The organism is Nocardia sp. CNY236 (assembly GCF_000482385.1).
In the GTDB taxonomy this organism is placed as follows: Bacteria; Actinomycetota; Actinomycetes; order Mycobacteriales; family Mycobacteriaceae; genus Nocardia.
The window spans coordinates 1-112599 of sequence record NZ_AXVD01000020.1 but is presented as its reverse complement, the minus strand read 5'-3'; the positions used below and the strand labels follow the sequence as shown (position 1 = coordinate 112599).

Sequence of the window (112599 nt, the reverse complement as noted above, 5' to 3'; positions counted from 1 at the left end):
TTCCTGATCGAAGCGACCCGGCACGGGCGGCCGTACCCATCGTGCTCGCGTTGAGCACACCGCTGATGCAACGACAGTCGCCGCGGACGCGACTCGTGGTGGCCGCAGTCGTGGTCACCGCCGGTGCAGCTGTGTCGGCCGGGCTCGGCCACACGTCCCTGCTGGGGGTGGCGCTGGCGGTGGGAGCGTTGCTGTGCGAGGCCGCGTTCTCGCTGCTGGCGATTCCGCTTCTGCCTCGCTTGGGCGCGGTCCGAGTGTCGGCCTACTCGGCGGTGGCCTCGGTCCCATTGCTCCTGGTGGCCGGACTCCTTGTCCAGGGCAGCGCGAGTCTGCGGGTGCCTACCGCCGGCGAGTCCGTGGCTCTGTTGTACATGGCGACGGTGGTGACCGCGTTCGCGTTCTTCTGCTGGTATTCCTCGCTGCCGCAACTGGGCCCGGAGAAGGCCGGGTTGTTCTCCGGCTTCATTCCGATCGGTGCATTGGCATCGTCGGTGCTGCTCGGTACCGGCCGGCCGGGGCTGGTCGAGGTCCTCGGTATCGCGGTGGTCGTGGCAGGTCTGCTTGTGGGGATGTGAACTCTCCTACGCCGTGCGATTGCTGGACGTCGGTGCCAGCACTGTGGGGTCGAAAACAACCGTCTGGCAGCCGAAGCCGTATGCCCTCGCGCACGGCGAGCACCAACTGCCGGCGGTGGTACGAAACGTGCCTATCGCCGGTCAGGGGAGTAGTTGTTGGGTGAGCACGTCGGCTGCCCAGCTCGCCCAGCGCTCCGGAGGCCAACCGCGTTCCCGTACCAATAGGTGATAGGTCTCGGGGGCCAGTATTGCCAGAGCGATATCCGCCGCCTGGGTGGCGTCGAGTCCAGGCCGCAAAGCGGTCTTCGTGGCCAGCGCCTCGGCGAGGCGCACCTGCACGAGGTGGCGTTGGGCGATGTTGGTCTGCCAGATCTCGGCCAGTTCGGGGTCGATGGCCGCGGCCGAGCGGATGACTTCCAGCAGCGGGCTGACCCGGGCGAATATGGTGGCGGCCGCATCGACTTGCTGGCGAATCTGCTCGGCCGGTGGTGCCGCCACGGCGGCGGCGAACCAGTGGCGGTCCATGGTGGCGACCGGCTCCGTGTCACCGGCGATCTCGACGTCCAGGAGTTCGGACAAGATCGCACGTTTGGTGGCGAAGGTGAAGTAGAGCGTCTGTACGGCCATTCCCGCCTGTTCTGCAATGGCTTTCATCGTGGTAGCGGCGTAGCCACGGGTGGTGAACAGCTCCCGCGCAGCCGTCAACATCTTCGCTCGGTTCGCTGTCGTCTTGGCTGCCCTGATGCCTGTGCCCTTTCCGGTCATGCCGAAGATCCTACTTGACTAGAGCGTTGCTTTAGTGAAATTCTTCGCTGTAGTGACGCTCTAGTGAGTAGGAGAATCGATGACCGCCGAGAGGAACTGCACATGAAACAGCGACTGACCTTGCTGGTGATCACCGTCGTCGAACTGGTGGTCTTCCTGGATACGACAGTGCTGAACGTGGCCCTGCCCAGCATCGGCGCCGATTTGGGGCTGGGGGAATCCGAACTGGGATGGGTGACCAACGCCTACCTGCTGGCCTTCGGCGGATTCATGCTGCTCGGTGGGCGTGCCGCCGATCTGTTGGGGCCGCGCCGAGTGTTCGCCGGCGGGGTGATCCTGTTCACCGCCGCGTCCGCACTGGCCGGCTTCGCCGCGACGCCACTGGTTCTGATGGGTGCGCGCGCCCTGCAAGGGATCGGTGCGGCCGTGGTCATTCCGGCCCAACTCGCGCTGCTGACCGTGACATTCACCGAACCTGCCGCGAAGAACCGAGCTTTCGGCGTCTGGAGCGCAATGGGCGCCGCGGGTGCAGCCATCGGAACGGCAGTCGGTGGGCCACTCACCGATCTATTCGGCTGGCCGTCGATCTTTCTGATCAATCTGCCGGTGGGGTTGCTGGCAGTGATGTTCATCCGAGTGTTGCCAGCAGATCCGCCGCGGTCGAGCGCGGACGGCGCTCGGCTCGACGTACCGGGCGCTGTCACCGGTACGGCGGCGCTGCTGATCATCGGGTACGCGATCGGTGCGCTCGGCGACGAGTCGAATCGTGCCGTCGCAGGCGGGCTGCTCGGTGGCGGGCTCGCGCTGTTGGTGGGCTTCCTGCTCATCGAATCACGGACTTCCACGCCGCTGATGCCGTTGCGGTTGTTCGCTATTCGGCAGGTGAGCGGCTCCGCCGCGGTGAACGCCCTGGTCGGCGCGGCGCACGTGCCCACCTTCGCGTTGCTGGCGCTCTATCTGCAGACCACGCAGGACTACAGCCCGACTCGGTCGGGCCTGGCCGTTCTGCCCGTGGCGGCGGTGAACATCGTCGTTTCTCGTGGCCTGATTCCCTACGCATTGAGTCGACTGGGCGCGTGGCCGGTGCTGGCGGCAGGGCTGGGATTGCAAGCTCTGGCAATGGCGTGGTTCGCCCGGCTGCCGGATCACGGCAACTACCTGATCGACGTGCTGCCCGGTGCGGTACTGCTCGGTATCGGACTGCCCGCGGCCTTTGTCGGCGTCACTGTTCCCGCGGTGACCTCGGTCGACAAGGCGGACGCTGGGATTGCAGCGGGGATCGTCAACACCACGCAGCGAGTCGGGTCCGGCATCGGCGTGACGCTGCTACTGCTAGTGGCCGATGTGGTTACGAACCGCTCCGGAAGCCCGGATGCCTACCGAATCGGTTTGAACACGGCATTCGCCGGCGCGGCTGTACTGGCACTGCTGGGTGCGGTGCTGACCATCGCTCTGTTGCGCTCCCGGTCGACATCGGCCGGATCCGGCCCCGCAGGAGCGTCCACAGCAACACGGAGCGATATGGCCGAAGCCCGGAGAGGACGGTGAACGACATGACGACTGTGCTGGTCTTGGGTGGCTATGGCGCTGTCGGCGCACACCTGATGGTCGAGTTGCATGCCATGGGCGCCAATGCGATTGCTGCCGGACGCGATTCGGCCCGCACCGACCGAATGGTGGACGTGACCGAGCCCGGCCTCGAGTCCTACATCGCCGCGCTGGCGGATGTGGATGTCGTGGTCAACGCGTCGGGTGTGGAAGACCCTCGCCTGGCCGAAATCGCAGGCAGGTGCGGCGCCGCATTCATAGATATCACGGCCACAACGGCATACATCGCCGAGCTGCGTCGGCTGGAGTCGGCAGCCCCGGTGCTCGTCGATGTCGGGCTTGCACCCGGGCTGACGAATCTGCTCGCCGCCGCCGTGTATCGGGTCTCACCCGGACCGATCGACCTGGTGGTGCTGCTCGGTGCGGGAGAGCGCCACGGCGCGGCCGGAACAGCCTGGGCATATCGCTTGCTGGGTGGGCATTTTCCCGATGGTGCACGGGCGATCCGCAACTACACCGAGCCGAAGACTTTCGATCTTCCCGGGCACCGGCGCCGTCGACTGTATCGAGTGGACTTCTCCGATCAGCACTCCCTGCGCCGCGACCTCGAGACGCCGGTCCGCACGTATTTCGGTCTCGACTCCGCGGCGGCGACCACCGCTTTGGCCATCGCGACCTGGCTGCCTGGCGCATCGTCGGTGACCTGGCGGCCACACCTGGCGGGGGCCGACGATTGGCTCGTTCTCGCCTACGGCCACGATGGCACGATTCGGCGGGCACGCGGGCGCGTCCAATCCCGTGCCACGTCCATCGTTGCGGCCACCGCCGCCACGGTCGCTCCGCGTCTACCCGCGGGTGTGCATCATCTGCACCGGGTACTCGACCTCGATGACCTGCCGACCACGCGCGGAATCGACATCGACTGAAGGCTCATGTCGTTGTGGATCGACAGTGGAGGTAATTGACATGACGGCCGTCATACGAAATTGTGCTCCGTATGACGGTCGACATGTCAGGCGCGCCTCCGGACGAGGGACTGCGAGCGCGGCGAAAGCGGGAATCGCTGACCCGTATCCTCGACGCCGGCGCCGCTCGACTGCGGGTGGATGGCCCCGATGGCGGTGCTATCGGCACAGTGATGCGAGACGCGGGACTGACGCACGGGGCCTTCTACGCACACTTCGCCAGCAAAGACGAACTGGCCATCGCGGCCTTCCGACACGCGCTGGCCGGAAGCCGACCGCGCTGGATCGGTACCAAGGCGGATGCGTCCTGGGGTGCCCGCGCGGCCCGCCTCGCCCGTGGCTACCTCAACCGACCCCACCGCGACGATCGTGCCGATTCGTGCGCTTTCTCGGCGGTCGGCTCCGACGCCGCGCGCATGCCTGCCGACTTCCGTGCGGTCTACGAGCAGGAGTTGCGCAAATCGCTCAACGCGATGGGTGGACGCCCCGTGGACGCGACCCAGGAACACGAACTCTACGACGAAGCCATTGCGACCCTGGCCTTGTGTATCGGCGGACTCGTACTGTCTCGAGCAGTGGAATCGGAGTCCTTCTCGTCGCGGATTCTTCGGGTGTGCCGCAATGCCGCGGCGAGAATGGGCGCCGCAGTCGATGAACCGAACGAGGGCGGAGAGGGAGACAAGGCATGAATTATCAGAACTGCCGTTTCGAATTGCGGGACAACGTAGCGTGGATCACGCTGGACCGCCCGGAAAGTCTCAATGCGCTGAATACGACCATGGCGAAAGAGCTTCTCGCCATTGCCAACCGGTGCCTCGTGGACGACTCGATCCGGTCGGTGGTGTTGACCGGGTCCGGCGAGAGAGCGTTCTGCGCCGGAGGTGATGTGCACGCCTTCGCCGAAGACCCAGAGCACATCGAACTGCTCATCACGCAGATAACCACCGATCTGCATGCGGCGATCTCACGCTTCGCATGGATGGACGCACCGGTGATCGCTATGGTCAACGGTGTTGCTGCAGGTGCCGGTTTGAGTTTGACCGCCTGTTGCGACCTCGCGATCGCCGCCGACACCGCACGCTTTTCCAGTGCCTACACCCGGATCGGATTCACCCCTGATGGCAGCTCGACGTATTTCCTGCCACGGTTGATCGGACACCGTCGAGCGGCCGAGCTCTTTCTCACCAACCGTGAGCTCTCGGCGCACGAAGCGCTGGATTGGGGATTGCTGAACCAGGTGGTGGGGCCGGAGCAGCTTCGTGACACCGTCGCTGCCGTGGCCGATCGGCTCGCGCGTGGGTCGGCCCAGGCGCACGGTGGGGTGAAGAGGCTGCTGATGATGTCCTCGACCGACAGTCTGGAATCGCAAATGGAGCGCGAGACACGGCAACTCGTGCATGCCAGCGGAAGCCCTGACGGCCGTGAAGGAGTTCGAGCTTTCGTGCACCATCGCAAACCTGCCTTCAACGGACAGTGATCATAGGAGATCCTCGAATGACCCACAGCACAGCGCCTTTCGCGGAGAAAAAGTTCTCGGACATCCGCGGACAGCGCATGGCCTATATCGATGAGGGGGAGGGCGACGCCATTGTTTTCCAACATGGCAATCCCACATCGTCATATCTGTGGCGCAATGTCATGCCTCACTGTCGTGATCTGGGGCGGCTGGTGGCCTGCGACCTCATCGGTATGGGAGATTCCAGCAAGCTTCTGGAGTCCGGTCCCGACCGGTACACCTTCGCCGAGCACCGGGATCATCTGTTCGATCTGTGGGATTCGCTCGATCTCGGCGACAACGTCGTGCTGGTGCTCCACGACTGGGGGTCGGCTCTGGGGTTCGATTGGGCAAACCAGCACCGCGATCGGATCCGGGGCATCGTCTACATGGAAAGCCTCGTCATGCCGATAACCTGGGATCAGTGGCCGGAGGAAGCGCGCGGCGTGTTCCAGGCCTTCCGATCACCTGTCGGTGACCAGTTGGTGTTGGAGAAGAACATCTTCGTCGAGAACGTCCTTCCCGCGTCGGTGCTTCGACCGATGAGCGATGCCGAGATGGCCGAGTACCGGCGGCCATTCGCGTCGCCGGGTGAGGACCGTCGACCCACCTTGACGTGGCCGCGCCAGCTACCGATAGCGGGCGAGCCGAAAGAGGTTGTCGACGTGGTCGACAGCTACGGAAGCTGGCTGAGCACAAGCGATATCCCGAAGTTGTTCATCAACGCAGAGCCGGGTTCCGTCCTCACCGGAGCGCCACGCGATTTCTGCCGCACCTGGCCCAATCAGCGCGAAATCACCGTGCCCGGATCACATTTCATCCAAGAAGACAGTCCCGACGAGATCGGCGCCGCGATAGCGGAATTCGTCGCAGAAGTGCGCGGCTGAAAGACCCGATCGGGATCGGCGGCGGCCACCGCCGATCCCAGGGCCGCGTATGTCCGGTCAACGGCCAATGCTGTGGTTTCCCGCTTCGACCAGGCCACTTTCGTAGGCGAAGACCACGATCTGAGCGCGGTCGCGCAGGCCGAGCTTGGTGAGGATGCTCGATACGTGGGACTTGACCGTGGCGGCGCCGATGAACAGGTTCGCGGCGATCTCGGCGTTGCTGGCTCCGCGCGCAACGGCGACCACGACGTCGCGTTCCCGGTCGCTGAGCCGTTGGAGGCGACGTGCGACGGTGGTGTCGATACTCAGACGTTGGGCGAATCGGCCGATCAAGCGCCGAGTGATCGAGGGCGCGAACAGCGCTCCGCCATCGGCCACGGTGCGGACGGCCGCGGCCAACTGGTCGGCGGGCATGTCCTTGAGCACGAATGCGCTGGCGCCGGCGCGCAGAGCCCGATAGACGTACTCGTCCGGATCGAAGGTGGTCAGGATGAGCACCCGGACATCCCAATCCGCCTCCGCCATGATGGTGGCGGTGGCCTCGAGGCCATCCATTTCGGGCATCCGGATGTCCATCAGAATCACATCCGGACGATGCCGCTGTGCTGCGTCGATCGCTGCGCGGCCGGTGTCTGCTTCGGCCACCACCTCGATGTCGGGATGCACCCCCAGCACCATGGTGAAACCAGTGCGGACCAGTGCATGATCGTCGACCACGACGACGCGGATGCTCACGCTGGAAAGCCCCTCGCCGCGAGTCGATGCGCCGCGAGACGACGTGCCGCGAGACGATGTGCACAGCTCACTGCGGTGGCCCTCCTGTGGGTAGTTCGGCGCGCACCCGGAAACCGCAGCCCGGCCGCGGCCCCGCATCCAGGCTGCCACCCAACAGTAGGGCCCGTTCGCGCATCCCGATGATCCCATGGCCGGGCACACGTGTGTCGGTGACCGGATCGGTGCGGGTCTCGGAGCCGTCGTCGACTACCTCGATGCAGATGCCCCGACCACATGCGGTGGAGCGCACGTGCACCTCGGTGCGGGTTCGCGGGCCGCTGTGTTTGAGCACATTGGTCAATGCCTCCTGCACGATGCGATAGGCCGACAGTTCGACGCGTGCGGCGAGCGGAGCCACGACCTCGTCGATCGTCACCGAAACCTCGAGGCCGGCCCGACGCACCTCCTGCACCAAGTCGGGCAGGTCCGCCAGACCGGGTTGGGGACCGAGGCCGTCGTGCTCGACACTGTCCCGGTCGAGGTCCGGCCGCAACACTCCCAGCAGGTGGCGCAGTTCGTCCAGTGCTTGGCGGCCCGCGTCCTCGACTGCCGCCATCGCCTGGTGGGCGGCTTCGGGGTCATGGGCGGCCACGACTTTGGCAGCGCCTGCCTGCACCGTCATCATGCTCACTCGATGGGCGACCACATCGTGGAGTTCACGCGCGATCCGGGTACGCTCCTCGGTGCGAATTCGCTGCTCCTCGGCCGCATGTTCGCGGCGCAGTCGTCCAGCGCGTTCGGCGCGCAGCCGTAGGCGTCGGCCGACGTACCACGCCGATTCCATGACGACGACCCCCGCGGCGATCTGTGCGACCGCGGTCCGCGCGAGCAGGCCATCGAGGACGACCACGAGGAGTACTCCTGCGACGGCGACGTAGCTCCATCGCAGGTCTTGCGCGTACCGTCCAGTGCTGTAGAGCGCAACCATCGCTATGGCTCCGAGGGTCGCATGATCGGCGCTCGAGGCCACGATCGCCCAGGCCACAAGGGCCACCACCATGACGCGCCCGGATGAACTGCGCCGCCAGAACAGCGCTGTCGCGGCGACAGCGGACACCACTAGTACGTCGATCGGTACCGAACCGATCGGTCGCAGCGCAATCGCGTCGCCCGGCCGGTCCTCGACCTGCACGACCAGCATGAATGTCACCAACGCCAGGATCGCGTCGCAGATGCGGGGCCAGCGGGCGAACGGACCACGGAATCGCTCCGCGCCCAGCGACCCGGAGAACGGGAGTGTGGTGCGGCCGGTCATCGCCCCGAGACCGGAGCGTTCGTGCCGCGAGACGAATCGATGCGCATCAGGCAAAGGTAGGTCAACCGGGCCGGGCAGTCATCACACCCCGTGCGGATACCTCCTCCGCCGTCTGGGGGATCGACGCCGCGTCGCAGCCCGACCCGCGGGGGACAGCGAATGCTCGCGCGGCGGGCGATACGGACGGTCGGCGCAGCAACGATGGATTGTGCCGAGCAACCGCCCCCGAACAGGACGGGCGATGACGCATCCGAAAGGTGAGCAGCCCATGAAAGCGATCGTTCAGGCCGAATACGGCGCACCGGCAGAGGTTTTGCAGCTTCGTGACATCGACCTACCCACGCCGGAGGCCGACTCGGTGGTGGTCCGGGTGCACGCGACCTCGGTGAACCCTGCCGACTGGCACGTGATCAGAGGCGTTCCCCACATTGCCCGCTTGCAGGTAGGGCTGCGGCGACCGAACTACACGGTGCCCGGTTGTGACGTGGCCGGGCAGGTGGAATCGGTGGGTGCCGATGTCACCGGGTTTCGGCCCGGAGACGAGGTTTTCGGTAGTCCATTCCTCCGCGGTTTCGGCGCCTTCGCCGAGTATGTCTCCATTCCGGCGGATCGGTTGGCGCACAAGCCCGCAAATCTTTCGTTCGAGCAGGCCGCGACCGTGCCCCTGGCGGCGAGCACAGCTCTGCAGGGACTGCGCGATCATGCCGGGGTCGATGTGGGCACGAGCGTACTGATCGTCGGTGCGGCGGGCGGCGTCGGCACATTCGCGGTGCAGCTCGCCAAACAGTGGGGCGCCGAGGTGACCGGGGTATGTGGCACGGGCAATGTCGAGCTGGTTCGATCCCTCGGCGCGGACCACGTCATCGACTACACCCGAGTGGATTTCACTCGCGGCGAGCACCGCTACGATGCGGTGTTCCAGGTGTCGGGAACGCATTCCGCATCGGATTACCTGCGGATACTTGCTCCTGACGGCACACTGGTGCTGGCCGGCGGTGACTCGGACAACCGCTGGATCGGACCGATGGGCCGTCTGCTGACCGCAAGACTGATGTCTTCGTTCGTGAGCCAACGCCTCACGAGCTTCACCGTCGCGCCGAATGCGGAGGATCTGGTGGTGCTGCGGGAGGCTATCGAAGCGGGCGCAGTGAACCCAGTGATCGATCGTAGTTACCTGTTCGACGAACTGCCCGCGGCCATAGGCTATCTGGAGCGAGGGCATGCCCGCGGCAAGATCGTAGTCGCGGTGAAGTAATCCTAATGGCGGGCAGTGCGCCCGCCGCAGGGAGCTGGACGGTCAGTACGCCCGACCGAACAGGACGCGCTTGTCGTACGCCGATCGATTGCCGCACCGTATGCAGGCGCCGGCCTCGGCATGCCCGTCGAGGGGAATGCAGCGCGGTGTGGCCGCCGTTTCCGCTTTGATCTGGTTCTCGCACTCTGGATCACCGCAATGCAGTACGAGCGCCCAGCCCGTTGCGACAGCGGCAGTGAATGCCTCCCACGAGTCCACGGTGACGGTGTGGCTGTCGCGGAACTGGGTTGCTCGTTCCAACAGCAAGTCGTGGTAGTCGTCCAACAGGCCCGGAATCTTTTCCGGCGCAGTCTGCAACGAGATCGGCTGCTTGCCTTCTTCACCGAGGCGCTTGACCAGAACAGCGGTCCCGGCTTCCAGGTCGCGTGGCCCGAGTTCGAGTCGCAGCGGGACACCGCGCTGCTCCCACTCGTTGTACTTCCATCCAGGAGTCAGCTGGGGACGAGCATCGACATGGACCCGGACGCCTGCCGCCTTCAGGCGGGAGGCGAGTTCGTGTGCCGCATCGTGGACTCGAGCGGCCTTGTCACCACGGGCGATCGGCACGATCACGACCTGGTGTGGGGCCAATCGCGGCGGCAACACCAGACCGCGGTCGTCGCCATGGGCCATGACGATCCCGCCGAGCATCCGCGTGCTCATTCCCCACGACGTCGTGTGGGTGTATGCCTCGCGCTCCTCGGAGGTGGTGTAGCGGATGTCGAACGCGCGCGCGAAGTTCTCGCCCATGTAGTGAGATGTTCCCGCCTGCAGCGCTTTCCCATCGCGCATCATCGCTTCGATGGTGAAGGTCTGCACCGCGCCGGCAAAGCGCTCACCGGGTGTCTTTTCTCCGGGCACCACCGGGATCGCGGCCATGTCGCGAGCGAAGTCGGTGTAGAACCCGAGTGCGAGCATGGTCTCGCGCACCGCGTCGGCCTCGTCGACGTGAGCGGTATGGCCTTCCTGCCACAAGAATTCGGTGGTGCGCAGCAGCATCCTCGGACGCAGCTCCCACCGCACGACATTGGCCCACTGGTTGAGCAGGAGCGGAAGATCGCGGTGCGAGCTGATCCATTTGGCCATCATCTCGCCGATGACCGTCTCCGATGTGGGCCGCACGACCAGCGGCTCGTCGAGGTCCTTGCCACCGGCGTGGGTGACGACCGCCAGTTCGGGCGAGAACCCTTCGACATGGTCGGCTTCCCGTTCGAGGTAGTTCTCCGGGATCAGCAACGGGAAGTAGGCGTTCTCGTGGCCGGTCTCCTTGATCCGGCGATCCAGGTCGGCTTGGAGCAACTCCCAGATTCGGTACCCGTAGGGGCGAAGAACCATCGTCCCCTTGGCAGGCCCACGGTCGACCAGTCCTGCCTTGGCCACGACCTCGTTGTACCAGGCGGAGAAGTCCTCGTCCTGGGAGGTCAAGCCTTGCTCGTTGCGTCCCATGGCCGGGCAGTTTACCCACGCAGGCGCCGGTCGCGAACATCCGCCCGGCGTCCGGTTCGCCGAGGTGGCAGGCGCCCGACATCGGGAGCCGACGTCGCCCACCTCGGTTGCGCAATCAGCGCGACTTCTCGCCGTACACGTAGTCTCGGTGTGGTTTGGCATGGTCGAGAGAAGGGCGTCACGTGCAGGAAGAAGTGGAAAGCACACGGGGTCCGGCATGCTCGAGTTGAGTGGCATCCTCGGTGTTGCACTGGTGTCCCTGGGAATGGTGCTCACCCCCGGACCGAATATGATGTACCTCGTCTCCCGCAGTATCACCCAGGGACGGCGGGCCGGAATCGTTTCCCTCGGTGGGGTCGCTGTCGGGTTCTTGGTGTATCTGCTGCTGGCAAATCTCGGGCTGTCGGTCGTCTTCACCGCAGTGCCGCAGGTGTACTTCGCCATCAAAGTGCTCGGCGCATGTTATCTGGCCTATCTCGCGTGGAATGCCGTGAAACCCGGAGGCATGTCCGTATTCGCTCCGCAGAGCACGGCGCACGATTCTGCGCGCAAGCTGTTCACGATGGGCCTTATGACGAATCTGCTCAATCCGAAGATCGCGGTCATGTATCTGTCGCTCATTCCGCAGTTCATCGATCTGGAAGCCGGGCATGTGCTGGTCCAAGGCTTTCTGCTCGGCTCGATTCAGATCGCGGTGAGTGTCGTTGTCAACCTGACCATCGTGTTCGCGGCTGGGGCCATTGCCGTCTTCTTGTCTCGTCGTCCCGCCTGGCTGAAAGTGCAGCGCTACGTGATGGGGGCGGTGTTGGGTGGGTTGGCCGTTTCACTGGCCACCGATACCTCGAAGCCGGCCAAGGCCGGCTGATCTAGCCCGACGACCAGCGTGGTCCTTCGATGAGCGTGTCGGTGACCCATCGTGCGATGCCGGCGGGGTACGGCGCCGGCAGTCCGAGGACGATATGGCCGAAGCCGGCGGCGATCGCCGTGGCGATCGCATCCCGGGTGGTGCTGGGTTCGGTGTAGGAGACCGGCAGGTGAATCGAGCGCACGATGGAGGCGGGATCGCGACCGATGTCCGTGCAGTAGCGGTCGAGCAATGCGCTACGACGCACGGCGTCGTCGATGTCGCCTCCAGGGATGTTCCATAGATCGGCATGCTCGGCGGCGACACGCAGCGTCGGAGCCGAACCTCCGCCGATCATGATCGGCGGATGGGGGCGTTGGACGGGTTTGGGGTTACCGAAGGCACCGGTGAGCTGGGTGTAGGCGCCATGGAAGTCGAACGGTTCGGTCTCGGTCCACAAACGCCTGATCAGTGTGCACGCTTCGGCGAAGCTACCCATGGCGTGGGCCGGGTCGTGGAACGGCAGGCCGTGTGCTTCGTATTCGCGCTTGGCCAGCGGGTGCCCGGGGCGTGATCCCACGCCGATGCCGAAGTCCAGCCGGCCGCCGGAGATGATGTCCACGTTCGCAGCGATCTTGGCCAGCACGGCGGGCGGGCGGAAGCGATTGCTGGTCACGAGCAGGCCCAGGCGCACCCGTCGAGTGTGCGCGGCGAGGGCCGAGAGTAGTGTCCAGCCCTCGTGGGTCGGCCCGTCCGGGTCGCCGGCGATCGGCATGAGGTGGTCGAAGAGCCACGCGTGTTCGATCTCCGGTATGCCGTCCGCTTCGCGCCAGACCCGCAGGATGTCGTGGTAGTCGACCTGCATTGGTGCGGTCATGATCCCGAAGCTCGGCCGAGGTGTGTGCGTCACGAGTCGGCTCGTCCTTTCGGCGGTCGAGCTGTCAGCGGCGCCGCTGGGACGCGTCGAGCAGGGCGGGTGGTGTGTCGTGCTTCTCGTGCGGAGCGAGGTCGACACCGGGAGCGACGATCGCATCGATGGCGTCGAGCACGTCGGCAGATAGCACGGTGTCCGCGGCAGCGAGCTGCGGGCGCAGGTGATCCATGGTGCGGGGACCGATGATCGCGCTGGTCACGGCGCGGTGCGCGGTGACGAAACCGAGCGCGAGCTGGATCAAGGTCATGCCCGACTCATCGGCGAGCGCGGCCAATCGTTCGACCGCTGCCATCTTGGCCCGATTGGAGGCAATCGTGGTGTCGAAGCGGTCGGGCATGAAGGTCGAACGGTTGGTCGTGATCGCACGGCCCTCCCGGATTGCGCCCGACAGCCAGCCCGAGGCCAGCGGGCTCCACGCGAGCACACCGAGTCCGTACTCCTCGGCCACGGGGAGCACGTGCGCCTCGACGGCACGCTGCAGGATCGAGTAGTTGGGCTGCTCGGTGACGTAGCGGCTCAGGTGGTACTTCCGGGCCGCCCACTGGGCTTGCACGATCCGGTACGCCGGGAAGGTCGAGGACCCGAAGTAGCGGATCTTTCCCGCGCGCTGCAGGTCGGTCAACGCCGACAGCGTCTCTTCGTCGCTGGTGCGCGGATCCCATCGGTGGATCTGGTAGACATCGACATGGTCGACGCCCAGCCGGCGCAGGCTGTTGTCCAAAGCGGTGACCAACCAGCGCCGGGAACCGCCCCGGTGATTGCGTTCGTCGCCCATCGGCATGCTCGCCTTCGTGGCCAGCACGATGTCGTCGCGGCGTGTGGCGATCGCCTTGCCGACCATATGCTCCGATTCCCCATGGCCGTACCAGTCGGCGGTGTCTATCAGGTTGATCCCCCCGTCCAACGCGGAATCCACCAGGGCGGTGGCCTCGTCTTGGGTGGTGTGTCCCAAGCTGCCGAAGTTCATCGCGCCGAGCGCGAGGGTGCTGACCTGCACGCCAGTACGGCCGAAGGTGCGGTACTGCATGAGCTGTTTCTCCTTGACGAGTGCGGCGAGTCGGATCGGTGTCGGTCCGACTGGTCTGACTTCCTGACCAAGCGGAGCTATGTTCCGACAAAGTATATACGGAGCGCTGCTCCATTTTGCAAGTGGTCGTGACCCTCGTTTTGGCTGCCGGACCGAGGTTTTCGTGCTTGGAAGCTAGGTGGTTGCGGTATCCCTGTCAGAAGGGTGCGAGCAGGACATCGTCGACCAATCGCAAGAACTCGCGATCGATGGCTGCAGGATCCTCGGCAGTGAAGTAGCGCATGACGAATCCTTGCAGTGCGGTGAGACCGACGACCGAACGCGTCGCGGCGATGTCGGGCGGCATGCCGACAGCCAGCAGACGCGCTTCGAAATTGTGAATCAACTGCGAAAGGGTTTGCGCGGTGTATGCAGCGTACGGGCTGTCTTGTGCGCAGGCTGCGCCGAAGACCTGTTCCAGGATGCGCACACCGACGCGCCGCTCTCCTCGGGTGATCGATTCCCAGTCGGCCAGTATGTAGGCACGCAGGTCTGCCAGCGAGGTGGAGATTTCGGGGTCCGGAACGAATTGGCGCTGCTCGTGGGCAAGGATGTCGAGGATCAGTTGCTCCTGGGACCCGAAATAGTAGATCAGCATTCGCGCACTGGTGCCGACCTGTGCGGCCAGTGATCGCAGCGACGTGTCGACAACGCCCGTCCCAGAAAGGACCTCGGATGCCTGCCTGAGCAGTGCAGCACGCTTCTGCGAGTCGGTCCGGCTTGTCACGGTTTGACTGTAACAAGTGTTTCAACTAGATCTTTGATCCGTGACGGGGACACGGTATCGCTCAGCGATACGACGAGCGGGTACGCAGAACTGCCAACCAGCCATCGGGAAGGCTCGGCCGTGACCGTAACTCAGAGCAGGGAACGCCTACCGAACGCGGTTCGAACGCAGGTGGCAACAGACTCTGGTCGGTGGTGGCGCCGAATTGCCTTCGCTGCAGGTGTGATCGGCGCTCTGTTGGCTGTGGCGGTGCCATTTCTTCCGGTGCATCAAGAGCAAGCGTCGTTCTCGTGGCCGCAGGCCGAGCAGGCGAGCAACGTCACAGCGCCACTGGTGTCGTATTCGCCGACGAAACTGACAGTCGATGTCCCGTGTGCCGCAACGACAGACCTCGGTCGGTCCGGTGGCACCGTGGTGTCGACCGTGCCGCCGCAGTCCGGGAAGGCCTCGCAATACGGGCTGAATGTGGTGGTCCGGTCGGAACAAGGCGTCGATCGACTGCAGGTGGTGCTGCGTGATCGGACCCTGCTCGATACACCGGTGGCTGGTTTGCCGCTGGGCTGTCGGGTGGCGATCGTGTCCGATAGCACCCGCACCAGCGTAAACGTCGGAATCGGCGAGACTGTGACGGTTCAGGGAGATGTCCGGCCGCAGTTGGTCGGGCTCTTCACGGATCTACTCGATCCGGCTGCGGCGGGCGTGCGCGTCGACGTGGAGGTCGATTCACGGTTCACGACCTCACCCACGGTCTGGAAGTTGGTCGCGATCTTCGCAGCCCTGATCGCCACGGTACTGGCGTTGTGGGCGTTGCATCGGCTCGATTGCCTCGACGGTCGCCGCAACCGGGTGCTTCCCAGCCGCTGGTGGAAGCCCCGGCTGGTGGACAGCGTGATCATCGGGACTCTGGTGTTGTGGTACTTCATCGGCGCGGGCACCGCCGATGACGGCTATATCCTCGGAATGGCTCGAACCGCCGGGCACGCAGGCTATCTGGCCAACTACTTCGCGTATTTCGGCGTGCCCGAGACGCCGATCGGCATCCCGTACGACTACCTGTTCGGCATGCTGGCACAGATTTCGACCGCGAGTATCGTGGTCCGACTGCCGGAATTGATCATCGCTGTGGTGTGCTGGCTGCTGATCAGCCGTGAGGTGGTACCGCGGCTGGGTATTGCGGCTCGAACCGAGCGGGCAGCGATCTGGGCGGGCGGCCTGCTGTTCTTGGCCTTCTGGTTGCCCTACAACAACGGTCTGCGCCCCGAGCCCGCTGTGGCGCTGGGGGTATTGCTGACCTGGGTGTCGATGGAACGTGCGCTGGCAACCAAGCGGTTGGCACCGGCCGCGGTGGCGCTGATCCCGGCTGCTCTGGCAATCGTCACCAATCCTGCCGGATTGATCTGTTTCGCGGCGCTGTTGGCCGGTGCACGCCCACTGGTGCAGATCATCGTCGACCGGGCCCGCAGCTACGGCTACCCGGCTCTGGCCGCGCCTGCCCTGGCATCGGGTCTGGTCGTGCTGACGATCGTATTCGTGGGTCAGCCGATTTCCGCCGTCGCCACGATGTATCGGGCGCACAAGGTCGTCGGCCCGAATATGCCATGGTACGACGAATACCTGGTATATCAGAATCTGTTCCAGCCGATGCCGGACGGTTCGTTGGCACGACGATTCGCCATGTTGACGCTGTTGCTGGCCATTGGTGTCGCGGTGCTGGCGTTGATGCGCCGCGGTGGCCGAATCCCGGGCCTGGCTGTGGGGCCGACCCGGCGGATCGTGGGCACGACGATCGCCGCAATTGTGCTGATGACCTTCTCTCCCACGAAATTCACCCATCACCTCGGTGTTTTCGCCGGACTCGCCGGTGCGGTGGCCGTGGTCGCCGCGGTCGTGGTCGGCCCTCGGGTGATTCGATCGTCACGCAACCGCGCGCTGTTCGCCGCCGCTGTACTCGCGGTACTGGCCATGTCGTTCGCCAGCTCCAACAGTTGGTGGTACGTAGCCAGCTACAAGATCCCCTGGTGGGACAAACCGGTTTCGATTCACGGAATCTCCATCGGCACAGTTTTTCTCGCATTCTCGCTACTCACCGTTGCTGTGGCAGGGTGGCAACACATCCGTGAACCGTTCCGCCGCGAACGACGACCGGCCCGCAGACGGCTGCCGATGCTCACCGTGGCCATCGCCCTGGTGGTGCTGTTCGAAGTGGTCTCGTTCGTGAAGGCTGCGATCAGCCAATACCCGGCCTACTCGATAGCGAAGTCGAACCTGGCCGCGCTCGGTGGGCAACCCTGCGCACTGGCGAACGACGTGCTCGTGGAGACGGACCCGAATGCCGGTGTCCTCGAGCCACTTTCTGGCGATCCCGCCACGGCGCTCGGCGCTGGAACCAATGACGGATTCACCGCCGATGGGTTGAATCTGGTCGACCTGATCCCCGATGCGTCGAACGCGGCGGCCGCCTCGGTCGGACAATCGCTGGGCAGCAGCGGCACGACCACCAAGACGGAGACCGATAGTCGTTCGGGTCTCGACGACACGGCCCGAACGGGTATCAACGGCAGTGCCATCCCGCTTCCCTTCGATCTTGATCCGGCAACCACACCGGTGCTCGGCAGCTACGGCAATCCCGGCACCCAGAAGGGCTTGGTCTCCGGGTGGTACCGATTGCCCGATCCACAGACCCACACTCGCGGCGAGATCATCGCCATCGCAGCCGCCGGCCGCATTGCCTCGACCGACCTCGACGACATGCCGGTGCCGGGCCAAAGCGTCCAGATCGAATTCGGTGTCGTGGGAGAGGACGCCGTGCGATCCCTGGGACGGATAACACCCGACGACGTCAACGTGCTCCAACCTTCCTGGAGAAATCTGCGAGTACCGTTGAACCGATTGCCGATCCAGGCTGATGCCGTCCGTATCGTCGCTTCGGTCGACAGCGCCGATACTCGGCAATGGGTGGCGGTGACTCCACCACGTGTGCCACGGCTGCAGACCCTCGGTTCGCTGGTCGGCAACTCCACACCGGTGCTTCTCGATTGGCTTGTCGGCCTGCAGTTCCCGTGCCAACAGCCGATGCGGCATCGCGCCGGGGTGGCCGAGGTGCCCGAATACCGCATCACTCCCGGGTTCGCTGCCACGATTATGACCAGCAACTGGCAGAGCCACACTTCGGGTGGGCCGCTCGGCTACACCGATCTGCTGACCCGAGCCGAGGTCATGCCTTCCTATCTGCGTGACGACTGGAGGCGCGACTGGGGTCGGATCCAGAAACTGGTGCCGTACTACCCGACGGCCGATGCGGCGCGGTTGGACATCACAGACGTCGAGCGCTCCGGACTGTGGAGTCCAGGACCGATGAACTTCGCGATCAGATAGGAGCGCGTGATCGGGACCGCGAACAGCGTTGGGCGCGAAACTGAGCACAGGCGCTCGAACTTCATCATCTCTGTTGCGGCGCAGATGTGCGCATCTGCTTCGGTTTTGTTCCTCTCTGGGTGGTGCTGAGAAGGTAGAAGAGGCGGTGCAACGAGAATCCGGGTAGGTACGCGCCCGCGAGGGCTCCTCCGATGCGGCCCAGGGTGAGTGGGTCGCGGTAAGCCAAATGGCTGAATCCCATTTCGGGGAGAAGTTTGTCGGCTACCCATTGTTCCGACAGGGCGGTGATGCTCTGGCGAGCGGTCGGTGGCAGTTCGTCCCACTGACACCAGGTAGCGCTGACACGGTCGCGGTGGGACCCTGGGCTACTGCATCCCTGCGGATATGCCCAGGAGTCCGGTGTATTCCCCACCCGGTCTGCGAACAACGAAACATCGAGGGAATCCACGTACTACAAGAATGCAAAATTCACACACCAAAGATGAAAGGCGCACGATTCACTGGATCGCCTGCTGTTCAGAGCAACTCGGCGCGACCGATAGAACAACGCACAAGTATTCCTGTCTGTGCTATCCGGCTCAGGATCGGCACGAGTCGAGAAAAATGGATCGGCAATGGCCACGCTCATCAGCGGTGGTCCGAAATCGAAATCGGTTGGTCAATAATGCAGTTCGTTGGAGAACGAGACTACCTCGACCTCGGAAATCTCCTGGCGAGATTGCCTCGACCCTCAGAGATCTCTTAGCCATCTCTTAGGGGGACTGCTTCGACCTCAGGAATCTCTTGGTGGAGCAAAAGTCGATTTTGGGCTTGTCACCTTTCCTGCGCAGGATCCTTCGGATACCCAAGCCGAGAGCAGTCAGGGCAATAACGAGCATTGTTTCTTCCCAACGTGATTGGAGAGGAGCGCTAGTCGAGGCTCCACGCAGCAACGTTAACCGGCAGTCGTTTTTGCGTCAATGATGAGTATTGTCTGGTTCAATTGAGGTGATGACACAGCCGAGTGCGTATCGTGAACAACGGAAGTCGCCATCACGATAGGCTTCGCGGTTCTCACCGCGTGGGAGATACTTTGGAGTTACTCAGGAGTGTGACCCTGTTGCGTTCGGTGTAGGCGATCGGCATGTCGAACTATGCTGCGTCGGTTTCGGGGGGCGTTGGACCAGGGAATCGGCTTACCAGGCAGCCTTTCTCATGTGAAAGGACCGTGGCGCATGTGCCCTGCGGCTTTATTTTGCTGTGACAGAACATCATTGGGCGCTCATTTCGACCGTCTGTCTTGCCCCATAGCGATGCCGAATCGGCGACGAATACGTCGGGATGTCACGGTGGGGCGACACAGTAAGAGGGTGTGGGGCGCACGTTGGTGGTGTGATGCGTAGGACGGGGTGGGCCGCGTCCGTTCGGGTGACCCGCTGCGACGCCGACGCGGCGTGGCCTCGGCTGGTCGAGGGCGGGCAGTTGGCTCGCGGATTCGACGGCACGATCACCTACGGCAGCTCGGTCGGTCCGACCACTGTGCAGTGGCTGCCGCGTCGGGGCGCCGAGGGCGATCCGGGTCGGGGGCGAGCGATCGAGGGGCTGGTCCGTCCGGCATCACAGTTATCGGCCGTCTCTGATCGGCGGGCAGGCGCCGAAGCACGAAAACGGGCACAGCCCCCACGGTCATTGTGCGCGAGAGGGGACTTGAACCCCATGCAACTCGCTGCTGAAACGCCGTGAACAGCGCCAGAACGCTCGGGAGTGGATGGCCGCGCTTCGTACGACCTGGGACTTTAGTGGCCCCCGTTGACGGCGTCAACGCGGTCAACGACCGAATGGGAGGTTTCTCCGCTCCCACCTAGAACACGTTGCTGTTATGGTCGGGCGACGTCAATCTGATCAGGGAGGGGCCGCCATGCCGTACGTGACCACCGACGACGGAGCCCGAATTCACTACCGCGACACCGGCGGCGGCGGGTATGCGGTAGTGCTGATGCACGGAATTTTTCTGGACACCGATATGTGGGCGCCACAGGAAGCGTCTCTTGCACCCGACTATCGCGTAATCTCCATCGATGCCCGCGGCCACGGCCTCACCGAGGACCCGGACACCCCCTTCGACTACTGGCGGTTGGCTTGGGACGTTTGGGCCGTTGTCGACCACCTCAAGCTGGACAAGATCGTTGCGGGTGGTCTCTTCCAAGGTGGCTGGATAGCATTGCGGATGGCTCTGTTGTATCCCAGCCGTGTACGCGGCCTGATCCTGATCGGCTCGAGAGCCGATGCTTATGAGGTAGATGAGCGGGTAGCGTACGAGCAGATCCTCATGGACACCTGGATCCTCGGCGACACGCCGATGGAGGCTGTTGCGGCACCTATCGCGGCCCAGTTGATCGGGGGCGATCGGGAGGGCCACCGGCGGGTGTGGCTGGACAAGTGGAACGCAGGGGATCGGCGGCGGTTGAGACTGGCCGGGCGGGCCTTGATCGATCGCGAGGGCATCGAGCACATGATCAAGGACATCACTGCTCCCGCGCTGCTGATGCACGGCAGTGGTGACCAAGTTTTCACTCCCGCTCGGACCGCTGCGCTAGCTCAGCAGCTTGGCGGCCCGACTCAGGTGGAAACAATTGACGAGATCGGTGCCGCCCACGCAGTGACCTGGACGCACCCTGAGTTGACCGATCCGCTGATCCTGACGTGGCTCGACAGTCTGCCGTCCTAACTCTCACGTTGGGAAGTCGACGACCAGTAGCCCTGATGCTGTGGGGATCAGCGCCTCGCGCAGCGTGACCATCTGCTCCATCGACGGTGACCAGATGCGCCGCGTCGCGCTCGCGGGTCTTTGCGCGTGGACAATCCACGACTCCCAGATGCGGCGGAATTCGGGCCGTGGTATCAAATCGCCGACAATGTCGGCGGCTGCGCCGTGGCCGTCGGCGGTGACGAGAGAGTAGCGAAGGCTGCCCACGGTATCCGCGGCCAGCTTTTGCCAGTCCGGCATCACCAGCTTGGAACGACCGTCGAGGAACATCCAGTGCGGCAGACTGTCCGCGACGCTTAAGCCGGGCATAAGCTCGCGATATTGTTCGTTGGCAGCGGCGATCTTCCAGTTAACTAGATATGCGGCGGGGACTGGAGACACGTATTCCAGTAGGGAAGCGATGTCGCCTACGGCGGCCACGTCGGCGAGTGCTGCTGTCGGATTGCCTGCGAGTGCTGACATGTACGCGCGCTCGTGGTCGTTGTCGCACAGTATATTTGCCAGATTCTCCACGATGTTTTCCTGGTAGTCGGCGTCAGCGCCCTGTTCGATGCGCTGTACCGTGCTGAGGCCGACGCACGCGATCTGCGCCATGCGCCGTTGTGTCCATCCCCGACGACTTCGGAGGCGTTTGACATACATACCCAGGGTCGGAGTTTGGAGTCTAGAAATCATAGGGCAACTTCCCTTGGTCACTCAGCTACTCACTCCGAGAGTAGTTGTGGATCAGCTACTCACAGTGTGAGTAGCTGAAAAGGCGCTCTGCGCTTGCAATCTGGGCAAATGCGGTGTTTGGATGTTGATCATGTAGTTGACCAGCGTTGATGCCGAAGCATTATTGCGTTGGCATGACGGAAGTCACTTGATGGTGAAGTCGGCATCGGGCAGGTTGCATAGCGGGACGCAACAAGAGGGGACTTGATGAGGGTATTGCGGAGCACCCACCTGCTGTGGGCGCCCGATGGGGATTTGGCCGCGATAGGGATCTATGTGAGTCGGGGAGCACTGGGGCCAGTACATGTCGAGAAGCACTCGACAGGGCGACTGATGACGCACGTCGGAAAACTCGATATTGGACCCGAGCAGGTGCGAGTGATCCCGTGCATGGACGCGAGTGAGCGAGACGAGGCGATCCTGTTCGGCGAAGCTGCACGGATCTTGCAGGAGCTGTGGGCATCGCCGAACTCAGACGATGATCCGACACAGCTGCGCTGGGTGTGGCGCCTCGCGCACCCGTGGGAGTGGCCTAGTGTTACCCGTTCCGTCGGGTGCTCTCAGTCCTTACTGCAGTGATGGTCCGTCGGTGTGATAGACCAGCGCAGTTTCAACTGGTGCAGGCATCCCTTCGGGGTGCGCGGGCGGGCGGGCCGCAATGGCGGCCAAGCGCATCAAGTCGTCGGGGTGAATATCGAAAGCGCGGGCGATCGCAGCCATATCGTTGAGGTCGAGCGGTAGCTCGCCACGTAACCGCGGTGCCAGGTGGTCGAGTTCCAGTCGTGCAGCTACTGCTAGATCCTCTATCGTCATGCCGCGGCGTGCGAGCTCGCCACGTATCCCAGCAGCGACTGACTGAGTAAACGAGTTCTGCTCCCCGAGTAGACGCTCCAACGTTTCCGACGACATTGCCCGCAGATCCGATTCCGGCAGATCTAGATGCTCGGCGGCTTCCACTCGGAATCGGGCGCCGCGCGCCAGATCCTCGACGTGCACACCGAGTACGTCAGCGATCAGTGCCATCTGGTCCATCGTGAGCACTGCCTGATCCAGCTCGAACTTGGTGTATGTCGAGCGCGCAAGTCCGGAGCGTTCGATCACCTCTCGCTGTGAAAGTCCGGCGTCGTTGCGCCGCCGGACTACTTCGTGGGCGAAGGCGCGGTTCCATGGCCCCCGTGGACGTGTGTATCCCATGAAAGGGAGTGTATCTCTACCTATGGAACAACTGACACCCTTGACAGATCCTTCTGTCTCCACTTCCGGTGCGTCTCCGCAGCTCTGGTGTTGAGTGTTTCATAGGTGGAGTAGAGAATCTGACTCCAATTGTTGCGCCTCCCATACGTGGAGACTAATCTTCCATACATGGAAGACAGCCTTGAGGCTTTCAGGGCGCATATCGCGGCCAACATCACGGTCGAGATGGAGCGCAGGGGGATCACCCAGCAGCAGTTGGCGCAGACCACTGGTATCTCTCCCCAGACCATGGGTCGCCGATTGCGTGGCGAATACCCCTTCACGACCGACGAGATCGGCATCCTTTCCCGCCTCTTCAAAGTCAGTGTCGAGGCTCTGGTCGCCCGGACGGGGCCGCAAGAGATCGCGTCATGACGGCGACCAGCGACGACCGCACCTACCCGCTGTCCGTAGCCGCCGAACGCATCGGCGCACCGAGTGAAGACTGGCTGCTTCGGAAAGTCCGTGCCCAGAAATTGCCCGCTCGCAAGATCGCCCGCGGCAACTGGCGCATGACCGAGAGCGACATCCTCGAGTCCATCCGTTTGCTCGCTAGCCCTGCCTTGACCATGCCTAACCCCATGAGCCTGACCCCAGGCAGCCGCCGCCGCCTCGGCAAGCGGTCCGCCTGACAGCTTCCCAGTTTCCCTTGCAGGAATGCCGACACCAGCGAGGGATCGCGTGCGCCGGAGAGGACCGCCGAGGACCCCTCACCTCGCTTTCCGGTGCACGCACCACACCACACCAGCATTAAAGATTGGAGGACCCCATGACCACCGTGCTCGCCGTGGCCGCACTGTGGTCACTCGTCGCCATCGCAGTTCTGCCCGTACTGCTCGCCCTCGTCGGGGCGGAGTCCAACGCGGCCCGACAGCTGCGGCGTATCACCGCGGTCTCGAGCATCCTGCTCGCTGCCATCGCCGTGACCCTCAGTGTGCGGCTGGCACCGGGTCCGCGACGAGCCTCAGAAACCGCGACGCCCGACACGAGTGATCTCGTGCCGGGCGCCATCCAAACCGTCACTTCAACCCAGCGCGCCGAGGTGGAGCTCGTCGCGCACGAAGTAACGAAGGGATTCTACCGATGACCAGTACCCTCGCGGACGCCGTCGCGTCCGAGGTGCACACCGCCGCAGTGACCAGGCTGCGTGAGATCTCCCGACACGCCCTCTGGCAGGGCGATACCGATATCGCGACCGAGCTCGACCAGCTCGCCGACGATCTTGAGGCCACGCACGACCGGATCGGCGGGGGTGCGCGATGAGCATCGTATTCGAGACCATCGGTACATGTACGGCGCGGGCTGTGCGTCGCGTCGAGGGCTACACGGCCGTAGCCAGGGGTCTGCACGGCAGGCTTGATGCCGACGTGTGCGTGTGTGATCAGCACATCGATCTCGGCGTCGACTACGTGACGGCGGCCGGACTCACCTCGTACATCTGCCCGCCGAACCCCGCCCTGGCCGAGCATCCGACAGTGTGCGGCACCGCCACCCGGTATACGTCGGCGGCGGTGCAGTGATGGGGCCGTACTGCCAGTACTGCGCCCTGCGCTGTTTCGTGCCCGACCCCAAGAGGCCCGGCTACATCCTCGCCACTTGCGCCAAGGGCATGGACAACGACCGCGACCAGATCGGATACGACATCGACCAGGCCAGGGCCGAAATCGGCGGTGCGCGATGAGCATTCCGTGCTACTTCGCTGACGGCACGCCCATGTCGGAGTCCACCGCCGACATGATCATGCGCGCCTTCGGGTGGCAGTCCGCCCACCACGCCGAGCGTGTGATCGGTGTCGCTGAGGAGCGCCGCCGGCGCGCGTACATCGTGAGCCATGCCGAGGCCACCGAGCACGGTGATGCCGCGTGATCATCACACTCTGCACCGTCGTCGTTTATCTCGTCCTGCTCCAGGCGGTCGTGTACCTCGGCGCGTCCGTGATCGGGCGCGCGCTCGCAGCGTGGTGTGCCCGCCGCTTCGGTATCGACCTCGACGAGGACCCCGGTACCGAGCTGCTCGACGATCCGGACGCCGAATGGGACCGCGCCCGCGATCGGGATCTCGACTATCAGGCGGGGGTGGCCTGAGTGAAGACCAGGCCAGTTGATACCGCGATCCCCACCTGGCGCGACCGCGCGGCTTGCCGCGATCACGACCCCGAGTTGTGGTTCCCGTTCCCGTCGCAGAGCTCCGCGGTGGTCCGGGCGGTCTGTGTCGACTGCCCGGTGCGCCGCGCCTGTGGTGCCGAGGCCCTGAGCACCGGCGAGGAGTATGGCATCCGCGCAGGATTCTCGATGGACGACGAGCGGGCCGCGTTGCGCGCCTTCCTCGATGTCACCAGCGGCCTGTGTGATACGTGCGGGCGAGAGATGCATGTCAAGATCAATCTCCGCACGTGTGCCGGGTGCCGCCGCATCGCTCGCGGCGACGCCGGCGACCATGAGGCCGTCCGCAAACACATCGTGTTCCTGCGCGAGGTCGCCGGAATGACGATCCTCGACATTGCCAACGGTGCGGGCGTCGCGCGGGCGACCGTCCGCGACATCGGCACCGGGGTCCGGACCGCGATCACGGCCGACACCGCATCGCGCATCCTCAGCGTCGAGCCGGTGGGGGTGAGGGCGTGACGCTGGCGCTCATCGAGCCGGGTCTGTACCCGGACGTGCCTGACGAGGAATACCACGCCGACCGTAACAGCCTGTCGTCGTCGGGTGCGCGCACGATCCTGTTCGATTCACCGTCGGAATTCCGCAAGCAACCGCGAATCCAAAAGAGCGACTTTGATTTCGGACACGCAGCACACCTATACGTGCTCGGCAAGGGCGCCGAACTTATCGTCATCGACGCGCCCGACTGGCGATCGAAAGACGCCCGGCAGGCCCGCGAGGAGATTCGCGCGGCCGGGCGGGTGCCGATCCTCAAGGCCGAGGACGAGCAGGCGCGCGAGATGGCGCGCGTCGCGCTCGAGCACGACCTCGCGGGCGCCTACCTCGCCGAGGGCGATCCCGAACTCTCGGGGTGGTGGATCGATGAGCAGACCGGAGCGCGTTTACGGCTGCGTCTCGACTGGCTCACCCGGTTGCCCGATGGCCGGTGGATCGTCGTCGACTACAAGACATCGAAATCGTCCGGCCATCGAGCGTTCGCCAAAGCCGCTGGTGAGTACGGCTACTTCATGCAACAGCCGTTCTACGTCGACGGGCTGCTCGCACTCGGCATCGAGGTCGCCGACTTCGTATTCATCACGCAACGCAAGACACCGCCCTACCGGATCACCATCGCCCGCGTCGACGCCGCCGACGTGGCGCTCGGTCGCCGGTGCAACCGCCGCGCCATCGAGATATTCGCCGACTGCATGGCCGCCGACGAGTGGCCGGACGACAGCCACGAAATCCCCACCGTCTCTATCTCTGCATGGACTCGCTACCGAGCTGAGGAGCTGCTCGTATGACCCACCCCGACCGTTACCAGCCCACCGAAGCCGTTGCCCGGCAGTCGATCACTTCGCAGGCAACCATCGTTGAGCAGTCGCGCGCCGTCGCCGAGGTACAGGCCGCTGTACTCGTCGCGCAACAGCGCCCGCGCAATCGGGCCGCCGCCGTCCAGGAAATGCGCGACGCGACCGCACAGATGAGCGTCGCGAGCCGCGCCTACTTCCGCTACAACCGCGGCGACGGCGTCGTTACCGGCGTCTCGATCCATCTCGCCCGCGAGCTCGCTCGTTGCTGGGGCAACGTCGATTACGGCCTCAAGGAGTTGCGTCGCGACGACACCAAGGGCGAATCCGAGATGCTCGCGCACGCATGGGATATGCAGACCAACGCCCGCGCGTCGACGACGTTCATCGTGCCACACATCCGCGACACCAAGAAGGGTCCGCGCCAGCTCACCGAAACCCGCGACATCTACGAGAACAACGCCAACAACGGCGCGCGCCGGTTGCGCGAGATGATCCTCGCCGTTCTGCCCGCGTGGTTCGTGCAAGAGGCACAGGCGAACTGCGACGCGACCCTCGAGAACGGCGGCGGCAAGCCACTCGCGGGCCGGATCGCTGACGCCCTGCGCTTGTTCGAGGAAATCGGCGTGAGCACGCAGCAGCTCGAGGCCAAGCTCGGCCGGTCCTCGAGCACGTGGAACGGGCACGATGTCGGGCAGCTCGGCGTCATCTATTCGTCGATCAAACGCGGCGAGACCAGCGCCGCCGACGAGTTCGACCCGACAACCGTCGAGCCCGACGCAGGCGTGCCCGCCGCCGACATCACCAGCACCGGCAGGAAGAAGCGCGCACCTCGACGAGCTGCCACCCAGGCGAAACCGGACGAGGAGAAGACAGACGGCGCCGAGGGTACCTCGGAACCCGCCACGCCTCCCGAGATCGGGTCCGCGACCAACGCGGACCGGATCACCGGACTGTCGGCCGACAGCCTCACGGGCCCGCCCACCGGCGCTATCGACGAGCCCGCTGGCAGTGAGTAGCAATGAGCAAGCTAACTGACCTTGTCGCCGAGAACCGGCGATTACAACGGCAGGTTGACTACCTCACGTCGGAGAGACACCAAGCCCAGCTTGACATTCTACGTCGCCGAATCGCCGAGCTGGAGGCCCAACTTGAGGAGCGCCAACAGTGAGCGCCGAGCATCGAGTAGAGGCTGAAGCCGCACTCGCCTTGGCCGAGGCCGCCACCGCCGCAGCAGGCACCCCGACGTGGGCCGACATGGTCGCGATCAACAGCCTGATCGGCCGGGCACAGGTGTGCGCGCTGCTCGACATCGGCGATCGCCTCGAGCGGCTGGAAGCCCACCAGGACGACGCACACGGTGCAGGCCTCGATGAACCGACAGGAGACAGACCGTGAGAGAGACGGTCATCGTCGGTACCGGCGATTTCCGGCAGGCACTCGGCTCGGTCCGGGTACACGCCAGCACCGACAAAGAGGACCCGACGCACCACCGGATACGGCTGCAATTCGGACGCCAGCACCTCACCGTCAGCGCCACCGACCGATACACCGGCGCGCTTGCGATCGTGTCCCTGTGGGGCGATCCGCCACCCGGCGGCCACGGCCTGGCCGCGGTCGAGCTGCTGCCCGACGACGTGGGCAAGCTGCTCGCGATCTTCAAAGGCGGCAAGGGCACACAGGGCGACGGCATCACACCCGAGCAGCTGCTACGGCTCGAGGTGCTGCCCGACCGGCTGCGCATCACCGACTGTTCGGGCATGATCGACGGCCGCGCCCTGCAACTCCCGCGGCTGTCGGCCGAGCAGTCGGCGTCTTTCGCCGTGGTCAAGCTGATCGAGCAGATGCAGCGCTCGCAGGCGACCAACCTCGACGAAATCACCGTCACCGGCGAGTTCATCGGACGGTTCCGTGAGGCGGCCAAGACCTACGGTGCCGCACTGAAATTCGAGGGCCACGGCACGGGTGCGCTATTCGCTCGCTGCGGTGAGAGCTTCCTCGGCTACTGCACGGCGCGTGAGCTCGACCGGCACCGCGCCGCCCGTGCCAGCGAGTATTCGCGCGATTGGTCGTACCGGCTGCCCGGCCTGCTCGACGAGGCAAACCAGATCGAGAACAACGTGTTCACCGTGAGCGGCGAGCCGTGATCACGCCCTACTACCTCGGCCAGGGAGTCACCCCGTACCAGGGTGACTCCCTGGCCGTAGCACGCGAATTATGCACGAGCGCAGCAGATTACAGCATGCCAGCTTGTTCGGTGTGCGCCGTGATGGCTCCGGGGGGCGTATTCGACACGGATGTCCGGGGCTGGTGGGCGTCCACCCTTTCGACCGTGTGGAGGCGCGTAGTGGAGGCAATTTCGGGCGCGACGCGCGAGCTAGTTCCGGTCGATCGGTTCGAGTGGGAACGCATCATTCGGCGTGTCCAAATTCCTTCGAGCACAAAGCACCTCGCGCTGACGATGGCGACCTACGCCGACCCGGACGGGACTCGTATCCGGCCGGGTGTCGAGCGTCTGGCGCTGGTGATGTGCGTGACGGACCGGACGGTCAAGAGGTCGCTGTCGTCGCTGCGGGATCTCGGTTTGATCGAGCGCACCCGGCAGGGGAATCGGCACGCGAAGCTGGCCGATACGTACCGGCTGACGATCCCGTCGGATCTGCTCGATTTGCCGATGCTCGGCGTCGAGGAGACCGACGAGTCTGGGGGTCACCAGTGACACCCAGAGCGCGCCGCGCCGCGTCCAGTCCGCGGGACACCCGTGTCCCCCGGAGTTATCCACAGGCCCCGAGTCGGAGGGACACGAGCGTCCCTCGGATATCTGAAGCACCAATGAGTCTGGGGGACATCTGTGCAATGTCTAGGGGACATCTGACACGAGTCTGGGGGACACGGGTGTCCCCCCACCAACCCATACCAACCACAACCATTCAAACCCGCCGCGTAGCCGACTTCACAACGCAACTCACGACCGCGCGAGCGGAGGTGTGGAATTCATGACCCGCGATCGCACCGGAGAAGCCCTCGAACCCGAAGACGATTCAGCCCCCTGGCACAACCCCCGATGCCGGAGCGGCTGGCTCGGCTACGACGACGAGTACCGCCCGATCCCCTGCCCCGTATGCCGACCCTGGACCCAGGGCGAGCGATCCGAAGTCCACCAGACCACCCCGAGCCTGCGCGCACAGCAGGCATACCGCGAAGCAGACCGCAAGGAGCGCAACCGATGATCGTCGAGCCCGAACCCGTCACCGAATTCACCGGCGTGCGCGGCCGGACCGTCCGTGTCGGCGACCACTACCGCGACAACCGCACCAGCAATGTGCGCGACCTGATCGTCACCGTGCTCGGCGTCTACCAGCCGCCCGCGTACGGCGGCATCGAGAAGCCGCCCGTCTGCTCGGTCACATGCTCGGTTACCCGCACCACCGACGCGGGCACCGAGGTCATGAAGCCGACCATGATGGACGCGAACAGGCTCACCGGCCGTGACTTCATGCTCGTCACCGAAGGCGGTGCTGCATGACCCTCGACCGCACGGGAGAACCGATCGAGGCAGCACGCGCACCGTTATTCGTGCCCGGCGACGCCGCCTCACAGGGCAGCAAGAAGCACGTCGGCGGTGGCCGCATGGTCGAGTCCTCGAAATCGGTCGGCCTATGGCGTGAACGTGTCGCCCTGGCTGCTCATGAGCACGGATGGACACCCGGAACCGGTGCGGTCGCAGTGCAGCTCGCATTCGTCCGTCCCCGCCCGCTCAGCACCCCGAAATCGCGTACCCCGCCCGCGGTCAAGAAACCGGACGTCGACAAACTCTCGCGCGCCATCCTGGACGCGCTGACCGGGATCGCGTTCGCCGATGACTCGCAGGTGACCGACCTGCACGCCTCCAAAAGGCTCGCCGCCATCGGCGAGACGCCGGGCGTGTGGATCACCGTGACACCGATGGAGGTCTGATGCCGATCCGACCCGAGAACCGCCGCCGCTACCCCGTGAACTGGATAGCGATCTCGACAGGCATCAAGGACCGCGCCGGGTGGCGGTGCGAGTGCAGCGGCGAATGCGGCCGAGGCACACATGAAGGCAGATGCCCGAACGTGCACGGCGGCTGGGCCTATGGCACCGGTTCACGGGTGATCCTGACAACCGCTCACCTTGACCACGTGCCCGAGAACTGCGACCCGGCGAATCTGCGTGCGATGTGTCAGGGCTGCCACCTGCATTACGACCGCGAGCATCACGCCGAAACTCGCGCACGTCGCAAACATGCAGCAGCACAGAGGGGTTAGCCGGATGATTCGAGGGCACCAATGAGTACTCTGTGCGGTACCTGCGAGCGACCCGTCAGTGACGGACTCACGTTGTGTGAGGTGTGCGGCCGGTCGCTCGTCGAGGCGTTGCTCGGCGTACCGGGACTGGTCGCTGATCTGGAGATCGCCCGAACGGGACAGGCGCGTTTCGGCGAGGGCCGCGCCGGCAGGCGCCCGGCCGAGGCGACGTTGCCGATCAAGGACACCAGCACTGAGTATCGCGGGCGCGGCGTGCGCCTGCTCGGAGAACGTGAGCACACCGCCCTCGCGACCGCACTGCACGGGTGGGCGCGCGTGCTCGCTGATCACCTCGGCGTCGAGATCCCCATCGGCGCACGTAGTCTCGCCGTCCTGGCCGCCAATGCGCGACACGCAGGCGGCTCGTCCGAGGTCACGGTGATCGTGCGCGAGGATCGTCCACCCAACGGCGCGCGGGTCGCCCGCCGTACCGCTGCGCATCTCATCACGCCCACGCAGGAAGCCGAACGCCTTGCGGTGTGGCTCGCCTGCCACCCGCACGAGTTGCGCCAGCTCGAAGCCGCCGACGAGGTGTACCGCGACATCACCGGCGGCACCGAGTATCTGCGGCGCGTCATCGACCGGCCCGCCGACCGAAAGTACCTCGGCAGATGCCCGATCAAGTTGGACTCCACCGAGGTGTGTGACACGAACCTGTGGGCTGAACCCGGCTCAACGTGGGTGCGGTGCCCGGCCTGCCAACAGCAGCACCAGGTCACCCGCCTCGAGGACGGCGCAGCCGTGGCTGCCCGTGAGATGTTGTGCACCATGCCCGAGCTGCTGCACGCCTGCGCGGCAGTCGGCTCGCCGATCGCGCGCCGTACCGGCTATCGGTGGGCCGCCCAGGGCCGTCTGGCGCGGCGCGCGTGGCTCATCCGCACCCGGGCCGGTGTGCGCATCACCGACCGGCACGAGGACGGTGCGGTGCCGGTGTATCGCGTGGGTGATGCCCTCGAATTGGCGCACGATAAACCGGCCGGTCGCTTCGGCTCGCCGCCGGGCAGTGAGGTAAGTGTGCGATCCCCCATCCGGCGAGACCCAGTGCGGAAGAGCTCATCCCATTAGGAGGGTCTCGTAAATCTCTGTGGCACAGAGTAATTCATGAGAATTACTGCCCCAAACCGTTGTACATACAACCGCAGAGATGTATAGTTAGAGATGTGAGGGAGAGTCCCTCACAACAATTAAACAGAGGAGATGATGTGGATTGGTACCGCGTCGCAATTGTCATTATGGGAATTGCGACTCTGCTGCTCACCTTCTACATGTTCTGGGTTAACAACCAGGAGCCGCCCTACAAGGGGAAGCACCGGGTGAAGCCACCGAGAAATCGGAAGAACAAGAAGAAGCGGCGGCGGAAGTAGAGTGAGAGCCCGGGGCGAAAGCACCGCCCCGGGTTCCCACCCGGACCAGCTTCTCACCATCGGAAAGGAACCGCAATGCCCGCAACCCTGGTCCGCGTGCTCGCCATCGCATGCCTGGCCGGCATGGCCATCGTGACCGCGCTGGCGATGATCGACGGCCGATCCGGAACCGAGCTCACCATCTACGTGGTGGCCACCTGCCTCTTGGGCGCTTTCACGATCTACAACCTCAGGAGATTCGACCGTGACGAATGACCAGCGCCCGGCGCGCTACCTCAACCGGGCGCAAGTCGCCGAACGTATCGGGGTCGTCGCCCCAGCGCTCAGCCGGTACAAGCTGCCCGACCCCGACGTGATCGTCGGGCCGGTCAACGACGACGGCACTCTACCCGTGGGCACCATCCGTGGCTGGCTGACCGAGACCATCGACGAATGGAACGCCACGCGGCCTGGGCGCGGAGCACGCACAGACCTGCGTCGGTAACACGGCCGCCGGGGTGTCTTGCTACGAGATCATCCCGGCTGTTGTGGTTTGGCACCACAACCCGCCACTGACGAGGGCACCCAGGCCGAACCCACCGATCCCGAGCGCCCCCTCTACCGGTGATCAGTCGAGCAGCGCTACAAGGCGCAACTCGCGGAAGCGGCGCGCTGGTTCGATCACTATGTACAGCAGATAGCGGCTGTGATGTACAGTGGCACTACAAACCGCGACCGACGACCCGACCCCGGAAACTGTTGGCGCGGTTTTTTCATGCCCTGACCAGGGCCGCAGTGCCCCGCCGGCGCGTACCCGTGCTCATCCCACCCGAGGTGGGTTTCGTCGTATCCCAGACCCCGCAGCGCGTCAAACGGTGTTGACCCCACCGAAGCACCCCCAAGGCGCCACTTCCCGCCGCCGCAACCCGGACTTCTCGGACCGCGGGCACGCTGCGCGCTGCGTCCTCAGCATTCGGAAATCCCGGATGGTTCACACCCGATGGAGGAAGCCATGCTGTCCACTTTGTCCGCTGCCGCGTCCGATGTTGACTGGGGCGAGGTCGCCGCCGGCGTCGGCACCATCGTCCTCGCCCTGCTTGCTGGGGTGATCGGCTGATTCGTGCCTGCCAAGCCGCCCCGGGTATGCAACCGGTGTCGCAACACCGTGCCAAGCGGGCAGCGCTGCCTCTGCCTGCCCGCTTGGTCGGGGCGCAACGGCTATACCGGCAGTGGCAGTACGCGGCGGTGGCGCACGCTGCGTGAGGCCAAGCTCAACGATGGGGACCTTTGCGAGTCCCTTGGCTGTGTAGCTCTCGGCACGGAGGTCGACCACATCATCCCGGTCGGTGCTGGTGGCGATCGATACGACTGGGACAACCTCCAGTTACTGTGCCATTCCTGCCATCAGGCCAAGACTGCGGCCGAGGCCCGCGCCGCCCGCCGCACACGGGGGTAGGGGGTCTGCATTTCCGCAGGTCAGAGGGTGGACCACGCTGCGGTAGCCTTCCTTTTTCGCGCTCAAGTTACCCAAGAAAAAAGCGGGAGGTGAAATGCCTGGACCATCTGCCGCGCCAGCTAACCTTCGGCTGCTCAAAGGGCGATCCGAAGGCCGCGACAGCGGTGGCCGACCGGTCACCCAACCCCCAGCGTTCCGGCGCATCCCGCCGAAGCCTCCGACGTGGCTGTCTGCCGAGGCGAAACGCGAATGGAAGCGCGTGGTGCCCGGCCTGGCTCGCCTGGACCTGCTCAAAGAGGAGGACCGGGCCGCACTGGCGGTGTACTGCGAGACCTGGGCACGGTGGGTCAAGGCCGCACGGGAGGTCGAGCGCGACGGATTCACCGTGCCAACCGAGCATGGTGTGAAGCGCAATCCCGCGGTGACCGTGCTCGAGACCGCGACGACGCAACTGCGCGCGATGGCGCAGGAGTTCGGACTCACGCCATCGGCCGAGGCGCGTGTTTCGCGTGGTGGTGGCGACGATGAGCCGGACGATAACCCTTTCGCCTGACGTTGAGCTGCCCGATACCGAGGAACTCGCACAGCTCAAGCTCTCGCCCGAGATCGCGTGGTACCTGCTCAGCCGCGGTATTCCGTTGCCCGATTGCCCGCCCCGGTGGAAGACACCCGAACCGCGTGACGAGCCAGGCGCCCGATTCGATGCCGAACGGGTGGACAAGGTACTGGCCGTGTTCCGCAACCTGCGGCACACGAAAGGCCGAGTCGCTGGGAAACCGCTGGTACCGGACCCGTGGCAAGTGGCCTACTTGCTCGCGCCGGTGTTCGGATGGGTCCACTACGATGCCGACCTCAGCCTGTACGTGCGCATCATCCGCACGGCGTACGTCGAGTTGCCCAGAAAGAACGGCAAGTCGACGATTGCGGGCGGTATTGGCATCTACCTGACCACGGCGGACGGCGAAGAGGGCGCGCAGGTGATCGCGGCGGCGACTCGCCTCGAGCAGGCACAGTTTGTGTTCGCGCCGATCAAGCAGCTCGCCGAGAAGGCGCCCGCGCTACGTAAGCACGTCAAGACGTACAAGGCGAAAATCGTTCACCCACGTACCGGTTCGTACTTTCAGCCGGTTGCGAATGCCGGCGACGCCCAGCACGGCGCCGATTTGCACGGCGGGATCATCGATGAGCTGCACCTGCACAAGACCAACGACCTTGTCGAGGCGATCGAGACCGGCACCGGCTCACGGTCGCAACCGCTGATCGTGTTCATCACGACCGCGGACGCCAGCCGCAAGGAAACCTCGTACGACCGCAAGCGCAGGCTCGTCGAGCAGCTCGCCCGCGGCGCGCTCACAGACCCGGCCACTTACGGCGTGATCTGGGCCGCTGATGAGACCGCCGAGGGATTCGATCCGTACAGCGAGGACGCGCAGCGCGCCGCGAACCCCGGCTACGGAATATCGCCGACGCGGGCATTTCTACGGCAAGCCGCGGTCAAGGCGCGGCAGTCGCCCGCCGACCACGCCAGCTACATGCGTCTGCACCTCGGCGTACGGACCAAGCAGGCACAGCGATATCTCGACATTGAGGCATGGGACCGAAACGCGAGCATCGTCGACGAGCTGACACTGCACGGACGCCGGGCATACGGCGGGCTCGACCTTGCCAGCACGAGCGACCTATGCGCGCTGTGCTGGTTGTTCCCCGACGAGCACGGCGGTTACGACGCGCTGTGGCGGTTGTGGACACCCGAGGACAACCTCGTCGCGCTCGACAAGCGCACAGCGGGCGCGGCGTCGGGCTGGGTGCAGCGGGGCATCATCACCGCGACGCCGGGCAATGTCGCCGATTACGACTACATCGAAGCGCAGATCCTCAGGGATTCGGCGGTTTTCGACGTGGTCGAGATCGCCTATGACCGGTGGAACTCATCGCAACTGGTGAACAACCTCGTCGCCGAGGGTGCGCCCATGGTGACGATCGGGCAGGGGTACGCGTCGCTGTCGAGCCCGACGAAGGAGCTGCAGCGGCTCGTCCTGCAGGGCACCGAGGAGACTCCGATCGTTCGGCACGGCGGCAATCCGGCGATGCGGTGGATGGTCGACAACTTCGCGGTCGCGCTCGATCCGGCGGGAAATGTCAAGCCGGACAAAGCCCACGCGGCCGACAAGATCGACGGTGTTGCCGCGCTGATCATGGCTCTCGCTCGCGCAATCGACAGCGAGCCCGACCAGGGCAGCGCCTACGAAGACAACGGCCTGATGGTCGTCTGAGCGATACACGAAAGGCGGCAATGGGATACAGGTACGTGGTGCATCGGCGTGTGGTCGTGAACCTGCTCAGCGGTACGGCGGTCACGGGTGTGATCGTCACGGCTCGCGGCCCGCTGTATGTGCTGCGCGATGCCGCGGTGCTGCGCGAGGACGGCACCGCCGTTCCGGCTGACGGCGAGATCGTTGTCGACAAGGGGAACGTCGATTACATCCAGGCGGTCACACCGTGACGTTCGTCGTCTCTGATGGCGCGGTGCGGTCGCTGGCGCGGCCGGACCAGCCGCGGCAGCCGGTATTGCGGCTCTCGGATCGGCACGCTATCGAGTATGCCGAGCTGTGGCGCAGCCAGCCCGCAGTGCGCACCTGTACGCAGTTCCTTGCACGCAACATCGCTCAGCTCGGTATTCACGTCTTCCGGCGCAACGACGACACCGACCGTGAGCGGTTGACCGATCACCCGCTGTCGCTGCTGTTGCGCAAGCCGAACGGGTGGACGACGCGGTATCGGTTCATGAACGCGCTGGTCCTGGATTTCGCGATCTTCGACCGGGCGTACCTGTTGAAGACACAGACGGGCGAAGGGCTCGGCCTGGTGCGCATCCCGCCGCCGATGGTCACCCCGAAGGGTGACAACTGGCTCACCCCGGACCGGTTCGAGCTCGCAGGCACGAACGGCAAACGCGAGATCTCGGCCGATCAGATGCTGTACTTCCGCGGCTACGACGTGCATGGTGACCTCGGTACCTCACCGATCGAGTCGTTACGGCAGATCCTCGCCGAGGAGTACGCCGGCACTCGAATGCGTGAGCAGGTACTCAACAACGGCGCGCGCATCGCCGGGTACATTCAGCGCCCTGCTGGGGCCAAATGGAGCGACCCCGCCCGCGAACGGTTCCGCAAGGAATGGCAATCGCAGTACACCGGCGACGGGCCGCAGGCGGGCGGTACACCGATCCTCGAGGACGGCATGACCTTCGAGGGTGCGGCTATGACCGCCACCGACTTGCAGTACCTCGAGGTGCGCAAGCTCTCACGCGAAGAGGTCGCCGCCGCCTACTTCATCCCACCGCCCATGGTCGGAATGCTCGACAAGGCAACGTTTTCCAACATCCAAGAGCAGCACAAGATGCTGTATCAGGACACCCTGGGCCCGTGGCTGACCATGCTCGCCGAGGACATCGAGCTGCAGCTAGTGCCCGATCTCGCTGCGCCGAACGACCCGGTGTACATCGAGTTCAACTTGCGCGAGAAGCTCACCGGCTCTTTCGAGGAGCGTGCCGCGCAGATGCAGACTGCGGTCGGGGCGCCCTGGATGACTGTCAACGAGGCTCGCGCGCTGGACAACCGTCCGCCAATCGAGGGCGGTGATGAGCTGGTTCGCCCGCTGAACGTCACCGCCAACGGCGACCAGAAACCGATGCCGGCCGAAACGGTACCCGATGACGAGGACGCCGACGAGCCCGCAGTCGACGAGGGAGGCGAGCAGTGATGCGCACCAAGGATGCGGCCGTGCAGCTCAAGGCCGGACCCGATGACGGTCTCGCTGAAGGCGAGTTCACCGCGTACGCGAGCGTGTTCGGCAACAAGGACTCCTACGACGAAGTCGTGATGCCCGGCGCGTTCTCGAACACGCTCAACGCGTGGACAGCGAGCGGTGCACCGATTCCGCTGTTGTTCGGGCACAACATGAGCGACCCAGATTTCAACATCGGCCATGTCGTCGAGGCGTCAGAAGATGGCCGCGGACTGAAGGTCCGAGCGCAGCTCGACTTGCAGAACCCTAAGGCGGCACAGGTTTATCGAATGCTGAAGGGTCGCCGAGTCAATCAGATGTCATTCGCCTATGACGTTCTGAGCAGGAGCATTGAGGAGCGAGCTCGAGTTGACGGCGATGGGTTCGAGATGGAACCCGAGCGGTATGTCGCGCTGCACGAGCTGAAGCTCTACGAGGTCTCGGTCGTAACCATCGGTGCGAACCAGGAGACCGAAATTCTCGAGGTGAAGCAGGTCCCGACATTCGCCGACCGCACCCTCGCAGACCTCAAGGCCGGCCGAGTGCTCTCGGCCAAGAACGAAGGCGAGATCCGCACCGCGCACGACGCGCTCTCGCGTGTACTCGCCGTCCTCGATGCAGACGACACAGACGAGGAGAAGGCCAGCGGTAAGCCCGGCAAATCCGTTCGTCCCGATGCGCAAGGGCCAGCGGTAGCGCCGGTGAATCCGTCCGTCTCCGCCTCGGCGGTGCTGGACGCGTTCGCACTCGAAATCAAGCTGAGCGCGTAAACCCAACTCCCCGAAAGGAATACCTGAACAATGATGACCAAGACCAAGCTCGCCGATCTGCAGCAGTCCGCGCTCGCCGCGACCTCGGCGGCCCGCGAGATCGCCGAGAAGGCTGACGCCGACCCGTCGACCTGGTCGGAGCAGGTCCGCGCTGACTACGACGCCGAGATGAAGAAGGGTCGCGACCTGCTCGAGCAGATCAAGGTCGCCAAGCGGGACCTTGAGATCATCGACGAAGCCAAGGCGCTCGCGGCCGAGATCGGCGAGCCCGCCGTTGGGGATCTCGACGCGCAGGGACAGCGGCCGGTGCGCGAGCGCATGAAGTCGCTCGGTTTCCAGGTAGTCGAGTCGCCCGAGTACAAGGCGATGCTCAAGCCGTTCGGTGACCGCACGATCCCGGAGAAGACCCGTATCCAGTCCGACCCGATCGGCATCAAAGGCTTGTTCGTCGGCGGCTCGGACACCTCCGCGGGTGCGTTCGTGGTGCCCGAGCAGACCGGCATTGTGGAGATGCTCGGCCGCAAGGAGCTGACCATCCGCGATCTGGTCTCGGTGCGGCGCACCAGCTCCGACACCGTCGAGTATGTCGCGCAGACCAGCCACACCAACGCCGCCGCGGTTGTGCCCGAGGCAACCAGTTCGGCTGCCCCGACTGCCCCCGGCTCGGCCGGTGCGCTGATACTGAACGCGAACGGCGGCTACAAGCCCGAGGGCGCGTGGGCGTTCGAACGCAAGACCGCAGTCGTGAAGACCATCGCCGAATGGGTGCCGGCCACCAAGCGGGCGCTCGCCGATGTGAAGGCCCTCGAGGATCTGATCAACGACGAGCTGCGCCGTGACGTGGCCGAAGCCGAAGAGGGCCAGATCCTCGGCGGCGACGGCACTGGCGAGAACTTCACCGGCATCCTCAACTGGTCCGGTGTGCAGACGCAGGCATATGTCACCGATGTGTTCACCTCGCTGCGCAAGGCCGTGACCAAGGCCCGCACGGTCGGGCGCGTGAACCCGACCGCGATCGTCATGAACCCGGCCGACGCCGAGGGTATCGACCTGACCAAGGACGCGAATGGCCGCTACTACTACGGCGGGCCGTTCGCCATCGACGCCTTGCGTGTGTGGCGGCTGCCGGTGGTCGAGTCCGAGACCCAGCCCGCCGGTACCGCGCTGCTCGGCGACTTCAACAAGGCCGTGATCTGGGACCGGGAGCAGACCACTGTCACCATGACCGACTCGCATGCGGACTTCTTCATCCGCAACATGGTCGCGATCCTCGCCGAGGAGCGGCTCGCGTTCGCTGTCACCCGCCCGTCCGCATTCGTGACCGTGGCTCTCGCGTAATGGCGTTGCTCGAATCGCGTGCGGCCGAGTCGCCCCGGCCGCACGCACCGAGGGAGGATCACATGCTCGAGGTCTACGAGGTCACCGTGAACGGGTGGCCGACCACGATGCAGCTCACAGCAGCTGACGCGGCGCAGCGCGCCCTCACTGGCGAGGACACCGTCGCGCACCGTACAGCGGTGCGTGAGTGGCTCGCTGCCGAGGCCCGCGCTATCGAGGCTCGAGCCGAGACCAAGCAACGCACTCCGTCGAACAAGTCGCGCGGTGCGGCGAACAAGGGCGGCGCGTAGATGACCGCGCCTGGCCCGCTGCTGTCGCTGGCCGAGTATCAGGCGTTGGCTGCGGGTACCGGACTCGAACAGACCCGGCTCGATGGCGTGATCGCTGACATTCGGGACTATTGCGGGTGGCATATCGCGGTCGCGGCAAACGAGACGATCACTCTCGACGGTACTGGTGCGGCGGTGGTGCAGGTGCCGACGCTGCGGCTATCGGCTGTCGCCGCGGTCTCCGAGGAGGGGGTCGCGCTGGCAGCCACCGAGTACGAGTGGTCAGCTGATGGCACGCTGCGGCGGCTGCCGATTGGCCGGTGCTGGACGAATCGGTACCGCGCCATCGTCGTCGAGTGCACGCACGGCTATGACGAGGTGCCCTCCGCGATCGTGTCCGTCGTGCTGGACGCGACATCGGTGGCACTGTCTGCGCCGGTCGGATCGGGCGGTGAGATGCCGGAAACGATCGGGCCTTTCACGTTCAGCGGCAATAAAGGCGCGGGCGCATTCACCGGGGCACAGCTGCGCGTGCTCGACCGCTACCGGATCGGTCCGCGGCCATGACCGAGCAGGTCACCCGCCACCGCGGCGGAGGCTACGACAGCGACGGCAACCAGATCCCTTGGGACGACACCGCGCTCGCCGTCTGGGCCGTCGCTCCGGGCACGACCGCCGAGTATCTCGACCGTGGCCGCGATGGCGACCGGGTCGACTACTCGATCTATCACGTGCCCGAACTGGACATCACCAACAACGACGAGGTGACCGTGCGCGGGCGGCGCTGCCGCGTGCAAGTCGAGCAGTGGCGGTCACCGCATACTAGCCGCACGGGCACGGTCGTGCTGTGCAGTAGTGGGGAGGGCTGATCGTGGCAACTGCCCGGGGAGTCCGGCTCGATCATCGCGGTCTCGGCAAGATCCTGAAATCACAGGCCTTCGCTGATGTAGTCAACGATGCCGCGATCCGGGTCGCCGCCGCCGCTGGCGACAACGCCGAGGTCGACAAATACACCACCGATCGGAAGGCTGCCGCTGTGATCGTCCCGGCCGAGGACCAGGCCCGCGACGGCGCCCTCACTCGCGCCGCAGCGTCGGTCGGCCTCGAGGTCCGCGCTAAACCGTGAAACCTCAGCGGACACCGGGTGATCCGGCAAAAGCTATCAAGACCTATCTCGCCGCAGTGTTACCCGGGCTCGTGACACCCGCTCCGACTGTCGGCTTGGTGCTGCCGGCGACGTGGGCGCCGAGCACCTCGGCGGCGGCGGTCGTCGTGTTCGACGACGGCGGCGGCGCGATTTGGCCGGTGTCGACCAGCCCGACTGTGCGCATCACGGTATGGGCAGCAGGGCGCGACCCCTCTCGGCAGATCGCCGGTGTTTGCCTCGGTGTGCTGCTGTCGCACCGGATCACGGGCGTCGCCACAATCACGCAACCGACTGGCTTGCTCGAGGCTAAGGACAGCAACAACAGCGGACACATGTGCTCGTTCACTGTGCGGGCAAGCGCGCGCACAGTCGCGGGCTGACTCGCAATCCGTAGACGCCCGCCCCTGGCCCGGTCGGGAATTACACACTCACGAGAGGCAGTACGCTCATGGCATTGACCCGCGATCCCGATTCGGTGCAGATCTACGCTGACGCGGCTATCTATGTCGGCAAGACACTCAGCCCGACTATGCCCGCATCGATTGCCGACCCCTTTGATCAGACGTGGGACAACCTCGGGATCCTCAACGGCGACAGCGGTATCACGAACCCGCGGGAGTGGGACGTCACCGAGCATTTCGGTTGGGGTATCGGGCTGTATCGCAAGGGATACAAGAATTACAAGGAGAGAAGGGTCTTCACCTGCCTCGAGTCGAATGCAACCACGCAGCGCATCGCACGGCCCGGCTCGACTGTGACACAGATTGTCCAAGCGCGTCCCAAGGGATTCATGCTTGCGTTCGAGTTCCTCAGCGACGCCGGACTCAAAGAGCGAGTGTTCACTGCGCGCCCGGCCGATTGCTGGATACCGAACCTCGACCGTAACGAGTCCGATCCGACCGGTCATGAAGTGACCGCGGATATCTTCGCAACCGGCTCGGGTCTGCTCTACACCCGGCAGTACACCCCGGTGCACGAGGTGCAACTGGTCACGATCACTGGCGCGCCGACAGGTGGGGACTGGACGTTGTCGTATGCAGGGACCGCGACAACCGCTATCGCGTTCGATGCCGAAGCGACTGCTGTGCAGTCCGCGCTCGAGGCGACCCTCGGCGTCGGCAATGTCACCGTGTCGGGCACCGCGGGTGGCCCGTACACGGTGGCATTGGGCGGCGAGTACCTCGGGCAACCAAATGAGCTGCTGGTCGGTGACGGTAGCGGCCTTACTGGCGGCACCGATCCGACGGTCACCGTCGCCGATGCGCCCTGACAGACGAAGCCGTAAACACGCATTCCGCACTGATCGCGCCAAGTTCCTGTGCGACCTGCCCAGGTCACGAGGAATTCAGTCGTTCGCACGAGAGGAAACCATGCCATGACCACGAAGAAGGCCCCCGTCAAGCGGGCGGTCCCTGCCCGCCCTGCGGGCGTCACACAGCCGCAGGACCACCTCGCGCCTCAAGACGGGGCCGAGGCGACCAGCGCGGCGCAGCGTGAGGCCGAGGGTATCGAGACCGTCCTGTGCGAGTTCGGTGGCATGACGTTCGAGGTGCCGGCCGATCCCGATGACTGGCCGACCGTGGTGCATCAGGCGTTCGCGAGGAACGCACACATCGATGCGATTGAGCATCTGCTGGGTCCGCAGCAGTGGGCTCGGTTCAACCACCGGTTTCCCAAAAAGCGGCAGTTCGTCGAGTTCTCGAACCTGCTCGCCGAGCTGCTCGGTTTCGGTACTGCGGGAAACTGACTCAGCTGCTCGTCTTACTGCATGAGCATCCGGACGCGGTCGAATCCGATTTGCGTCGGATGGGGGTGCGGTACTCGGATCGGTGGCGGCGCGATGCGGACGGGCAGCGTAGGCTCACGCTGCGCGAAATCTGGGTTCTGATTCAGTATTTGCCCGATGACGCGGCTCTCATCCTCGTAGGCCGGCAGGGTGCCCGTTGGGGCGTAACCGACTATCTGCTTGCCGATGTCTGGCAGGCACTCACCGGCAAGCCGCACTACGCGCGGCCGAAAACATCTACCCAGCAGCAGAGCGCGCAGCGCGCTCGGGCTGAACGCGCGGTCCGACGCCAATTCGCGGCACGCCGCCGCCAGATCGAGCGGTATACGCACGATGCGGAACATCGAGAGGGGCAGTGATCTGATGGACATATCCGGTTACACCGCCTTGCAGGTCATCCCAACGTTGCGGGGATTTCAGGGCAACCTCGAGCGGCAACTCGCGGCGCCGCTCGTGGCTGCCGGTCGGTCCGCGGGGCAAGCCACCGGCCGCGGTATCGCGCAAGGCGTTGATGCGGCGCGCGCCGCGGTCGAGCGTGCGGCCGACGCGCTCGAAACAGCGCGGGAGAAGGAGCAGACTGCGGCCGGTCGGGTGCGGGTCGCCGAGGCCAGGCTCAACCAGCTGCGGAGCTCTGGTGCCGCGTCTACGGCACAGCTCACCCGCGCCGAGGAGGCACTCGCGGAGGCACAGCGCGGAGTCGCGCGGGCTGGGCGTAACACGCAGCGGGCAACGCAAAACCTCGCGGATGCGAATACGGAACTGACCAACGCCACCGACAACGCCACAGAATCGGAGGGGCGATTCAGGCGGGCGGTGGACGCGATGTCGGACAAGCTCGGCCCAGCCGCTAAACAGATGCTGGCGCTCGGCGCGGCAACCGCCGGCATCGGAACTGCCTGGGGAACGGTGTCCGAAGCCATCTCACGTGAACAATCGGTCGACCTACTGGCTGCCCAACTCGGCGCGTCGCCCGAGCTGGCGGCCGAATATGGCCGCATCGCGGGCGATCTCTACAAGGAGGGGCTCGGAGAATCGTTCGACGATGTGACTCAGGCCGTCCGTGGCGTGCAGTCCGCATTCGATGTCCTCGGTAGCGAGGGTGAGGTCAGTATCGACAAGGTCACCGAGCGGGCGCTCAACCTGAGCAAGATCCTTGGTATCGAGGTTGCTGACGTCGTGCAAACGACCTCCCAGCTCGTCACAATCGGGCTGGCCAAGGACTCGACAGAGGCGTTCGACTTGATGACCGCTGCGTCGCAGCGTGTTTCGGTAGCGATGGCTGACGAGCTGCCAGAGTTGATCAATGAGTACGGCACCTTTTTTCGTAGCATCGGATTCGATGGTCAAGAGGCGTTCGGGCTGCTAGTCAATGCAAGCGATCAAGGCAAGGTCGCTATGGATAAAGTCGGCGACGCCTTGAAGGAAACCGGGATCCGGGCAACGGATTTGGGGGACAAGGGTGCTGTCGAGGCACTCGAGGATATCGGTCTCGGTGCGGCGAATATTCAGAATCGCTTGCTCGCAGGTGGTGAAACTGCGAAGGTCGCATTCGCGGAACTGGTTGCGGGTTTGCAGTCGATTCAGGACCCCGGCGAGCAGGCTGCTGCGGCTCTAGCCCTGATCGGCACCCCAATGGAGGATCTCAATAAGGTCGAGTTGTCGGCGTTCCTCGAGGCGATGTCACACGCTGGCGAGTCGATGATCGGTTTCGCCGGGTCGGCCGACCAGGCAGGGCAGACGCTCAACGACAACACTGATACTGCACTCAAACGCGTAACGCGGTCCATTCAGGACGAGCTAGTGGGCGCGCTCGGATCCGGTGCAGAGTGGATCGAGAACAACAATCGCGCGGCACTCGGACTAGGCATCGCGTTGGGGACCCTCGCAGGCGCACTCATCGCGGCGAAAGCCGCCGCCGGTGGGTACGCCATCGCGCAAGGCATCATGGCTGCCGCGAGCGGAGCCGGTACCGCTGCACTCGCAGCGAACACTCTCGCTGTCGGGGCGTACACGATAGCGACCGGCGTCATCCGCGCTGCGACCGCCGCATGGGCCGGCGTGCAGTGGTTGCTCAACGCGGCTTTGGCGGCAAACCCGCTCGGGCTGATCGTGGTCGCTATCGGCGCGCTTGTGGCCGGAATCGTGCTCGCGTGGCGACACAGCGAAACGTTCCGAGACATCGTGACCGGGGCGTGGGAGGCAATCAAGACCGGCGCACTGTTCGTGTGGGACAACGTTCTGAAGCCGTTCTTCGGGTGGTGGGGCGATGCCTTCGACAAAGCGGGTGCAGTTGCAATGTGGCTGTGGGAAAACGCGGTCAAACCAGCGTGGGACGGAATCAAGGGCGGCATCTCGACGGCATGGGACTTCATCAAAGGACTGTTCGAGGACTTCAAAGCCGGAATGGGTTTGATCTCGGACAAAGCCGGCGAAGTCAAGGACTGGATCGTCGAGAAATTCACCGCGCTAGTCGATTTCGTCACCGGACTGCCCGCAAAAATCACAGACGCCGCATCCGGATTGTGGGACGGAATCAAGGATTCGTTCAAAGGTGCGATCAACTGGCTGATAGAGCGGTGGAACAACTTTTCTCTCGGGTTTGACTTCACAATTCCTGTCATAGACAGGCACATTTCTTTCACAATCGACACTCCGGACTTGCCGCTTTTATCCCGTGGCGGAATCGCGGGTGTCGACAATGCGGGCCGCATTATCGGTCCCGGCAGTGGTACCTCGGACTCGATTCTGGCAATTGGATCTAGTGGCCTGCCTACAGCATTGGTCTCCGCCGGTGAGGGCGTGGTGCGCAAGTCCGCGATGGATACGGGCGGCGCTGAACTCGTCGCCGCACTCAATGCAGGATGGGTGCCGCCGCTGGACTTGTTGCGCGCGATGCTGCCCGGTCTCGCCAGCGGCGGCTTGGTCGAGGCGCAGAATTGGGCGCGCGGCGAGGCTGGCAAGCCCTATCAATACGGTGGCACTGGTGACCCGTCCTGGGACTGCTCGGGGTTCGTCGGCGGTGTGTGGGCGATCCTCAACGGCAAGACCCCGAACGCCCGCTACTTCAACACCGAATCGGACTTCAACAAGTTCGGATTCCTTGAGGGGCAGGGCGGCCCGAACGACCTGTCGATCGGCGTCGAGCGCGGCGGTGGCGGCCCGAACTCGCATATGGCGATGACCATCGGCGACCTGAACGCCGAGGCGAGCGGGTCGGACGGCGTCGAGGTCGGGCCGGGCGCGCAGGGTGCGGCTGACTTCCCGTTGCGGTGGCACTACCCGCTCGACGGCGACCCGCTCGATGAGGGCAGCCCCGGCACAAGGGGCGGCAGTAGTGGCGGACTCGGGACCGGTGGCACCTCGGGCAGTGGCACCGGCGGGTCGTCCAGAAGCGGCGGCGGTAGCAGCTTGAGCGGCAACAGGCCGGTAGGTGACGCGGTTCCGGTCTGGGTCGACAACGAGATCTCGATTGGCAACTGGCCGAGCAACCTCGGCGGTGGCTCATCCTCGTCGAGCGGCAGCGGCGATTCGTCGTTCACCCCGACCGATGACACCGGCCAGACGTTCGACCAGGCCGCCGCCGTGTCCGCAGCGTTCGACAAGTTCAACGCCTCGATCGCGAACGCGGGCTCGGACTTCGTGACCGGGCAGCGGTCGAGCATCCCCGGTATCGGCAGCCACGCCGACGGGATCGCGAAGACGGTCAACAACTGGCAGATTCTCACCGCCGACGTGGCGGGTGCTTTCGACCGGATCGCCCGCGAGCAGAAACGCCAGACCGTGGGGAAGGGGTAGCGGGTGGGTGTATACGCGACGGTCGAGCTGTATGGGTGTGACGGGTCCTACTTCTGCTTGTCGGGTGTGGACGCGGGCGACCAGGGCGTCGTCTTGGGAACCAGCCCACAGGGGCTCTACGACGCGCCGGTGCGCGTGTCGATGAAGAAGGGCGCGTTCGAGGTGGGTGGACGGCCGGTCAAGGTCGACCGGCCGCACCGCGAGATCGACATTCGGCTCGGAGCATTCAGCGACGACCCCGAGGATTGGGCGATGATCGACTCGCGGCTACGCGGCGCGTTCGACTACGAGGTCGACCCGTGGGACCCCGACGCGAAACCTGCCCGACTCGCCATCACGACGCCGCTGAGCGGTACCCGCTGGATCGACGTGCTGTTGCTCGAGTCGCCGATTATGGCGATGGACACCGACCCATGGGACTACCGGCACTCCGACCTGCCAGTGACTCTCGTTGCACCGCAACCCATGTGGTACCAGGACGATTGGGTCGGCGACGCTGATCACCCGGCTGGATGGATGCTGGAGAGCACGGCGTCCGGGTCGGGCGAGATTTGGGTGTGCAATCCCACCGATCGGCCGATGGCGCACACGGTCGTGGTCACCGGTGAGGGCCGCGCCACGATCCCGGACCCGTCGTGGACCGGCCCGAAGGGCGCCCGCGTGATCGGCGTCGACTTCCGATCCGGCCGCGACGATTCCGAGCGCGCCATTACCACGATCCCGATAACCCCGGTGCACGGGTCCGGCCTCGTCGCGCACGTCGACCGGATGCGGATTCCGTGGGAAGACTTCACCGGCACCAATGTGGTCGGTCTGTTCGGCGGCAACCGGTTGCTGTATGTGATCCCGCCGTACACGCCGTGGACCTCGCTACCGGTCGCAGCTTCCGAGGTCACCTCCGACACGTTCGGCATCCTGTTCCGCCAGCCGCGCCGGTGGTCGCGGCCGTGGGGATTGGAGCGGTTCTAGCCATGGCTGTGATCACCGCGGACCTGCTCGCCGAGTGCGAGGCCATCTGGCAGGTCACCGAGGAGCGCGAACGACAGCGGGTCGCGCAGCGGCTCGAGCCGCCGGACGTAATGGTCTACGACGGCGAGATGAACCCGCAAGGGTGGCTCGACGCCACCTATCTGGGTGATTTCGAGTGGAAGGACAACGACACCGGCCCGGGTATTACCGAGATCCCGTGGGATCACTATCTCGCGCAATGGATCTGGGACGAGAACGGTCGCATCGCGCGGGGTGAGAAGCGTGTCGTCGTGATCGTCGTCGAGTGCCGCAATGGCGCCAGATGGTCTGGCCGCCTCGAATCCTGCGCGGCCGAGAAGCGAGAGGACGGCTCGGACGTCCTGGTAGTGGAATGGCTTTCGGACTACGAGACCGTCAAGTGGTACACGGTCTGGTCTAACCCGTTCCTGCCTTCCATCCTGCAATTTCCCCGGGTTTTCATGCTGGCCGGCGGCGCCCGGTGGTGTCTGCTTACTGCCCTCCACCTGCAAGTGATGAGGGAACAGCAGAACTGGTGGAACCTCCCCGACGACCCGATGGACCCCGGTTCGTGGATACCGGCCGACATTGCCGAGTGGTCGGTAATTGTCAAGCCGCACAGCTTCGCCGACGACCTCGCCGACGGCATCCTGTGGTGCCTGCTGTCGAGTCGGTTCAAGAACTGGCACGCCATCGCCCAGCCGATCCTCGACGACGCCGAGTTGTCGCTCACATGGCGCCGGTACATGCCCGACCTCGGCGACGAGCAGCCGATACCCGGCATGTCCCTGCGCCCCGGCGCGCTAGTGATCGACATCGTCGACAAGAGCGGATACTACAACCAGGGCACCGCTACCGGCGGCACCCTGTGGGACGGGCTCGTGCGCACCGTCGCCTCGTTCGTCGACCCGTTCATCGACCCGGTCGTGACCGAGGTCGCCGACATCAACGAACCGACCTACGAAATCCCCGGCCTGCTCGGCACATCCAAGACCACGCCGTACGTGGTGTGGCTCGATGGTGAAGAGACCGGAATCCAGTCGAGCAAGAACAAGCGGTGGCCGTCCAAGGGCGTGCAGGTCGTCGTTGGTGGCCACTCGATGTACGGCGTGAACGAGGCCATCTCGGCATCCGTACAGCTTTCATTTGACCTCTTGGCCGCTGCCTTGTTCGTGCCCCCTCTTGGGGGTGCGGCTGATGCCCTGTTGGCCCCGCTGTACAGCGACACTGTGCTCAGCTGGATGAACGTAAAATCATTGGCGCGCAGCATGTCTGATGGATGGGCCGGCTACTTCGAGTACTTCCAGGATGGCGCGGATAGGGCCTTTACGATCGAGTCTCTGCTTGTCCTACGCGCGGGATTCTGGGCGACGAGAGCCAGATTCGCCGCCGAGGTCAACGTCGCCGACGGGTCGCCGTGGGTGATCGGCGACCAGGGCAAAGGGCACTGCTGGGTCGGTGATCGTGTCGGATTGGGCATCCTCGGCGACCGTACCGGCCTGATCCAAGTCGACCGCATCAAGTCGATCCGGCTGCGCTACAGCGACACCGAGCCGCTGTCGTGGACACCAGTGATCGGTGACAACACCAACGACAAGGACCCCGGGGTGCGGGCGATCGAGCGGCTCGAGGGTGTGTTCTCGGCGCTGCACGATCTCGGTGTCTTCGGCTGATCTATCACCACGCCAGTCAGGAGGGCCGCCGTGTCGGCACAGCTCGTCTACTTCCAGATCCCGCAGCAGCCACCCGGCTCATGTCGGCCGTTCATCGAGCTGCGCTCGGCGGTACCGGCGCCGGTGTCTGCCGCCGCGCGGTGCCTCGTCGGCGAGTGCGCCCAGTTCGATGAGTGCGAGGACGATATCGACGAGGCCACCCAGGTGCCGGTCCGGTACCGCGGTCGTGTGATGGCCGCGCCGCTGCACGCGATTCGGCCCGTGCTGTGACCGAGACTACGCCGCCACAAGCGCCCGGCGCCGATCTGCCGCCACCGCAGCGCCGCGCCTGCACGGTGTGTGGCACCCGCCGCTGCCCGTGCCAGTGGTGCCACACCATATGCGGACTCGACCACTCGCCATGGCTCAAGACCGGCACATTTCCCACGGTCGACACATGCAACGCCCATTGCCCCGAAGAGGCGTTCTTGCCGTTCCTGGTGGGCCTGCCTGGGATGCGAGGCGCGTCTATGGCGGTGCCGATCTCAGGACTGAAGTCGTGGTCGGTCCGGCTGTGGAACGGCGGCGCCCGCCGCGTCGCCGAGCAACGCGAGTTCTACTGGCCGCCGAAGGCAGGCGAGATCAATCCACTGTTCGCGGCCGGCGATTGGAAGGACCAGCCACCGCCACCCGACTGGTCGACCGAGGTCGACGCACAAGCCCTGGCGAGCGTGATGCAAGCCGAGTTATCGCGCCAGCTCCAGCAGCGCGAAACCGTCGCACAAGCCACCCGCCCGGCTGACGCCCGCGGATTCGTCACCCGCATTACCCGATTCGACCCGGCCGATCACCCCGTGACCGAGGTCCTCGCGCACCTGCGCACCGCGAGCACGGCCGAGGTGCAGCGCGTCATCGCACTCGAGGCCGACGGCAGCAAGCGGAGCGGCATCCTCAAGCGCCGCGACCAACTCACCGCACAGAAAGGCCCCACCAGTGACAGCACTCGGGACTGACCTCGTGCCCTACCGCGAGCAGATCGGCGCGCGGTTGTGGAACGCCGCCGACAACACCGGCCAGGTCATCGTCCAGCACACCACCGAGTCCGAAGGCGGCAATACCTCGGTGATCGGCTATCTCGAGCGCACCCGTGCAGGGTCGTATCAGACCATGGTCGACTTCGACGGCGAGGAAGTACGCATGGTGCCGGACAACCGGCAGGCGTGGGGAGCGATGAACCAAGGCAACCGTCGCGGTCTGCACGTGTGCGCGATGGGGCGCGCCGAATGGGACCGAGCCCGCTGGCTGCGCGAGGGAAAGCTGCTCGAACGCACGGCAATGCGGTACGCGGAATGGTCACGGCTATACAGCATTCCGCTGGTGAAGATCAGTGCCCCGCAGGCCGCCGCCGGACAACGCGGAATCGTTGGACACATCGACATCTCTGCCGCGTTCCACGAGTCCGACCACTGGGACCCAGGCCACCACTTCCCGTACGACGTGGTGATCGCCCGCGCCCGCGAGATCAACACTGGCAGCACCAACAAGGAGGACACAATGCCCAGCGCTCAGGACATCGCCAAGGCCGTGCTCGACACCCAGCTCACCCGGCCTGACGGTACGCCGAGCGAGACCGTCGGCAACGTGCTGGCGTGGATCGACCAGCACGCCGCACAACTGGTCGTCGAGCAGCTCGGCCCCGGGTCCGAGGCGATCCGCGGACATGTAGTCAACCCGACTCGATGGGACGAACTCGGCGACCGAACACAGGTCGAGGCGCTCGCCGCGCTGCTCGAGGCCGCCGGCATCGGCCCCCGACCGGTGAAGTGATGGGACGGCACAACGCGCCGGACACACCGACACAAGTCCGCTTCCCGTGGCGCGCAGCAACACGCACCATGTTTCAGCTCGGCATCGGTGCCGCCGCAGCGATGCCGCAGCTCGTCGAGTCGTCCGGCCTGTCCACTACGGCATGGGGTGTCGGCACCGCGCTAGCAGTGTCGGCGACAGTAACGCGCGTGATGGCGATCCCCGGCGTCGACGCCATGATCGACCGGTGGCTGCCGTGGCTGTCGGCTACGGGGCCGGAGGAGTGAGCGGCTATGACATGGCGAGAGGAGATGACATGCTGAACGAGATGATCGTCGCCGCGGGCGGCGCGCTGGGTATCGGCGGTCTCGGCGGCTCACTGATAGCCGCGTTCGTCGGCCGCCGCGGGCGTAAGGCCGATGCCCTCGAGAAACTCGAGGGCATCGCGACTCGGCTCGCCGACAAGGCCACAGCGGCAGCCGACAAGCGCGTCGCCGAGGTCGAGGCCAAGCTCGCCGAGATCGAGACTCGTGAGGTGCGGCGCCGCCTGGCCGCCACCCTGCACATGCAATGGGATACCGCTCTCGCCGATCAGGTGCGCCAGCTCGGCGGTGAGGTGCCACCGCCTCCACCGCTCGAGGTGATGTGAGGTGACTCAGCCCGACGGCGCGAATCCGAATGGCGCGCTCAACCCCACCCGGCCCGGATCATTCGGCGAGTTCCAGAATCTCGATGAAACCTCGATCTATGACAAGAGCAAGGCACCGATTGTCGGCGTGTCCGGCAGCGCGACCCGCGCGCAACAAGACCTCGCCGCGACCGACGGCAACGTGATCCCGTCCGGAGGTGGGTTGTGGCATACCTTCACCCGGGGAGCTGACGCGACGTTTCCCCGCGTGATGCTGCAACCGATCGCCACCAGGACCGGCGGCGGCGGCTCCGGCGACAGTTCGCACTCGCACTCCATCTCCCGCAACAGCCCGCCGGACTATCAACCCGCGGGACATGGCGCTGACCTGGTTGAACTTGGATTTATCGAGTGCACCAAAGACCGTATTTACTCCCAGATCTCGTTCGGTACCGGAAACTCCGTCACCCATTTCGGGATCGATGCGATGTATGCGGGCGCATACCTCATGGACTCGAGCACCGGCGATCTGCAGCTCATGGCCGCCACCGGCGACATCACCGCAGACGTAGCAGACACCAACCGCGAATACACCTTCACCATCGCGCCGATCGACGCGCTCAAATCCGAAATCTGGGCTGTCGGCTTGTTGCAGGTCACTCATCTCGGGCAAACCTGTAAATCATTGCTCGCGAACCCTATTTGGTCGATGTCAGCGCCACCCGGATTCAAACCCGCCGCACTCTATGCCTATGCACCGCAAACCTCGACCCTGCCCGCCGCGATCAGCTATGACGCGCTTACCTTCAACGGCTCGTTCTGCCCGTACTACGCCCTCAGCTAGGAGCCGCAATTGTGACCGTCACCATCACACAGGACATCGCCGATATCGCCGGCCTCGCTGACAACACACCAGTGTGGTTTTGGCAGGACGAGCACCCGCGCGCCGCCGCCAACGGTGTCACGATGGTCAGCACTCGCCGCATCTCCGCTACCCCAGTAGCAGGGATGCTCACCGTGCAGCTCGAGCCCGGCCCATGCTCGGCGCAGTTCGGAGTCCGCCGCTACGACTTCATCGTGCCGGACATAGACGCCACGCTGTGGCCGCTGATCTCGGCCGGTCTGCCCGCCCCGCCGCCGCCTGGGTCAGCACACGTTCGTAACTTCGGCGGCGTCACCGGTGTCCAACGCGTCACCCAATCCTGGTATGCCGCCGAGCCGCACGATCCCACCACCCTCTACATCGTCGTACCCGACTGAACGGAAGACACCATGACCATCTCAAACCCCTACGGACGATTCGGTATGTCGTTGCTGACCAAGAAGGTCGACATCGTCAACGACGAGCTGCGCGCAGTGCTGCTCACCTCGAACTACACACCGAACCTGGACACCCACCAGTACCAATCCGATCTGACCGGCGAATTGCCCACCGGCAACGGCTATATCGCCGGCGGGACGGTGCTCACTAGCAAGACCCTCACCTATGACGCGGCCACCAACACCGCGTGGCTCGACTGCGACAACCCGAACTGGGCGCCGAGCACGATCACTGCCCGCTACTGTGTAATCGTCGACACACAATCAGGTACCGCGGCCACGAATCCGCTTGTATGCCTGATCGATTTCGAGGAAGACAAATCCTCGGACAACGCGGGATTCGAGATCGCCATCGCTGTCACCGGGCTGTACCGACTCGCCCAGCAATAGCCGGTAGACGATGGCGTTCTACGCCCGCGGTATCTCGCCGCTCGATGTCCGGCTCGGCGACGAGAACGTGCTGTACCTGTACCTCGGCGACTTACTGGTATGGGACGGGACCACGCCGGTGCTCATCATGCCGCCGCCCGGCGTCTCGACCGGCGCTACGCCCAAACCAATCGCACGGACCGGTGTGCTCATCACGATCCCAGTTGCCGCCGGGACGGGCACCACACCCACGCCCGTGTTCGCCGGCGGCATCACCGCCACTGCCCCGGCTGCCGTGGCGACCGGCAGCACGCCAACACCGATCGTGCGGGCCGAGGTGGTTATCGCAGCTTCGGCCACAGTGGGTATCGGAACGGCCCCAGCGCCGAGCGTCGGCGATACGGTGATCGAGGCGGCTGCCGCAGCCTCGGCCGGAACCGTTCCACTGCCCGGCGTAATGACCGGTGTGACCGTGACCAGCACCCACGCGGTAGGCACGGGCACCGCACCCGCACCCGTGTTCTCTGGTGGTGTCGTTGTCGCCGCCCCACCCGCCGTCACGATCGGCAGCGCACCCACGCCACAGTTCATAACGTTCCGACCTGCCGGCATGAACAAGAGCGGAACTCAGACGCTCACCACTGCCTGGGCGCACATACTTGACTGGGTCGCCGACACCACCGGCTACCCCGGATCGGTTGTCGCCGAGCACGCCCTTGTCGTCCACGGCGACAACCCCGCCGCAACGATCACCGCATCATGCACGATCGCGAACTCCAGTAGCATCTTTAGCCTTAGTGCCCGAGTGGCGATCTACCACAATGGTGCGGTGCTTGTTGAAGGCGCCGACACCCCAATTCCGGTTCAGTCTTCAGCCACCGTGAGCGTCGCGCAGGATATTGCGCTGGCAGATGGTGACCTCATCACCCTCTACGCCATCGGATCGGCCGGCTTCTCATACCTATCACTGCAGTCCGGCGCCACATCGCACGTCCGTGTCACCGACTGACCACACGCGAGGGCACCTAGAGAGGACGGCAGCCCGAAACGGTCGCGCCCTGCCGACTTGGCGGGGCGCGTTTCGTATATAGGTCAATAGGTCAGCGCTCGTAGGAGGTCCGCAACACGCAGGCAATCACAGCCTCTACGTCGTCATCGGTGGAGCCGATGCCGATCGCCGCCGATTTCGGCCACATCGTGTGGCGCCTGGCCCCGCTGGAGGCGGCATACACCGTTCCGTCGTGGAGTACCCATGCGTTGGCGCGCTGGACCATTGACTCATCCTGGCCGAGGATCGACGCCGCGACGAATGTCGTTCCGCTGGTGATCACAACAACGTTCTCCAGCCGTGTCCCGGCCTGGGTGAGTCCCGACTCAACGAGCTCGACAACGGACTGGGACGCAGGCGCGCACCGCGGATCTGCCGAGGGCCGGCCGGTTTGGTCTGCCTGCGCTGGCATCGGTGGTTGAGGCGTAGCGGCTGGCAATGGCTCGCTGCCCGTTTGCCCCCCACTATCACCAACCACCGCGCCAACTACGACAATCACGACAATTAGCGCCATCGCGGCACCGAACCCGCCGAGTATCACCTTGTTGATACGCCGCCGCTGCGTCTGGTCAGGCATGACCTTTGAGTGGCCACCGGGCGGTTGCTGCTGCTGCGACACGTGAAATCCCCTCTGTTGGCTCGCTGAAACCACAGTTGGCGCTGCAGATCCGTCCGCCGTGGAAGAGTTGAGAACCAATGATCATGTGATGTAGATCGCTACATCACGGTAGGTGCCTAACGCGAAAGCGGCAACGCGAGAACACCTGGGCCACAAGTGCTACACGCCGCCGCCTATCAGTCGCGGTGCCGGTCGGTACGTGCACCCTGCCCAGGCCGGTTGCGAATCCACGCCGCGATCGTCGCCTCGTCCCACACTGGTGTGCGTCCTATATGCCGCTCCGGAGCCGGGGCGTGACCACGCTGGGCGTAGGAGCGGAAAGTCCGTGCGGTGATCCGCTGGCCCGTCGCCGAGTACAGCATCTCCACGCATTGCTGTGCCGTGATTTCCGCCATGGCGGCAACGCTACTGTCTGCCGCCCTTGGGTCACACCAGTTGGAAATCAGTGGTGTGAGTGATGCCGGCAAGGATGTCGGTCAAAGTGATCACCACATGCACGGAGCGGTCGAGGGTGGTCGGGGCTGGGTTGCGGACAATGAAGTCGCTGTGAGAGTGGGTGTTGCTGGTGCTGGAGGCGCCCGATGTGACCGCAACCGGTTTGCCGTCGACGAGGATTTTGATGTCTACCTCATGGCGCAGTAGCGATACCTCGTCGGATATGGCTGTATAGCTGAACTGGAGTCCGATGGGGGTAGACATGATCGGCGACAGCCAGGACCGCAGGCCGCCGCTGCCTTGGCTCACGAACTGGGGAAAGGTGTAGCGGGCAAGAGTGGTCGGGCTGGTCCACGACTGGTGCGCAGTGGTAGCTGGCATTGAGGTGTCCTTTCCGGGGATGCGGTAGAGACCAGTCTTCCCTCCCGTGAGTACGGGAGGGAAGACCGGGGTGATGCAGTTACACGTCACAGGGGACGGTGTATTCGGGGCTGAGCCAGTTGCCAGTGTGGCTACCTGCGGTCACGTAGACCTTCATGCGGTAGGTGGCCTCGGTGGCATCTGTACATGAGGTCGGGTAGTGCAGGCTGATATCAGGGCTGCCTTGGGTGTACCCCGGGGACTTCTCGGTGAGGACTGTCGAGAAGAACAGCGCGTGGTGCCCCTTCTGAAGTTCGACTTCGAGTATGTGCGGCATCCAGCCGGTCCCCACGCAGTGGCTCTCGACGCCCCACTCCAAGGTCCCGTTCACCTCTTCGAGCGGGTGCCAGTAACCACGGCAACCGCCGCCGCCGAAATCACCCTCCGCCGCCGCGGGGGTGCTAGGCAGCATCACGGCCGCAATGACCGCAATTCCGCTCGCAACTATTTTTCGCATGGTGTGGCCTTCCAGGGTTGTCGTGTGATTCCCGGGCCGGTGACCGCCAAGTCCTTGGTCCGGGTCTCGCTTACCCCTCTATGTTACATCCTGAGGATTCAAAGTGTGGAGGTTTTAGGCAAACCAAAGATGAAGGGGATACAAACGCCGGGCCGGCAAGGAACTTGGCGGTCACCACCGGCCCGGCGCCACGACAACCCCATACGGGATGCCATGATCAGCATAAACGCGGTCCTGCTCACGGTGTCGACCGCCACCCGGGCCGGTCATCGATCCACACGACCGGGCCAGCGATCGAGCCATCGCGGATACGCGCCCACAGCGCCTGGCGCCGCATACGCCAATGCCGCGCCACCTCGGCGGCCGCGAGGAACCGTACGGCAGGCGGTCGCACGAACGGCTCGCCGTCCGGCGACCACGCGCGTATGCACGCCAGTGACCACCCCGGCCACCGGCCCACCTCGATATCGGGCGATGGCACCCATACCCGCTCGCTGTGGCGCCACGCCACGAGCTGGTCGTATGAGTGACCCGACAACATCGCGAAAACGCCGAGCCCGTAGTACCAGCGCACCCCGGCATCACGCTTGTCGGGCTGGGCAAGCGCGGCCGCTGCGGCCGTCACCAGTCGGCCTCGGTGTCAAAGACGGATAGCGGGGCCACGTCGATCGGGTCGCCTATCGTGCCGAGTGCGGCCTGCACATCGACATCGGTCCTGGTGAGTGCGAATGCCTCTACTGGCCAAGCGATCCCGAACTCGTCGACCGCCCACCACGAGCCATCGTCACGTTGCAGCCACGCCACTGCTCGATCGTCGTGGTCGTCAGCAGTCGTAGCGGTCACGGGAAGTTCTTCGAGTTACGCGGGTCCGGCACGATGTGACCGGCCTCGACCAGCACATCGTGCGCGGCTCGCTTGCGGGCGCAGATGTCGATCGGGCACGAGGCATGTCGCTGCATGGCGTGGTGCGCACCCTCCACGGTGAGCGGCCGGTCGGGACGCTCGTGTGGCCACGCGTACGGCAGTGCCGATCGGTCGAGTAGTGCATCGTCGAGGTCGATGTGTGAGCGGGCTTCATCTGTCATGGCAACCCCCGACCTCGACTTTTACCTGGCTACGTTCAGCCGCGATCCGGGTCTGGATTTCGGAAACGGTTACTCCGTGTCCGTATCCGTGTCTTTGCCTACGGGTGGTACCAGGCGATGCGGCCGCAACCGCGACCAGTGCTAGCGCGGTAAGAACAAGGGAGAGAACAATTTCCATCGGGTGCCTCCAGCTGCATGGATGTGGAGTGCACCCGGCGCCGGGGAAGGGGATCACCCGGCGTCGGGGCTGGGATCGACGCTAGAAACTCGAGTACCAGCGCCGCCATGATATTTCTCGAAATTTCTTGCTTTACTCTCCAGGATGGCCTTCGAACTGCGATGATCGGTAAGGTACCTACCCATCATGCGCACGATTGAGGTTTCGATATGCATGTTCGGTTACTCGGCGGCGGGTCTGGCGACGGCGGTTCACCACGTCTGTGGACTACCGACCGCAGCACATTCGCTGTTCAAGGATGGAAGACCGACCACACCAGCCAAGTCGAAATCCCGCACCGGTTGTTGATGTTTGCGGAGATGGGAACCTGCCTGACCGGGTTAAGGGACACCGGGCACGGCACGTTCCTTGTAACAGGCAAACTGGTCACTGATGCGGAAGCGTTGCAGATCATGAAGATTCCCGGACACGAGGCCGCCATCGAGGTGCCGATCGGACGAGAGGTGATGCCGGATGCGGCTATACCAGCGTGAAAAACTGGCGGAACTGTTCGCGAGTGCGAAACATCGCGTATTCCATTTGGAGACCCGCGACGAATACCTGTCTTCGTCTGAGCATTCGGCGATGACGAAGTTTCTCGCCGACGAGACCACCGACCCCGGTGGCCCGTGGTTCGACCCGTGGGCGGCACTGGTGTCGGCGACCTCCGCGCGAGGCGTCGCGGTCGAGCGAGCACGCATAGTAACCACGCCGCACGGTGCCTATACGCGATACTTGTTGGCTCTGACCTCGCATAACATCGCTGCAGGTGAGGAAGTTCGGTGGTTGCCGCGTAATAGGGCAGCCCCCGCCGACGCCGCGGCCGATGACTACTGGCTGATCGACGACGACCTTGTCGCTTACTCGATATTCGACGAGAACGAGTGGTGGTCCGGCGTCGCCGCAACTACCGACCCTGTCATAGTCGCCTACGCCTGCGAAGTGCGTGATCGGGTGTGGGCGGCAGCGACGCCACACGAGCAATACCAGAAGTGACCGGAGTCGAACAGGCCAAGCAGGCGCTCGGTGCGCGCCTCCGTGAGCTACGCAAGGAAGCGCGCCTCAGCGGCGCCCGCTTGGCCGACCTCGCCGGGTGGCAACCCAGCAAAGTCTCCAAGATCGAGCATGGCCGCCAAGTCCCCACCGAGCAGGATTTAGCCGATTGGTGCCAGCTCACCAAATCCGAGCTTGCCCTACCCGACCTCGTCGCCACTGTGCGCAATGTCAATGCCGCGTACCTCGAATGGAAGCGTGTCGTCGCTGGCGGCCATGCGCGGCGACAGCGGCAGAGCATCGAACTCGAGGGGGTCACCCGCCTTGTGCGCGGGTTTGACCCGCTTATTCCAACCGGCCTTCTGCAGACCCGCGCTTATGCCGAGGCGATTCTGCGCCGCTGCATCGACTTCGTCGGCGGTGCCGACGACCTTGCCGAGGCGGTCGAGGCACGCATGCAGCGGCAGCGGGTCTTGCGTGAGGGTGTACACAAATTCCATTTCCTGATCGGCGAGCCCGCGCTGTATACCGGTGTCGGCGACGATGCGGTTCGCATCGAACAGCTCGAGCATCTGCTTGAGCTGATGGACCTGACGCGCCTGGTTCTCGGGGTAGTGCCTAAGACGGCCGAGTTCCTGTACACCGTGACCAACTTCGTAATGTACGACCGGCGTCGCGTGCACGTCGAAACTGCTACTGCACAGTTGACTATCACGCAGCCTGGCGAACTGGCGTACTACGACAGAGTGTTTGCCGCACTCACCGAACGCGCTGTCTATGCCGACAATGCAGGAGCGCTGATCGCAACAGCGATCTCGGGCTGACGACCCCCTCGACTCCGAGTCGCCTCGAATGCACAACGGGGCGACTCGGTGAGGGCCTTGTTACGCCACCGCCCCATCGACGACGGCCAGCTCGGGTTTGCGCGGTATCGGCAGTTTCGCGCCTACCGCCGCGGCGGCAGCAGAGCCGGATCGGCGGTCGAGGTGGCCGTAGCGATCACTCGTGGTCTTGATGCTCTCGTGTCCGAGGTGGGCCTGGACCACGTGCAGCGGGATGTTGTCACACAGCATCCAGGACGCGCAGGTATGGCGGAGATCATGGATTCTCGGACGTTTGCCGTTCAGTGGATCGCCCTTCTCGGAGGACAGTCGGGTTACGGCCTTAGTCCAGATGTTCCGGTAGTACCAAGTCACCTCAACCTGCTGCTCGGTGTGCTCGAACAACAGTTTGTCGCGCGGGCGTCCAAGGGGCAGTAGAGCAATCAGGTCGGCGTCGAGGTTGATGGTGCGGTTGCCTTTCTTGGTCTTAGGGCGGCCGAGGTGGCGGCGCCCTCCGGTGTACTTCCATGCTTTATTGATACGCACCGTTCCGGCCTTCATGTCGATGTCCCCAACAGTCAGGGCGCTGGCTTCGCCGAAACGACTCCCAGATGCGGCGAGGAACATGGTGAGTGGTCGCCACTGCTCAGGGATGACCTTGACGATGGCGGCGAACTCATCCTGTTCGAGAAACGTCATCTCGGCTGGATCGACGCGCGGCAATCGGACAGCTGCGCAAGGGTTTCCAGGAATGATCCCCTTGGCGGCCAGTCCTTTCAGGACGCCCGAAACGAAACTGGCCTTGTTGGCAATGGTTTTCGGTGCGTTACCGCGGTCCTCTTCGAGGTGGGTCACCCAACAGCCGAGTAGCTTCGCATCGATTGCAGTGATCGGCAGGTCAGCCATGCCCTGGAATGTTGCAACGTCATTTTCCAGGTACCGGCGGTATCGCAATTTAGTGCCCTTCTCTACGCCGGTGAGTGCGCCGATGTGGTCATCGATCGCCTCGCGCAAGGTCGGCACACCTGTCTGCGATACGCCATGGATGGCGTCGATGATGTCGAGAGCCCGGTCAGGGCCGACCCGGTCGAGCAGGTCCTTGAACTTCAGGGCTTCGCGGTAGTCCTCGAAGGAGCGAGAGGACTGGGTGCCGTGGTGGCGGAACAGGATCGAGTGGTAGCTGGTGCCATCTTTGCGGACGCGGGTACGGATGCTGGACACGAGAAATCCCCATCTGGTCGGTCGGACAGGTGCGCCGACATCCCCTCAGATGCTCGTTCTGTTGACCGCTGGTGTTGACCGTGCCGGTCAACGCCAGCAAAAACCGGCATTGTCCTGCACGCTCGTCGTGCGCGAGAGGGGACTTGAACCCCTACGTCCGTGGACACCAGAACCTAAATCTGGCGCGTCTGCCAATTTCGCCACTCGCGCGTGATGGTACGACCGTCCAAACTCTACCGGGCGTTTCGGTCATCGCGCAGCATTGGGTAGGTGTGGCGTACTCGTCAGTAACCTCACCTGGGATTATAACGATTTGAAAACCTTCAACATGAGGGGCGCTCATGTTTCGCCCGTGTTAGCAGCCCTGCAACCAGGAGGTTCGAACATGAGGAAGGGTCATGTTTCTGATCATTCTGGTTCGGCCGTACATGAATACTCCGCAGTAGCGCTCCAGCCGGCTGGCAAACATGAGGATTCCCTCATGATCTTGTGTCATTCTCGCCAATAGCAGACCGATTGCGTGTGAGAACCCGAGAGCGCCGACATGTTGCCAAGACATGTCGCATGGAAGAGGAAGTCGAAGCGTCTTGACGATCAATCAGAGCACCAGGACCAGGGCCGTTCAGGGGCCCAAGGTGGTTGCGCCCGCCGGGGAGACCGCGACAGACGGTGCGCGGTCACCACTGCTGGATCGTCTACTCGGCGGCGTGCCTTACGCGCTCGCCTTCGGTGGGCAAGGCGCCCGGTGGCTGAGCGAGCTCGAAGAGATCGGGCGTGACAGTGCGCTGGAACCGGAACTGACTGCATTGGTGAACGAGGCAGCGACGTTGCTCGAGCCAATTGCGGCACAGTTGCTGACGGCCCGGCCAGTCGGCTTTGATCCGATGGGCTGGATTCTCGAGAGCGAACTCGCCGATGCCGAGGACAGTGAGAGTTCGGCAGTGCCCTCCGAGCATGTCTTGCGCTCGCCGGCGGTGTCCATGCCAGGGGTCATGCTGACTCAACTGGCGGCAATGCGAGCGTTGCGGCTGCAAGGCCTCGACCCGGCCGAAAACCCGCCGGCCGTGATCGTCGGGCACTCACAGGGCTTGCTCGCGGCTACGGCGGTCGAGGCCGGTGGCCGGCGCGACGCGGAGCTGCTGGCCATAGCTCAGCTGGTCGGCGCCTCGGCCGGGTTGGTGGCGCGGCGGCGTGGGTTGATGCCGGTGGGCGAGCGTTCGCCGATGCTCGCGGTGTCGAATATCGATCCCGAGCGCCTGCGCACCTTGGTTGCGGACGTGTGCGAGGGAGTCGATCCGGCCGCGGCCGTGGTGGTCTCGATCCGCAACGGTCGCCGGCGCGCGGTGTTGTCCGGCTCGCCAGCACAGTTGGAGCGGGTGCGCCAGCGGTGTGCGCAGATCCATGACGAACAGACTCGCGAGCGGGAAGCAAAGACTCGGGGCGGATCGGTGTTCGCTCCGGTCTTCGAGGACGTGGCGGCCGATGTGGCCTTCCATCACCCCGCGTTGGCCGACACCGTCGACGTGGTGATCGGCTGGGCCACCCACTGTGGTCTGGACGCGGAGTTGGCGGGCGAATTGGCCCGCAAGATTCTGGTGGACCCGATCGACTGGGTCGAGATCGTCGAGGGTGTCGTCGCCACCGGGGCGCGCTGGGTGCTGGACCTGGGCCCGAGCGACTTGTTGTCCCGGGTGACCGCGGGCACGTTGAAGGGCACGGGGATCGGGATGGTGCCCGTCGCCACCCGAATGGGACAACGCAGCCTGCTCACCCCGGGTGCAGCGCCGGAGCCGTCGTTGCCGTGGTCGGCGTTCGCACCGCGCCCGGCGCGGCTGCCGAACGGGGACCTCGTGGTCGAGACCGCCTTCACGAAGCTGACCGGCCGCTCGCCGATTCTGCTCGCGGGAATGACCCCGACGACGGTCGATGCGAAGATCGTCGCCGCGGCCGCGAACGCGGGTCACTGGGCGGAGTTGGCCGGCGGTGGCCAGGTCACCGAGCAGATATTCACCGACCGCATCGCGGAGCTGAGGAACCTGCTGCATCCTGGCCGCGCGGTGCAGTTCAACTCCCTGTTCCTCGACCCCTACCTGTGGAAACTGCAGTTGGGCGGCAAACGGTTGGTGCAGCGCGCCCGCAGCGCGGGGGCGCCGATCGACGGCGTCGTGGTGAGCGCGGGCATTCCAGAGCTGGACGAAGCGGTCGCCCTGATAGCGGAACTCACCGATGCGGGTATCGCGCACATCGCGTTCAAGCCCGGCACCGTCGCCCAGATCCGTGCCGTGCTGCGAATCGCCGACGAGGTCCCGGACTACCCGGTGATCATGCACATCGAGGGCGGTAGAGCAGGAGGGCACCACTCCTGGGAAGACCTGGACGACCTGCTCCTGGACACCTACGCCGAGCTGCGCAGTCGCACCAATGTCGTGGTCTGCGTCGGCGGCGGAATCGGTACCCCCGAACGCGGGACGCAGTACCTCACCGGCGAATGGGCGGTGCAGCACGGCTACCCGCGGATGCCGCTGGACGGCGTGCTGGTCGGCACCGCCGCAATGGCGACCTTGGAAGCCACCACGGCACCGGATGTCAAGCAATTGCTGGTGGACACCGCCGGCACCCCCGACTGGGTGGGCGCAGGCACCGCCTCCGGCGGGATGGCCTCGGGCCGTAGCCAACTCGGCGCCGACATCCACGAGGTCGACAACGCCGCCTCCCGGACCGGCCGGCTACTCGACGAGGTCGCCGGCGACAGCGACGCCGTCACCGCCCGCCGGGACGAGATCATCGAGGCATTGAACGCTACCGCCAAGCCGTATTTCGGCGAACTGGCGGCCATGACCTATCTGCAGTGGCTGGAGCGCTATGTCGAACTCACAGTCGGCACCTATGGCCGTAGCGCGTTCGACTGCGGCAGCGACCTGGGTGACGTCGTAGCCGAAGCGTCCCGCTCGGTGTGGCTCGACATCAGCTGGCGGGATCGGTTCGCGCAGATGATGCGTCGCACCGAATCCCGGCTGCATCCGGCCGACCGCGGCGAGATTCCCACACTGTTCGGCAGCGACGACGAGTTCGAAGACCCGGGTTCCGCGCTGAGCACGCTGGGCAAGCGCTACCCGGCTGCGGCGCAGACCATACTGCACCCGGCCGATGTGCCCTTCTTCGTGTCGCTGTGCAAGACCCCGGGCAAGCCGGTGAATTTCGTCCCGGTCGTGGACGGCGACGTGCGTCGGTGGTGGCGGTCGGATTCGCTGTGGCAGGCGCACGATCCGCGCTATTCGGCCGACCAGGTGTGCGTCATCCCGGGCACGGTTTCGGTCGCGGGCATCACCCGGGTGGACGAGCCGGTGGGCGACTTGTTGGATCGGTTCGAACAAGACACCGCACACGCGCTGCTGCGTGCCGGCGCGGTGCCCATGCCGGCGGACGCGCGGCGCACCGCGGGCCTCACATCCGGTGTGATCGATGCGGTACTGGCTGCGCCGGACTTCCAGTGGGCCGGACGCACCACGATCAACCCGGTCCATCGCCTCGGTGATGTGGCCGACTGGGTCGTCGACGGGAACACTGCAACGCACTCGCCCAGTGGCGCGACGCTCGGCGAGACCACCGGTCCCGAGCCGGAGCACGCGTATCTGCAGCTGACCGTTCCGCTGTTGGCAGGCAAGGTCATTCGTATCCGGATATCCGTGCCGACATCGGTGAGGACCGGTGGCGCCCCAGTGGTCACCGAAGCCGATGCCGACGAAGCTATGACCGCCCTGCTGGCCGTCGCTGCCGGGCAGGCCCTGCCGGAGGTCAAGGGCCGGGTCGCGCACCTGAACCTGGCCTGGACCCCGGATCTCATCGCCGACCATGCCGGCGTCACCGGCTCCGGTCTGCCGGCCACGCTGAGCACACTCGGTCGCATCGTGCCCGACGTGCTGGTCGGCGCATGCTGGCCCGCGGTGTTCTCGGTACTCGGCGCCGCGCGTGCCGTAGAGGGCGAACGCGTCATCGAAGGCATGCTCGACTTGGTGCACCTCGATCACCAGATCCGCCTGATGGCGGATCTGCCCGCCGAAACCAGCGTGCTGGCCGTGCGAGCACAGGTGGGTGAAACCCTGGACACCGACATCGGTCGCGTGATCGAGGTGCAGGTGCGGATCACCGCCATGCTGGACAAGCCCGAGACGGGAATGTCCATGCCCGTGCTGGCCGAACTCACCGAGAGGTTCGCGATCCGCGGACGCAACGGCATCGGAGAACTCACCGACCCACCCCGCGCAGCGGGCACGATATCCGACATGGCTACCGACACCCCGCGTCGGCGTCGGCGCGACGCCACCATCGTCGCGCCACGCGCCATGGATGCCTTCGCTGCGGTCTCCGGCGACCACAACCCGATCCACACCAGTACATCGGCTGCGAGGCTGGCAGGTCTGGAGAGTCCGATCGTGCACGGGATGTGGTTGTCTGCCGCCGCTCAGCACGTCGTGTCGGCTCTCGCCCCGGGCGGCTCCCTCGCCCCACGCACAGTGACCGCATGGACCAGCCGCTTCCTCGGCATGGTCCGGCCCGGCGCGGCGATCGACGTACGCGTCGAGCGCATCGCGATCGATGCAGGCTGTGAAATTCTCGAAGTGTCCTGCCGGACCGGTGGCGATCTGGTGATGACCGCCACCGGCCGCACCGCAGCGCCGAAGACGGTCTACGCGTTCCCGGGCCAGGGAATCCAGAGCAAGGGAATGGGTCTGGCGGCGCGCACGCGCTCGAAGGCCGCCAAGCAGGTCTGGGAGCGCGCCGACAAACACACGCGAGCGGCGCTCGGCTTCTCGATCTTGGCGGTGGTGCGGGACAATCCGACCTATCTGAAGGCGCGCGGGGTCGAGCACCGGCATCCCGACGGAGTCCTGCACTTGACCCAGTTCACTCAGGTCGCGATGGCAACCCTCGGCGTCGCCCAGGTAGCGGAGCTTCGCGAAGCCGGCGCGTTCATCGAGGGCGCCATGCTCGCGGGCCACTCGGTCGGTGAGTACAACGCGCTCGCGGCCGTCGCCGGGGTGCTCCCGTTGGAGGCGGTGCTCGAGGTGGTGTTTCAACGCGGCTCCGCCATGCACGAATTGGTGGCGCGAGATGCCCACGGGCGCAGCGACTATCGAATGGCCGCCATTCGGCCTTCTCAGATCGGGCTCCCCGACGACGAGGTGGTCGACTTCGTCGCCGGGATCGGAGAGCGTGCCGGGGAATTCCTCGAGGTGGTCAATCTGAACCTGAAGGGCTCGCAGTACGCCATCGCGGGTACCGTGGCGGGATTGTCGGCGCTGGAGGCGGAGATCGATAGGCGTCGAGCGGAATTCGGCGGCAAACGGGCGTTCATCCTGGTCCCGGGCATCGATGTGCCGTTCCATTCCACCGTCCTGCGCAAGGGCGTCCCAGAGTTTCGGCACAAGCTCGAGCAGCTGCTGCCCGCCGACCTGCACCCCGAGATCCTGGTCGGACGCTATATCCCCAACCTGGTGCCCAAGACGTTCTCGCTGGAGCAGGCGTTCGTTCAGGAAATCGCCGATCTGGTGCCTTCCGAGCCGCTGGCCGCGGTACTGGCCGACTTCGACAGTTGGGCCGCCCGACCGTCGGAGTTGTGTCGGGTGGTGCTGATCGAGTTGTTGGCCTGGCAGTTCGCCAGCCCGGTGCGCTGGATCGAGACCCAGGACCTGCTGTTCACCGACACCGCGCACGGTGGTCTCGGCATCGAACGATTCGTCGAGGTCGGCGTCGGCGCCACCCCGACGGTGGCCAACTTGGCCAGCCAGACACTGAAATTGCCCGACTTCGGTGGCGCCCCGGTCGAGGTGCTCAACATCGAGCGGGATGCGGAGGTGGTGTTCTCGGTCGATACCGACCCGGCTCCGGCCGACGAGCCGACGTCGAGCGAGGGTGCGGTTGCGACCGAGGCTTCCACCGTCGTCGAACCCGCTGCCCAGGCGCCGATCGCCGTGCCCACCTCGAGCGCGGCAGCTCCGCGACCGGACGACATCGCATTCACCGCGGCGGACGCTACCCGCGTGCTGATCGCACTGTGGACCAAACTGCGATTGGACCAGATCGGACCGGTGGACACCATCGAGAGCTTGTGCGACGGCGTGTCTTCTCGACGCAACCAATTGCTCGTCGACCTGGGGTCCGAACTCTCGCTCGGGGCGATCGACGGTGCGGCCGACGCGGATATGAACGCGCTGTCGACGACGGTGGAGCGACTGGCGCGCACCTACCGTCCCTTCGGCTCGGTACTCAGCGACGCCACCGGCGATCATCTGCGCAAGGTGTTCGGCCCGACCGGCAAGCGTCCGGCCGCCATTGCAGAGCGGGTGCACAAAGTCTGGGAGCTCGGCGACGGGTGGGCCAGTCATGTCACCGCCGAGGTGTCGCTGGGCACCCGGGAGGGCGTCAGTGTTCGCGGCGGTGATCTCGGTGGTCTGGTCTCCGGCGCATTGAGTGATGCTGCGTCGGTCGATGCAGCCATCGACGCCGCTGTCCAGACTGTGGCCTCCCGCCGTGGTATCACGGTGACGTTGCCGGCCGCCGCGGGCAATGGGGCTGCGACGGTAGACGCTGCCGCTCTGGGCGAATTCACCGAACAGATCACCGGCCGCGACGGCATGCTGGCCACCGCCGCACGGGCCGTGCTCGATCAACTCGGCCTCACCGAACGGGTCTCCGTACCCGAGGCGACCGACGATTCGCTGGTGGAGCTGGTGTCGGCCGAATTGGGTCCGGACTGGCCCCGATTGGTTGCGCCGGCGTTCGATGCGCGCAAGGCCGTCCTGTTGGACGACCGTTGGGCTACGGCGCGCGAGGATCTGGCGCGACTGTGGCTCGCCGACGACGCGACCTGCGCCGACGGGTCGGTGACCGGATTCCTCGGAGCGGGTGAAGCCGTGGCCGCGCAAGCGAACTGGTGGCGAGGGCGTGCGATGCACGAGGCGCGGTCGATGCTCGCCGGTTGGTATCAGCGCATTGCCGATGCCGCGCAGCGCACCGAAGAGCCCGGACCGTGGTCGTCGGAGGTCGCGGTGATCACCGGCGCCAGTAAGGGATCCATCGCGGCCGCGGTGACGGGCCGCTTGCTCGGCGGCGGTGCCACGGTGGTGGTTACCACCTCGGCGTTGAACGACGAGCGCTTGGCCTTCTATCGGAAGCTGTACCGGGATTCCGCCCGCCACGGCGCCGCCCTGTGGGTCGTGCCGGCGAACGCCGCGTCCTATCAGGACATCGACGCGCTGATCGACTGGGTGGGTTCCGAGCAAGTCGACACGGCGGGCGGCGCCAAGATCACCGTCAAGAATGCGATGACTCCGACGCTGTTGCTGCCCTTCGCGGCGCCCCGGGTGTCCGGTGATCTCGCAGACGCGGGCGCCCGCGCGGAGATGGAGATGCGGGTCCTGCTCTGGTCGGTCGAGCGGCTGATCGGTGGCTTGTCCGTACTGGGCGCCGACCACGACGTGGACGCGAAACTGCACGTGCTGTTGCCCGGTTCCCCCAACCGCGGACTGTTCGGTGGCGACGGCGCCTATGGCGAGTCGAAGGCGGCGCTGGACGCCGTGGTTGCGAAGTGGCGTGTCGAGAAGTCATGGGCAGCCCGGGTGACCATGGTTCACGCGATGATCGGCTGGGTGCGCGGCACCGGACTGATGGGACACAACGATCCCTTGGTCGCGGCGGTCGAGGAAGCCGGGGTGCAGACGTGGTCGACCACCGAGATGGCCGACGAGCTGCTCAAATGGTGCACCGCGCGAGCGCGCGACGTGACCGCGGCCGGTCCACAACAGATCGACCTGACCGGCGGACTGGCCAAGGCGACGTTGGACCTGTCCGCGTTGGCCGCCCAAACGCCTGGTTCGCCCGAACCCGAAGCCGCCGACGAGGAACGCACCATCGCTGCGCTGCCTGCGCCACCGACCTCGACAGTGCCCCACTCGGTGCCCGAGTGGGGCCAGGTGAGCGCAGACCCGGCCGACATGGTCGTCATCGTGGGTGCCGGCGAACTCGGACCATATGGTTCGGCGCGTACCCGCTTCGAGATGGAGGTCTCCGATGAGCTGTCGGCGGCGGGCGTGCTGGAGTTGGCCTGGACCACCGGCATGGTGACCTGGGAAGACCAGCCGCAACCCGGATGGTACGACGTCGCGTCCGGGGACTACGTGCCGGAGCACGAGCTGTCGGAGCGCTACCACGATGCTGTGGTCGCCCGCTGCGGTGTGCGGCGCTACGTGGACGACGGCGCTATGGTCGACAATTCCGCACCTCTGATGACCTCGGTGTTCCTCGACAAGGACCTGTCGTTCACCGTGGGCGGCGAGGCCGAGGCCCGCGCTTTCCACGCCGCGGACCCCGAGCACACGGTGATCGCGCCGGTGGCCGACTCCGGAGACTGGACGGTGACCCGCAAGGCGGGCACCGAGATCCGTGTGCCGCGCCGCGCCAAACTGTCGCGCACTGTGGGCGGTCAGATCCCGACCGGCTGGGACCCGACCAGATGGGGCATTTCGGCCGACATGGTCGCCTCGATCGACCGGGTCGCGCTGTGGAACATCGTGTGCACGGTCGATGCGTTCATCGGCTCCGGATTCAGCCCGACCGAACTGATGCGCTGGGTGCATCCCTCGTTGGTCGCCAACACACAGGGTGTCGGTATGGGCGGAATGTCGTCGATGCGATCGCTGTATGTGGACAATCTGCTCGGCGAGCCGGTTGCGAACGACATCTTGCAGGAAGCGTTGCCGAACGTGACGTTGGCGCACGTGGTGCAGTCCTACGTGGGCAGCTACGGGGCCATGGTGCATCCGGTGGCTGCATGTGCGACGGCCGCGGTGTCGGTGGAGGAGGGCATCGACAAGATCCGACTCGGCAGCGCCGAGGTCGTGGTCGCCGGCGGATACGACGATCTCGGAATCGAGGGCATCGTCGGCTTCGGTGATATGGCTGCTACCGCGGACTCGGCGGCCATGAGCGCCAAGGGCATCAGCGATCGGTACTTCTCCCGGGCCAACGATCGCCGTCGTGGCGGGTTCGTGGAATCCCAGGGCGGCGGCGCGGTATTGCTGGCCCGCGGTGACATCGCCCTGGAGGTCGGGTTGCCGGTGCTCGGAGTGGTGGCGTATGCCCAATCTTTCGCCGATGGGGTCCACACCTCGATTCCGGCGCCCGGCTTGGGCGCCCTCGGCGCGGGCCGGGGCGGACGTGAGGCGCGATTGGTCGCCGAGCTGCGCAGTCTCGGCGTACAACCCGACGACATCGCGGTGATCTCCAAACACGACACATCCACCGCGGCCAACGATCCCAACGAGTGCGAGTTGCACGAGCGTCTGGCCGCCGCGATCGGGCGGTCGGACGGTGCCCCGCTGTTCGTCGTTTCGCAGAAGAGCCTCACCGGCCATGCCAAGGGCGGCGCAGCCGCGTTCCAGCTGATCGGTTTGTGCCAGGTGTTGGAAAGTGGTGTCGTGCCGCCGAATCGCAGTCTGGATTGCGTCGACGACGCCATGAGCGAGTTCGAACACCTGGTGTGGGTGCGTGAACCATTGCGTTTCGGCGGACGCTTGCCGCTGAAAGCCGGCTTGCTGACCTCGCTCGGCTTCGGACACGTCTCGGGCCTGGTCGCCGTCGTGCACCCGGAGGCGTTCATCCAGGCCATCGAGCCGGGGCGGCGCGAGGAATACCAGCGCAGGGCGCACCAGCGGCGGCTGGCGGGTCGGCAGCGAATCGTGGAGGCGATGTGTGGTGGCGCGCCGTTGTACGAGCGGCCTGCGGATCGTCGTCTCGGCGGAGACAACGCCTCGTCCGAGCAGATTCGGCAACTGGAGGCCGATGTGCTGTTGTCACGGCACGCGCGCCTGTCCCAGGATGGCGCCTATCGGGCGAACGGGTCCGGATGCGCGTGACCGACAGCGCTATCGGGCAACCCATCGTGGCCGGATCGGCCACCGATGGACCGAGCACGTCGTAGGCTGCCCGGCTATGACGATCCTCGGTATCGGCCTGGACTTGGTGACCATCTCCGAGTTCGCCGAACAGCTCGAACGTACGGGAACGACGATGCTTCGGGAGAGTTTCACCGCCGGTGAGCGACGTTACTGTCGAAGCAAGGGAACCGACCCGGCGCGCAGTTACGCGGCGAGGTGGGCGGCGAAAGAGGCGGTGATCAAAGCCTGGGCATCGTCACGGTTCGCCCGCCGCCCGCAGATCGGGGACAACCCGTACCCGCTGATCGAAGTGGTCAACGACGCGTGGGGCAGGCCGAGTATCAAGCTGCACGGCCTTGCCGCCGATTTTCTACCGCGGGCACGAGTTCACCTCTCGCTGACCCACGACGGCGATACCGCGGCCGCGATGGTCGTGCTCGAGGACCCGGGCGAGTTGGCGGACCTCATCGAGGGTCGGCACAGAATCGGTTGAGCGGCGCGGCGGGGGACCATGGGCTATGGTTCTCCGCCGGAGCGCGACTCCTTTTCGGCGACGAGTAGGTAGGCGACCATCAGTCGCTTCAGTTCGGCGACCGCTTCTGCATTGCTCTGCTCGTTTTGGACCGAGAAATTCAACATCGAATAGACCACGTGTACCAGTACTTCGGCCATCATGGTGCGTTTCGGTCGGGGAGTGCGCGGAGTGAGTGGGCGCAGCATCTGTGAAACGACTTCGGCGAACTGCTTCTCGTGGATAGCGCCGGTGGCCCTGGTAGAGGGCGTGGATTGCATGGCAAGCCATACCTCGCGCCGAGAGGGATCGGTGGTCCACAAGCCGGCCAAGTGGTCGACGAACTGGTTCATATGCCGTAGCCAGTCCAATGACGGTACCTCGCCGTGGAAGTCGGCCAGCTCTTGGGAAACGGCCACCAGGTCTTGGCGATTCAGCTCGCAGACGATCACGTATTTGTTGGCGAAGAATTGATACAACGTGCCGATCGGCACCTCGGCTCTGGCCGCGACCTCTTCACAGGTGAAGGACTCGAATCCGACCTCGACGAGCAGTTCTCTCGATGCTTGCAGCAACGCGTCGAATTTGCGTTTGCTGCGCTCCTGCGTCGGCCTGCGCCGGGGCATGAGTTCCTGTGGGTCGTCCTGCAGCTCCAACGCGGGGTCCAGACGGTGTTTCAACCTGGCCTTCGCGCGTACTTCCACATGTCCAGGCTAACCGGCGCGGATCTCACTGCGATACACGCATCTGCCCTTCGAGTCCAGTCCGGTTGAATGCTCACCCATCCACATCCGCTGTGGCATCGAACACATACCGAGCGCACGTGCATCGCGGCGTGCGTTTCGAGCAGGGGAATCCATGGGAACTCGCAGCTTTCGACAAGCTCGTGAGCCCAGTCGATGCGCGGACGGAAGGCGTGATCAGTGGCAGCTGAATCTGTGGTGACTCTGGGCGTTTCCACCGAACGCGGGGTGGCGCGTGCGGTAGCGCTGCGCGACGGCGAGAAGCTGGCCGAACGGGTGCTGTCGCGTCGGGTGGAACGGATCGACGGTGAATCCGACGCGGAAGTGGCGGCAGCGGTGGAGTCCGCGTTGGATGCGCTGGCCGCCGGATTGGATTCGGAGTGGGAAATCGGTGGGGCGGCGGTCGCCTACCGTGATGCCGCCCAGCGGCGCGCTGTTGTCACCCGGTTGGCAGCTGGCCGGTGGCACACGGCGTCGATGGTCTCGGCGAAGTCGGCACACTTGAGCGTGTCGGGGATGATGACCTGGCTCGACGTCTACGACAACCTGCTGATCTGTGAGGCGGTAGCTGGATATCGAGCATTCACTCTGGTCGACCGTGGCCGCTGCCGCGTGCTGGCTGCGGTCGGGCAGGCCGGCCCGGGGACACCGCACTCGCTCGATGCCGCTGTCGCGGCGGCCTGGGACCAGCTCGACGCAGCCGCGACTCGGCCGGACGCGGTGGCCGTGATCGGCTCTGCGGGCGCGGACCGGGCGGTATTGGCCGCGCTCGAGGGTTTCGGAGTACCGGTTGTGCCGTGCACATTGGCCGCTTTCGCATCAGCGGCGGGCGCGGCGTCGAGTGTTCACGTGGAGCTGCAGACCTGCGTCGAACCGGAAGACCAGCCACAGCGGGCGCGCGGTGGCGTCGCATTGTTCGCGGCAGCCGGGGTATTGGCGAGCGGAGTGGTCGTGGGCGGAGGCCTCATGGTGAAAGGCCCTTCGAATCCGCCGCCCGCGGTGATCGCCGCCGAGGCCCATGGGGTCGACCCGCAGCCTCCTGTGGAGGGGCCGACCGAGACCGAGTCCGCGCCGGCCCGTGCCGATGTATCGCTTGCCGAAGCGCCTGGACCGATCGCGGTCTCCACAGCGATCGGATTGCAACGCTCGGGCGCTTCTGCCTGGAGTGGTTCGGTTCCACTGGTGGCCACCGAACCGGCGAACGCGGTGGCCGCCCAACCTGGAGAGCAGATACGGACGCCACTGGTGCCAGGAGCCGGGATTCCCTCCAATCCCAAGCTCGGCGCCCCCAACGGTGCGTTGCTCTTTCCCGGCGAAGCCCCGCCGCCTGCCTGGTTCACTCCAGAAGCCGCAGACTGGTGGGACGAGCATCTTCGTTTGATGGCGCATTGGACCGCTCAGCAGCTGTTGCCGAGCTGAGCAACCGACACACAATCATCGCCCTACACCGAGAGATCGCGGCGTAGCTTGGCGACGTGGCCAGTGGCGCGCACGTTGTATTGCGCAGTTGCGATTCGACCCTCCTCGTCGACGAGGAACGTGGAGCGGATGACGCCGACGACGGTCTTGCCGTACATGGTTTTCTCGCCATAGGCACCCCACGCAGTGAGTACGGCCCGGTCGGGGTCCGACAGCAGCGGGAAAGTCAATTGTTCGGCGTCACGGAATTTTGCGAGTTTGCCCGGCTTGTCCGGCGAGATACCCAGCACGTCGATGCCCGCATCGTTCAGTTCGGCCAGGTTGTCGCGGAAATCGCAGGCTTGCTTGGTGCAACCGGGGGTGCTCGCCGCGGGGTAGAAGTACACGATCACTTTGCGCCCGCGGTAGTCCCCGAGCGAGACGGCGGCGCCGTCGGCGTCGGGCAGCGTGAAATCGGGGGCGAGGTCACCGGGCGTGAGTCGTTGGTTGGTGGTCACCACCAGCACGGTAGTCCAACCCGCGGATCGGATGGCTGTTGTGTGGCCCCATGCCGGCATTCGGCGCCGGATAGACTCGTCGGCGAGCTATGGGCGCCACCGGCCCAGCGTACGTGGCGCGTTTCGCGCACGAGGCGCGATCATCGACAACAGGAGGGTGGAACGTGACAAAGGATACCGAGCGGATCGAGCGAGAGATCGAGGCCGCCCGTGCTCGGCTGGCGAGCACGCTCGACGAACTCGCGGTGCGCGCGGATCCGCAACGGATCGCGGACGAAACCAAGCACATCGTGGTGGCGAAGCTGAACGAACCGAAGCTGAAATACAGTCTGATCGGCGCCGCTGCGCTCGTCGGCGGGCTGATATTGCTCAAGATCTTCCGCTGATCCGACTATCGATACGATCCAATACAGCGACACCCGGCGGACAATGCCCGCCGGGTGTCGCTGTATTCGTGATGGGCTCAGACCGTCGGGCAGGCCAAGCCGTCCCCGTCGGGGTCCAGATGCGGGCCGTAGCCGGGTTCTCCGGCGAACAGCGGCGCCCGTCCGGCGGCATAGACCTCGTCGCAATTGGCGAAGGCTCCCCCAGCCGAGCCGGATTGCACCAAGCTGGCCGAGCCGGTCCAGCCCAGTGCGTTGTCGATGGCCGATGAGCCGGTTCCCGCCGAACCGGTGTCGATGAGCGATGAGCCGGTTGCAGAACCGGACGGAGGGGCCGCCAGAGCGGGTGCGACCAGTATGGCCAGACCCGCGGCGGCCGCGCTGACGGTGAGCCGGCGAACGTTCATGTAGTCCTCTGTGTGTTATGTATTTGCTAGGGATGGACGCCCGAGCGGACGCCGACTCAACTGTTGTGACGACTGACGGTCTTGTCAACCGCCCGAATGCACCGAGCTATCGGACACTCGGTATTCAACAACTACCAGGCAACCGGAGTGGTCGTCGTGACGTGATCGAAGACACCGCGATTCACGACCACGGCGCGATCGGCGGCTTGACCCACAGGAGCTTTTCGTCGGCGTGCGTGCGGCACGCTGCCGGGTGCTCCGGATGCCGTGCCGCCCAGCGGTCTTTTTCTTCCAGCAATGTTGCCACCGCTGTCCATGTCTCCTCGGTGCTGGGCGGATTGACCTGGGCGGCCCGCGCCAGTTTGCGTCGTACCGGCGCCGGCATGGCGAGAACTTCGGTTCCGGTGATGGCTCGGTGCCATATGTAGCTCGCCAGCTGTCTGGCCTTCTGCGCGCGACGCTGCGGCGCTGCGCCGCTGTGTGCATAGTCGGTCATGGTGATTCCGTGTGGTCGGGTCCAGGGGTCTCACTCGATCGGCCGGTGTCTTCGCTGCGTCAATGATCGGTGGAGCGTGGTCGGATCACAACCGACGCAGGCCTCGAAGGATTCGAGCGAAGGGGACAGTAGCCAGCATTCCTTTGGTCATATCGGGCTGGAGGTGGCTCATATTGGTGAGCACGGCGTAGCGCAGACCGCGGTCACGCCACGCCGCGACCTGCTCGACGACTTCCGATGGCGTGCCCACCAGACAAACTTCACGAAGCAGGGTGGGGGGGACCTTCTGCGCGTACGATTGCACGGTCGCTTCGTCCAGTATTTGAGGCATCAGGTCCTGGATACCCGAGAAGTCGGGACCCAAGGGGTGTTCCGCCCCATGCTGCTTCCACATTTCGGCCGGTGCGCACAGCGCGAACGCCTTGGCGGGCAGCGCGGTGATCGCTTCGTCGACACTGTCTCGGGTGACGCCGGTGAAGACGAAAAGACTTGCGGCAGGCAGAATCCGCTGTGGGTCGCGCCCGGCGTCGGAGGCTGCAGTGCGGACCTGGTCGAGGCGTCGGGCGTACTCCGCAGGTCGTAGTGCGAAGGCCGGATACCACGCGTCCGCGTATCGACCGGCGGCACGCAGCATGCGTGGTCCGTGTGCGCCGATCCAGATGGGCGGGCGAGTTCCGCGATAGGGCGGCACGTCGAACACGGCCTTACGCAGTGGAAAGAACTCCGAGTCCCGGCTGATCGGCGTGCCGCCGGACGACCAGAGTGCACGGATCGTGGCCATCGCCTCTTCGAAACGCGCCACCGGCCGATCCCATTGCACACCATAGGGCTCGTTGTTCTCGCGTTCACCGGGTCCCATACCGAGGATTCCGCGACCTCTACTGAGAAGGTGCAGCGTCGCGGCGGCTTGCGCGGTGACCGCCGGATTCCGGCGCCCGGTGTCGGTGACACCCACACCCAGGCGAAGTCGCGCCAGACGATTCTGTGCCGCGAGGTATCCCAGGGTGGTCCAGGTCTCGAGGTAGCCGTCGATGCTGGGTGTGAATCGCGTCGCGCCGATGTGGCGCGGTGACCAGATCGACGCCGGGAGAATACCCATCAAATGATCGGGAACCCACACCGAATCGGCGCCACCCATCAGGGCGAGGGTACGAGTATTGCGTTGGACCAAATCGGGTAGGCCCCGCGCGTAGAGGCCAGGATCGGCGATTCCGGTGCGCATGCGGCTCACACCACCGCCTTCGTCGAACGTCGGATTCGCCGCGTCGTCGAGGGAGTTGTCCGACCAGCCCGCTCTGGTGTGTCGATACGGAGTTCGGTGAGCACCGCTGCTGGAGTTTCGGACAGATTTCGTGTCATGTGTTCGCGCAAGTTGCCTCCGCTGGAGTCGACCGAACTGCCGCACGATGCGGCGTCCTCACCATCGATCAGCGCAACGAAGGCTGTCAAAGCGAATCCTCGTTGTGCCGAATACCTCAGCCGTGCAACGACTATGATGTCACGAGCTGTGCTCGTTCCCGTGGCTACGGCGAAGCGCACCTTTCGCCGATCATCGTTCGCGGCAGAGACGCGAATTCGCCAGTGAGTGCGCGTTCACCAGCGACCGATTCCCGAGCGGTCGGTGGTTTCCGATCCCGGATGTCTGCACCCGCAGCGCACGACGGCATGTTCCTTCGTCGTGGTCGCGCCAACGCCGTGCTCGTGCCAATTCGGCACTGGACATAGGAGTTCGCGACGTGAGAAGACACACAATTCCCTACGGGCGGCTGGTATCGGCTCGATCCATGCCGCGGCAAGCGCGTCGAGGCGATGTCCGTCAACCATTCGGTGACCGCGACGTCGCGCTCGCCACGATGAGGTGCACGCGAAATGTGTCGGTCCCCGCAGACGGGCTGCGGGGACCGACACACGAGTGCGTATTCGAAGCCTGCGGGTGCAGGGAACCTGAAACCTCAGTATGCGCCGTTGACGTTGTCCATCGACCCGTAGCGGGCCGCGGCGTAGTTGCAAGCGGCGGCGATATTGGCGACCGGATCATAGATGTCCCAGGAAGTGCCCTCGACATGGTAGGCCTGGAAGGTCGGGTCGATCACCTGCAGCAGTCCCTTGGACGGTGTCCCCGCAGCGGCGTTGGAATCCCACAGGTTGATGGCCCTCGGATTGCCGCTCGACTCGCGCATGATGTTGCGGTGTAGACCGTCGTAGCTGCCCGGAATGCTTCTCGCCTGCATGACGTCGAGAGCCTGACGGATCCAGCCATCCAGGTTGTCGGCATAGACCGGAGGGGCAGGGGCAGGCATCGGGGCCGGTACAGGTGGCAGGGCCGGGATGGGCGGCAGGGCCGGGGCCGGGATGGGCGGCAGGGCCGGGGCCGGGATGGGCGGCAGAACCGGGGCGGGAACTGGGATCGGCATGGGGGCTGCTTCGGCCACAGGATCGGCCACGGGCGCGGAGGTCTCGGCGGCGGGCAGTTGCTCGGCCACCATGGCAACGCGAGACGGCGCGCTGTTGTCGGTCATGGACACCGCGGAGGATGCGGCGACGGCCACCACACCGGCAGCGGCGAAAGCGATGGCGATGGTTTCGCGAACGGAGGGGCGGCGAAGGGAGGGAAGGCGTCGGTCAGCCATTGCGAGTTGATTCCTTGATCGGGGACTGTGCGGTCCGGCCGCATCGAGCAGCACGGATCCGGCGGCGTACGCTGGTCGCGTCCGTCGAAATCGGCCATGTGCTGTTATGTGGTCTGTTGTCGGGGGACGCCCGTGTCCCCGGATCGCGACGGCGCCTCTCGCGTAGTGCCGGATCGCCCTCGATGGCCTCGGCCGCGGCGTCGCGCAGGATTCCGCATCGGTGCGGAGAGACAGGCGGAAGAATGGAGATTGCGCATCCGTTGCTAGATGCCGCTCCGTCGACCGCCTAGCTAGCCTCCATCCGGCCGATCGTTATCGAACTGTCGTCTGTGACTCTTCGTATCGACCGAATTGCAGGTCATTTCATTGACCTGATTGCAGAATGGTCACACTTGGTTACAGCATGGTGAACAAGTAGTGAATGCCCGGTTGGGATGATCTTGGATTGCCTGAAGCGAGCGCTCTGAAACCCGCTCTGTGCAGGGAGTTTGCTGGCTGTATATGTGTGTCGCAGGTCACAAAAATTTTCTGTGGTTTTGCTGGCATGCATCGCGTTCCGACGGGTAATAGCGTCTCAATTAGGACTTTGCGTGCTCTGAGGAAAGCGCAGGTCTTGTGCATCGGACCGCCTTCGCCTCGGGCCGCCGCCCTGGTGAAACGATGATGCTTCATTTTGATGTGCGCTGGTTCTGGTAGCGCAAATGTGACACCCGGGATGCGGGGATGGAGACGTCGATGGATGGGATTGTGGGGTTCCGGTATGGCAGCCCGGTGCCAGCTCACCGGGTCACGGTCCGTGCTCGCTCATCCCCAGTCGGTGACGCGACCTGCGGCTACCCGAGCGCTCCCGGACACCTGTGCATCGCCGAATACCTGTGCGTCGCCGGATACCCTGGCATTCCCTGACACCCGTGCATCCCCATGCACGTTCGCCGCCCCGTATACGTTCGCGGCCTCGTACACCTGTGTGTGCCCGTACACCTGCGCGTCCCCGTACACCTGTGCATCGCCGAATACCTGTGCGTCGCCGGACACCCGGGCATTGCCGGACGTCAGGGCGTAATCACCGACTTCCGCGTTGTCGGATAGGTGCGCGTGCCCGGATACCTGTGCGTTCCCGTATATTTGCGCGTCCCCCAGTACCTGTGCGGCATCGAATACACAGACGCTCTCTGCCACCCACGCGTGTTCGGACACCGTCGCGTCCCCGTATATCTGCGCATCCCCCGATATGAGCGCGTCTCCGGATACCAGACAGTTCCCGGATGCCCGAGCGTTCCCGGACATGCGAGCATTGCCGGTGATCTGTGCATCCTCGAATACCTTGGCCCCCTCACACACCCACGCGTTCCCGGACACCCGGGCGTTTCCAGCGGCCCGGGCGTTCCCGGACACCTTCGCGGCATCGAAAACAGTGGCATCGTCCGATACCCACGCATGCCCAGCGAGGTTGCCGTGGTGCTCGATCCAGCCGCCGATTTCACCGGCTCGGACACCGTGGCCCGGTAGATCTCTGGTCGCGCGGATGCGGCGCACGACATGCCCGGCCACCGTGCGCGTCTGGTCGGTGATTTCGAAATGCCCTGTCACCGTTTTCTCGTCTGCGGGCGCGCTTCCGTTCGGGTGCGCATCGCCGGTCAGCGCGGTGTATCCGGATACCCGGGCATCACCGAAAACCCACGCGTCGCCCGACACTTGCGCATCGCCGTATACCTGCGCGTCGCCGCATACTTGCGCGTCGCCGTACACCTTCGCGTCGCCCGCTACTCGAGCATGCCCGTGTACCTGCGCATTTCCACTAATCCTCGCACCGTCGGAGACCAGTGCTTCTTCGCACACTTGGGCGCCCCTGGAGACCCACGCGTTCCCGGCAAGCTTCGCATTCCCGAATACTTTTGCGTCACCGAAAACCCGTGCTTCTGCCGACACCTCGGCGTGTCCGTATATCTGCGCATTTTCCGAAACCTGAGCATTGCCGCCAATGCGAGCATTTCCGGATATTCGAGCATTCCCGAACACCTGGGCCCCATCGCATACCTGCGCGTCACCGGTAACCACGGCATTTCCGGACACCCACGCGTGCTCGCTCAGATTGCCCTCGTGCTCGATCCAGCCGCCGATTTCACCGGCGTGGACGTCGTGGCACGGTAGGTCCTCGGTCGCGCGGATGCGACGTAGGGTGCGTGCGCCGACGGTGAGCGCTTCCTCGGTCAGTTCGTAGTACATGGCGCGACTCCTCGCATATCCCGTTGGCGGCGCGATGCGGGTGTACCGAGGCGTGCGCCGTCGCGCGGTTATAGGCAATTTGCTGGCCAACATAGCAGTCGAAGCGGAACCGATCGGCGAATGGATCGGTGTGATGGCGATGCGACGTTTGTGCGAGTAGTGACCGCAGTAATTGCGTCGGCAACTATCTGGAGTGTGATCGGGTCACCGAGACGTCGAAACACCTGCTAGTGAACCGTCCTGGACCCGGTGGAGACTCGAGTTCAGGCCACCTCGGCCGCGATGGTCTGTTGATGGTAGAGGTGTTCGTATTCGACCGGTGGCCGATATCCGATCGCGGAATGTAGGCGCGCGGTGCTGTACCAGTGCACCCAGGACGCGGTTTCCCGCTCCAACTCAGCTCGACCGGAGTGGACCGGATTCCGGTCGATCAGCTCGGTTTTGTAGAGCCCGATCGCCGATTTCCATGAGCGCATTATCGAGCGCATCCCCAACCCTGCCTATGGATCCAGCGATACCCGAATCCCGCAATGCCTCGGTGAAGGCCAGTGACGTAATACTGCGACCCCGCATCGGAATGATGTATCAATCCCGTTGCAGTGAAACGGAAATCGGTTCTACGTCGGGTGAACAGCGCTTGTTCGAGCACCGAGGTCACCAACGGTGTCGTCTTCACCGACATCACCCGCCAGCCCAGGATCCGCCGCGAATACACGTCCACACAGAACGCGGTGTAGCAGAACCCGGCCAGAGTCCAACAGTAGGTGAAATCGGCGACCCACCACTGATCCGGACGACCATGCCCGCCCGATCAGGTCCGGATGCCGCGGCGCCGTCGCGGGACCGGGTTCGGTGGTCTTCGTGGTACGTCGCCCACACACGATTCCGTCGATCCCGGTCAACCGCATCAGCCGCGCTACTTGATCGCGGCCGATATCGTGGCCGGCCCGGCGGGCGGTGTGCCAGAGTTTGCGCACCCCGTACAGGCATCGGTTGCTGCGCCACAGATCGAACAACGCGTTCGCGTTATGGGCATCTGCCCAGGTGGCGTCGCTGATGCCGCGCTGATTGGCGGCGCAGTAGGTGGACGGGGCGATCTGCAGGCCGTGCTCGGTCAGCACACGGCAGATCGGGTCGTCTCCGAACTTGTCGTTGTGTTCGTCGATGTAGTCGACGATCACCGCAGTCGGCGGTCGACCTCCGCCGCCGCGAAAAACGCGCTCGCTGTCCGCAAAATCTCATTCGCCCTGCGTAATTCGACTACCTCACGCTGCAGAGCCTTCAACTCCTCGGACTCCGATTCCGCCTCGGCCGCAAGGCCGGTCTCGTTCTGCTCGGCGCGGGTGACCCAGTTCCGCAGGGTCGCCGGATTGATATCCAGCAACGTTCCCATGCCGGCGCGCGCCGGCAAGCAGGTGGATCAGGGCGGCCTCGGTATATGGGGGCGCGCGTGGACTACCCAGCACGCCGCCATCCGTGACACCAGATCACCCACACCGACCGGCGAAACGGCAACGATGCCGAGGATCTCGGTGGCCTTGGTGTCGATCCTGCGGGCGAGCCCCTCGATCTGCCTGTCGATCTCTTCTCGTTGGGTGTCGCTGCAATCGGTGCGTTGGTTGTGCCCATCGACCATGGCTGCGGCATACAGGAAAAACCAGACCGGAGGCCGAGTATCGATGTCGTGCGGTGGTCGGGGGATGAGCCGGTTCGACAGCCGCCGTACAGCACGAGTGAAACTGTCACCGAGCGACACGGTCCGTGCTCGGCAGGCATGCGTGCGGCGAACTGATCGGTCCAGCCCTGCGCGCTCGGCAGCCCGATCAGGTTCGGGTGCGGGGAGTCCACCTGTGGTGTCCTGTCGGGCATATCTGCCCCTTCCTTAGTGATATTGCTGTGCAGACGTGTACACCCGCCCAGGCTCGGACCCAGAAAGGATCCGGGGATGGCACACCACGTCCCAGCCACGAACGGGCGTCCACGGTGCCAACGATCCCGCTATCTTCGGGTCGGGTGAATACCGTTTCGAGTGCGGATCGAGTGCCATTCGTGTGCGGGTCCGCTCACGAACGGCACTCGAAATAGACACGCCCGCACCGTGGATCATGCGACTATCAAGGTGATGTCTGAACCCGGAACCAACCATCGGTTGCGAGCCGCCCGGCAGGCGATCGCCTCGCCCGTGACCGGTCATGTCATGTCTCGCGATGAGCTCGCAGAGGCTGCCAATGCGTGGGCTCATGCCCGAGGCATCTCGATGGATATGTCCGGCAACTATGTAGGCCGGTTGGAACGTGGCACGATGCGCTGGCCCAACGCCGACTACCGCAGCGCATTGCGAGCTGCACTGGGAGCGGAGACAGACGCCGCCCTGGGGTTCTTTCCCCCGGGCGGGTCCGCCGGTGTTTCGTCGATCGCTGGGCCTATCATCTCCGATACACACCACGTCGCCCGGGAACCGAGACTAGACGAGGACGACGACGATATGGAACGGCGACAATTGCTCATCGGTGGGGCTGCGGCTGGCCTTACCGCCATCACGCACTTTCCGGCCCGCATCAGCATGACTGACGCCGAACGTCTCGCCGAACGTGTGGACCACTATGTCCACGCTGAACAGCGGGTCGGTGTAGGCACGCTGGCGAGAGCGGCTCATGCCGACTTCAGGAACGCCGAGGAGATGATGCGGACCCACGACATCGCCAGTGCCGCAGAACCGGCTTTCGTTTCGGCGGTGGGCAATATGGCGGTGATGGCCGGCTGGTTGTACTACGACTCCGATAAGCAGGATGCCGCCACCGCCTGTTATCGCGACGCGTTGGCGATGGCCGCAGAGATCGGCGATGATGAATTGGCCGCCCACACCTGCCTGAACAAGGCTCTGCAGACCATCACACAGGCCGGACGCGGGAAAGCCAACCCCCGCTCTGCTCTGCAATCCACGCTGAGAGCCGCTGATCTCGCTCGTCCCAGGACCTCGGGGAGAATCCATGCCTTGATCGCCTCCCGGCAAGCGCTTGCCCATTCCTTGCTCGGCGATCGGTCAGCATTCGACCGCTCGATCGCGACCGCATGGCGGGAGATGGACCTCGCCTGCGATCGTGAACCTCTCAGCCAATGCCCTGATTGGCTGCAATTTATGTGCCACAACGAAGTTCGCTACCACGAGGCTTGCGGCAACGCGCACCTCGGCGATGCTTCCAAATCCACCGAGTTGTTCGAGCGAGTAGCTGCCGAACGCGCCGGACAACGCAACGCCGCCAACTACCGGGCTTGGTTCGCCCGCTCCCTCGCCCACGTCGGCAACATCACCGACGCAATTACCGAAGCCACCGATGTCATCGCCAGTCTCGCTGACGGTGTGTCCTCCAGCCGAACGCTGCGTGTGTTGGAGCCGGTTCGTATCGCGGCAAGCAAGCCGTATCATTCCGGCTTCCGGGAACGATACGATCAACTCTCGGTTCAAGCCTGATGGAGGTCCGATGGCAGAAAGCGTTTCTCTCCAGTCGTTTTCCGGTGAACAGGCCCGCGCGATCCGCAGCACGATCGCAGACGTGCAGGCCCGCAGTTACGTCGATGCCATCGCCACCGGTAGTCCATTCGAGTCCACAGAAGCGTTCATGGATCGGTTCGAGATCTACTCGGCCATACCGGGCTTCTCGTTGATCCTGGCCACCATCGACAACGAACCGGCCGGTCAGGCATTCGGCTGGCCACTTGCCGCCGACACAGCGTGGTGGACCGGCCTTGTCCTCGACCCAGGACAGCCCGCCCTCGCGGAGTTCGTCGCCGAGGATGGAAACAGGACATTCGCGCTCAGCGAACTCATGGTCGCTAAAACACTCACCGGCCGCGGCATCGCCAGCGCGCTCTACCAACGCCTTCTCGCGGAGTGCCCCGAGCAGCGGGTCACCTGGCTGGTGAATCCCACCAACGAGGCATATGCGATCTACCGGCACTGGGGAGCGCGTCGTGTCGGCACACTCCAGCCCACCTGGGACGGCGCCCCCCGCTTCGACGTGCTTATCGTCGACCTCCCACTTGCGATCTCATCCGACAGCTGAGGCCACCACGCCCCTGGCTGGGGTATCGCCGCCTCCACCTGCTTTGCGGTCAATTGACACCGGCAACAGTGCCGAAGGCTGACGGGTGCTGCGTGCGTAAGTAGTGCCAATTTCTGGCTGTCGTGGCAGAGAATGTGCTGCAGGTGCCCTACCACTCAAACGGGCGAGATGATCGCCTGCCGGGCGGTTCGCAGCTGAGTGTTGCTATCGACATCGTCTTGATCGTCACATTATTCACGTTGTGTACGTGGATATTTCGAGTGCGAACAGATGAGCGGACCCGCACACAACCGGCACTCGATCCGCACTCGAAACGGTATTCACCCGGTCCGGAGATAGCGGGATCGTTGGTGCCTAGGAAATCGGATCAGGGAAGGAGGAAGTCCATGCAGGAGCAGGCCGAGGCCATCGTGGAGGAGTACGAGCCCCCCGAGATCGAGACCAAGGAGATGATCAGCCGTCAGTGTCACTGACGGCGTAACCGGTCGGCCACCGTTCGGTGGCCGACCGGTTTTCCCCTTCAGGCCCGGACCGGGAGGACATCCACATGCTGGTGCTGTACATCGGGGATCACCATTTCTCCGGCTGGTCGATGCGCGGGTGCGTCGCGGTCGCCGAGAAATGTGTGCCCGTGACCGAACGGGTGGTCGAGCTGGACTGGCCGACCACCGAGAATGCTGACGGGGTGCTCGTCGTCGGTGATGCTATCGAGGAGCGGGAGGCGTATTTCGGATGCGAATGCGACCCGGTCGACTTGGCGGCATTGGACCGGGAAGGGATGGTGGCCGGTTCGATTGCGCAGATACTGCCGCGGGTACCGACCTTGGTTGACACCGACACTGAGGTTGTCGTGACCGATGTGCTGTCGATCGCCGAATACCTTGACGAGATCGCTCCGCAGTCGGGTGTCCGGTTGATGGGATCGACAGCACGGGAGCAGGCTCTGGTGCGGTCGATCTGTGGGTGGGCCTCCCACGACCTGGCCTCTCTGGCCCACGGAGCTTCTTACGCGAAGTCTCTGCGTCCGAACCACGGTGAGCCAGATGTGAAGGCGATCATCCAAGCTCGCTGGCTGTGCGATTCGGTCGCCGCCCTGCTGGATCGGTTCGGCGGACCGTTCGTGGTGGGGCCGTTCAGCTTGGCCGATGTGATGCTCTCGACCTATTTCCAGCAGATCCACGGCTGGCGCATCGGAATCGAGAACCCGGTGGTGGCCCGTTACAGCGCGCTGCTGCTGGCACGGTCGTCGGTGGCTGCGCACTTGGATCGAGCGCGCGCCGTCTACCGGGCGATCAACGAGGCGCAGCCGGGGTCGCCGGAATGGGTTGTGCGGCATTACCGCTTCCATCGCGGGGCACGGCTGCTGCACAACTGGCAGGCCGACCGTTGTGAGCGCTTGTGTAATGCCACTGCCGAGCAGGCAGTACAGCTGGCCTACCAGGGGATGAGCCTCGACGACATCACGCAGGCGCTGGCCGATGCCTACCGGGTGCCGATTGAGCGGGTCGGCGCAGACCTCGCTGCGCTATTCGCCCACCTCGCTCCTGCCTGAACACCCCGCCACGAAAACGAGGGGATCTCCCGATGACCGCATGTTTCTCTCAGAGCTTGATACGGCAGCTCCGTTACCGCCGCGACCTGGGGCTGTTGTTCGACCCGAAGTCCGGTGTATTCCATCGGCTTCGTAACACGGTCGCGGCGGAGATGGTCGAGCTGATGTTCTCCGGCGCCGACGATGCCGCTGTGATCGAGCAGATCGTGGCCCGCTATCACGTCGATCCAGCTCGGGTCGCCGCCGACGCGACCGCCTTGGTCGACACGCTCACGACCCCTGCTTCTGCCCCGATCGAGGGCAGGGTGCCGTTGCTGGATATCGACAAGAGGTTCGACACGAAACTCGACTTCCCGTTGCGGCTGGAGATCGAGCTCACCGCAGTCTGCAACTGGGCATGCGGGTTCTGCTACAACGTGTGGAAGATCGGCCCGGACATGACCGACACCGAAGTGCGGCGTGCGGTGAAGGTGTTGCCGGAGAAACACATTCCGACAGAGCTCGCGATGAGCATCATCGACGAGTGCGCCGAGCGCGGGTGTTTCGTGATGCGTTACAGCGGTGGCGAGACACTGCTGCATCCGGACGCGATGGAGATCTTCGAGCACGGTGGCCGCGCCGGGATGTATCAGGTCGTTTTCACCAATGGTCATTTCATCACCGCCGAGCGCGCCGCCCGGCTGGCCGCGGCGAATGTGCGGTGCGTGCTGGTGTCGATCCATGGTGATCGTGACACTCATAACCGGCTCACCGGCCACCCTCGCGCCTACGACAAGGCCATCGCGGCGATGCGGTCGCTGCAGGATGCAGGAATCAACGTGGTCGCCGAAATGACTCTAGTGAAGGGAAACCTCAATGGTGTGCTCGATGTTGTGCGCGATGTGTATTCCCTCGGGGTGCGTGAGTTCGGGGTGATGCGTTATGTGCCGACCGGCCGTCACGACGACCGCTACGGGATCCCTGTTTCGGTCACGATGCCGCTGGTCGAGCGCATCGACGAGGTGCTGCGCACCGAATGTCCAGGTATGACGGTGGCTTGGCCGTGCGCGCAGAAGCTGTGCACCTCCGATACCGACTCCCCGATACGGTCGGATGACCCGACGTTGGGGTTGCGGCTGTCACAGCTGGCAGGTCACTGCGAGTCCGGGATGGTGTGGGGCAGCGTCAGCTATGACGGGCGACTGCGTAATTGCCCGCACTCCAATACCTACTTCGGGTCGTTGCGCGAGCAGCCGATCACGCAGGCGTGGCCTGCGCTTACCGACGTGGTGCATGCCGCGGTCACGACCCGGCCCAGTTGTGCCGGGTGCGCGGTCGCCGACGCTTGCCGAGGCGGTTGTCACCTGCCTGCGTTCTTCACCTCCCCAGTGGCCACGTCGCTCGGAATTCCCTCTGTCGGACCACGATAGGATTTTCTGATGGCCAAGCCAGTTGCCCGAGTTGTGCGTACCTCTGATCCTGTGACCATGCAGGAGGCGATCCTGCGCCTGCAAACCTACTGGTCGCAGCGAGGTTGCCTGATCGGTCAGCCGTTCAATGCCGAAGTCGGCGCGGGCACCATGAACCCAGCCACTCTATTGTCGGTGTTGGGTCCGGAGAAGTGGAATGTCGCCTACGTCGAGCCATCGGTGCGACCTGATGACTCCCGCTACGGGGAGAATCCCAACCGGTTGCAAACACACACTCAGTTCCAGGTGATCCTCAAACCCGAACCCGGTAATCCGCAAGAGCTCTACCTGGGGTCGCTGGCTGCGCTCGGTATCGACCTCGACGCCCACGATGTGCGGTTCGTGGAGGACAACTGGGCACAGCCCGCTATCGGCGCGTGGGGCCTGGGCTGGGAAGTGTGGCTCGATGGCATGGAAATCACCCAGTTCACCTACTTCCAGCACGTCGCCGGCCAAAACCTCGACCCGATTCCGGTCGAGATCACTTACGGTCTCGAACGCATCCTGATGGCGATGCAGGGCGTCACGCATTTCAAGGACATCGTCTATGCGCCCGGTGTCACCTATGGAGAGGTGTTCGGCCAGTCCGAGTACGAGATGTCGCGCTACTACCTCGACGACGCCGACATCGACACCATCCGCAGCCTGCTCGCCGCGTACTCGTCCGAAGCCGATCGCATGATCGCCGCCGAGCTGCCCGTGCCCGCCCACATCCATGTCCTGAAGTCCTCACACGCGTTCAACATCCTGGACTCCCGTGGGGCGGTCAGCACGGCCGAGCGGGCGAAATGGTTCGGTGTGATGCGTAACCAATCCCGCGAAGTTGCCGCACTATGGACGCGGCTGCGTGAGCAGGCCGGCCACCCGCGTGGTATCGCGGACGTACCAGCCCTCGCCGAACCGGCAGTCGACCTCGCCGACATCGTTTCCAGGTCTGGCGCGCAGCTGGTGTTCGAGATCGGCACCGAGGAACTGCCCCCGCACGTGGTCGATGCGATGATCGACGCCGCCGAAACCGCGATGTGTGAGCGGCTGGCCGCGACCGCGTTGACGCACGGCCCGGTTCGCGTGGATGCGACGCCGCGCCGGATCACGGTGATGGTGGCCGACATCGTCGACCGGGAACCGGACAGTGTCGAGGTGCGGCGAGGCCCCAAAGTAGTTGCCGCCTACGACAGCGCGGGTAACCCAACACCCGCGCTGACCGGATTCCTGCGCGCCCACAACGCGAACCCTGATGCCGTCGAGATCGTCGAGCACCAGAATACCCAGTACGTCGCGATCAACAGCACCAAGAGGGGAAGACCCGCTGCCGTTGTGCTCACCGAGGCCTGCTCGCAGCTGGTGGCCGGTCTGCGGGCAGATCGGAACATGCGTTGGCGCGACCCTGCCCTGTCCTTCTCCCGGCCGATCCGCTGGCTCGTAGCTCTACTCGACGACGCCGTGCTGCCGGTCACCGCCGGCGCACTGGCCGCAGGCCGCGCTACCCGAGGCCAACGCCAGAGCACCGAACCGGAGGTCGACATCGCTTCCGCCCAGGACTACCCGAATGTCCTGGCTGGAGCCGGGATCGTCCTGGACCGTGATGCTCGCCGCGCACACGTCGTCACCAGCGCGACCGATCTCGCCGCCGCGCACGGCGGTGTGATCGACATCGACAGTGAGAGCGCGCTGATCGACGAGATCACCAACCTCGTCGAGAACCCGACCGGTGTCCTCGGCCGATTCGATCCGCGCTACCTCGACCTGCCAGACCAGATCACCACCACCGTCATGCGGAAACACCAGCGGTACCTGCCTGTCCTCGACCAGGAAGGCCGACTGCTGCCACTGTTCGTCACGATGGCAAACGGCGATTGTGACCCCGCCATCGTGTGCGCCGGCAACGAAACCGTCCTACGTGCCCGCCTCGAAGACGCCTCCTTCTTCTGGGCCGCCGATCTCACCATCACTCCCGACGCATTCCGCAACCGGCTGGCCGCATTGGTGTTCCACACCAAGCTCGGCAGTATGGCCGACCGCGCCGACCGCATCGCCGACGCTGCGGCCGTGCTCGGCGAACGCATCGGCATCAGCGGCGCCGACTCCGCGACCCTCATCCGGGCCGCCGCGCTGGCGAAGTTCGACCTCACCTCGCACATGGTGGTGGAGATGACCTCGCTGGCAGGCACGATGGCCCGCGAATACGCCACCAAAGCTGGTGAGCCCGCCGAGGTCGCCACCGCGCTGTGGGAGATGGAGTTGCCCCGCCATGGCGGCGACATCGTGCCACAAACCATCCCCGGCGCCGTGCTGGCGCTCGCTGATCGGTTCGACCTTCTGGTGGCCATGCTCGCCGTCGGCGCCAAACTCAGCGGTACCAGCGACCCCTACGGTCTGCGTCGGGCCGCGTCGGGCATCGTCACGATCCTGCGCAGCCGCCCCGAGCTGGAGCCGATCACCATCCCGACCGGACTCTGCACGGCCGCCGAGCAGCTACGGGCACAAGGTGTCACCGTAGACCCGGCGATCCTCGCCGACGCGGAAGAGCTGATCGCGGCCCGCTGGCACCAACGACTGCGTGACGAGGACATCGATCAGGTGCTCATCGGCGCAGTCCGACCAGCGGCGACCGCGCCTCACCGCGCCGACCAGCTCATCCGCGAGATCCTTGCCGCCTCGCGCGACGAAGATTTCGCCCGTCTGGTCGAGGGCCTCCAGAGGATCATGCGGATCCTACCCAGCGATGCGCCCAGCACCTACGACGTCGCTCGCCTCACCGGTACCGCCGAGCAACAGCTCCTCACCGCCCTCGACATGGTGCCGCCTGCTGATGGTGCAGTCCTACCGGACTGGGCCAGGAAGGCGACAGTGCTGATCGACCCTCTCGAACAATTCTTCGTCGACGTGCTGGTCATGGCCGACGACGCCGCAGACCGAGCAGCTCGGTTGGGCTTGCTCAGCACTGTTCTCGGCAAGGCACCAGCGGGGATCGAATGGAGAGAAGTTCATCAGCTACGACAGAAAGAGCTTGCCTAACTAACCCCTAACTGCCCGGATCATAGGTGGAATCCCTACATAGGTGATCGTAGGCGAATCTTCTGATAGAGGTAGCGAAAAGCGGCCCGTCAGAAAGGATCTGAAAGGCCGCCTAGGTGTGGACTAGCTAGCTGCCGGGCCGGTTGAACTCGCCATCACTGACACCAGCGGTGAACGCGTCCCATTCACCAGGAGTGAACACCAGCGCTGGGCCGGCGGGGTTCTTGGAGTCACGGACACCGACCAGTTCTCCGTCGAGATAAGCCACCTCCACACACGAGCCACTGGTCTCGCTGTAGCTGCTCTTAAACCAGTGAGCCCTAGGAAGGTCAACGGTCACGGTAATGCTCCCTTACTGTCTGCCTAAGCAGGTGTCGAGTGTCCACTTCGTCCAACGCGGTCCGCCGGATTTCACTAGCTAGTTCATGGTAGCGCTCCACGATTTCTTGCTTCTCTATGTATAGGTCACTACTCATCGACCCGTCTAAGTACACGACTGGGGGCTCAATGCGGGCGCCGCGATCGGTGCCGAAGTCGAGGATTACGAACGGGCTGGGTGGCTTCCCCCAGGTGCATCCGGCGTTGAATGGCTGCACTCGCAGGATGACGTTCGGACGTTTGCTGACCTCAGCTAGCGAGCTGAGCTGTGCGTCCATGACCTGAGGGCCACCGATGACTCGATGTAGAGCCGACTCGTGTAGCAAAACCTCCAGCCGTAGAGGGCTCCCTTTGCGGGTCACGATGACCTGACGTGCCATACGAGCCGTGACACGTTGCTCTGTCTCTTCACTGCGTCCCTCACCAAGGAAGGCGCCGATCAACCCACGTGCGTAGTCGGGGGTTTGTAGCAGGCCGGGAACCAGTTCTTGGAAAGTCACGAGACTACGTGCCGAACGCTCCATACCCGCGTACATGTTGAACGCATCGCTGAACATGCCGCCCAACGCTGTGATGCCATCGTCGTCGTTGCTGGCAGCTTGGATCGCCAGGTCTACCGTTCTCTCGGTCTCCTCTGGGTCCACCTCATACAGGTTGCACAACTCGCGAACGTCCTGTTTGCGGGGGTTCTTCGATCGGCCGGCCTCCAGGCGTTGGAGTGCAGCGGAGCTCAGCTGCACTTCGGCGGCAGCTATAACAATCGTCATGCCCGTAGCCTCGCGGCGATCGCGGAGAAACCGCCCGAGTTGGCGACGGAGCAGTGTTGGTGACTTGGCCATTCGGCGCTCCTGAAAAGTCAATCCGGTTGTGCGTGGTTTGTGAATCTGCTTGTGCTCTATGTCTGAAAGCATTTGTACCGCAACCGTGTGAATGGTCGTGGGGCTTTGGACGAGTTTCTGTGAATGTTCGTTTCTCCCCGTTCGGGGACAACCTCTGTGGTGTCCTAGGTGTGCGCCCGGTTGGGAGAGCAGAACCGTAACCCCCTCCACGAGAAGCACTCTCACCCCCGATACAGGCCACCGGGGCCGGGTCATACGACTAGTGCCGTAGACGAGATAGGGGCATACGCCATGAGGCACAACACGATTAGAGAACATCCATCTGGCCCGCTGCGGGTGGTGAAGCTGCCACCTGCCAGGCGAGTGATGCTGGCCGTGACTGTCCCCGCCACTCTGGGCCAGCACGTCAAGGTGAGGCTATGGGAGGCGCTCGGGACGCCCGCGCCCAGCTTCACAGCGGGATACCACGCCCACCGGCGTAGGTGGACATTTTTGGTGCGTAGCGCCCAGCTGCCGCGCCGACTAGTCGCCGAGATGCGGCAGCTGGGCGCTGTTATCTGGGACTATCTCGAGCCAGCTATGGCGCCGCGCGCGAGTGAACGCAAGGCATTACAACGCATCTCATCCGCACAACGCATCTCATCCGCACCACCCGCGGCCTTGATGCTGGACACAATCCGCGCGTCCGCCGGGGCGGCGTATGTATGACACAGGGTGCGAGCCGCTGTCGCCGCCCGGTGCGGATGTGTTGGTCCGGTTGGCTGCCGCGCTACGGACCATGCCAGACGACTACCCCGTGCTGCCCGCGGACGAGCCCGCCCGTTGGTTTCAACGTGACAACGGCCTATGGAGCCCGGTCTACCAGGACGGGCGTATCGGCCCCGAATTCACCTGGGCTCAAATGCTCGCTGCCCGTGGTGAAGATCTCGGTGACGCCTACGAGGCCCTCGCCGAAGCCGGGATCATCTGCGGACACGATTCGAGGTGGTGACATGCCGCTCACCGAGACTCAGGCAGAAGTCCTTGCCGCGCTGGCGAGGTGGTTTCCTGCGAGGTTGAGCGTGGCGCAGGTGTGCGCTATCACCGGCCTGGCGCCATCGACCGTGCGCGCGGCGCTGCGGACAGGCACCTACGACGCGCTAACAGCCAGTACGCACTACAGGCCGGCGCGGTGGTGGATTACCAACCGGGGCCGGTTGCTGGCCAGATCCCGCCTGTACCGCGAATTTCTCACCCACGACGCAACCACCACGACGGGCGGGCAGCCATGACTACGAAACCGACCGCGATCGGCTACCTGCGCCGCGATGTGTCCGGTATTCGTCAGGATTGGCACGAAATCCAGATGCGGAGTCTGGCGAAGCTCTTCGGTTACGACTTGGCGAAGACGGTGGTGTTCACGGAGAACACGACCGCTCGGATCGTGCGGTTGATGACTGTCGTGTGGCGCGTGGATGCTGCTGCTGTGATTGTGCCCAGTGTCGAGCATTTCGGTGCGGAGGTTCCTGTCGAGCTGGTGAAGCTCGCCGACGTGATCACCGTGGCGCCACGGCGCACCTATCAGCGGACGCCACCGAGCCCATTCGGGGCGTGAGACATATCTACGGATACCTGCCATGTGGAACGGGGGTGAAAGCGATGGCGGAGGCGCGCCGACCTTACGACAAGCGGCGGCGTGGGGGCCATATCCCCTCGTCCAGGTCACGTGCCCAGCGGGAGATGGTTTTGCGGTCGACCTCGAGCAACTCGGCGAGTCGGTCTATGTCCCCTCGCCGTCGTCGGTCCAGTAGTGCGGCCACGATGTCATCGAGCCGCTGCTGAGCGGCTCTAGCCTCGCGGATCGCTCCGGGGAGTTGATCCCACAACTCGGTATTGCTGGCCATGAGTCGATCGTGCCACAGCACGACTTATGCGCTACTAGTAGTCAAATGGGACTCTAAAGGACATACTGGAGATGTCCGGCCGGACTTTCCGATCTCCCTCAACGCACAGAGCATTCGTCATGCGTACACCCACAGCTAGCTCTAAAACTGACGGAGGTTGTTGACACTGTGGGCTCCTGATACGAAGGAGTCCCGTGCCCGAACGTGTATGGAGTGAGAAGGATCTGGTCCGGCGTGCGAACCGGCGCCTAGCGGTGCTTCGGCATGCCGAGGAGGTCAGCGGCAACGTGGCCGCGACCTGCCGCTACTACGGCATCAGCCGCAACATCTTCTACCGATGGAAGCGCCGCTAGAGCGTCCGCGACGCCGCGCCGGGTGGCACCGAGGACGCACTGAGCCTGGCGCGCGCAGCAGCGGACCTTCGCCGCCGCCATCGGGAAGCCGGTGGGCAGCGGAATCGGTCGGGTCGTGGGCGCCACCAGCGGCAGCCTTCGCTTCGAACTTCTTGCGGATCGCCACCGCCGACGGCAGAGTCCCCCAACCCGACAGGCGCTCAAGGTCTTTGGTGTCTCGTTTTGCTTGCGTCAGCCGCTCGGCATACTTTTTGGCTGCGGCACGCAGTGCTTCGCCGAGTTCGGGTTCCAGGCGTAGTTCACCGGAAACGGCTTGCTGGGCAAGCGCAGTCCAGTATCCGTGTTGGTCTGCGACCGGGTTGGTCATATCGATCCTCCCCGTGTTTCGATCCCGACCATCGAGCTAGCGAGGTAGATGCGGTTCGAGATCGGCGGCGTGCCGGGCGGCGATCTCGCAGGTGTCGCCATCCTTGGACTCGTAGTCATTCAGCCAGCCAGCGTTAAGCTCGAACATGCCCTGTTCGGCGTCGAACGACACATAGCACCCTTCGGGGTCGTTTCGTTCCTTCGACACCAGCCCTGGCCGACCATTGACCGTGGTCTGACGCAGGACTGTCGCGCTCTCTTTGTTCCTGAGCTCTTCGAGGGTGTGGCTGGTCGAAAACACGCCAATGCGGTAGTTCATCGGCCCGTACCTGTCATCGATTGGACGCCAGTTGCAGACGCGGAAGCTCGAGACGCCGGTCGGCGGATCGGTGAACACCCTCTTGGTGGCCGGATCCAGCCCGGCACCCACGAGTACGTCGTCGGCGATGCCGGGGTCGCGACAGACGTTGAAGACGATGATCTCGTCGATATTCCGTGTAGTCGGTTGCGCCGTCCCAGATGTGGAGTCACTGCACGCGGTGAGGCCCGCTACTGTCAGTCCGGCCGCTACGATCGCCGCGACGCGCTTCATCCCCGCCCCTTCCCTCGACTCGGGCGCAGCCTACCTCGAGCCAGAGCGCACGTCGCTGCCATCGCGACGTACTTGCCCGCTGGCCAACAGACGCCAGCAGACGCGCAGGGCTATGTCATCGCGAACATCACTCCGCTTGAAGGTCCACTTTCACGGTGGATGGACTTACCTGCAGGATGTTGATGTCCTCGAGGGTGGAGGATTGATCACCGACCAGTGGGGTGTACACCAGAAAGTCCGGTCGAGAAGCGCGCTGCAAGGAGCTTCTTCGTAAGCTACAGCCTAAGCTACAGCTGGAACGCCGAACGCCTCGCCGGGATTCGCATTTGCGCTGTTCGGGCGTGCTTTCTGTCGGTGCGCCATCAGGGACTCGAACCCCGAACCCGCTGATTAAGAGTCAGCTGCTCTGCCAATTGAGCTAATGGCGCCCCCGCTGTGTTCCAGCGTGGGACAAACCTTAACAGGACAAGGCGGTGGAAGAGAAATCGTCTTCTGGCCAGGGCTGACGTCGTGAACGCCCCGAGAGGTAACGCCGAGCCTCGGGGAATTGATCTATCGGATGTAACGCTGCAGTGACGGGCGTGGTGTTCACATTGGTACAGGCATGTCCGGCTGGCAGAATGTCCGATTGTGGTCTCCACTGTCCGCGGCACGGTGAGGTGGGCGGCGTGGTGGTTGGCATACGAGGCCATTGGCGCGTACCGGAGCGTCGAGGCGTGAAACGGGGTTGAGATGAGCATTGGTCGGGGTCGGCGTGGGCCGGCTGAACGATGGTCGATACGCACGCTTGCGGGGCCTGTCGTCATCGCGGTTGTGGCCGCGCTGGCGCTGACGGGATGTGGGTCCTTCGACGGCGCGGACGCCTCGGATGTGGCTATCGATCGCAATCCCATCACCGAACTGATCAAGCCCAAGTTGCTGTCTCCGGTCAAGGACGGTGAGGTGGGGATCTCACCGATCATGCCGATGACCTTCGAGGTGGAAGACGGCAAGTTCACCGACGTGGCCCTGATCAGTCCGCTGGGTAAGTCCGTCAGCGGCACCCTCGCCGCTGACGGACGGTCATGGAAGCTCGGCGAAGCGCTCGGCTACGGCAAGACCTACCGCCTGCAGGCCGCAGCGCTCGGTCTCGGCGGCGCGAACTTCACCACCCTGAGTTTCACGACCAGTTCGCCGGACAATCAGACCAAGCCGTACCTGAGCCCGGGTGAGGGGGAGATGGTCGGTATCGGTCAGCCGGTGGCAGTCCAGTTCGATGAGAACATCCCGGACCGGAAGGCTGCGCAAGAGGCGATCACGATCACCACCGCACCGCCGGTGGAAGGCGCCTTCTATTGGGTGAACAACCGGGAGGTGCGCTGGCGGCCGGAGCATTTCTGGGCCCCGGGCACGAGGGTAACCATCGATGTGAACGTCTACGGGCGCGATCTGGGTGACGGTCTGTACGGCCAGGACGACATCCACTCGAACTTCACTGTGGGCGATGCGGTGATCTTCACCGCGGACGACCGCACCAAGCAGGTCACCGTCGAGCGCAACGGTCAGGTGATCCGGACCATGCCGACATCGATGGGCAAGGACAGCACGCCAACCGACAATGGCGTCTACATCGTGGCGGAACGGCACGAGAAGATCATCATGGATTCCTCTACCTACGGCGTGGCGGTCGATTCTGCGGACGGGTATCGGACACCGGTGGATTTCGCGACGCGTTTGTCCTACAGCGGTATCTTCTTCCACTCGGCGCCGTGGTCGGTCGGTCAGCAGGGCTACAGCAACACCAGTCACGGCTGCTTGAACCTCAGCCCGGACAACGCGCTCTGGGTGTACCAGAATGCAAAGCGCGGTGACATCACGATTGTGAAGAACACAGTGGGCGGCACCTTGTCCGGCGTGGACGGTCTGGGCGACTGGAATGTTCCGTGGTCGGTTTGGAGCGCCGGCAATGCGGACGACAGTCGCTGAGTAGCCCACGAACAGCGCGACGGCCCGCCGGAATCCGGCGGGCCGTCGGGTGTTTCTAGTGTGGCTGCGGTAGTTAGCTGCAGGTGAGATAGGACTCGCCCACGATAGCCACCGCGCTACCGACCGCCGCGCATTGCAGTTCCTCGCCGGCCGAGCCGGTGCCGGCCGAGCCGGTGCCGGCCGAGCCGGTTGTCGTCACCCCGGCGTGCCATCCGGTGAGCGACGAACCGAATTGGAGCGCTGTAGAGATTTCGATGTTGGGAGCCGCGGCCGCTGTGGGCCCGGTGAGGACAGTGGCGCCGACGAAAGTTGCGATAACTGCAGAACGCATCACGAGGTGTCTTTCTGGTCGAACCGGAAGGGCGCCCCCTGTGACGGCGTCCCGCGTGGAGTCTACGGACGCGCCCGAGAGCTACAGCACATTCTGAATGATATTTGTTTTACATCACATTTGGCGTCGAGGGACGTGCCCACGCCGAGGACTGTGTCAAAGACTCTCCCGACAGACCGGAGGCCCAGACTCGGGAATACCGAACTCTGGGCCTCCGTTAGGGTGAGCGACGGGACTCGAACCCGCGACAGCCAGGATCACAACCTGGTGCTCTACCAACTGAACTACGCTCACCATCACCGGTGAACCACCGGCGGGCTAGATACTAGCGCGTCACCTGGCCAACTCCCTAATCGGGCTCTGGCGCGTCATCGACCCGGGGTGATTCGATCTGCTTTCCGGTGATCTCAGCGGCGACAGCGGCGATTTCGGTCGTGGAAGGTCCGGGCGCAGGGATGAACGCGGTTCGCCGGTAGAACTCCAGCTCTCGGATGGACTCCTTGATATCGGACAATGCGCGGTGGCTCAGACCTTTCTCCGGCTGACCGAAGTAGATCCGGGGATACCAGCGTCGGCACAGTTCCTTTATCGAGCTCACATCGATCATTCGGTAGTGCAGATGGGCATCCAGTAGCGGCATGTCACGAGCGATGAAGCCGCGGTCGGTGGCGATCGAGTTTCCCGCCAGTGGGACGGTGCGGGGGGTGGGAATGTACTGGCGGATGTAGTCGAGTACCCGCTGCTCGGCCTCGGCCATTCTCACGGTGGAACGGCGGACCTCATCGGTCAGTCCGGACCGCGCGTGCATGTCGGCGACCACTGCGGGCATCGTGTCCAGCGCCGCATCGTCGGCGTGGATGACGATGTCCACGCCCTCACCGAGGACGTTGAGATCACTGTCGGTCACGAGTGCTGCCACCTCGATCAGCTTGTCGCTGTCGAGCTGCAGGCCGGTCATCTCGCAATCCATCCACACCATGTATTCGGACACCCGAGCAACATTAGCCGGATCGAATCATCGATTTGGCGCCACACCGGTTGCGTCGGATCCGAGGCTCGATATCACCATTGGACATCGGGACCAGACATCAGGATCATCAGCCGCCGAGCCGCTTGTAGAACGCACCAGCGACGGGTGCGGTGAGGGCACGCGGACCGTATTGGCCTGCCGCGCTCATCCCCTTGCTGATCAGTCCTGGAACGACGCGCATCTTGTTGCGCACGAGCGCGTCGACGGAGACCTTCGCTGTGTATTGGGACGATACCCACATGAAGTCGGGAACGACTCGCTCGACGAGCGAGGCATCCGCGGGATCAGGGACTTCGGTACGGACGGGGCCAGGGGCCAGCAGAGTGACGTGCACGCCGGAGCCCTTCACTTCGCCACGTAACGACTCGCAGAATGTGTTGGCGAATGCTTTGCTCGCCGCGTAGGTGGCGTTATTCGGAATGGGCATGTTCCCGGCCGCCGAGCCGCTGATCAAGATCCCTCCCGCACCGGCAGCGATCATGCCGGGCAGTACCGCCAGCGTCAGGTCGTGCACCGCGACGGCGTTGAGTTCCAGCTGCGCTCGCTCGTAGCTCGGGTCGAGCTCGGCCACCGTTCCGAAGGTTGCGACGCCCGCGTTGTTGCAGAGCACGGCGACGTCACGGGTGGCCAGCTCCTCCGCCAGCGGACCGCGCTGCGTGCGGTCGGACAGATCGACCGGACGCACTTCCACGGTGACATCGTGGGCGAGCGACAGCCGCTGCGCGAGCTCGGCGAGTCGCTCGGCACGGCGTGCAACCAGGATGAGCGAGTAGCCGCGGGCGGCGAGTTCGGCGGCCAGCGCGGTGCCGATGCCGGAGGAAGCTCCGGTGACGACCGCGCGATTGTCTGCGGTGGGGGAGGGCAAGCTCATCCGGTGCAGCCTAGGCCACGCGGGACTGCCCGATCACCCGAGCCGGTGGCCGGTTGTCGATCCGGCCACCGGGATCGGTCATAGGCGTGCGGCCAGTCGGGTGCCCTGGTCGATGGCCCGTTTGGCGTCGAGTTCGGCGGCGAGCTCTGCGCCGCCGATGCAATGCAAGCTCACATCGGCGGCGCGAAGCGGGCTTTCCAAGTCGCGCACGGATTCTTGGCCGGCGCAGATCACGACATTGTCGACCCGGATCACTCGTGGCCGTTGGCGCTTCTCGCCGAAACTGATGTGCAGTCCGTCGTCGTCGATGCGTTCATAGTTCACGCCGCCGATGTGCTCGACCCCCTTGGCCTTCAGCGCGGCGCGGTGCACCCAGCCGGTGGTCTTTCCCAGACCGGCGCCGAACGGGGTCGTCTTGCGCTGCAACAGGACGACATCGCGTGCCGCCGGGGCAGGTCGGGGCGTGGTGAGCTGACCGCGGACCTGTTCGTCGTCGGAGGTAACGCCCCACTCCTGTTTCCATTCGTCCAACTCGAGCGTGGGATGTCCTTCGACAGTGAGAAATTCGCTCACGTCGTAGCCGATGCCGCCGGCTCCGATCACGGCGACGCGTTTGCCGACCGGCTTCTCCTGTCGAATCAGCTCGGCGTACGACAGCACCATCGGGTGATCGATTCCGGGAATGTCGGGGATCCGCGGCTGTACTCCTGTGGCGAGCACCACGTCGTCGTACCGGCCCGCGATCAGCTGGTCCGCGGTGACCCGCGTGTTCAGATGCACGGTGACACCGGTGAGTTCGAGCATCCGGTTGTAGTAGCGGATCGACTCGTTGAACTCTTCCTTACCGGGAATGCGGCGGGCGATGTCGAACTGGCCGCCGATCTTGGTATCGGCCTCGAACAACTCGACGCGATGGCCACGTTCGGCCAGATTCACTGCTGTGGACAACCCGGCCGGTCCTGCGCCGACCACCGCGATGCGCTTGGTGCGTCGGGTCGGCAGCAGTGTCAATTCGGTCTCGTGGCCGGCGCGTGGATTGAGCAGACACGACACGGTCTTGTTTTGAAAGGCATGGTCCAGGCAGGCCTGGTTGCAGGCTATGCAGGTGTTGATTTCATCGACTCGGTTCTGCGCGGCCTTGTTCGCCCACTCCGGGTCGGCGAGGAATGGTCGGGCCAGCGAAACCAGTTGGGCGTCGCCGCGTACGAGGACCTCTTCGGCGACCTCGGGCATATTGATGCGGTTGGACGCGCATACGGGAATGTTCACCTTCGCGGTGATCTTCGCGGTGAACTCGGTGAACGCCGCACGCGGTACCGAGGTGACGATGGTGGGCACTCGGGCCTCGTGCCAGCCGATATCGGTGTTGAGGATATTCACCCCAGCTGCTTCGAGATCCTGTGCCAAGGACACGACCTCGTCGAAAGTTTGTCCCTTCTCCACCAGCTCGGCCATGGACAGCCGGAAGACGATGACGAAGTCCGGCCCGACAGCCGCACGGGTGCGCCGCACGATTTCGACGGCGATCCGTTGCCGATTCTGCGCCGAGCCACCCCATGCGTCGGTGCGTTTGTTGGTGCGCGGGGCAAGGAATTGGTTGATGAAATATCCTTCGCCGCCCATGATCTCGCAGCCGTCGTAGCCGGCGAGCTTGGCCAGTTTCGCGCAACGTGCGTAGTCGTCGATTGTTCGCTCGATGCCCTTGGCCGAGAGCTTCAGCGGCCGGAGCGGGTTGATCGGGGCTTTGATCGACGATGCCGACACACTGCCGGGCATATACGAGTATCGTCCGGCGTGCAGGATCTGGATAGCTATCTTGCCGCCCTGCTCGTGCACTGCTCGGGTGATCCGGCGGTGCCGGTATGCCTCGGTCTTGGTGGTCAGCTTGGCGCCGAACGGCAGCAGCCAGCCCCTGCGATTGGGGGCGTAGCCGCCGGTGATGATCAGGCCCGCACCACCGCGCGCGCGTTCGGCGAAGTAGGCGGCAAGTTTGTTGGTGTCCCAGGTACGGTCTTCCAGGCCGGTGTGCATCGACCCCATCACCACGCGGTTGCGCAGCGTGGTGAAGCCGAGGTCGAGTGGTTCGAACAAGTGAGGGAAGGGGCTCATGGGTGCGGGTGCCTTTCTCCGTCAATCCGCGTGCGGGTGCGGCGCGTGCGGGTGTAGTGCGTGCAGAACTTCGTCGCACCATTCGACGAACCCCGACTCCGCGCGAATTCCGGCGCGCAGGACGAGATACTGGTGCAGGGCCGTCCCGGTGAGCTGGGGCGGGGCGGGAAAGTCACGTTTTTCGATTCGCAGGTAGAGCTCGAGCCGTTGGGCGTGCTGGTCGCGGTGGCGGGTCACTTCGGTGTGGAGCCCGGCGACATCGCCGTGGGCGGCGCCGCGGATCTTCACCGCGAGTTCGTTCCGGGGCAGCGTTGGGTCGCTCGGTTCGGCGATCCAACGGGCCAGTTCGGTCCGGCCTGCTGGGCTCACCGAGTACACCTTTTTGTCCGGGCGACCCGCTTGGGCCACCACCGTGCGGTTCACCCATCCGGATGCCTCCATCCGTTTGAGGGTGCGGTAGATCTGTTGGTGGGTCGCGCTCCAGAAGTATCCGATGGATTGGTCGAAGCGGCGCGCGAGCTCGTATCCCGAGCCGGCGCGCTCGGTCAGCGAGACCAGCAACGCGTGCTCGAGTGCCATGCCGTGAGGATAGCCGCGCAGCTCACCGCTATGCAACTAGGTGCATAGCATGGTGCGTTCAGCGCCCGCCGGCTGTGCCCAAACCGCGCCCGAGCCGATGATCACGGATAGGCTGCGCGGCATGACCGAGGCCAACGCGCCGACGATGGTGGGGCAGGCAGCCGGGCGCGGGCGCGTCACGGCGTGGGGACTGTGGGACTGGGGATCGTCGGCGTTCAACGCCGTCATCCTGACCTTCGTCTTTTCGGTGTATCTCACCGACACGGTCGGCGACGATCTGCCCGGGAGGATCTCCGCCAGCGCCTGGCTGGGGTGGACGCTGGGTATTGCGGGCGTATTCGTGGCCGTGACCGCTCCGATCAGCGGCCAGCGTTTCGACGCATCGGCCAGGCGCAAGCGATCACTCGCCGTGCTGACAGCGGCGACCGTCGTCGCAATGTCGCTGATGTTCTTCGTTGGAGACGACTACCACGATCTGTGGCTCGGCTTGGTCCTGCTGGCGTTCGGATCGGCGTGTTTCGAGCTGGCCAATGTGCCGTACAACGCGATGCTGCGGCAGGTGTCCACCCCGCGCACTGTTGGCAGGGTATCTGGATTCGGCTGGGCAATGGGGTATTTCGGTGGCATCGTGCTGCTGCTCATCTGCTACGTCGGCTTCATCGCCGGTGAGGGAGACACCCGCGGATTGCTCGAGGTGCCCACCGACAACGGGCTCAATATTCGGCTGGTCGCCGTGCTGGCCGCCGCTTGGTTCGCGGCCTTTGCGCTACCGGTCTTGTTCGCGGTACCCGAATTGCCCCGGGCGGCCACCGATTCGGGCGCAGGACGTGCCGGGTTCGTCGGTTCGTACCGGGTGCTATGGCGTGAGTTACGCGAATTGTGGCGGGTGGACCGCCGAATTGTCGGGTTTCTTCTGGCGAGCGCTGTGTTTCGTGATGCGCTCGCCGGGGTGTTCACCTTCGGTGCCGTCCTGGCCGTTCGGGTCTATGACATAGCCGACGCGGACGTCTTGTTGTTCGGCATCGCGGCCAATGTGGTTGCCGCCCTGGGGGCGATCATCGCGGGGCGTGTCGACGATCTGATCGGGCCGAAGATCGTCATCGTGGTGTCTCTCGGCGCGATGCTGATCTGTGGGTCGGTATTGCTGCTGGTGTCCGGGCCGATGATGTTCTGGGTGTTCGGTTTGTTACTCACGGTGTTCGTCGGTCCGGCGCAAGCCGCGGCGCGCTCGTTCCTGACTCGACTGTCCCCGATAGGACGCGAGGGACAGGTGTTCGGGCTGTACACCACGACCGGACGCGCGGTGTCGTTTCTCGCGCCGAGTCTCTATGGCTCGTTCGTCTGGTTCTTCGATGCCGAGCGTGCGGGCATCGCTGGTCTACTGGTCGTGCTCGCAGCCGGGCTCGCTGTGTTGCTGCCGGTGCGGTCGCCCGACCTGGTCGTCGGTGGTGAGGCCGGCTCGGCAACCGGCCAGTCCAAGGATGCCGGGTGAGCTGCGGCCGCGGGTCACTCGCGCCCGGCAGGTCGCCAACAGGCCAGGCCGACCAGGATCAGCCGCACCTGTTGCGCGGTGCGCGCGACGATCGCGTCTTCTTCGTTCGGTACGGCCGACACATAGGCGGCGATTCCATGGGCAACGGTACCGACCATCAGGTCGGCGGCTATCTCCAGCTTCTGCGGAGTCAACGTGTCCAGGGCCTTGATCCGAGACAGATCCGCGACGACCTCACGCGTGATCGCCTCGATCTCCTGCGCAATCGCCGTACGTACCGGCGCGGACCCGCCATGCCGTTCGCTGACGAGAAAGCTGTACAGCGCGCGTTGGGCGTCGACGCGCGTGAAGACGAATCCCACCGTGTCCGACAGGCTGGCTTCGGTGTTGCGGCGCGCGTCACGCAGCGCTAGCCGTGAGGCGGCGATGCCGGCGTCGAGCAAGGCCATACCGAGGTCGTCCAGCGACGAGAAGTGGCGGTAGAAGGCGGTTGGGACAACGCCTGCGGAGCGGGCGACCTCGCGCAAACTGAGGGCGGCGAAACCGCGATCTGTGGACAGCGCCAAGGCGCTGTCCAGAAGTGCCTGCCGGGTCCGCTCTTTGCGTTCGACTCGGGTGGTCGACTGCTGCGTCATTGCCGCAAGGTTACACCCGTTCACTATTGGATTCGGCCGAATTCTGTGACCATCCCGCTCTTGCGGCGGAACCGAGACTGAACAGTTGCCGAATGTGCAAGTTTCAGTGCACGCCTGTTCGTCGAATCGGTTCCGCTCTGTCTGCGTCGATCGTGGGCAATGAGGCGACGAGTGCGGACTCTGGATCGGTAGAGCGAGGCGTTCGATCCCGATCGACCGCGCCGGGGCGCCGGGGCGTCATTGTCGCTCGGCCGGTTCGGGAATTCCCGGGCATCCACCCCTTCTTGTTTCCCGCCTGCTCTGTGTTGGTATCCCACGGACCGATCGATCCGGCCATTGTGTGAAAAGTACGGTCTGTCGCCATGGCAACAGTGGCTCGATTGGCCGATTGGCTACTGGAGAAGAATATTTTCGCGAACTCGACTCGGTCCTGATGGGTGGGTAGTGAGTCATCGATCCGGGCTATTGCGATGGGCTGGTAAAAGGTAACCGGACGAGACATGGGAATGATTGAGAAATTCACAAGCGCCAACGATCTAATTCAAGAATTGACTTCTTTCGATGGCCGGACGCATGTCGGCAATATCGTGGTCGTCGTCATTGGCGCTGTTGTCGCGGTTGTCGGAGAGGTCGGTGTGCGGACCAGCGACATGGAAGGCAACGATAGCCCACGTCGGTCACCACACCGGAAGCCGGCGCCGGTGTTCGACGACGTCGGTGATCAGATCCTGGTAGCCGTCGATCAGCTCGGCGAGTCTGGTCCACTGCAGGTGAGCTTCTCCATCCAGCTCCAACGGATGTGGTCCCGACATTTTGTCGCTCAGTGACCGCTGGGCGGTGACCCACTTGGCCGCAATCCGGTCGATGACCGCGCCCAGAGTCTCGGTATGCAGGGAGGCGCCCGATCGGTGCTGGACGTTCGTGGCCACCCAGGTGTCGATGTGTCCGATCCATTCGGTGCGTTGGTTGTCGATGTCCTCGACCATCTGGCTGTAGGTCGCTACCCGTGTACTGGAGACGCCAGGGCAGTGCGCGGCCTCGAGCGCCTGGCGACGCCGAGCATGACATTCCACGAGCCTCTGTGCCGCGCACAACACCCGGTGGTGCTGGTCGGCATCCGGCTCACGAAATGCGCGAAGCAACGCGGCGGGCGGTGGCAGCTCTTCGGCCGCAAAATCGCTTCGAGCGTATTCGATCGCCATGGCATACCTTTGCGACGGATCCGAATCCTGGCTACGCCGTGACCGAGTGGGATTTCGAGGAACTCCCCTCGGCCCGGCGTGGTCCCACTCCCGGATGTCGTCCCACAGCCCACCAGCGCGGTAGGGATACCGGGAAATCCGCGGCGTTGCGGAAGAAGACGGTTCCGAGAAATCGAGACACTTTCAGGAAAGCGCGACTTCTTAATTCTGGCAATAGCGCAGTGTGTAAATGCCGGAGGTAGCGAGAAATCGTTATGATTCGTTACGGATCGGTCACCTGCGACCAGAGTTCCGAGACCTGTCGCGGAATGGTAGAGCACATGAGTGGCAACCAATTCGATACTGCGGCTGCGCATGGTCCCTCGATCGTCTAACCTCGGTGTTCGTGCCCGCCTATGTGTCATCGCCTGAGTTGACATTCGGCTTCATGTTCGCCTTGGAAGACCCAGAGCGAATTGCGGAGGTCGTGCGCGAGCTCATCGTCCGAAAGACGGTTTCGGTGTTCCGCCTCGCTCGGCTGTCCGATGACGACGGTCCACCAGAGCGGTATGTCGTCAACTGGGCGGTCATCCCTCAGATCTCGATCACCACTGCTGCGCCGAACCGCGACGAGCTGCGCGCCACCCGGACAATGCTGGTCAACGCGTTTCTCAGTGAGCAGGGTGAGGTCAGCTTGTATTCGGCGCAGTCGAGCGGACCCGATTGACCGGTTCATCCGCGTTTCCACACGACGGAGGCGGCTCGGTCGATCCGAGCTGAATCGACGGTCGTGGTGGAGGTTTCGATGCCCGGACGGCAGCGGCGGCGCACCCGATTCGTTGGTGTCTCGGCATCGGACAGTGTCGTGAGCGCACAGCCGCTTACGCGACAATCAGGACATCTCGCACTGCATGCGGGTCGAACCACATGTGACTGGAAGGGGTGTCGATCATGGGATCCGACAAAACAGTCGTGGCGACCGACCCGCTTCGTGTCCGCGGTGACCTCGACCCCACACTGTCGCGGTGGATGTGGCTGGTCAAGTGGCTTCTGGCGATTCCACACTTCAGTGCGCTGTTCTTCTTGCACATCGCATACCTGGCTCTGACGTTCTTCGCGATTCTGGGCACCGGTAGATACCCGCGCGCAGTTTTCGACTTCAATGGGGGAGTCCTCCGCTGGGGTTGGCGGGTGGCCTTCTATGCGGTGTCGGTACTCAGCTGAAACCCAACGCGGCCTGCAGGGTCGAGGCGCCGGCTTCGATGCGTCGTCGCGCACCGCCCGGACATTTGGTTCAGGGTGGGCTCGGTTCGAAAGGCCGGATTTCGCCGCCGCCGGGACCGACGACACCGGCCGATGATTCCGGAACCGCGCTCCACACCCCTGGCAGGTCTCCGAGTGGCTCGGAGACCACGAAGCGGATCTCGACGGTGCGGCGGCCCCACACGCCGACATCCGCTCCGAACGCTCGCAATGCCGAGCTGTCGATCGAATAGAACAACGATCGACTCGGTCCTTTGCTGGCATAGCGGAAAAACCACATCGAATCGCCATCGGTCGTGGCGACGGTCATCTGGACCGGGGATGTGATCGCGTGTGCTCGGCTCACGTCTTCGACGAGGCCGATGGCACGGGCTACCGCCCCGAAGGGATCGTCGGTGAGGCCGAAGGTCAGCGCCAGGAAGAACAGCAATTCCGAGTCGGTCGATCCTTCGATGTCGGCGAATAGGGCCGGATCGACCGCCGTCATCAGGTCCCGCTTCGTCGCGTGAAAGCCGCGCAGCGCGCCATTGTGCATCCACAACCATTGGCCGTGGCGAAACGGATGGCAGTTGCTGCGCTGTACCTCGGTGCCGGTCGACGCGCGTACATGCGCGAAGAACAGCGGCGTCCGTATCTGGCTGGCGATCTCCCGCAGGTTGCGGTCGTTCCACGCCGGCTCGATGTTCTTGAACACCGCTGGCCGCGAACCCTCCCCATACCATCCGATCCCGAAGCCGTCTCCATTCGTGGTCGTCTCGCCCAATTGGGCGTGCAAGCTCTGGTCGATCAGCGAATGCGGTGGCCGGAACAAGAGATCCTCGGCCAGGAGCGGCTCACCGGAATAGGCCATCCACCTGCACATATATTGATTGAAGCAGAATGTTCGATGGTTCGGTTCGAAATCAATCATTCCTGACTGCCAGTCACTGGCCGTCCCGACTGTGCAGTGACGGTCCGTCGGGGATCGAGACGGGCAACGGGCACATTGCAGATCGCGCGGTAGCCGGGTCGTCGGAGCCGGGTGGCCCGCGAGAAGTCTCATCTACCTGCGACTTCGATGAAGTTGAGGGACGTGTGTTGACAATCTGCTTTGCTTAGGTGAAGATATCTGCAGCGCCATAGCTATGCCGTCCTCACGATCAGTGATGAATCCACTTCCGCGACAACGCTTCTTGCGATTGCCTTCGATATTCACCGCGACACTGTGCTCGAACGTCGATCTGGATCGAAGAGGTGCGGGGTCGATTGCTACTGATACATATTGGGTAATTCAGCTCTCCCCGTAGAGGTTCGAACTCCATCGGCCCGTCTCCGGAGTTTTCTCCATAGATGCCGACTGGGTTCGAACCTCGTCGTGTATCTGTCCCTGCGCGCCCGCCTCCCGCGGGCGGTCCGCGGTCGTAGTCACCGGTTGTAGCGCAAGGGGCGTACGCGGTCCCGTCCCTCGACATCCCTCGGCCAGGGACGGGACCGCCCTTCGACATTCGACACCGGCCCGTAGCCGACCGCGGGATGCATCCACTTCTACGACAGGAGATGACACATGATTCTCGGAACCACCTCAGACCGCTTGTCGGCCCTCGAAACGATAGTCGCTCAGTCGTGAGCAGACATCGCCCTGCCGGTTGGGCATGGGATATGACCGGTCGAATGCCCTCTCATCGCGGCACAGAGGAACCCCCATGGTCGAGATAGTACTGTTTCCCGACGTCGAAGAGCTGGTCGTGGGCTATTTGACTGCACGGCTCACCGAGCGTGGTGACGACACTCTCGTGACGAGATCGCCCCCAGAGTCGCCGCCCGGTCGGATGGTTCGAGTCAGGAGCGCCTGGGGTGAGGATCGCGGACGTGCCCTGTCGTCGCGATTCGTCACGATCCAGTGCACAGACGAAACACCCTCCGGTGCAGCGGAGTTGACGGAACTCTGCTTCGCGATCCTGCGGTCGTCGTGGAACGACCCCTCCGTTCCGCGCATTCGTGATGCGGTGTTGGCGGACCGGCCGGACGATCGGCTGCCCGATCCTGACCCCTACGTCCCGAACTACCAGTTCACCTTGTCCATTCTCCTCCGCGGCCAGGCGCAGTGAGCCCAGTGTCGCTCCCACGAATTCCAGGTCCGGTCCACAAAGCCTGAAAGGGGCTGAAACAATAATGGCGGCTACGATTGCCAACGTTTACGCGGCGATGCCGAAGGCGAGCGGTGCGGTGCTGCGAGCGCCGCTCGGCACCGCGGGTCCGACGAGTGCTACCGATGCACTGGACAACGCATTCGTCGACTGCGGCTTCGTCGGCGAAGAAGGTTTCACCGAGTCCAACACCCGCGAAACCGAGAAGAAAAAGGCCTTCGGTGGCTCCACCGTGAAGGTGCTGCAGACCGACTACACCGCGACGGTCAAGTTCGCCTTCCTCGAATCGACCAATGCGGATGTGCTCAAGGCGGTGTTCGGCGACGACAATGTCACCGTCGACGCACAGACCGAGGCGATTACGGTGGAGAAGAACAAGAAGGCGCTGCCGCACAACGCCTGGGTCATCGACACCGTGGACGATGCCGTCGGCTCCATCCGCACCTTCATCCCCAATGGTCAGATCACTGCGGTGGAGGACATCATCAAGGTGCACACCGACACCATCATGTACACCATCACGATGGAGTGCTTCGAGGACGCCAGCGGCACCAATATCTACGAGTACATCAACAAGAGCGCCGGGTAACCGACAGGCGCGCAGCCCAACTCGTAGCACAATCCCCGCCCGGTGAGGTCACATCGACCCACGGACCGGGCCTGCCTCACCGGGCGGGCCTCGAAAAGCCCGGTCCACTTCGTCCATACATCCAACAGAGGGACAGAAAGGTCCGGTCCATGATGGAGAAGTTCACCTACACAGCCAAGAACGGCAAGAAGATCAGCCTGCCACGCTTCGACAACATCCCGTTCGGCGTGATCCGCAAGCTCCGCAAAGAAAGTGAGACAGAGCAGTTCTTCGGGCTCATCGAAGGTGTGTGCACCGCGAAGGATCTCAGCGTGATCGACACCATGAGCCAGGCCGAGGTGCGTACGGTGATGACGGCGTGGCAGCGGGAATCGGGAGTCGAGTTGGGGGAATCCTCGGCCTCCTAGAGCTGTGTGAGCAGCACGGGGAGGCGATCGAAGCCGATCTCATCCGGGCCGGCGTCCGATTGCGCGACGTCGGCTCACCATGTCTCACTTGGCGGGACCTCGCGGTGTTGATCCGCCAATCTCCACAAGACAGTGCGCTGTTGCGAGCCATGAATCCAGACCGATACCGCTGGGGTCAGGTCGAGCACCTGCTCGCCGATCTGGTGGATGTGGCGAATCTGTTGCTGTGGAGCAAGACCAAGGACGGCAGCCGTGGCCGCAACCGGCCGTCGCCCTATCCGCGCCCAGGCGTCAACGATACGACGAAGCGGCGGGTACGCGGCGACGCGGTTCCGCTGGATCAGGTGCACGAGCGGCTGGCGGCAGTGCGGGCCCGACAAGAATGAGCATTTTCATCCTCGGTGGGATGCATTGAGCGGCGAGATGATCGGTGTGGCGCGTCATCTCCGGATCGAGAGGAGCCCCTGGTAGATCAGCGGTCGACCAAAATCGCTGCACCTGAAGGCTCCGATGCTGTTCTACCGTTCCACGCTGCCGATGTCACGCCAGACCCTCACCTACGTCACCGGACTGATCCGCCGACACTGCGCCGGGATCGGCTCGGTATGGCGCAAACTCAACCCGGGCCACCAAGTTCTGCTCGCACTGGCCTACCCGCGCAAAGCCGAAACTTTCAGAAACCTCGGCGCAGGATCGAGGTGTCGACGACGACCGCGTGGCGCTATGTCGAGGAGACCGTGGAACTGCTGGCAGCCCGCGCGCCGGCCCTGCGCTCGGCGCTGCGGCGAGTCGAGCACCAGCAGCACGCCTACCTCGTGCTGGACGGCACCCTGATCGCGATCGACCGGGTGGCCGCGGATCGACCCTACTATTCGGGCAAGCACCGCTACCATGGAATGAACGTGGAGGTCATCGAGACACCCGATGGCGACATCGTGTGGGTGTCGGGTGCATTGCCCGGTAGCGTGCACGACACCAAGGCCGCCTGGGTCTGGCAGATCATGCGCGAACTCGAGGCGTGCGGGCTGATCGTGTTGGCGGACAGGGGCTATCACGGGGTCGCTGGTCTGCACCCCGTACAAGGGACGTGGAATACCGGAATCACAGAAGCAGGCCAACCGCGCCCACGCGAAGCTGCGGGCAGCTGGTGAACGCGCGAACGCACAGCTCAAAAGCTGGAAGATACTGCACAAACTGCGCTGCTGCCCGCGCAAAGCAGGGACGCCGGTCAAGGCCATCCACGTCCTACAGGAGCGTGAGATCCACTCAGAACGAGGATGAAAAGAGGCTCAATAGCTGCGCTTTCGCCTCCACTACCTGCTTGGGCAGGCTTGTGGGAATTGGGTGCACTACTGTCGGTACCCGTCGAAAAGCTGACGCTACCAGTCCGGTTGGCGTGGATCGCGTGGTGCGGTCGGACGTGCACCCGGGGATGAGGATGTGTGACAGGTGAGTACGAGGATGCGTTTGATGGCGTTGGCACCGGTGTTCGCGATGGTGTCGGCGTGTGGTAGCGGGGACGGCGAGGAGATGGAGGAGGCTGTGCCACTCAGTAGTCCGATCCATCACACCACGGCGGCAAGTGAATGTGGCACCACTCCACCGGATGGTCCGGGACTGGTGCGGATTACTGTGGAGACCGGCGCCAATGGGTTCGGCCAAGACTCGAAAACGATTACTTGGCACTACGAAGGCGATCTATCGCCAGGAACCACCGAGTTCTTTATCAGCACTTCACGCGAGCCCCACTCCCCTGACGGTAGCGTCTTGACCGTGACGGTGACAGATGGGCAGATTGTTGAGAACGATATAGTCGTTGACGAGAATATCGAGGCCGATTTCAGGGACGATTACGTCACCATCTCGGATGGGGAAGTCCAGGCAATCTTCCCGGACAGTATCGGTGCGGCAATAGGACCGGACTTCTACTGGTGGGGCCGGCAGATACATTGGCGCGATAAGCGAGAGGCTATCAATGGCGGCGGAATTGCTCGAATGTGTCCCTCGTAGTCGTTCGTTCCATCTCATGTCCTGAGTGCGCAGATCGGAAGACATCGGATTGCATTGACGCTTGACGTGAGATAACTGAATATTCGTTGACTACCAGTGGTGTAGCGCAGTTCGGCTGCCACCCGCTGGTAGTTCCTTTTATACCCGGATTCTACTTGGAATTCGGTCTTCGCGGATTGAGGTGCGATGTCCACAGAACAAGAAGCCGCAGAACAAGAAGCCGCTGAGGCGGGCGCCGCGGCCGCCGCATCGTTCAGCGATGTTTTTCAGAGTGCTCTGAGCGAGATCCGCGGCACATTCGGCGAGGCCTTGATGCAGGGCATCGATGACGCGACGGGGCAGGCCGCGGGTGCCGCCTCAGGGGCGGCCGCCGACGCCGCCACGGTACTCGAAGCGGGTTTGCGGCAAGCGTTCTCGAATGCGGCGAGTGGAGCCAAGGAAGTTCTGCAGAACTCGCTTCAGCAGGCATTCGACGACGCCACCGGCATCCTCCAGAGCTCCTTCGTGGATGCGGTCCATGACGCGGCAACCGGGGGTGGTGAGGCCGGTATGATTCTCGCTGAAGGGTTCACGCTCGCCGTCACCACCGGGATGCGCGGATTGGCCGACAAGGTGGGCTTGGGTGGCGTAGTCGATCACATGATCGCCGTGGGCCAGGGCTTCGAGGGCGCGTTGAGCACCATTGGCGAGGTCTCTGGGGCGACGGAGGAGCAACTCGAGCAGGTCGCCGTGCGTGCCAAGGAACTCGGCTCGGACGCTGGAGTGGTCAACACCTCGGTCAACGACGCAGCGGCGGCGATGGCCGGGCTCGCTGTGAGTGGTTTCTCCGTCGAAGAATCCATGTCCGCGGCCCGCAGCGCTCTACAGCTGGCCGCAGCCGCGCACCTCGACGCATCCGAAGCCGCCGCAGTCCAGACGGACGTTTTGAAGGCGTTCGGGTTGGGGGCCGAGTCCGCCCGGTTGGCGGCTGACGTCCTCGCAGGCTCTTCTAACCGGCTGGGGATTGGCGTGAGTGCGATTGGTCAGGAACTCAGCGAGTCCGGTGCTGTGGCAGGTCAGTTAGGCATGACCATGGCCGACACCGCAGCCGCGCTCGTCGCATTCGGCGAGGCTGAAGTCCCCGTTTCGGAAGTCGACAGTGTGCTGGGCTCGGTGTTGTCGGCATTCACTACGGACTCTAAAGAAGCTAACGAAGCAATCGAACGTCTCGGTCTCACTCTGGGTGAAATTCCAGCAGAATTCGTAGGCCTTCCAGCGCTGTTCGACCAGTTGCGCACCGCGCAGCTCCGAAACGGAGATGCCGCATATACGTCACACTTGTCGGCACTATTCGGCGCCGATGCAATGAAGGCGCTGAGCGCGGCAGCAGAGCAGGGCTCCGCGGGCATCCAGTCGATTTCCAACGAGATCAGTAAGCAAGGAAATGCTTCGGAATTCGCTGGTCAGCAGACGAATCAATCGTCTGAGTTCTTGAAGTCCTTCAACGATGTCGTCCTGGAAGTATCCCAGGGCATCGGCACGCTCTCGGCGACTCTCGCTGACTTGATCGCCAGCGGGTTCGATGCAGTCGTCAATGCGGGCAAGTCCGTTATCGGCTTCTTTCAAGAGCATCTCGGAGTCGTCAAGGTGGTCGCGGCAGGGCTCGCCACCCTCCTACTTCCTGGCTTGATCAGACTCGGGGCGGAACTCTCCGTGGTGAAGGCGAAGATTATCGCCACCTCGATCGCAGACAAAGCAGCCGCGCTCGCGAAGAATCTTTACACCATCGCCACCAAAGGCGCTGCGGCGGCGATGAAGTTGCTGAACACGGCGATCAACGCGAGCCCGCTGGGACGCTTGTTGACAATTCTGCTCGCGGTGGGTGGAGCCGTCTTCGCTTTCTTCACTCAGACCGAAACGGGCAAGCAGATTTGGGACGCAGTCTGGTCGGGTATCCAATCCGCCTTCTCCGCGACCTGGGAGTTCCTCCGCCCACTCTGGGAAACGTTCACGGGTTGGCTGTCCAATGCCGGTAATGCGTTGATGTGGCTGTGGGAGGGTGTCGTTCAGCCGGTGATGATGTGGATCGGTGATGCGAT

Annotated in this window: 127 protein-coding genes, 3 tRNA genes, 3 pseudogenes and 1 other annotated feature; of the genes and pseudogenes, 87 read left to right on the top strand and 46 right to left on the bottom strand. The window is 64.4% G+C overall.

The annotated features are described in order from the left end of the window. Window positions 1-50: 50 nt before the first annotated feature. Entirely contained in the window at window positions 51-575 is a 525-nt protein-coding gene (locus K940_RS28185) for a DMT family transporter (RefSeq protein WP_155980851.1), read from the top strand. Window positions 576-716: 141 nt separating this feature from the next. Here K940_RS28185 and K940_RS0113330 read toward each other — a convergent pair whose 3' ends face one another. Then, window positions 717-1340 carry a TetR/AcrR family transcriptional regulator gene (locus K940_RS0113330; RefSeq protein ID WP_036528481.1) on the bottom strand — a complete coding sequence of 208 codons (624 nt, stop codon included), beginning with the start codon at window positions 1338-1340 and terminating at the stop codon, window positions 717-719. Between the two features lie 102 nt (window positions 1341-1442). On the opposite strand from K940_RS0113330, the gene K940_RS28180 reads away from it, so the two are divergent. From K940_RS28180 to K940_RS0113305, 5 genes are all read left to right on the top strand, one after another. Further along, window positions 1443-2888, top strand: coding sequence for an MFS transporter (locus tag K940_RS28180; RefSeq protein ID WP_081706337.1), 1446 nt, complete (start codon window positions 1443-1445; stop codon window positions 2886-2888). A 5-nt stretch (window positions 2889-2893) separates the two neighbouring features. Then, window positions 2894-3814 carry a hypothetical protein gene (locus tag K940_RS0113320; protein WP_028477961.1) on the top strand — a complete coding sequence of 307 codons (921 nt, stop codon included), beginning with the start codon at window positions 2894-2896 and terminating at the stop codon, window positions 3812-3814. A gap of 71 nt (window positions 3815-3885) precedes the next feature. Next, a complete protein-coding gene (locus K940_RS0113315; protein WP_028477960.1) occupies window positions 3886-4542 on the top strand; it encodes a TetR/AcrR family transcriptional regulator in 657 nt (218 codons plus the stop codon). Next, a complete protein-coding gene (locus K940_RS0113310) occupies window positions 4539-5330 on the top strand; it encodes an enoyl-CoA hydratase/isomerase family protein (protein ID WP_028477959.1) in 792 nt (263 codons plus the stop codon). Before K940_RS0113315 ends, K940_RS0113310 begins: the two co-directional genes overlap by 4 nt. A gap of 17 nt (window positions 5331-5347) precedes the next feature. Beyond that, window positions 5348-6235 (top strand): haloalkane dehalogenase, encoded by an 888-nt coding sequence (locus K940_RS0113305; RefSeq protein ID WP_028477958.1) that lies wholly within the window; start codon window positions 5348-5350, stop codon window positions 6233-6235. Between the two features lie 57 nt (window positions 6236-6292). Here the strand turns inward: K940_RS0113305 and K940_RS0113300 are convergent, their stop codons facing one another. After that, window positions 6293-6970, bottom strand: coding sequence for a response regulator transcription factor (locus tag K940_RS0113300; RefSeq protein ID WP_028477957.1), 678 nt, complete (start codon window positions 6968-6970; stop codon window positions 6293-6295). 67 nt (window positions 6971-7037) lie between these two features. Then, entirely contained in the window at window positions 7038-8264 is a 1227-nt protein-coding gene (locus tag K940_RS0113295; protein ID WP_028477956.1) for a sensor histidine kinase, read from the bottom strand. A 268-nt stretch (window positions 8265-8532) separates the two neighbouring features. Here K940_RS0113295 and K940_RS0113290 point away from each other — a divergent pair, with 268 nt between their 5' ends. Continuing rightward, window positions 8533-9519 carry an NAD(P)-dependent alcohol dehydrogenase gene (locus tag K940_RS0113290; RefSeq protein WP_155980853.1) on the top strand — a complete coding sequence of 329 codons (987 nt, stop codon included), beginning with the start codon at window positions 8533-8535 and terminating at the stop codon, window positions 9517-9519. A 42-nt stretch (window positions 9520-9561) separates the two neighbouring features. Here the strand turns inward: K940_RS0113290 and proS are convergent, their stop codons facing one another. Beyond that, entirely contained in the window at window positions 9562-11004 is a 1443-nt protein-coding gene (proS, locus tag K940_RS0113285) for a proline--tRNA ligase (RefSeq protein WP_028477954.1), read from the bottom strand. Between the two features lie 217 nt (window positions 11005-11221). Between proS and K940_RS0113280 the strand changes: the two genes are divergently transcribed. Continuing rightward, the gene (locus K940_RS0113280) at window positions 11222-11869 is read left to right on the top strand and encodes a LysE family translocator (RefSeq protein WP_028477953.1); all 648 of its coding nucleotides are present in this window, start codon (window positions 11222-11224) and stop codon (window positions 11867-11869) included. Between the two features lies 1 nt (window position 11870). Here K940_RS0113280 and K940_RS0113275 read toward each other — a convergent pair whose 3' ends face one another. The 3 genes from K940_RS0113275 to K940_RS28175 form a co-directional block, all read right to left on the bottom strand. After that, entirely contained in the window at window positions 11871-12725 is an 855-nt protein-coding gene (locus K940_RS0113275; protein WP_036528528.1) for an LLM class flavin-dependent oxidoreductase, read from the bottom strand. 64 nt (window positions 12726-12789) lie between these two features. After that, a complete protein-coding gene (locus tag K940_RS0113270; RefSeq protein ID WP_028477951.1) occupies window positions 12790-13809 on the bottom strand; it encodes an aldo/keto reductase in 1020 nt (339 codons plus the stop codon). Window positions 13810-14005: 196 nt separating this feature from the next. After that, window positions 14006-14575, bottom strand: a complete 570-nt coding sequence (locus K940_RS28175; protein WP_051407154.1) for a TetR/AcrR family transcriptional regulator — start codon at window positions 14573-14575, stop codon at window positions 14006-14008. Between the two features lie 171 nt (window positions 14576-14746). Here K940_RS28175 and K940_RS28170 point away from each other — a divergent pair, with 171 nt between their 5' ends. From K940_RS28170 to K940_RS0113245, 3 genes are all read left to right on the top strand, one after another. After that, window positions 14747-17950, top strand: coding sequence for an arabinosyltransferase domain-containing protein (locus tag K940_RS28170; protein WP_036528478.1), 3204 nt, complete (start codon window positions 14747-14749; stop codon window positions 17948-17950). Between the two features lie 1374 nt (window positions 17951-19324). Continuing rightward, window positions 19325-19672: a hypothetical protein gene (locus K940_RS0113250; protein WP_196812191.1), complete on the top strand. Its 348-nt coding sequence runs from the start codon at window positions 19325-19327 to the stop codon at window positions 19670-19672. 175 nt (window positions 19673-19847) lie between these two features. Then, complete coding sequence (locus tag K940_RS0113245) at window positions 19848-20657, top strand: alpha/beta fold hydrolase (protein ID WP_028477949.1); 810 nt, start codon at window positions 19848-19850, stop codon at window positions 20655-20657. A gap of 3 nt (window positions 20658-20660) precedes the next feature. Here K940_RS0113245 and K940_RS0113240 read toward each other — a convergent pair whose 3' ends face one another. Then, the gene (locus tag K940_RS0113240; protein ID WP_196812190.1) at window positions 20661-21338 is read right to left on the bottom strand and encodes a helix-turn-helix domain-containing protein; all 678 of its coding nucleotides are present in this window, start codon (window positions 21336-21338) and stop codon (window positions 20661-20663) included. Window positions 21339-21977: 639 nt separating this feature from the next. Then, window positions 21978-22604: a helix-turn-helix transcriptional regulator gene (locus K940_RS0113230; RefSeq protein ID WP_081706334.1), complete on the bottom strand. Its 627-nt coding sequence runs from the start codon at window positions 22602-22604 to the stop codon at window positions 21978-21980. A gap of 168 nt (window positions 22605-22772) precedes the next feature. On the opposite strand from K940_RS0113230, the gene K940_RS28165 reads away from it, so the two are divergent. The 36 genes from K940_RS28165 (at window position 22773) to K940_RS30760 (ending at window position 42281) form a co-directional block, all read left to right on the top strand. Next, window positions 22773-23018 carry a helix-turn-helix transcriptional regulator gene (locus tag K940_RS28165; protein WP_051407153.1) on the top strand — a complete coding sequence of 82 codons (246 nt, stop codon included), beginning with the start codon at window positions 22773-22775 and terminating at the stop codon, window positions 23016-23018. Further along, the gene (locus tag K940_RS0113220; RefSeq protein WP_028477945.1) at window positions 23015-23275 is read left to right on the top strand and encodes a hypothetical protein; all 261 of its coding nucleotides are present in this window, start codon (window positions 23015-23017) and stop codon (window positions 23273-23275) included. The genes K940_RS28165 and K940_RS0113220 overlap by 4 nt, the downstream gene beginning before the upstream one ends. A 137-nt stretch (window positions 23276-23412) precedes the next feature. Then, window positions 23413-23730, top strand: coding sequence for a hypothetical protein (locus tag K940_RS0113215; protein WP_028477944.1), 318 nt, complete (start codon window positions 23413-23415; stop codon window positions 23728-23730). Continuing rightward, entirely contained in the window at window positions 23727-23906 is a 180-nt protein-coding gene (locus K940_RS0113210; protein WP_028477943.1) for a hypothetical protein, read from the top strand. Before K940_RS0113215 ends, K940_RS0113210 begins: the two co-directional genes overlap by 4 nt. Further along, window positions 23903-24163, top strand: a complete 261-nt coding sequence (locus K940_RS0113205; protein ID WP_028477942.1) for a hypothetical protein — start codon at window positions 23903-23905, stop codon at window positions 24161-24163. Before K940_RS0113210 ends, K940_RS0113205 begins: the two co-directional genes overlap by 4 nt. Next, window positions 24163-24324: a hypothetical protein gene (locus tag K940_RS32300; RefSeq protein WP_196812189.1), complete on the top strand. Its 162-nt coding sequence runs from the start codon at window positions 24163-24165 to the stop codon at window positions 24322-24324. Before K940_RS0113205 ends, K940_RS32300 begins: the two co-directional genes overlap by 1 nt. After that, window positions 24321-24509 carry a hypothetical protein gene (locus K940_RS0113195; protein WP_028477941.1) on the top strand — a complete coding sequence of 63 codons (189 nt, stop codon included), beginning with the start codon at window positions 24321-24323 and terminating at the stop codon, window positions 24507-24509. The genes K940_RS32300 and K940_RS0113195 overlap by 4 nt, the downstream gene beginning before the upstream one ends. Continuing rightward, window positions 24506-24727 carry a hypothetical protein gene (locus tag K940_RS0113190; protein ID WP_028477940.1) on the top strand — a complete coding sequence of 74 codons (222 nt, stop codon included), beginning with the start codon at window positions 24506-24508 and terminating at the stop codon, window positions 24725-24727. Before K940_RS0113195 ends, K940_RS0113190 begins: the two co-directional genes overlap by 4 nt. Continuing rightward, complete coding sequence (locus K940_RS33935; protein ID WP_051407152.1) at window positions 24728-25267, top strand: WhiB family transcriptional regulator; 540 nt, start codon at window positions 24728-24730, stop codon at window positions 25265-25267. Continuing rightward, complete coding sequence (locus K940_RS0113180) at window positions 25264-26091, top strand: PD-(D/E)XK nuclease-like domain-containing protein (protein WP_028477939.1); 828 nt, start codon at window positions 25264-25266, stop codon at window positions 26089-26091. Before K940_RS33935 ends, K940_RS0113180 begins: the two co-directional genes overlap by 4 nt. Then, window positions 26088-27116: a hypothetical protein gene (locus K940_RS28155; RefSeq protein WP_196812188.1), complete on the top strand. Its 1029-nt coding sequence runs from the start codon at window positions 26088-26090 to the stop codon at window positions 27114-27116. Before K940_RS0113180 ends, K940_RS28155 begins: the two co-directional genes overlap by 4 nt. A 148-nt stretch (window positions 27117-27264) precedes the next feature. Next, a complete protein-coding gene (locus K940_RS0113165; protein ID WP_028477938.1) occupies window positions 27265-27495 on the top strand; it encodes a hypothetical protein in 231 nt (76 codons plus the stop codon). Continuing rightward, window positions 27492-28244 carry a hypothetical protein gene (locus K940_RS0113160; protein WP_028477937.1) on the top strand — a complete coding sequence of 251 codons (753 nt, stop codon included), beginning with the start codon at window positions 27492-27494 and terminating at the stop codon, window positions 28242-28244. The genes K940_RS0113165 and K940_RS0113160 overlap by 4 nt, the downstream gene beginning before the upstream one ends. Beyond that, on the top strand, window positions 28241-28816 hold the full coding sequence (locus K940_RS32295) for a helix-turn-helix domain-containing protein (protein WP_155980848.1): 576 nt from the start codon (window positions 28241-28243) through the stop codon (window positions 28814-28816). The genes K940_RS0113160 and K940_RS32295 overlap by 4 nt, the downstream gene beginning before the upstream one ends. Window positions 28817-29093: 277 nt before the next feature. After that, a complete protein-coding gene (locus K940_RS0113150) occupies window positions 29094-29327 on the top strand; it encodes a hypothetical protein (protein WP_155980847.1) in 234 nt (77 codons plus the stop codon). Then, entirely contained in the window at window positions 29324-29623 is a 300-nt protein-coding gene (locus K940_RS0113145; protein ID WP_028477934.1) for a hypothetical protein, read from the top strand. Before K940_RS0113150 ends, K940_RS0113145 begins: the two co-directional genes overlap by 4 nt. After that, entirely contained in the window at window positions 29620-30054 is a 435-nt protein-coding gene (locus K940_RS0113140) for a RusA family crossover junction endodeoxyribonuclease (RefSeq protein ID WP_051407151.1), read from the top strand. The genes K940_RS0113145 and K940_RS0113140 overlap by 4 nt, the downstream gene beginning before the upstream one ends. Next, on the top strand, window positions 30054-30386 hold the full coding sequence (locus tag K940_RS33580; protein ID WP_028477932.1) for a hypothetical protein: 333 nt from the start codon (window positions 30054-30056) through the stop codon (window positions 30384-30386). The genes K940_RS0113140 and K940_RS33580 overlap by 1 nt, the downstream gene beginning before the upstream one ends. 21 nt (window positions 30387-30407) lie before the next feature. Next, the gene (locus K940_RS0113130; RefSeq protein WP_028477931.1) at window positions 30408-31490 is read left to right on the top strand and encodes a hypothetical protein; all 1083 of its coding nucleotides are present in this window, start codon (window positions 30408-30410) and stop codon (window positions 31488-31490) included. Between the two features lie 167 nt (window positions 31491-31657). Further along, window positions 31658-31789, top strand: coding sequence for a hypothetical protein (locus tag K940_RS33930; RefSeq protein ID WP_255342592.1), 132 nt, complete (start codon window positions 31658-31660; stop codon window positions 31787-31789). A gap of 75 nt (window positions 31790-31864) precedes the next feature. Next, a complete protein-coding gene (locus K940_RS0113125; RefSeq protein WP_028477930.1) occupies window positions 31865-32044 on the top strand; it encodes a hypothetical protein in 180 nt (59 codons plus the stop codon). Then, complete coding sequence (locus tag K940_RS0113120) at window positions 32034-32273, top strand: hypothetical protein (protein ID WP_028477929.1); 240 nt, start codon at window positions 32034-32036, stop codon at window positions 32271-32273. The genes K940_RS0113125 and K940_RS0113120 overlap by 11 nt, the downstream gene beginning before the upstream one ends. Before the next feature lie 615 nt (window positions 32274-32888). Continuing rightward, a complete protein-coding gene (locus K940_RS31590) occupies window positions 32889-33224 on the top strand; it encodes an HNH endonuclease signature motif containing protein (protein ID WP_036528471.1) in 336 nt (111 codons plus the stop codon). A gap of 94 nt (window positions 33225-33318) precedes the next feature. Next, window positions 33319-33777 carry a phage terminase small subunit P27 family gene (locus K940_RS0113105; protein WP_028477927.1) on the top strand — a complete coding sequence of 153 codons (459 nt, stop codon included), beginning with the start codon at window positions 33319-33321 and terminating at the stop codon, window positions 33775-33777. Continuing rightward, window positions 33749-35497, top strand: a complete 1749-nt coding sequence (locus K940_RS0113100; RefSeq protein WP_028477926.1) for a terminase large subunit — start codon at window positions 33749-33751, stop codon at window positions 35495-35497. Before K940_RS0113105 ends, K940_RS0113100 begins: the two co-directional genes overlap by 29 nt. Window positions 35498-35553: 56 nt before the next feature. Beyond that, window positions 35554-35727, top strand: a complete 174-nt coding sequence (locus tag K940_RS0113095; protein ID WP_231390358.1) for a hypothetical protein — start codon at window positions 35554-35556, stop codon at window positions 35725-35727. Then, on the top strand, window positions 35724-36986 hold the full coding sequence (locus K940_RS0113090; RefSeq protein WP_028477924.1) for a phage portal protein: 1263 nt from the start codon (window positions 35724-35726) through the stop codon (window positions 36984-36986). The genes K940_RS0113095 and K940_RS0113090 overlap by 4 nt, the downstream gene beginning before the upstream one ends. Further along, window positions 36986-37780, top strand: a complete 795-nt coding sequence (locus K940_RS0113085) for an HK97 family phage prohead protease (protein ID WP_028477923.1) — start codon at window positions 36986-36988, stop codon at window positions 37778-37780. The genes K940_RS0113090 and K940_RS0113085 overlap by 1 nt, the downstream gene beginning before the upstream one ends. 30 nt (window positions 37781-37810) lie before the next feature. Next, window positions 37811-39118, top strand: a complete 1308-nt coding sequence (locus K940_RS0113080) for a phage major capsid protein (protein ID WP_028477922.1) — start codon at window positions 37811-37813, stop codon at window positions 39116-39118. A gap of 62 nt (window positions 39119-39180) precedes the next feature. Next, window positions 39181-39408: a hypothetical protein gene (locus K940_RS0113075; protein ID WP_155980846.1), complete on the top strand. Its 228-nt coding sequence runs from the start codon at window positions 39181-39183 to the stop codon at window positions 39406-39408. Next, entirely contained in the window at window positions 39409-39954 is a 546-nt protein-coding gene (locus K940_RS30770; RefSeq protein ID WP_051407150.1) for a hypothetical protein, read from the top strand. After that, window positions 39951-40256: a hypothetical protein gene (locus K940_RS0113065; RefSeq protein WP_028477920.1), complete on the top strand. Its 306-nt coding sequence runs from the start codon at window positions 39951-39953 to the stop codon at window positions 40254-40256. The genes K940_RS30770 and K940_RS0113065 overlap by 4 nt, the downstream gene beginning before the upstream one ends. 2 nt (window positions 40257-40258) lie before the next feature. After that, window positions 40259-40513, top strand: a complete 255-nt coding sequence (locus K940_RS0113060) for a hypothetical protein (protein WP_028477919.1) — start codon at window positions 40259-40261, stop codon at window positions 40511-40513. Further along, window positions 40510-40914, top strand: coding sequence for a hypothetical protein (locus tag K940_RS30765; protein WP_051407149.1), 405 nt, complete (start codon window positions 40510-40512; stop codon window positions 40912-40914). Before K940_RS0113060 ends, K940_RS30765 begins: the two co-directional genes overlap by 4 nt. A gap of 74 nt (window positions 40915-40988) precedes the next feature. Beyond that, the gene (locus K940_RS0113050) at window positions 40989-41804 is read left to right on the top strand and encodes a hypothetical protein (RefSeq protein WP_196812187.1); all 816 of its coding nucleotides are present in this window, start codon (window positions 40989-40991) and stop codon (window positions 41802-41804) included. Window positions 41805-41909: 105 nt separating this feature from the next. After that, window positions 41910-42281: a hypothetical protein gene (locus K940_RS30760; RefSeq protein ID WP_051407148.1), complete on the top strand. Its 372-nt coding sequence runs from the start codon at window positions 41910-41912 to the stop codon at window positions 42279-42281. A 14-nt stretch (window positions 42282-42295) separates the two neighbouring features. On the opposite strand, the gene K940_RS33000 is transcribed toward K940_RS30760, so the two are convergent. Further along, window positions 42296-42652 (bottom strand): hypothetical protein, encoded by a 357-nt coding sequence (locus K940_RS33000; protein WP_036528469.1) that lies wholly within the window; start codon window positions 42650-42652, stop codon window positions 42296-42298. 1 nt (window position 42653) lies between these two features. Between K940_RS33000 and K940_RS0113035 the strand changes: the two genes are divergently transcribed. From K940_RS0113035 to K940_RS0112980, 12 genes are read left to right on the top strand one after another with little or no spacing between them, the layout of a single operon-like run. Further along, window positions 42654-46115, top strand: a complete 3462-nt coding sequence (locus K940_RS0113035) for a hypothetical protein (protein WP_028477917.1) — start codon at window positions 42654-42656, stop codon at window positions 46113-46115. A 3-nt stretch (window positions 46116-46118) separates the two neighbouring features. Continuing rightward, window positions 46119-47084, top strand: coding sequence for a hypothetical protein (locus tag K940_RS0113030; protein ID WP_155980843.1), 966 nt, complete (start codon window positions 46119-46121; stop codon window positions 47082-47084). 2 nt (window positions 47085-47086) lie between these two features. Next, window positions 47087-48775, top strand: coding sequence for a hypothetical protein (locus K940_RS0113025; RefSeq protein WP_028477915.1), 1689 nt, complete (start codon window positions 47087-47089; stop codon window positions 48773-48775). A 30-nt stretch (window positions 48776-48805) separates the two neighbouring features. After that, window positions 48806-49045 (top strand): hypothetical protein, encoded by a 240-nt coding sequence (locus tag K940_RS32995; protein WP_028477914.1) that lies wholly within the window; start codon window positions 48806-48808, stop codon window positions 49043-49045. Continuing rightward, window positions 48949-49767 (top strand): DUF2744 domain-containing protein, encoded by an 819-nt coding sequence (locus tag K940_RS31585; protein WP_081706333.1) that lies wholly within the window; start codon window positions 48949-48951, stop codon window positions 49765-49767. Before K940_RS32995 ends, K940_RS31585 begins: the two co-directional genes overlap by 97 nt. Continuing rightward, on the top strand, window positions 49748-50581 hold the full coding sequence (locus K940_RS0113010; RefSeq protein ID WP_028477913.1) for an N-acetylmuramoyl-L-alanine amidase: 834 nt from the start codon (window positions 49748-49750) through the stop codon (window positions 50579-50581). Before K940_RS31585 ends, K940_RS0113010 begins: the two co-directional genes overlap by 20 nt. Next, entirely contained in the window at window positions 50581-50847 is a 267-nt protein-coding gene (locus K940_RS0113005) for a hypothetical protein (protein ID WP_196812185.1), read from the top strand. Before K940_RS0113010 ends, K940_RS0113005 begins: the two co-directional genes overlap by 1 nt. A gap of 29 nt (window positions 50848-50876) precedes the next feature. After that, complete coding sequence (locus K940_RS0113000; protein ID WP_196812184.1) at window positions 50877-51209, top strand: hypothetical protein; 333 nt, start codon at window positions 50877-50879, stop codon at window positions 51207-51209. 1 nt (window position 51210) lies between these two features. Continuing rightward, window positions 51211-52032: a hypothetical protein gene (locus K940_RS0112995; protein ID WP_028477910.1), complete on the top strand. Its 822-nt coding sequence runs from the start codon at window positions 51211-51213 to the stop codon at window positions 52030-52032. Window positions 52033-52043: 11 nt separating this feature from the next. Beyond that, window positions 52044-52448, top strand: coding sequence for a hypothetical protein (locus K940_RS0112990; RefSeq protein ID WP_028477909.1), 405 nt, complete (start codon window positions 52044-52046; stop codon window positions 52446-52448). Window positions 52449-52460: 12 nt separating this feature from the next. Continuing rightward, a complete protein-coding gene (locus K940_RS0112985; protein ID WP_028477908.1) occupies window positions 52461-52898 on the top strand; it encodes a hypothetical protein in 438 nt (145 codons plus the stop codon). Window positions 52899-52908: 10 nt separating this feature from the next. Continuing rightward, window positions 52909-53886 carry a hypothetical protein gene (locus K940_RS0112980; RefSeq protein ID WP_028477907.1) on the top strand — a complete coding sequence of 326 codons (978 nt, stop codon included), beginning with the start codon at window positions 52909-52911 and terminating at the stop codon, window positions 53884-53886. 91 nt (window positions 53887-53977) lie between these two features. Here the strand turns inward: K940_RS0112980 and K940_RS0112975 are convergent, their stop codons facing one another. The 7 genes from K940_RS0112975 to K940_RS28120 all read right to left on the bottom strand — a co-directional run bounded on the left by K940_RS0112975 (window position 53978) and on the right by K940_RS28120 (window position 56941). Beyond that, window positions 53978-54544, bottom strand: coding sequence for a hypothetical protein (locus K940_RS0112975; RefSeq protein WP_155980841.1), 567 nt, complete (start codon window positions 54542-54544; stop codon window positions 53978-53980). Between the two features lie 176 nt (window positions 54545-54720). Further along, on the bottom strand, window positions 54721-54939 hold the full coding sequence (locus K940_RS31580) for a transcriptional regulator (RefSeq protein ID WP_081706332.1): 219 nt from the start codon (window positions 54937-54939) through the stop codon (window positions 54721-54723). 31 nt (window positions 54940-54970) lie between these two features. Beyond that, window positions 54971-55360, bottom strand: a complete 390-nt coding sequence (locus K940_RS0112970; RefSeq protein WP_028477905.1) for a hypothetical protein — start codon at window positions 55358-55360, stop codon at window positions 54971-54973. A gap of 79 nt (window positions 55361-55439) precedes the next feature. Then, window positions 55440-55856: a hypothetical protein gene (locus tag K940_RS0112965; protein WP_028477904.1), complete on the bottom strand. Its 417-nt coding sequence runs from the start codon at window positions 55854-55856 to the stop codon at window positions 55440-55442. A 238-nt stretch (window positions 55857-56094) separates the two neighbouring features. Further along, a complete protein-coding gene (locus K940_RS0112960; protein WP_028477903.1) occupies window positions 56095-56481 on the bottom strand; it encodes a hypothetical protein in 387 nt (128 codons plus the stop codon). Next, entirely contained in the window at window positions 56478-56699 is a 222-nt protein-coding gene (locus K940_RS0112955) for a hypothetical protein (protein WP_028477902.1), read from the bottom strand. The genes K940_RS0112960 and K940_RS0112955 overlap by 4 nt, the downstream gene beginning before the upstream one ends. Continuing rightward, on the bottom strand, window positions 56696-56941 hold the full coding sequence (locus tag K940_RS28120) for a hypothetical protein (RefSeq protein WP_036528464.1): 246 nt from the start codon (window positions 56939-56941) through the stop codon (window positions 56696-56698). Before K940_RS28120 ends, K940_RS0112955 begins: the two co-directional genes overlap by 4 nt. Before the next feature lie 387 nt (window positions 56942-57328). Here K940_RS28120 and K940_RS0112945 point away from each other — a divergent pair, with 387 nt between their 5' ends. Genes K940_RS0112945 through K940_RS0112935 form a run of 3 tightly spaced genes read left to right on the top strand, consistent with a single transcriptional unit; the run spans window position 57329 to window position 58975 of the window. Continuing rightward, the gene (locus K940_RS0112945) at window positions 57329-57652 is read left to right on the top strand and encodes a hypothetical protein (RefSeq protein ID WP_028477901.1); all 324 of its coding nucleotides are present in this window, start codon (window positions 57329-57331) and stop codon (window positions 57650-57652) included. Then, window positions 57633-58154, top strand: coding sequence for a DUF6879 family protein (locus K940_RS0112940; protein ID WP_028477900.1), 522 nt, complete (start codon window positions 57633-57635; stop codon window positions 58152-58154). The genes K940_RS0112945 and K940_RS0112940 overlap by 20 nt, the downstream gene beginning before the upstream one ends. Next, a complete protein-coding gene (locus tag K940_RS0112935; protein WP_369797505.1) occupies window positions 58115-58975 on the top strand; it encodes a helix-turn-helix domain-containing protein in 861 nt (286 codons plus the stop codon). Before K940_RS0112940 ends, K940_RS0112935 begins: the two co-directional genes overlap by 40 nt. Before the next feature lie 60 nt (window positions 58976-59035). Here K940_RS0112935 and K940_RS28115 read toward each other — a convergent pair whose 3' ends face one another. Together K940_RS28115 and K940_RS0112925 are read right to left on the bottom strand one after the other, a co-directional pair. Continuing rightward, window positions 59036-60193: a site-specific integrase gene (locus tag K940_RS28115; RefSeq protein WP_051407147.1), complete on the bottom strand. Its 1158-nt coding sequence runs from the start codon at window positions 60191-60193 to the stop codon at window positions 59036-59038. A 128-nt stretch (window positions 60194-60321) separates the two neighbouring features. Beyond that, window positions 60322-60403: transfer RNA gene (locus K940_RS0112925), tRNA-Leu, on the bottom strand. A gap of 377 nt (window positions 60404-60780) precedes the next feature. Here K940_RS0112925 and K940_RS28110 point away from each other — a divergent pair. Continuing rightward, window positions 60781-70107 (top strand): type I polyketide synthase, encoded by a 9327-nt coding sequence (locus K940_RS28110; RefSeq protein WP_036528462.1) that lies wholly within the window; start codon window positions 60781-60783, stop codon window positions 70105-70107. Between the two features lie 76 nt (window positions 70108-70183). After that, entirely contained in the window at window positions 70184-70621 is a 438-nt protein-coding gene (locus K940_RS0112910; protein ID WP_028477897.1) for a holo-ACP synthase, read from the top strand. Window positions 70622-70644: 23 nt separating this feature from the next. Here the strand turns inward: K940_RS0112910 and K940_RS0112905 are convergent, their stop codons facing one another. After that, on the bottom strand, window positions 70645-71265 hold the full coding sequence (locus K940_RS0112905) for a TetR/AcrR family transcriptional regulator (protein ID WP_231390361.1): 621 nt from the start codon (window positions 71263-71265) through the stop codon (window positions 70645-70647). Window positions 71266-71562: 297 nt separating this feature from the next. Between K940_RS0112905 and K940_RS0112895 the strand changes: the two genes are divergently transcribed. Continuing rightward, window positions 71563-72801 carry a hypothetical protein gene (locus tag K940_RS0112895; RefSeq protein ID WP_028477895.1) on the top strand — a complete coding sequence of 413 codons (1239 nt, stop codon included), beginning with the start codon at window positions 71563-71565 and terminating at the stop codon, window positions 72799-72801. A 23-nt stretch (window positions 72802-72824) separates the two neighbouring features. Here the strand turns inward: K940_RS0112895 and bcp are convergent, their stop codons facing one another. Continuing rightward, a complete protein-coding gene (gene bcp, locus K940_RS0112890; protein ID WP_028477894.1) occupies window positions 72825-73298 on the bottom strand; it encodes a thioredoxin-dependent thiol peroxidase in 474 nt (157 codons plus the stop codon). A 164-nt stretch (window positions 73299-73462) separates the two neighbouring features. On the opposite strand from bcp, the gene K940_RS0112885 reads away from it, so the two are divergent. Further along, the gene (locus tag K940_RS0112885; RefSeq protein WP_028477893.1) at window positions 73463-73684 is read left to right on the top strand and encodes a DUF3618 domain-containing protein; all 222 of its coding nucleotides are present in this window, start codon (window positions 73463-73465) and stop codon (window positions 73682-73684) included. Between the two features lie 77 nt (window positions 73685-73761). Here the strand turns inward: K940_RS0112885 and K940_RS0112880 are convergent, their stop codons facing one another. The 9 genes and pseudogenes from K940_RS0112880 to K940_RS32290 form a co-directional block, all read right to left on the bottom strand. Then, window positions 73762-74088, bottom strand: coding sequence for an excalibur calcium-binding domain-containing protein (locus K940_RS0112880; RefSeq protein ID WP_028477892.1), 327 nt, complete (start codon window positions 74086-74088; stop codon window positions 73762-73764). A 181-nt stretch (window positions 74089-74269) separates the two neighbouring features. Then, the gene (locus K940_RS0112875; RefSeq protein WP_028477891.1) at window positions 74270-74584 is read right to left on the bottom strand and encodes a hypothetical protein; all 315 of its coding nucleotides are present in this window, start codon (window positions 74582-74584) and stop codon (window positions 74270-74272) included. 85 nt (window positions 74585-74669) lie between these two features. Then, window positions 74670-75815 carry an LLM class flavin-dependent oxidoreductase gene (locus K940_RS0112870; RefSeq protein ID WP_369797504.1) on the bottom strand — a complete coding sequence of 382 codons (1146 nt, stop codon included), beginning with the start codon at window positions 75813-75815 and terminating at the stop codon, window positions 74670-74672. Then, window positions 75812-76033 (bottom strand): hypothetical protein, encoded by a 222-nt coding sequence (locus K940_RS28105; RefSeq protein WP_028477889.1) that lies wholly within the window; start codon window positions 76031-76033, stop codon window positions 75812-75814. Before K940_RS28105 ends, K940_RS0112870 begins: the two co-directional genes overlap by 4 nt. A 503-nt stretch (window positions 76034-76536) precedes the next feature. Next, window positions 76537-77214, bottom strand: a complete 678-nt coding sequence (locus K940_RS0112860) for a transglycosylase SLT domain-containing protein (RefSeq protein WP_028477888.1) — start codon at window positions 77212-77214, stop codon at window positions 76537-76539. 804 nt (window positions 77215-78018) lie between these two features. Beyond that, complete coding sequence (locus K940_RS30755) at window positions 78019-79440, bottom strand: hypothetical protein (RefSeq protein WP_051407146.1); 1422 nt, start codon at window positions 79438-79440, stop codon at window positions 78019-78021. A 263-nt stretch (window positions 79441-79703) separates the two neighbouring features. After that, window positions 79704-80845: pseudogene (locus K940_RS28090) on the bottom strand (IS3 family transposase); the annotation flags it as partial. After that, window positions 80529-80660: a sequence feature (AL1L pseudoknot), on the bottom strand. Its footprint overlaps the pseudogene before it by 132 nt. A 15-nt stretch (window positions 80846-80860) precedes the next feature. Further along, window positions 80861-81196, bottom strand: a complete 336-nt coding sequence (locus tag K940_RS0112835; RefSeq protein ID WP_028477887.1) for a hypothetical protein — start codon at window positions 81194-81196, stop codon at window positions 80861-80863. A 708-nt stretch (window positions 81197-81904) separates the two neighbouring features. Then, window positions 81905-82096, bottom strand: a complete 192-nt coding sequence (locus tag K940_RS32290) for a hypothetical protein (protein ID WP_155980837.1) — start codon at window positions 82094-82096, stop codon at window positions 81905-81907. An 87-nt stretch (window positions 82097-82183) separates the two neighbouring features. Here K940_RS32290 and K940_RS32285 point away from each other — a divergent pair, with 87 nt between their 5' ends. The 6 genes from K940_RS32285 (at window position 82184) to K940_RS0112805 (ending at window position 89522) form a co-directional block, all read left to right on the top strand. Further along, window positions 82184-82912 carry a hypothetical protein gene (locus K940_RS32285; RefSeq protein ID WP_155980836.1) on the top strand — a complete coding sequence of 243 codons (729 nt, stop codon included), beginning with the start codon at window positions 82184-82186 and terminating at the stop codon, window positions 82910-82912. A gap of 10 nt (window positions 82913-82922) precedes the next feature. Continuing rightward, window positions 82923-83504 carry a GNAT family N-acetyltransferase gene (locus K940_RS28080; RefSeq protein ID WP_036528458.1) on the top strand — a complete coding sequence of 194 codons (582 nt, stop codon included), beginning with the start codon at window positions 82923-82925 and terminating at the stop codon, window positions 83502-83504. Between the two features lie 350 nt (window positions 83505-83854). Further along, window positions 83855-83977 carry a hypothetical protein gene (locus K940_RS33925; protein WP_255342591.1) on the top strand — a complete coding sequence of 41 codons (123 nt, stop codon included), beginning with the start codon at window positions 83855-83857 and terminating at the stop codon, window positions 83975-83977. A 74-nt stretch (window positions 83978-84051) separates the two neighbouring features. After that, the gene (locus K940_RS0112815; RefSeq protein ID WP_028477885.1) at window positions 84052-85056 is read left to right on the top strand and encodes a glutathione S-transferase family protein; all 1005 of its coding nucleotides are present in this window, start codon (window positions 84052-84054) and stop codon (window positions 85054-85056) included. A 32-nt stretch (window positions 85057-85088) separates the two neighbouring features. Beyond that, window positions 85089-86465 (top strand): PqqD family peptide modification chaperone, encoded by a 1377-nt coding sequence (locus tag K940_RS0112810; protein ID WP_028477884.1) that lies wholly within the window; start codon window positions 85089-85091, stop codon window positions 86463-86465. Between the two features lie 9 nt (window positions 86466-86474). After that, complete coding sequence (locus K940_RS0112805; protein ID WP_051407144.1) at window positions 86475-89522, top strand: glycine--tRNA ligase; 3048 nt, start codon at window positions 86475-86477, stop codon at window positions 89520-89522. A 127-nt stretch (window positions 89523-89649) separates the two neighbouring features. On the opposite strand, the gene K940_RS0112800 is transcribed toward K940_RS0112805, so the two are convergent. Both K940_RS0112800 and K940_RS0112795 read right to left on the bottom strand, forming a co-directional pair. Next, complete coding sequence (locus tag K940_RS0112800; protein WP_028477882.1) at window positions 89650-89862, bottom strand: DUF397 domain-containing protein; 213 nt, start codon at window positions 89860-89862, stop codon at window positions 89650-89652. Continuing rightward, entirely contained in the window at window positions 89852-90739 is an 888-nt protein-coding gene (locus K940_RS0112795; protein ID WP_028477881.1) for a helix-turn-helix transcriptional regulator, read from the bottom strand. The genes K940_RS0112800 and K940_RS0112795 overlap by 11 nt, the downstream gene beginning before the upstream one ends. A 700-nt stretch (window positions 90740-91439) precedes the next feature. On the opposite strand from K940_RS0112795, the gene K940_RS0112785 reads away from it, so the two are divergent. Genes K940_RS0112785 through K940_RS0112775 form a run of 3 tightly spaced genes read left to right on the top strand, consistent with a single transcriptional unit; the run spans window position 91440 to window position 92333 of the window. After that, window positions 91440-91730: a hypothetical protein gene (locus K940_RS0112785; RefSeq protein WP_028477879.1), complete on the top strand. Its 291-nt coding sequence runs from the start codon at window positions 91440-91442 to the stop codon at window positions 91728-91730. A gap of 1 nt (window position 91731) precedes the next feature. Then, complete coding sequence (locus K940_RS0112780) at window positions 91732-92010, top strand: MarR family transcriptional regulator (RefSeq protein ID WP_028477878.1); 279 nt, start codon at window positions 91732-91734, stop codon at window positions 92008-92010. Continuing rightward, on the top strand, window positions 92007-92333 hold the full coding sequence (locus tag K940_RS0112775) for a hypothetical protein (RefSeq protein WP_028477877.1): 327 nt from the start codon (window positions 92007-92009) through the stop codon (window positions 92331-92333). The genes K940_RS0112780 and K940_RS0112775 overlap by 4 nt, the downstream gene beginning before the upstream one ends. A 64-nt stretch (window positions 92334-92397) precedes the next feature. On the opposite strand, the gene K940_RS0112770 is transcribed toward K940_RS0112775, so the two are convergent. Then, window positions 92398-92622, bottom strand: coding sequence for a hypothetical protein (locus K940_RS0112770; protein ID WP_028477876.1), 225 nt, complete (start codon window positions 92620-92622; stop codon window positions 92398-92400). A 194-nt stretch (window positions 92623-92816) separates the two neighbouring features. On the opposite strand from K940_RS0112770, the gene K940_RS32990 reads away from it, so the two are divergent. Further along, window positions 92817-92975, top strand: coding sequence for a helix-turn-helix domain-containing protein (locus tag K940_RS32990; RefSeq protein ID WP_196812183.1), 159 nt, complete (start codon window positions 92817-92819; stop codon window positions 92973-92975). Here K940_RS32990 and K940_RS28075 read toward each other — a convergent pair. The 4 genes from K940_RS28075 to K940_RS0112750 all read right to left on the bottom strand — a co-directional run bounded on the left by K940_RS28075 (window position 92938) and on the right by K940_RS0112750 (window position 94361). After that, on the bottom strand, window positions 92938-93342 hold the full coding sequence (locus K940_RS28075) for a hypothetical protein (RefSeq protein ID WP_051407143.1): 405 nt from the start codon (window positions 93340-93342) through the stop codon (window positions 92938-92940). The genes K940_RS32990 and K940_RS28075 overlap by 38 nt on opposite strands. A 36-nt stretch (window positions 93343-93378) precedes the next feature. Then, complete coding sequence (locus K940_RS28070) at window positions 93379-93933, bottom strand: DUF3558 domain-containing protein (RefSeq protein ID WP_051407142.1); 555 nt, start codon at window positions 93931-93933, stop codon at window positions 93379-93381. Between the two features lie 127 nt (window positions 93934-94060). Then, window positions 94061-94192 carry a hypothetical protein gene (locus tag K940_RS33920; RefSeq protein WP_255342590.1) on the bottom strand — a complete coding sequence of 44 codons (132 nt, stop codon included), beginning with the start codon at window positions 94190-94192 and terminating at the stop codon, window positions 94061-94063. Window positions 94193-94288: 96 nt separating this feature from the next. Next, window positions 94289-94361, bottom strand: a tRNA-Lys gene (locus K940_RS0112750). A gap of 304 nt (window positions 94362-94665) precedes the next feature. Here K940_RS0112750 and K940_RS0112745 point away from each other — a divergent pair. Then, window positions 94666-95898: an Ig-like domain-containing protein gene (locus K940_RS0112745; protein WP_028477875.1), complete on the top strand. Its 1233-nt coding sequence runs from the start codon at window positions 94666-94668 to the stop codon at window positions 95896-95898. A 73-nt stretch (window positions 95899-95971) separates the two neighbouring features. Here the strand turns inward: K940_RS0112745 and K940_RS0112740 are convergent, their stop codons facing one another. The 6 genes from K940_RS0112740 to K940_RS0112715 all read right to left on the bottom strand — a co-directional run bounded on the left by K940_RS0112740 (window position 95972) and on the right by K940_RS0112715 (window position 100818). Then, window positions 95972-96229, bottom strand: coding sequence for a hypothetical protein (locus K940_RS0112740; RefSeq protein WP_028477874.1), 258 nt, complete (start codon window positions 96227-96229; stop codon window positions 95972-95974). Window positions 96230-96450: 221 nt separating this feature from the next. Next, a tRNA-His gene (locus K940_RS0112735) sits at window positions 96451-96523 on the bottom strand. Window positions 96524-96578: 55 nt separating this feature from the next. After that, the gene (gene orn, locus K940_RS0112730) at window positions 96579-97208 is read right to left on the bottom strand and encodes an oligoribonuclease (RefSeq protein ID WP_196812193.1); all 630 of its coding nucleotides are present in this window, start codon (window positions 97206-97208) and stop codon (window positions 96579-96581) included. A gap of 118 nt (window positions 97209-97326) precedes the next feature. Then, the gene (cmrA, locus tag K940_RS0112725) at window positions 97327-98130 is read right to left on the bottom strand and encodes a mycolate reductase (RefSeq protein WP_028477872.1); all 804 of its coding nucleotides are present in this window, start codon (window positions 98128-98130) and stop codon (window positions 97327-97329) included. A 78-nt stretch (window positions 98131-98208) separates the two neighbouring features. Further along, entirely contained in the window at window positions 98209-100239 is a 2031-nt protein-coding gene (locus K940_RS0112720; RefSeq protein ID WP_028477871.1) for an NADPH-dependent 2,4-dienoyl-CoA reductase, read from the bottom strand. Between the two features lie 21 nt (window positions 100240-100260). After that, on the bottom strand, window positions 100261-100818 hold the full coding sequence (locus tag K940_RS0112715) for a PadR family transcriptional regulator (RefSeq protein ID WP_028477870.1): 558 nt from the start codon (window positions 100816-100818) through the stop codon (window positions 100261-100263). Between the two features lie 121 nt (window positions 100819-100939). On the opposite strand from K940_RS0112715, the gene K940_RS0112710 reads away from it, so the two are divergent. Further along, entirely contained in the window at window positions 100940-102310 is a 1371-nt protein-coding gene (locus K940_RS0112710; RefSeq protein WP_028477869.1) for an MFS transporter, read from the top strand. A gap of 14 nt (window positions 102311-102324) precedes the next feature. Here K940_RS0112710 and K940_RS0112705 read toward each other — a convergent pair whose 3' ends face one another. Beyond that, the gene (locus tag K940_RS0112705) at window positions 102325-102945 is read right to left on the bottom strand and encodes a TetR family transcriptional regulator (protein ID WP_036528455.1); all 621 of its coding nucleotides are present in this window, start codon (window positions 102943-102945) and stop codon (window positions 102325-102327) included. Between the two features lie 677 nt (window positions 102946-103622). After that, the gene (locus tag K940_RS0112700) at window positions 103623-104147 is read right to left on the bottom strand and encodes a DUF4254 domain-containing protein (RefSeq protein ID WP_051407141.1); all 525 of its coding nucleotides are present in this window, start codon (window positions 104145-104147) and stop codon (window positions 103623-103625) included. A 427-nt stretch (window positions 104148-104574) separates the two neighbouring features. Between K940_RS0112700 and K940_RS0112695 the strand changes: the two genes are divergently transcribed. Together K940_RS0112695 and K940_RS0112685 are read left to right on the top strand one after the other, a co-directional pair. Next, window positions 104575-104853 (top strand): hypothetical protein, encoded by a 279-nt coding sequence (locus K940_RS0112695; RefSeq protein ID WP_231390355.1) that lies wholly within the window; start codon window positions 104575-104577, stop codon window positions 104851-104853. Between the two features lie 224 nt (window positions 104854-105077). Then, window positions 105078-105344 (top strand): annotated as a pseudogene (locus tag K940_RS0112685) (DUF4389 domain-containing protein); the annotation flags it as partial. Window positions 105345-105420: 76 nt separating this feature from the next. Here the strand turns inward: K940_RS0112685 and K940_RS0112680 are convergent. Next, entirely contained in the window at window positions 105421-106251 is an 831-nt protein-coding gene (locus K940_RS0112680; protein WP_231390354.1) for a class II glutamine amidotransferase, read from the bottom strand. 820 nt (window positions 106252-107071) lie between these two features. Here K940_RS0112680 and K940_RS0112675 point away from each other — a divergent pair. The 7 genes and pseudogenes from K940_RS0112675 to K940_RS0112645 all read left to right on the top strand — a co-directional run. After that, window positions 107072-107476, top strand: coding sequence for a hypothetical protein (locus K940_RS0112675; RefSeq protein WP_028477863.1), 405 nt, complete (start codon window positions 107072-107074; stop codon window positions 107474-107476). A gap of 64 nt (window positions 107477-107540) precedes the next feature. After that, complete coding sequence (locus K940_RS0112670; RefSeq protein WP_028477862.1) at window positions 107541-108104, top strand: hypothetical protein; 564 nt, start codon at window positions 107541-107543, stop codon at window positions 108102-108104. Window positions 108105-108253: 149 nt separating this feature from the next. Next, a complete protein-coding gene (locus tag K940_RS0112665) occupies window positions 108254-108511 on the top strand; it encodes a hypothetical protein (RefSeq protein ID WP_051407139.1) in 258 nt (85 codons plus the stop codon). Continuing rightward, complete coding sequence (locus tag K940_RS28060) at window positions 108463-108897, top strand: DUF5361 domain-containing protein (RefSeq protein ID WP_155980834.1); 435 nt, start codon at window positions 108463-108465, stop codon at window positions 108895-108897. The genes K940_RS0112665 and K940_RS28060 overlap by 49 nt, the downstream gene beginning before the upstream one ends. A gap of 124 nt (window positions 108898-109021) precedes the next feature. Beyond that, window positions 109022-109792, top strand: a pseudogene (locus K940_RS28055) (transposase family protein). Window positions 109793-109981: 189 nt separating this feature from the next. After that, window positions 109982-110521 carry a hypothetical protein gene (locus tag K940_RS0112650; RefSeq protein ID WP_155980833.1) on the top strand — a complete coding sequence of 180 codons (540 nt, stop codon included), beginning with the start codon at window positions 109982-109984 and terminating at the stop codon, window positions 110519-110521. A 186-nt stretch (window positions 110522-110707) separates the two neighbouring features. Next, on the top strand, window positions 110708-112599 hold a 1892-nt coding region (locus tag K940_RS0112645; protein WP_028477859.1), incomplete at its 3' end, for a phage tail tape measure protein.

Excerpts from the sequence above, each read along its gene's own strand:
- K940_RS0112715 (WP_028477870.1), bottom strand. The coding sequence starts at position 100,818 with ATGGCACTCGAGCACGCGTTGCTGGTCTCGCTGACCGAGCGCGCCGGC.
- K940_RS0112740 (WP_028477874.1), bottom strand. The coding sequence starts at position 96,229 with ATGCGTTCTGCAGTTATCGCAACTTTCGTCGGCGCCACTGTCCTCACC.
- K940_RS0113250 (WP_196812191.1), top strand. The coding sequence starts at position 19,325 with ATGCGTAGGACGGGGTGGGCCGCGTCCGTTCGGGTGACCCGCTGCGAC.
- K940_RS31580 (WP_081706332.1), bottom strand. The coding sequence starts at position 54,939 with ATGGCGGAAATCACGGCACAGCAATGCGTGGAGATGCTGTACTCGGCG.
- K940_RS0113315 (WP_028477960.1), top strand. The coding sequence starts at position 3,886 with ATGACGGTCGACATGTCAGGCGCGCCTCCGGACGAGGGACTGCGAGCG.
- K940_RS0112700 (WP_051407141.1), bottom strand. The coding sequence starts at position 104,147 with ATGGCGATCGAATACGCTCGAAGCGATTTTGCGGCCGAAGAGCTGCCA.
- K940_RS0113130 (WP_028477931.1), top strand. The coding sequence starts at position 30,408 with ATGAGTACTCTGTGCGGTACCTGCGAGCGACCCGTCAGTGACGGACTC.
- K940_RS0113100 (WP_028477926.1), top strand. The coding sequence starts at position 33,749 with ATGAGCCGGACGATAACCCTTTCGCCTGACGTTGAGCTGCCCGATACC.
- K940_RS0112795 (WP_028477881.1), bottom strand. The coding sequence starts at position 90,739 with ATGGCCAAGTCACCAACACTGCTCCGTCGCCAACTCGGGCGGTTTCTC.
- K940_RS0113230 (WP_081706334.1), bottom strand. The coding sequence starts at position 22,604 with ATGGGATACACACGTCCACGGGGGCCATGGAACCGCGCCTTCGCCCAC.
- K940_RS0112910 (WP_028477897.1), top strand. The coding sequence starts at position 70,184 with ATGACGATCCTCGGTATCGGCCTGGACTTGGTGACCATCTCCGAGTTC.
- K940_RS0112675 (WP_028477863.1), top strand. The coding sequence starts at position 107,072 with ATGGTCGAGATAGTACTGTTTCCCGACGTCGAAGAGCTGGTCGTGGGC.
- orn (WP_196812193.1), bottom strand. The coding sequence starts at position 97,208 with ATGGTGTGGATGGATTGCGAGATGACCGGCCTGCAGCTCGACAGCGAC.
- K940_RS0113320 (WP_028477961.1), top strand. The coding sequence starts at position 2,894 with ATGACGACTGTGCTGGTCTTGGGTGGCTATGGCGCTGTCGGCGCACAC.
- K940_RS0112965 (WP_028477904.1), bottom strand. The coding sequence starts at position 55,856 with ATGCGAAAAATAGTTGCGAGCGGAATTGCGGTCATTGCGGCCGTGATG.
- K940_RS0113270 (WP_028477951.1), bottom strand. The coding sequence starts at position 13,809 with ATGCAGTACCGCACCTTCGGCCGTACTGGCGTGCAGGTCAGCACCCTC.
- K940_RS28120 (WP_036528464.1), bottom strand. The coding sequence starts at position 56,941 with ATGACAGATGAAGCCCGCTCACACATCGACCTCGACGATGCACTACTC.
- K940_RS0113150 (WP_155980847.1), top strand. The coding sequence starts at position 29,094 with ATGACCCGCGATCGCACCGGAGAAGCCCTCGAACCCGAAGACGATTCA.
- K940_RS0112720 (WP_028477871.1), bottom strand. The coding sequence starts at position 100,239 with ATGAGCCCCTTCCCTCACTTGTTCGAACCACTCGACCTCGGCTTCACC.
- K940_RS0113310 (WP_028477959.1), top strand. The coding sequence starts at position 4,539 with ATGAATTATCAGAACTGCCGTTTCGAATTGCGGGACAACGTAGCGTGG.
- K940_RS0113075 (WP_155980846.1), top strand. The coding sequence starts at position 39,181 with ATGCTCGAGGTCTACGAGGTCACCGTGAACGGGTGGCCGACCACGATG.
- K940_RS0112680 (WP_231390354.1), bottom strand. The coding sequence starts at position 106,251 with ATGTGCAGGTGGATGGCCTATTCCGGTGAGCCGCTCCTGGCCGAGGAT.
- K940_RS0112780 (WP_028477878.1), top strand. The coding sequence starts at position 91,732 with ATGCCGCTCACCGAGACTCAGGCAGAAGTCCTTGCCGCGCTGGCGAGG.
- K940_RS0113330 (WP_036528481.1), bottom strand. The coding sequence starts at position 1,340 with ATGACCGGAAAGGGCACAGGCATCAGGGCAGCCAAGACGACAGCGAAC.
- K940_RS0112805 (WP_051407144.1), top strand. The coding sequence starts at position 86,475 with ATGGCCAAGCCAGTTGCCCGAGTTGTGCGTACCTCTGATCCTGTGACC.
- K940_RS28080 (WP_036528458.1), top strand. The coding sequence starts at position 82,923 with ATGGCAGAAAGCGTTTCTCTCCAGTCGTTTTCCGGTGAACAGGCCCGC.
- K940_RS28155 (WP_196812188.1), top strand. The coding sequence starts at position 26,088 with ATGACCCACCCCGACCGTTACCAGCCCACCGAAGCCGTTGCCCGGCAG.
- K940_RS0112670 (WP_028477862.1), top strand. The coding sequence starts at position 107,541 with ATGGCGGCTACGATTGCCAACGTTTACGCGGCGATGCCGAAGGCGAGC.
- K940_RS33930 (WP_255342592.1), top strand. The coding sequence starts at position 31,658 with ATGGGAATTGCGACTCTGCTGCTCACCTTCTACATGTTCTGGGTTAAC.
- K940_RS0112905 (WP_231390361.1), bottom strand. The coding sequence starts at position 71,265 with ATGCCCCGGCGCAGGCCGACGCAGGAGCGCAGCAAACGCAAATTCGAC.
- K940_RS0113305 (WP_028477958.1), top strand. The coding sequence starts at position 5,348 with ATGACCCACAGCACAGCGCCTTTCGCGGAGAAAAAGTTCTCGGACATC.
- K940_RS0112875 (WP_028477891.1), bottom strand. The coding sequence starts at position 74,584 with ATGACCGACTATGCACACAGCGGCGCAGCGCCGCAGCGTCGCGCGCAG.
- K940_RS0113275 (WP_036528528.1), bottom strand. The coding sequence starts at position 12,725 with ATGACCGCACCAATGCAGGTCGACTACCACGACATCCTGCGGGTCTGG.
- K940_RS0112970 (WP_028477905.1), bottom strand. The coding sequence starts at position 55,360 with ATGCCAGCTACCACTGCGCACCAGTCGTGGACCAGCCCGACCACTCTT.
- K940_RS0112810 (WP_028477884.1), top strand. The coding sequence starts at position 85,089 with ATGACCGCATGTTTCTCTCAGAGCTTGATACGGCAGCTCCGTTACCGC.
- K940_RS0113080 (WP_028477922.1), top strand. The coding sequence starts at position 37,811 with ATGATGACCAAGACCAAGCTCGCCGATCTGCAGCAGTCCGCGCTCGCC.
- K940_RS0113000 (WP_196812184.1), top strand. The coding sequence starts at position 50,877 with ATGCTGAACGAGATGATCGTCGCCGCGGGCGGCGCGCTGGGTATCGGC.
- K940_RS30760 (WP_051407148.1), top strand. The coding sequence starts at position 41,910 with ATGACCACGAAGAAGGCCCCCGTCAAGCGGGCGGTCCCTGCCCGCCCT.
- K940_RS0113245 (WP_028477949.1), top strand. The coding sequence starts at position 19,848 with ATGCCGTACGTGACCACCGACGACGGAGCCCGAATTCACTACCGCGAC.
- K940_RS0113145 (WP_028477934.1), top strand. The coding sequence starts at position 29,324 with ATGATCGTCGAGCCCGAACCCGTCACCGAATTCACCGGCGTGCGCGGC.
- K940_RS0113210 (WP_028477943.1), top strand. The coding sequence starts at position 23,727 with ATGACCAGTACCCTCGCGGACGCCGTCGCGTCCGAGGTGCACACCGCC.
- K940_RS0113290 (WP_155980853.1), top strand. The coding sequence starts at position 8,533 with ATGAAAGCGATCGTTCAGGCCGAATACGGCGCACCGGCAGAGGTTTTG.
- proS (WP_028477954.1), bottom strand. The coding sequence starts at position 11,004 with ATGGGACGCAACGAGCAAGGCTTGACCTCCCAGGACGAGGACTTCTCC.
- K940_RS0112985 (WP_028477908.1), top strand. The coding sequence starts at position 52,461 with ATGACCATCTCAAACCCCTACGGACGATTCGGTATGTCGTTGCTGACC.
- K940_RS0112775 (WP_028477877.1), top strand. The coding sequence starts at position 92,007 with ATGACTACGAAACCGACCGCGATCGGCTACCTGCGCCGCGATGTGTCC.
- K940_RS32290 (WP_155980837.1), bottom strand. The coding sequence starts at position 82,096 with ATGAGCCGCTCTCGCCAGCGTGCCTACACCGACCCGCTGTTCAGCGTG.
- K940_RS0113025 (WP_028477915.1), top strand. The coding sequence starts at position 47,087 with ATGGCTGTGATCACCGCGGACCTGCTCGCCGAGTGCGAGGCCATCTGG.
- K940_RS0112705 (WP_036528455.1), bottom strand. The coding sequence starts at position 102,945 with ATGACGCAGCAGTCGACCACCCGAGTCGAACGCAAAGAGCGGACCCGG.
- K940_RS0113195 (WP_028477941.1), top strand. The coding sequence starts at position 24,321 with ATGAGCATTCCGTGCTACTTCGCTGACGGCACGCCCATGTCGGAGTCC.
- K940_RS32285 (WP_155980836.1), top strand. The coding sequence starts at position 82,184 with ATGGCGGTGATGGCCGGCTGGTTGTACTACGACTCCGATAAGCAGGAT.
- K940_RS0112785 (WP_028477879.1), top strand. The coding sequence starts at position 91,440 with ATGTATGACACAGGGTGCGAGCCGCTGTCGCCGCCCGGTGCGGATGTG.
- K940_RS33580 (WP_028477932.1), top strand. The coding sequence starts at position 30,054 with ATGCCGATCCGACCCGAGAACCGCCGCCGCTACCCCGTGAACTGGATA.
- K940_RS0113005 (WP_196812185.1), top strand. The coding sequence starts at position 50,581 with ATGGGACGGCACAACGCGCCGGACACACCGACACAAGTCCGCTTCCCG.
- K940_RS0112860 (WP_028477888.1), bottom strand. The coding sequence starts at position 77,214 with ATGGCTGACCGACGCCTTCCCTCCCTTCGCCGCCCCTCCGTTCGCGAA.
- K940_RS0113205 (WP_028477942.1), top strand. The coding sequence starts at position 23,903 with ATGAGCATCGTATTCGAGACCATCGGTACATGTACGGCGCGGGCTGTG.
- K940_RS0112665 (WP_051407139.1), top strand. The coding sequence starts at position 108,254 with ATGATGGAGAAGTTCACCTACACAGCCAAGAACGGCAAGAAGATCAGC.
- K940_RS0113240 (WP_196812190.1), bottom strand. The coding sequence starts at position 21,338 with ATGTATGTCAAACGCCTCCGAAGTCGTCGGGGATGGACACAACGGCGC.
- K940_RS28075 (WP_051407143.1), bottom strand. The coding sequence starts at position 93,342 with ATGACCAACCCGGTCGCAGACCAACACGGATACTGGACTGCGCTTGCC.
- K940_RS0113295 (WP_028477956.1), bottom strand. The coding sequence starts at position 8,264 with ATGACCGGCCGCACCACACTCCCGTTCTCCGGGTCGCTGGGCGCGGAG.
- K940_RS0113140 (WP_051407151.1), top strand. The coding sequence starts at position 29,620 with ATGACCCTCGACCGCACGGGAGAACCGATCGAGGCAGCACGCGCACCG.
- K940_RS0112880 (WP_028477892.1), bottom strand. The coding sequence starts at position 74,088 with ATGAACGTTCGCCGGCTCACCGTCAGCGCGGCCGCCGCGGGTCTGGCC.
- K940_RS28070 (WP_051407142.1), bottom strand. The coding sequence starts at position 93,933 with ATGAAGCGCGTCGCGGCGATCGTAGCGGCCGGACTGACAGTAGCGGGC.
- K940_RS0112940 (WP_028477900.1), top strand. The coding sequence starts at position 57,633 with ATGCGGCTATACCAGCGTGAAAAACTGGCGGAACTGTTCGCGAGTGCG.
- K940_RS0112945 (WP_028477901.1), top strand. The coding sequence starts at position 57,329 with ATGCATGTTCGGTTACTCGGCGGCGGGTCTGGCGACGGCGGTTCACCA.
- K940_RS32300 (WP_196812189.1), top strand. The coding sequence starts at position 24,163 with ATGGGGCCGTACTGCCAGTACTGCGCCCTGCGCTGTTTCGTGCCCGAC.
- K940_RS0112980 (WP_028477907.1), top strand. The coding sequence starts at position 52,909 with ATGGCGTTCTACGCCCGCGGTATCTCGCCGCTCGATGTCCGGCTCGGC.
- K940_RS30755 (WP_051407146.1), bottom strand. The coding sequence starts at position 79,440 with ATGTACTACGAACTGACCGAGGAAGCGCTCACCGTCGGCGCACGCACC.
- K940_RS0112815 (WP_028477885.1), top strand. The coding sequence starts at position 84,052 with ATGCTGGTGCTGTACATCGGGGATCACCATTTCTCCGGCTGGTCGATG.
- cmrA (WP_028477872.1), bottom strand. The coding sequence starts at position 98,130 with ATGAGCTTGCCCTCCCCCACCGCAGACAATCGCGCGGTCGTCACCGGA.
- K940_RS28165 (WP_051407153.1), top strand. The coding sequence starts at position 22,773 with ATGGAAGACAGCCTTGAGGCTTTCAGGGCGCATATCGCGGCCAACATC.
- K940_RS0112745 (WP_028477875.1), top strand. The coding sequence starts at position 94,666 with ATGAGCATTGGTCGGGGTCGGCGTGGGCCGGCTGAACGATGGTCGATA.
- K940_RS0113035 (WP_028477917.1), top strand. The coding sequence starts at position 42,654 with ATGCGGAACATCGAGAGGGGCAGTGATCTGATGGACATATCCGGTTAC.
- K940_RS30770 (WP_051407150.1), top strand. The coding sequence starts at position 39,409 with ATGACCGCGCCTGGCCCGCTGCTGTCGCTGGCCGAGTATCAGGCGTTG.
- K940_RS0113220 (WP_028477945.1), top strand. The coding sequence starts at position 23,015 with ATGACGGCGACCAGCGACGACCGCACCTACCCGCTGTCCGTAGCCGCC.
- K940_RS0113065 (WP_028477920.1), top strand. The coding sequence starts at position 39,951 with ATGACCGAGCAGGTCACCCGCCACCGCGGCGGAGGCTACGACAGCGAC.
- K940_RS0113085 (WP_028477923.1), top strand. The coding sequence starts at position 36,986 with ATGCGCACCAAGGATGCGGCCGTGCAGCTCAAGGCCGGACCCGATGAC.
- K940_RS0113125 (WP_028477930.1), top strand. The coding sequence starts at position 31,865 with ATGCCCGCAACCCTGGTCCGCGTGCTCGCCATCGCATGCCTGGCCGGC.
- K940_RS0112695 (WP_231390355.1), top strand. The coding sequence starts at position 104,575 with ATGTTCGCCTTGGAAGACCCAGAGCGAATTGCGGAGGTCGTGCGCGAG.
- K940_RS28180 (WP_081706337.1), top strand. The coding sequence starts at position 1,443 with ATGAAACAGCGACTGACCTTGCTGGTGATCACCGTCGTCGAACTGGTG.
- K940_RS0112770 (WP_028477876.1), bottom strand. The coding sequence starts at position 92,622 with ATGGCCAGCAATACCGAGTTGTGGGATCAACTCCCCGGAGCGATCCGC.
- K940_RS0113280 (WP_028477953.1), top strand. The coding sequence starts at position 11,222 with ATGCTCGAGTTGAGTGGCATCCTCGGTGTTGCACTGGTGTCCCTGGGA.
- K940_RS0113105 (WP_028477927.1), top strand. The coding sequence starts at position 33,319 with ATGCCTGGACCATCTGCCGCGCCAGCTAACCTTCGGCTGCTCAAAGGG.
- K940_RS0112650 (WP_155980833.1), top strand. The coding sequence starts at position 109,982 with ATGGCGTTGGCACCGGTGTTCGCGATGGTGTCGGCGTGTGGTAGCGGG.
- K940_RS0113215 (WP_028477944.1), top strand. The coding sequence starts at position 23,413 with ATGACCACCGTGCTCGCCGTGGCCGCACTGTGGTCACTCGTCGCCATC.
- K940_RS0112710 (WP_028477869.1), top strand. The coding sequence starts at position 100,940 with ATGACCGAGGCCAACGCGCCGACGATGGTGGGGCAGGCAGCCGGGCGC.